Raw genomic sequence first — 115,343 nt, forward strand, 5'->3', positions numbered from 1 at the left:
GGCCGGGTGCTTCGGGAGGGTTGCCGGGGTGCCTTGGGTGGGTGTCTGGGTGCGTCGGGGGTGGACGGGTGCTTCGGGGAGGTGGCCGGGGTGCCTGGGGTGGGTGTGTGGGTGTTCCGGGGTGGTGGCGGGGTGTCTTGGGTGGGTGTGTGGGTGTTTCGGGGTGGTGGCCGGGTGCTTCGGGAGGGTTGCCGGGGTGCCTTGGGTGGGTGTCTGGGTGCGTCGGGGGTGGACGGGTGCTTCGGGGAGGTGGCCGGGGTGCCTTGGGTAGGCGTCCGGGTGCCCGGGGAGGGCGGGGGTACCCCGGGAAGGCGGCCGGGTACCCCGGGAAGGCGGCCCGGATACCCCGGGAAGGCCCCCGGACACCCGGGAAGGCCCCCGGCCCCCCGGGAGCAGGCTCACGGACGGTTCAGAAGACGAGCGCCGCCGCGCATACCGCCAGTGCCACCGTGAGCAGGGCACCCGCTGTCGCGTGCCAGGGAGTGAGTGCCGGGGGGCTGCTGGTGGCTGCCAGGGTGCGGATGCGGCGGTGGGCGATGAACAGGAAGGCCAGCCAGAGGGCGCAGCACACGGCGCCGACGACGACGCCGGTCGCCGAGGCCCCGCCGTGCAGCGCGGTCTTCATGGCGAGCAGGGCGGCGGCGGTGCTCGACAGTGTCGTACGCCGCCAGGCGAGCCGGGTCCGCTCGGGCTGGAGCCCGGGGTCCCGGTCCGCGGCGGTCCGAGCGGCCGGCCCGCTCACCCTTCCCACCCGAAAAGGACCACGACGACCATGGCGACGGCCACGATGGTGACCGCGAGACTCAGCAGCGCCGGGAACCGCGACACCGGCAGGTCCTCGCCGCGACGCATGGCCCGCTCGCAGCGCAGCCAGTGGTTGACCGCGCGCAGCGAGCACAGCACGCCCGCCGCGAGCAGCGCGAGCGCCAGCCCGACCCGCCAGCCCCAGCGCAGGTCCGGCAGGAACTGGTCCACCGCGAAGCCGCCGCCGATCAGCGCCAGCGCGGTGCGCAGCCAGGCCAGAAAGGTGCGCTCGTTCGCCAGCGAGAAGCGGTAGTCGGGCGTGCCGCCCTCCTGCCGGATCTGCTGGGGCGCGAACCACAGCCGGACGTTCCGTGCGAATTCGATCACGCGCAGGACCCTATCCGGCCGTCTTGCGCCGGGGTAGGCAGGGCGTCCGTCACCCCATCGACCGGTAAGCCTTGAGCCGCTCGTACGCCGCCAGCCCGTCCGGCACCCACTCCCACTCCCGCAGGCGGCGCTCCACCTCGTCCTCCGGCAGGAAGTCGTGCCAGGCCACTTCCTCGACCTGGGGGCTGACCGGGAGGTCGAAGCGGACCTCGTACACCGACGACCACCAGGTCTTGCCGGCGCCGTCGTCGTAGAGGAACTTGAAGAGGTACTCGGGACGCGGCAGTCCGCTCACGCCCAGTTCCTCCTCGGCCTCGCGCAGGGCGGCGTCGTCGTAGGACTCGCCCGCGCCGACCACTCCGCCGACGAACATGTCGTAGAGGGAGGGGAAGACCAGCTTGGTGGGTGTACGTCGGTGGACGAAGACGCGGCCTTCGGTGTCCCTGGCCTGGATGAACACACAGCGGTGGCGCAGGCCCTTCGCGTAGGCCTCGCCGCGCGGGGACTGGCCGATGACCCGGTCGTTCTCGTCGACGATGTCGAGGATCTCGTCAGCAGCACTCATGTACCCAATAAAGCAGAGAGCCCTTTCAACCAAAGCAGAGAGCCCTTTGAACCCGGGAGGGAGCCGCTTGCGAGCGGACCGGTCAGCGCGCTTGCAGGTCCCGCGCCCGCTCGGGCTGTGCCGCGCCGGACGGCATCGCCGGGTGCAGCCCCAGCAGCACGATGCCCGTCACGATCCCGGCGAGCCCGACCGCCTCCCAGGCCAGCGCCCCCGTGTCGGTGCGCAGTTGGTCGCCGAGGAAGCCGACGCCGCAGATGATCCCGGCGATCGGCTGGGCCGCCGTCAGGGCGGGCAGCGACATCCGCAGCGGCGCCGTCTCGAACGCGCTCTGCACCAGGACCAGGCCGGTGACGCCGAGTGCCAGCACGGCGTACGGCTGCCAGCCGGTCAGCAGTTCCACCAGGCCGCCCTCGGAGAACCGCTGCCCGCTCACCCGGGTCAGCGCGTCCTGCACGCCGTAGAGCAGACCGGCGGCCAGCGCGAGCAGGACCGGGCCGGAACTCAGCCGGGAGCGTTTCGCGTGCGTCGTGAGCAGCAGGGCGAGACCGATCATCGCGCCGATGATCAGCCAGTGGCGCAAGGGGTCGGTGATCGCGGAGCCGCCGCGCGGCTCACCCGCCACGATGAACGCGGTCACGCCGCCCGCGAGCAGCGCGAGGCCCGCCCAGCCCTGGCGGCCCAGCGGCTGCTTGCTCTGCTTGCGGGAGAGGGCGAGCGCGAAGAGCAGGTTCGTGGCGAGCAGGGGCTCCACCAGGGAGATCTCGCCCTGGCCCAGCGCGATCGCGCCGAGGACCATGCCGGCCACCATCAGCCCGATGCCGCCGAGCCAGCGCGGGACCTTCATCAGGTCCAGGAGCAGCCGGGGCGAGAGGAAGTCGCTCAGTGGGGCCTGGCGGGCCGCGTTCTGCTGGAGCACGAAGCCGAAACCCAGACAGCAGGCCGCGCCCAAGGCGAGAACAAGAACCAGCACCGACACGCCGCGTACCTCGATCTTCCCGTCGACTCGGTCACGCTGCCTCGGTGGTCAAGGGCGGGTGGCGCGTCCGTGTCCCCACACTGCGGGGTCGGAGCGGGCAGCGCCATGGCCTACGCCACAGCCATGACGTGCCGAAGCAATTGACGCGTGTAATGCCCGAGCGGCCCTTGACGGAAAGCGTTGGCGGCGGATTGGCTGTGCGTGATCAGCTGATGGCAATCCGAAACGTCCAGACCAGAAAACTTCACAAGACCTACTAGACCCAACCAGACCCACAAGAATCACAAGACCCACAAGAATCACAAGACCCACAAGAGGTCCACCGCGGTGTCCCCACCCCCGCCCCGCTTCGGTCGCAGTCGTCGGCACGTCGCCGCCCAAGCCCTCGACGCCGCCCTCGGCGCCGCGCTCGACTCCGCCCTGGATGACTGCGAACTCGTCGGCGTGCGGGCCGCGTTGGCGCAAGGACGGTGGCAGGCCGCCCGTTCGCTGCTCGCGCACACACGTGACGACTGGGACCGCCGAGGCCACCAGGTCACGGTCCTGGCCCGGGAGCCGTACTGCGCCGCCTGGGCCCGGGACTGGCTGCTCGCCGAGCCCGACTCCGCCGATGCCGCCGTCCTGCTCGCCTTATCCCTGGTCCAGCGTGCCCTGCGGGGCAAGGAGCAGCCAGCCCTGGCCCGCGAGGTCTGCCGATCCGCCGCCGCGTCGGTGCCCGCCGACCCCACCCCCTGGCTCGGCCTGCTCATGCTGGAGCAGGCCGGCGGCGCCGGAGACGAAGCCGTCCGCCTCTTCGACGAGGTCCGCGCGCGGTACGCCGACCACCACCACGCCCACCATCTGATGGTCGCCCGCCTCGCCGAGCGCCACGCCGAGGCCGGCCCGGACCCGCTCCACGAGGTCTACGACTTCGCCCAGTGGGCGGCCGAGCAGGCCCCCGCCGACTCCCCGCTCGCGATCCTCCCGGTCGTCGCGCACGCCGAGCGCTACCGCGTACTGGCCGCCGCCGGCCACGAGCCCCCCGACCCGGCGGCCTCCGGCCACTGGACGGGCGGCCGGGCCCGCCAGGTGATGAAGGCCGCCTTCGACTGGTGGCTGGAGTGGGAGCACGAGGGCCACCCGCGCCGTCTGGTCGACCTGAACTTCCTCGCCCACGCCAAGGTCTGCGAGGGCCGGGGCGCCGAGGCCGCCGCTCTCTTCCACCGCATCGGCGACCACGCGACCGAGGCGCCCTGGTCGTACCCGGACCGCGACCCTTACTCCGCCTTCCGCGCCGCCCGCGACAGCGCGCTCGGTACGGCCTGACACCTGGAGTGACCGTAAGAAGTGATTACGGAACTCTGACGAGCACTCGCGATCCCTGGCCCATCACGGGTCCCGAGTGCTCGAATGGACCCGTGAACCCAGAACAGCCCGAGCCACAGGACGAGGACCGGCCCCAATCACAGGGCGAGGGCCGGTCCGAATCACAGGGCAAGGACCGGTCCGATGAGCGGGGCAAGGACCGACCCGAGGAGCGAGGCGCGCCGGTCGGCCGCCGTGTCCTCCTCGGCACCCTGGGCCTGGGCGCGCTCGGCGTGTTCGCCGCGCCCGCCCTGCAACGGGGCCTGGAGGGCTTCCTCGGCAGCGCCGCCGACAAGGACCCGACCGGACTCACGGGCCTGCTCCCGAACGGCGGCGGCTTTCGCTACTACTCCGTCGCGTCCTCCGTGCCCCACAAGAACGCCACGAACTACCGCCTCACCGTCGACGGCCTGGTCGACCGCCCCGGCAGCTACACGCTGGACGACCTGCGTGCCCTGCCGCAGACCCGCATGGTCAAGGACGTCCAGTGCGTCACCGGCTGGCGGGTCCCCGACACCCCCTTCGAGGGGGTACGCCTGTCCCGGCTCCTGGACGCGGCGGGAGTGCGCCCCTCGGCCGGGGCGGTGCGCTTCACCTGCTTCGACGGCACGTACACCGAGAGCCTCACCCTCGACCAGGCCCGCCGCTCCGACGTCCTGGTCGCCCTGCGCATGCAGGACAAGGACCTCGGCCACTCCCACGGCGGCCCGGTCCGCCTCTACGTCGCGCCGATGTACTTCTACAAGTCCGCCAAGTGGCTCTCCGGCATCACCGTCACCGAGGACGTGAAGCCGGGCTACTGGGAGGAGCGGGGCTACGACGTGGACGCCTGGGTGGGCCGATCGAACGGGCGGGACGATGAGCCTACGAGTTGAGGTACCCGCGCCGGAATCGTCGCGCATCCGGCGCTTCGGCCGGACCCAGCGCTGGGTGCACCGGACCACGGCCGCGCTGATGGGCGTGTGCGTGGTCACGGCGGCCTGTCTGTACATCCCCCAGTTCGCCGAACTCGTCGGCCGCCGCGAGCTCGTGGTCCGGGTCCACGAGTGGACCGGGCTCGCCCTGCCCGTGCCGGTCCTGGCGGGCCTCGTCTCCCGCGCCTTCCGCTCCGACCTGCGCGTCCTGAACCGCTTCGGCCCGCACGACCGGCGCTGGCTGCGTGCCGCCCTGCGCCGCGACAAACGGCCCTCCGCCCGCCCGGCCGGCAAGTTCAACGCCGGACAGAAGGTCTACGCGGCCTGGATCGCGGGCGCGACGCTGGTGATGCTGGGCACGGGCCTGCTGATGTGGTTCACCCACCTCGCCCCGCTGATGTGGCGCACCAGCGCGACCTTCGTCCACGACTGGCTCGCGCTGACCATCGGCATCGTCCTGGCCGGCCACATCGGCATGGCCCTGGCCGACCCGGAGGCCCGCCGGGGCCTGCGCACCGGTTCGGTGAGCCGGGAGTGGGCCGACCGCGAACATCCGCTGTGGCGGCCGTAGCGCACGAGCTTCGCTGCGGAGGCCGTAGGCCCACGAGCATCCGCTGCGCGGCCGTAGGCTCACGAGCCTCCGCCGCGGCGGCCACAGCCCCACGAGCATCCGCCGCAGCGGCCACAGCCCCACGAACCTCCGCTGCGGCGGCCACAGCCCCTGCCGTCGTCACCCGCCGCCGAAGTCCAGCAGCACCTTGCACGACCGGCTCCGGTCCGCCGCCAGCGCGAACGCCGACTCCGCCTCCGCCACCGGGACCACCGCGCTGACCAGCCCGTCGAACACCGGCTCGGCCGCGAGCAGTTCCAGCGCCGCGTCGAACTCCCCGTCGAAACGGAACGCTCCGCGCAGCTCGATCTCCCGGCTCACCACGAGGTTCCCCGCGAACGGGCTCTGCCCGGGCGGCAGCATCCCGAGCTGTACGACGACCCCGCCCCGCCGCACCAGACGGAGACAGGTGTCGAGACCGGCGGCGACCCCCGAGGCCTCGACGGCCGCGTCGACCTCGGACGGCCACCCGGGATCGGCCGGATCATCCGCCCGTACCACGGTGTCGGCGCCCGCCGCGGAGGCGTACCGCAGCGCCACCGGGAGCAGGTCCGTCACCGTCACGTGCGCCGCGCCCGCCGCCTTCGCCGCCGCGACCACCAGACACCCGATCGGGCCCGCGCCGGTGACCAGCACGTGCTTGCCCCGCAGGTCCCCGGCCCGCCGCACCGCGTGCAGCGCCACCGACAGCGGTTCGGCGAGGGCCGCCCGGCGCGGCTGAAGACCGGCCGGAAGCGGCCGCAACTGCTCGGCCGGGACGACCACTTGGGCCGCGAAGCCGCCCTGGACGTGCGGGAAGCGCGCCGCGCTGCCGAGGTAACGCGTGTCCCGGCAGACGTTCCGCCGCCCGTCCACGCACTCCGGGCACACCCCGCAGGGAGTCGCCGGGTGGACCGCGACGGCCGTACCGGGAACGGGACCTGACGCTTCGTCACCGTACGAGACGACCGTCCCCACCACCTCGTGGCCCAGCAGCATCGGCTCCCGGAGCCGGAAGTCGCCGACCCCGCCGTGCCGCCAGTAGTGCAGGTCGGAGCCGCACACGCCCCCGTACCGCACGGCGACGACCGCCTGCCCGGCGCCGGGAGACGGCACCGGCAACTCCTCGACGCGCAGGTCGCCCTCGCCGTGGATCACACATCCGAGCATCCCTGAGACCCCTTTCACAGCACGCTTCACAGCACGCTCGTCATACCGCCGTCGACATACAGCACCTGCCCGCCGACGAAGTCCGCGGCGGGCGAGGCGAGGAACAGCACCCCGCCCACCAGGTCCTCCGTACGGCCCCAGCGCCCGGCCGGGGTGCGCCTGCGCACCCACGCGCTGAACTCCTCGTCGTCGACGAGAGGTTGGGTCAGCTCGGTCTCGATGTAGCCGGGGCCGAGGCCGTTGACCTGCACGCCGTGCGGACCCCAGTCCGCGCACATGCCCTTGGTGAGCATCTTCAGCGCGCCCTTGGTGGCCGCGTAGGGCGCGATGCCCGGGCGGGCCACCTCGCTCTGGAGCGAACAGATGTTGATGATCTTTCCGTGGCCGCGTTCCGTCATCCGGCGGGCGGCTTCCCGGCCGACCAGGAAGGCGCTCGTCAGGTTGGTGTCCAGGATCCGGTGCCAGTCCGAGTCCGTGAACTGAAGGAGTGGGGCGCGCAGTTGCATGCCCGCGTTGTTGACCAGGATGTCGAGCGGGCCGACCCGTTCCTCGACGTCCGCTATGCCGGCGGCGACCGAGGGGCCGTCGGTGACGTCGAACACGGCCGTGCGGACGTCACCAGGCAGCTCGCCCGACAACTCGGCGGCGGCCTTGGTGAGCCGGTCGGCGTCCCGTCCGTTGAGGACCACCGTGCAGCCGGCCTCCGCCAGGCCACGGGCGAGCGCGAGCCCGATGCCCCGGCTGGAGCCGGTGACCAGGGCCGTCCGGCCGCTGATGTCGAACAGAGGATGACTCATCCTCGTACTCCTCGTCGCCGTACTTCTAAATGATCAGGGAAAGAAGCAGGACCAGGCCGCCCGCGACCACCGAGATGATCGTCTCCATGACGGACCAGGTCTTGATGGTCTGGCCGACGTTCAGGCCGAAGTACTCCTTCACCAGCCAGAACCCGGCGTCGTTGACATGGCTGAAGAAGAGCGAGCCCGCGCCGATGGCCAGGACCAGCAGGGCGGTGTGGGTGGTCGACATGTCGGCCGCGAGAGGCGCGACCAGGCCGGCCGCCGAGACCGTCGCCACCGTCGCCGAGCCGGTTGCGAGGCGGATGCCCACCGCGATCAGCCAGGCCAGCAGCAGTGCCGGGATCGACCAGTCCTTGGAGATGTCCAGGATCATCTGGCCCACGCCGGTGTCGATCAGCGTCTGCTTGAAGCCGCCGCCCGCGCCGACGATCAGCAGGATGCCGGCGATGGGCGCGAGGCCCTTCTCGACGAGCGGCGTAAGCCGCTCCTTGCCGAACCCGGCGGGCCGCAGCAGCGTGAAGATGCCGACGAGCACGGCGGCGAGCAGGGCGATCAGCGGGGAGCCGATGACGTCGAAGACGCGCTGGGTGAGGTTGGCGGGGTCGTCCACGACGATGTCGACCAGCGCCTTGGAGAGCATCAGGACGACCGGGAGGAGGATGGTGGCCAGCGTGGGGCCGAAGCCGGGACGCTTCTCCAGCTCCTCGGTGGCGCGCTGGGGAATCATGCGGTCCGGTGCCGGGACATCCACCCAGCGGGCCGCGTACCGGGAGAACAGCGGCCCGGCGATGATCACCGTCGGTATGGCGACGAGCACGCCGAGCGCCAGCGTGACACCCAGGTTGGCCTTGACCGCGTCGATCGCGACCAACGGCCCGGGGTGCGGCGGGACCAGACCGTGCATCACGGACAGACCGGCGAGCGCCGGTATGCCGATCCGCATGAGCGAGTAGTTGCCGCGCTTGGCGACCATCAGCACGACCGGGATCAGCAGCACCACGCCGACCTCGAAGAACAGCGGCAGACCGATCACCGAGGCGATCAGCACCATCGCCCACGGCATCGTACGGCCGCTCGCCTTCGCCAGGATCGTGTCGACGATCTGGTCGGCGCCGCCGGAGTCGGCGAGCATCTTGCCGAGGATCGCGCCCAGGGCGATCAGCACGCCGACGCCCGCGACCGTGGTGCCGAGCCCGGTGGTGAAGCTGGTGATGACCTTGTCGAGCGGCGCCCCGGCGAACGCCCCGAGCGCCAGCGACCCGATGGTCAGCGACAGGAAGGCGTGGAGCTTGAACTTGGTGATGAGCAGGACTATGACGGCGATGCCCGCCAGCACGGCGATGCCCAGCTGAGCGTGGCCGGCCGAGGTGATGGGCTCGACGGCGTCCGCTGCCAGCACCTCGACGTTGAGTCTGGTCACGGGGGTTCCCTTGCAGGTACGGGGATGGGGGGAGGGGTGGGGGGTGTGGGGGTGTGGGGGTGGGGACGGAGAGCGGGTTACGCGGGCGGCTCAGGAAGTGCCGCCAGGGCCGTCATGGCCCGTTCGGTGATGTCCTCGGGGCTGCCGGAGACGTCCACGGCGACCCCCGCCTCGTCCGGCGCGAGCGGCTGGAGCGTGGCGAACTGGGAGTCGAGCAACGCCGTCGGCATGAAGTGCCCCTGCCGGTGCGACATCCGGTCCTCGATCAGCGCGCGGTCGCCCGCGAGATGCACGAACACCAGATCCGGTGCGGCGGCCCGCAGCCGGTCACGGTACGACCGTTTCAGCGCGGAGCAGCTGACCACCCCGCCGAGCCCGGCACGCGCGTGTGCCCATTCGCCGATGGAGTCCAGCCAGGGCAGGCGGTCCTCGTCGGTGAGCGGAACACCGGCCGACATCTTCTCGATGTTGGCCGGTGGGTGGAAGTCGTCGCCCTCGGCATACGGAACGCCTAGCCGGGCCGCGAGCAGGGGACCGATGGTGGTCTTGCCGGTGCCCGCGACGCCCATGACCACGACGACATGGGGGGTACTCATCGCTGCCTCACTGTCTGAATGTCTGCGTCGACACGTGATGTCGACGCAACTGAAACCGATTAGGTACGACGAATTCAAGAGTCTGTGACAAATAAGTCTGACCTTTTCTTCCGGTGACGTGCCACGTACGCTGAGTGCATGAGCACTTCGGGCCGGGGGCTGCACGGCCGGGTACTGGAAACCCTCGGCCCGGCGATCACCGCGGGTGAGTACCCGCCCGGCAGCGTCCTGCGCACCGACGAACTGGCGCAGCGATTCGACGTCTCGCGCTCGGTGATGCGCGAGGCGGTCCGGGTCCTGGAGTCCATGCACCTGGTCGAGTCCCGCCGCCGTGTGGGCGTGACGGTGCGTCCCACGGCCGAGTGGAACGTCTACGATCCCCAGGTCATCCGCTGGCGGCTGGCCGGCGCCGACCGCCCGCGGCAGCTGCGCTCGCTCACGGTGCTGCGTTCCGCGGTCGAACCGATCGCCGCGGGCCTGGCCGCCAAGCACGCCACGGCCGCCCAGTGCGCCGAACTCACCGAGTGCGCCCTCGGCATGGTGGCCAACTCACGCGGCCACAGGCTGGAGAAGTACCTCGTCCACGACATCGCCTTCCACCGCGTGATCCTCTGCGCCTCCGGCAACGAGATGTTCGCCCGCCTCGGGGACGTCGTCGCCGAGGTCCTCGCGGGCCGCACCCATCACGAGGTCATGTTCGAGGACCCCGACCCGGCCGCCGTCACCCTGCACGTCCAGGTAGCGGAGGCGGTGCGGGCGGGCGACGGGGCCCGCGCGGAGGAACTGACCCGGGAGATCACGGTGGGAGCGCTCCAGGAACTGGACGTCCTGGCACCGTGAGCCGTCACTCCAGCATGTCCCCGTCGACGTACACCCAAGCCCCGTCCACCCGCTCGAACCGGCTCCGCTCGTGCAGCGACCCGCCCCGGAAGGACGCCCGGAAGGTCACCGTCCCCCTCGTGTGGAAGGCGGAGCCGTCCGTCGTGCCGAGGATCTCCAGCCCGGTCCACCGCATCCCCGGATCGAACTCGACCCGGGCCGGCCGCGTCCGCGGATGCCAGGTCCGCAGCAGATACGCCTCGTCCCGCCGCACGAAAGCGCAGTAGCGGGACCGCATCAGCGCCTCGGCGGTGGGCGCGGCGGCGCCCGCGTGATACCGGCCGCAGCACTGGTCGTACGTCCGAGGCAGCCCGCACGGGCATGAACGGTTGGTCATGGCGGCCATTCTGCTAGGACCCGTAGACGTTCTAGACGGCCGCCCGCGCCTCGGGCGTGGGCAGCGGCGGCAGCGCCGCCCCGTACACCCACGCCTCGAACAGCTCGGTCAACGGCTCGGCGGCGAAGCGCGCCACATGCGCGGTGAACGTCGTCGTGCTCACCGCCCCGCCCCGGTGCAGCCCCGCCCATCCGCGCAGCATCCGGAAGAACGCCTCGTCGCCCATCGCGCACCGCAGCGCGTGCAGGGTCAGTCCACCGCGCTCGTAGAGCCGGTCGTCGAACATCGACTTGCGTCCGGGATCCGCCAGCCGCAGATCCTGCGGCAGGGAGGACAGCAACCGGTGTGCCGCCGCCGCGTGCTGCTGGGCCGGCCGGCCGCCCGACCGCTCCGACCACAGCCACTCGGCGTACTTGGCGAACCCCTCGTTCAGCCAGATGTGCCGCCAGTCGGCGATGGACACGCTGTTGCCGAACCACTGGTGCGCCAGCTCGTGCGCCACCAGCCGCTCCGAACCCCGCGCCCCGTCCACGTGGTTGGCGCCGAACAGCGACAACCCCTGGGCCTCGACGGGGACGTCGAGCTCCTCCTCCGTCACCACCACCGCGTACTCGCCGAAGGGGTACGGCCCGAAGAGCTGCTGGAAGACATGCATCATCTGGGGCTGCCGTGCGAAGTCCCGCGAGAACTCCGCCAGCATGTGCGCCGGAATGTGCCCGTGCTGCGGTACGCCGCCCAGGCCCGGGTCGCCCAGCAGCACCGTCTGGTACTTGCCGATGGACAGGCCGACCAGATAGCTGGACGTCGGCGCCGACTGCTCGTACACCCACGTCGTCGTCGAAGCCTTCGTCGTACGGGTCAGCAGCCGCCCGCCCGCCACCACCGCGTACGCGGACGGCGTGGTGATCGAGATCTGGTACGAGGCCTTGTCGGCGGGCCGGTCGTTGCACGGGTACCAGGACGGCGCCCCGATCGGCTGGCTCGCCACCAGCGCCCCGTCCGCCAGCTCCTCCCAGCCGAGCCCGCCCCAGGGGCTGGAGACCGGCTTGGGGTTGCCCGACCAGTGCGCCTCCACGGTGAAGGTGGCCCCGGCCCGGATCGGCTTCGCGGGGCGGATGCGGAGTTTGCCGCCCCGGTGCGTGTAGTGCGCCTGCCGGCCGTCGACGCGGACCCGGCCGACCTTGAAGTCGGCCAGGTTGAGCTGGAATTCGGCGAGCGGCGACCGCCCCGCGATGGCGTTGATGCGGGCCGTGCCCGACAGCCGGTTGGGACCCGGGCGGTAGTCCAGCGCGAGTTCATAGCGGTGCACCCGGTAGCGGGGATCGCCGTTGGCCGGAAAGTACGGGTCCGGACCCACTGCTTGCTGAACGGTCACTGCTGCGTCTGCTCCCTGAGCTGTGCTCGAACGTCGTGCCGGTGCACTGTCCTGAGGACCCGGTCCGAACGAGCCGCGCAGCGTCTTCAGGAACGCCATGACTCGATCGGGTTGCCCAGCCAGCGGGTGTCGTCGGGAACGGACTCCGCGGCCATGACCAGCGACGCCGGACCCAGTGTCGTACGGGCCCCGACCGTGCTGCCGGGCAGGACGATGCCGCCAGGACCCAGCGTCGCGCCCTCACGGAGGACCACAGTATCCGTCCGCAAGATCCGGTCGTGGAAGAGGTGCGTCTGCAGGACGCAGCCCCGGTTCACGGTCGCCGCGTCCCCCAGCGTCACCAGGTCCGTCTCCGGCAGCCAGTAGCTGTCGACCCACACGCCCTTGCCGATGTGCGCGCCGAGCCCGCGCAGCCACGCCGTCATTACCGGCGTGCCCGACACCGGACCGGCCAGCCACGGCACCGCCACCACCTCGACGAACGTGTCCGCGAGCTCGTTGCGCCACACGAAACCGCTCCACAGCGGATGCTCCCCGCTGCGGTGCCGCCCCACGAGCGCCCATTTGGCCACGATGGACAGCAGGCCCGCAGCGGCCCCGGCTCCGAGCAGCACAAGGCCCGACAGCAGCGGCGCCCAGGCGCCCAGCGCACACAGCGCGGCCACCGTCGCCAGGGCGATCCCCGCCGAGCAGAACACGGGCACGATCCGGCACAGCTCCACCAGTCCGCGCGCCCACAGCAGCCGCGCGGGCGGGTCGTACGTCCGGCTCTGGTCACCGCCGGCCGCCGCACGCGGCAGCTTCATCGGCGGCAGCCCCAGATACGAGCTGCCCTTCTTCGCCTTCTTCGGTGTCGCCGACAGCACCCCGACCAGCCCGCCGTCCGGCACGGACCGCCCCGGCGCGGTCATCCCCGAGTTGCCGAGGAAGGCCCGCCGTCCGATCTCCGCGCGCCCGATCCGCATCCAGCCGCCGCCGAGTTCGTACGGCGCGGTCAGCGTGTCGTCGGCCAGGAAGGCGCCCTCGCCGACCGTGGTCAGGCTGGGCAGCGCGAGGACGGTCGACACCTCGGCGCCCTTGCCGATCCGCATCCCCAGCAGCCGCAGCCACACCGGCGTGGCCAGCCCGGCGTACAGCGGGAAGAGGGTCTCGCGCGAGCGGTCCATCAGCTGCGTGACCGTCCAGGCCTGCCAGCCGATCCGGCTGTGCGTGGGGTGCGTGCCCTCGCGCAGGCCCAGGCTGAGCAGCCGTACGGCGATCAGGAGCAGCAGGGCGTACGCCAGCCCGAAGGCGAGCGTGGCCGGAACCAGTGCGAGTGCGGCACCTTCGAGGGCCTCGCCGAGCCCGGCGCCCGGCGCCACGAACACCCGCGCCACCAGCAGGGCAGCCGCCGCGGACAGCACCGGAAGGGCGCTCAGCGCGAAGCCGGCCGCGCCGTACATCCCACGCCAGTACGTGCCCCGCACCGGCCGCTGCTTGGGCCAGTTGCGCTTGGCTTTGCCGAGCTTGACCGCGGGCGCGCCCGCCCACCGCTGCCCGGTGGGAATCTGCCCGGTGACCGCCGAACCCGGCGCCACCTCGGCCCGCTTGCCCACGCGGGCGCCCGGGAAGAGCATGCTGCGCGTGCCGACGACGGCGTGCCCGCCCACCCTGACCGGGCCGATCTCCAGCCGGTCGCCGTCCAGCCAGTAGCCGGACAGGTCCACCTCGGACTCGACGGCCGCGCCCCGGCCCAGTTTGAGCATGCCGGTGACCGGCGGCAGCGAGTGCAGGTCCACGTCCGGGCCGATCTTGGCGCCCAGCGCCCGCGCGTACCGCTCCAGCCACGATCCGGTCAGCGAGGTCGCGCCGGTGAACTCGGCCAGCCGCTCCGCGGTCCACAACCGCAGATGCACGCTGCCGCCGCGGGCGTACCGCCCCGGCTGCACACCGCGCAGGAGCAGCCGCGCCCCGCCCGCCGCGACGGCGAGCCGTCCGGGCGGGCTGAAGAAGAGCAGCGCCCCGGCCGCGACGAGCCACCAAGGGGCGGTCGGCAGCCAGGAGTACGCGGGCAGCAGGTTCCCGACGGCGGCCAGCGCCACCGTCCAGCGCAGCCCCAGCAGGGTGAACAGCGGGACCATCAGGAGAAGTTGGATCACCTGGGCGCGCACCGGAACCGGAGCGACGACCCGCTCGGCACTGTCGCCCTGCGCCGACTCCTCCAGATGCCGGGCCAGCTTCCGCAGCACGGGCTGCTGGTAGATGTCGAGGACGGCGGCGCTCGGGTAGCGGGTGCGCAGCCGGGTGGTCAGCTGGGCGGCGGCGAGGCTGCCGCCGCCGATGGCGAAGAAGTCGTCCCGCGCGCTCGCCACGGGAATGCCGAGGACCTCGCTCCACTGCTCGGCCAGCCACGCCTCGGTGCCGTAGAGCTGCTCGACCGGACCGGTGCTCTCCAGCTCCTTCAGGGGCCAGGGCAGGGCATTGCGGTCGACCTTGCCGCTCGTGCGGGTCGGCAGGTCGTCGACCGGCGCGAGCAGCGGGACGAGCGCGGCGGGCAGCTCGGCCCGCAGCTTCTCGACGGCACTCGCGTGGTCCCAGCCGTCCTGGGTGACGACATAGCCGACGAGGAGCTGGTTGCCGCTGCGGGCGGTCCGCACGGCGGCGGCGGCCCCCGCGACCCCGGGCAGCGCCTGAAGCGCGGCATCCACCTCACCGAGTTCGATGCGCCGCCCGCCGAGCTTGATCTGCTCGTCGGCCCGCCCGAGGAACACCAGCCCCGCGGGCTCCGCCTTCACGAGGTCACCGCTGCGGTACGCCCGCTCCCAGCCCAGCGACTTGAGCGGCGCGTACTTCTCCGCGTCCTTCTCGGGATCGAGGTACCGGGCGAGCCCGACCCCACCGATCACCAACTGCCCGGTGCCGCCCATGGGGACGGGCTCCCCGGCCTCGTCGACGACGGCCAGCTCCCAGCCGTCCAGCGGCAGCCCGATCCGGATCGGCTCCTCGCCGCTCATCAGCGAGGCGCAGGCCACGACGGTCGCCTCGGTGGGCCCGTACGTGTTCCAGACCTCGCGCCCCTCCGTCACCAGCCGCTGCACCAGCTCGGGCGGGCAGGCCTCACCGCCGAAGATCAGCAACCGTACGTCGTTCAGGTGCTCGGGCTCCCACAGCGAGGCCAGCGTCGGCACGGTCGACACGACGGTGATCTCCTGCTCGACCAGCCAGGGCCCGAGGTCGGCACCGCTCCTGACCTGCGAGCGCGGCACGGGCACCAGACAGGCCCCGTACCGCCACGCCAGCCACATCTCCTCGCAGGACGCGTCGAAGGCGACGGACAGCCCCGCCATGACCCGGTCGCCGGGCCCGATCGGATCCTCGGTCAGGAACAGCGCGGCCTCGGCGTCCACGAACGCGGCGGCGCTGCGATGGCTGACGGCGACGCCCTTGGGCTTCCCGGTGGAACCGGAGGTGAAGATGATCCACGCGTCGTGCTCGACACCGGGGCGGGCCGCGGGAACGTCACTGCGGTCGCTGCGGGAGTGGATGGTCAGCTCGTGCCCGCCCCCGACGACGGCCCGCACGTCCGCCTCGCCGAACACCAACTCGGCCCGCTCGTCGGGGTCCTCGGCGTCCACCGGGACGTATGCAGCGCCGGCGGCCAGCACGGCCAGGACGGCGACGTACAGATCATTGGTGCCGGACGGAACCCGCACCCCGACCCGGTCACCGAGCCCCACCCCGGCGACCGCGAGCCGCTGCCGCAACCGCTCCACCGCCACGGCCAGCTGCCGGTAGGTCAGGCGTGTCGAACCGTCGTCCAGGGCGAGTTCGTCCGGATATGACCGTACGGAGGCGTCGAAGACATCGACGAGGGTGCGCGCGGAGGCCGCCGGCCCTCCGGAGAAACGCGCCATATCACCGAAGCGTTCGCGGAGTTCGTCGTCGAGCAGGCCGAGAGCACTGCTCTCGTGTATGGCTGCCATCGGGTCCTCGCGCTTTCGTTCCCGGAAACCTCCGGGTCGCTGGCGGGCCCGCAGGTATGCCTGGGGTTGTCCGGCTCCAGCTCCGATCCGTAACAAGCCGGAAATTTTAGTACGACGCTAGGCCCCGCCCCTTCCGCCGGCCACTCGGGGAGGCCGTTCGGGGATGCGCGCGACCGGTGCCCACCGGCTGTGACCTGGTGATCTTCGGGGCGGGGAGAGATGGCCCACACACGAGCCACGCGTCCTTATCCCGCGGCCGGGGCACCTGCCTGCTTGCGTGGGAGCAGCAGTGCGGTGAACGCGGACAGCAGGAGCAGCCCGGCGGCGACGATGAAGCCGAACTGGAAGCCGTCGTTGAGTGCGGTGACCGTGGCCGTTCCGGTCTTCGACTGGTGGTTGGTGTAGCCGGCGGCGAGGGCGGCGACGACGGACAGTCCGAGTGCGCCGCCGGTGACGCGTGACACGTTGATCAGGCCCGAGGCCACGCCCTGTTGATCGTCGGGCACGCCCGTGCCGGCGGCCAGCGACAGCGGGAGGAACGTCAGCGCCATTCCCACGCCGATGACGACTGACGGGCCGAGGATATTGACCAGATAGCTGCCATGCGGCCCGGAGAGCGCGAGCAGGGCCATGCCGATCGCGGCGATGATCGCCCCGCCGATGACGGTGAGGCGCATGCCGTACGCATCGACGAGTTTCGGCGTCTGCTGGGCGGTGGCCAGGATGACCAAGGTTTGCGGGATGTAACCCAGCCCGGTCTCCAGCGGGCCGTAGTGCAGCACCTCTTGTTGGTACAGCGTCGCGATGTAGAGCATCGCGAACATGCCGCTGCCCACCAACGCCTGCGTGACGTTCGCTCCGGCGACGTTGGGAATCCTGATCAGTGAGAAGGGCAGCAGCGGGTCCTTGGCGACACGTCCTTCGTGCAGGACGAAGTAGGCGATCAGTGCGAGGCCGATGATGAACGGCGCGATGATCTGCGCGGAGTCCCAGCCCTCCTGGCTGCTCTGCACAATGGCGACGGTGAGAAGCGCCACCCCCAGGGTGGACGCGACGGAGCCGACGAGGTCGAATCGCTGGGTGCTTCGACCAGCTCGCCGGTCGCGGTCGAGCCAGCGGAGCACGCCGAGGATCACCACCACGCTCACCGGCACATTGATGAGGAAGATCCAGCGCCAGCCGGGGCCGACGGTCAGCAGTCCGCCGACGATCAAACCGAAGGCGCCGCTGAGCCCGGCGGCGATTCCCCAGGCGGCGATCGCCTTGGCCCGCGGGCCTTCCGGGAAGGTCCGCGCCAGCAACGCCAGCGTCATCGGGCTGATCAGCGCGGCTCCGACGCCCTGCGCGGCGCGCATCGCCACGAGCGTGGCGGGGTCGGGCGCCAGGCCGGCGACCAGTGATGCCACGGCGAAGACCACCAGGCCCGCCAGCAGCACACGCCGATGGCCGAGGATGTCGCCGACGCGGCCGCACAGCAGCAGGAAGCCGCCGAATGTCACGAGGTAGCCGTTCACCACCCAGCTCAGACCCGCTTCGGAGAAGCCGAGGTGGTCTTTGATGCGGGGCAGGGCGACGTTCATGACCGAGATGTCGATCGTGTCCAGGACGAGAGCCGCGCAGATGACAACGACGATGAGCGTATGGCGGCGCGTCCATACGAACTCCGCCTCCACTGGTTGGGAGTCGGTCACTCAGCACCTCGCGTTACTTGTTGAACGGTCGGTAAGTAGATCTCAATCTAGGGAGCTTACCGATCGGTCGTCAAGCAGCAGGCACTTTGCTGAGGAGGGCAGGACAGGAGCGTAGGGCGCGGCGCGGACCGGACAGCGGCGTTACGGCTTCAGGCAGCGCAGCGCGGCGGCGAGGAACTCCTTCCGTGCCGCCGGCGAGAGCTTCCCGTTCCCAGCCTGAACCGCCCAGAACGTGGCCTGCTTGGCCACCGTGAACGCCGCCCAGGCGCGTGCCCGGCTCGCCTCGCCGGCACGTGGGCCGGCCAGCGACCGGATGAACGTCTGGAGGTTGCCCTCGACGTCGTACAGGCCCAGGAGAGTGGGGGTGATGGACGGGTCGTTGCTCAGCAGAGCGTTCACCGCGTGGGTCTCCGTCGTCAGGTCGATCAGCGCGCCCAGCAGCTCCTCCGGAGGCACCGTCTCCTTCTGGCAGCGCTCCGCGAGTGCGGTGTACATCGAAAGGGGCTCGGTGATGAGCGCCCCGAGAATCTGCTCCTTGGAGCTGAAGTGGTAGTACAGGGCAGCCTTGCTGGTCCCGAGCTCGCGTGCGATGTCCGCGATGGACGTCCCCGCGTAGCCGCGCTTCGCGAAAAGCTCCTGCGCGATCTCCAGGATCCTCGCCCGGGTACGGACGCCATCGCGTTCAGCTACAGCCACGAGATCAACCTCCTAGTGCACGGGACCAGGTTACTTGACGGCCGATCGGTAACCTTCCCCCGCCGAGATGGGTGCTGGGTGCCGGGGAAGACCGCCGGCGCGAGGTTGTTCAGGCGGTCGAGGCGAGCGGCGCTGAGTTCGATGCCGTCGGCGGCGGTGTTCTCTTCGACGCACGAGATCCGCCGGGTTCCGGGGATGACGGCGATGTCGTCGCCGCGGGTCGGCGGCCACGCCAGCGGTCTGTGCCGGGGTGGCGCCGATCTCGGCGCCGATGGCCCGCACCTCGTCGACGATGCCCAGGTTGCGCTGGAAGTGCTCGCCGGTGAAGCGCGGGTTGCTCTTGCGCCAGTCGTCGTCGGCGAAGTCGTCGACGGTGCGGATCTGCCCGGTCAGCAGGCCGTGCCCGAGCGGCGAGTAGGCACGAATCCGATGCCCAACTCGCGCAGCAGCGGGAGGATCTCGACCTCGACGTCGCGGTTTCACAGCGAGTACTCGGTCTGCCGCGCGGCCACTGGGTGCACGGCGTGTGCCCGGCGGATCCTTGCGGGGCCGGCCGCAGAGAGTCCGATGTGGCGCACCTTGCCTTCGGCGACCAGCTCGGCCGGCGCGCCGATGGTCTCCTCGATGGGGGTGCGGGGGTCGACGCGGTGCTGGTGGTAGAGGTCCCGCCCGCCACGCCGCCGGCCTGTCCGGCAGCGAGTGCGGCGGCGGTGCGGCCCGTTCTCGACTCGATGGCGGGCACACCCGCGTTCGTCCTCAACGGACACGGGGACATCCTGGCCGCCAACCACCTCGGGCGCCCTGTTCTCCCCGGTCTACGCCGACCCGGTACGCCCGCCCGCCCAACAACGCCCGGTTTACTTTTCTCGACACGCGCGCGACCGAGTTCTTCTGCGACTGGGACCAGGTCGCGGGCGACGCGTCGCCATGCTGCGCGCCGAGGCCGGCCGCGACCTCTACGACCGGCGACTGACGGACCTGATCGTGGAACTGCCCACCCGCAGCGAGGAGTTCCGTCGCCGTTGGGCTGCCCACAACGTCCGGATGCACACCACCGGAGTGAAGCTCCTGCAACACCCGGTCGTCGGCGACGAGCGATGGTGCAATGGAAGTGCGTGGTGTGCCGATAATCGGGCGCGCCGGCTCGGTGAGTCGTTCATCGATTCCGGGTGAGAAAGGATCGCCGTGCCAGGTCTTCTTCGCGGAGTCGCCCGCACGGCGGTCGTCGCGGGAACGGCGACTTCGGTCTCCAACCGCGTGTCGCGCCGTCAGCAGGGACGCTGGGCCGCCCAGCAGGGCTACCAGGCCTACCAGGAACCCCAGCCGCAGCCGGTCTCCTCCGCGCAGCAGACCGCTGCGCCGGCCGACGCCATGGGTAGCACGCTCGACCAACTCAAGCAGCTCGCCGAACTCAAGGCTCAAGGCGTGCTCACCGAGGCCGAGTTCGAGGAGCAGAAGCGCAGGCTTCTCGCCTGACCCAACCACCGTGGGTCCTGTCGATGGCCGCCCGTCAGCCGCTGACGGGCGGCCATGTCGCCTTGGGGCCGGGGAAGCCCAGTGGGCGGCGCGGGTATGACTGCCCGACGCGACGACGGGCCGAGCAATAGCCCCGCCGGGTGACATGCCAGGCCGAAATGCGGTCGCGTGGCGCGCCGGTCTGTTTCGTCCGTTGGGCGAAGTGCTTTCGTCGGGCCGGGGTTGCGACGGCCGTCTTCCGTCCCGCTGGGTCGGCGACGCTCGGCCTTCCTCATATGCGTCGACCGCTCCCGAAGGCACGTCGTCGGTATGTGGGACAGCGGGCGCGCTGTCGAAACACAGAAGGAGAGATCGTCGTGGCAGGAAATGCCGACGAGAACCGCGGGACGATTTCCGCGCAGCTTCTCAGGGGTCAGAAGGCGTTGGTGACCGGTGCGAACTCGGGCATCGGCCTTGCGACCGCCGTCGCCCTGGGCCGGGCCGGAGCAGACGTCGTGGTGAACTACGTCGTCGGCGCGGACGAGGCCGAGAAGGTCGTGACGGAGATCGAGGGCTTCGGGGTCCGCGCCTACGCCCACGAGGCCGACGTGTCCGACGAGGACCAGGTGACCGCCATGGTCGCGCGGATGGTCAAGGAGTTCGGCACCATCGACATCATGGTGGCCAACGCGGGCCTCCAGCGGGACGCACCGGTGACGGAGATGACGCTCGCCCAGTGGCAGAAGGTCATCGACGTCAACATGACCGGCCAGTTCCTCTGCGCGCGGGAGGCCGCCAAGGAGTTCATGCGGCGCGGCGTCGTGGAGGAGGTGTCCCGGTCGGCCGGGAAGATCATCTGCATGAGCTCCGTCCACCAGATCGTCCCGTGGTCCGGGCATGTGAACTACGCCTCCTCCAAGGGCGGTGTGGGCATGCTGATGCAGACCCTCGCCCAGGAGCTGGCCCCCAAGCGGATCAGGGTCAACGCGGTGGCGCCCGGCGCTATCCGCACGCCGATCAACCGCGACGCCTGGTCCACCCCCGCCGCCGAGGCCGAGCTCCTGCGCCTGATTCCGTACCGTCGTGTGGGCGACCCGGACGACATCGCCAACGCCGTCGTCGCCATTGCCTCCGACCTGCTCGACTACGTCGTCGGCACCACCCTCTACGTCGACGGCGGAATGACTCTCTTCCCCGGCTTCGCCACCGGAGGCTGACCCCGGATGCAGGATCACGTCACGCCCCGCCGGGTGGTCATTCTCGGCGGGGGGTTCGCGGGGCTGTTCGCCGCCCGCGCCCTGCGGCGATCACCGGTCGCGGTGACAGTGGTCGACCGCCGCGCCCACCACCTCTTCCAACCGCTGCTCTACCAGTGCGCCTCCGGAATCCTGTCCGAGGGGCAGATCGCGCAACCGCTGCGCGGGATCCTGCGGCGCCACCACAACGTGAGCTGCGTCCTCGCCGAAGCCACCGACGTTGATGTCGAGGCCCGGATCGTCCATGCCCGGCGCCCCGAAGGCGGAGCTGTCGAACTGCCCTACGACGACCTGATCGTCGCGGTCGGCATGCGCCAGTCCTACTTCGGGCACGATGAGTTCGCCGCGCACGCTCCCGGAATGAAGACCCTGGAGGACGCGCTGGACATCCGACGACGGATCTACCGGGCGTTCGAGATGGCCGAAACGGCCGCAGACGACCGGGAACGGCGGCAGTGGCTCACCTTCGCGCTCGTCGGCGCCGGACCGACCGGTGTCGAACTCGCCGGACAGATCCGGGAGATCGCCGGCCACACGCTCGACCGGGAGTTCCAGACGATCGACTCCGCCCGGGCCCGGGTGCTGCTCTTCGAGGGATCAGACGCGGTGCTCGGGGCGTTCGGCGCCCCACTGGCCCATCGCGCGGCCCGAACCCTGCGGGGTCTCGGGGTGGAGCTTCATTTGGGGACGACGGTCACCGCTGTCGACGCGCACGGCCTGATCGTGAAAGCCAGCGACGGCGCGATGACCCGGTTCGAGGCACGCACCGTGCTGTGGACTGCGGGCGTCGAGGCGCCGCCGATCGCCGCCGCGCTGGCCCGGGCGACCGGCGCCGAACAGGACCGGGCCGGACGCATTGCCGTCGAACCCGACCTCACCCTCCCCGGCCATCCGGAGATCCGCGTCACGGGCGACGTGATGAGCCTGAACCGGCTGCCCGGCCTGGCCGAGGTGGCCATGCAGTCGGGCGCGTACGCGGGCCGGTCCGTGCGCCACGTCGTGGAAGGCAGGACGAAGCAGCCGAAGCCCTTCAAGTACTGGGACCTCGGCAGCGCCGCCTACATCGCCCGCGGCCGGGCCGTCGTCAAGGCCGGCCCGCTGCATCTGTCGGGCTTCACCGGCTGGCTCGCCTGGCTCTTCATCCACCTGGCCTTCCTCACCGGATTCCGCAACAGGCTGGGAGCGGTGCTCAGTTGGTCCGTCGCGTTCGCCACGAGCTCGCGCCGCGAGCGTGCCTTCACCATGCCCGACGCCGATGTCGACGCGTCGGTCGACCGCGCACCCGGGCCGAAGGCGCCTGCGCCGCCTCTCTGAGGACGGTCCCCGGCCGCCGCCCTCCGCATCTTGTCCCTCCCTCCTCAGCCCGGGCCCCCTGCGGGGCAGACCACAAAGGCGCACATGCTCAGCACCGCCGCCCTTCTGGCGAACGACACCCCGGCCCAGCTCCTACCGGCTCGCGAGCTGATGGCTTTCACCCTGGCCTCGCACATCCTGCTGGTCCCGTTCGGCGTGGCACTGCCGTTCATCACGTTGCTCATGCACCACAGGGCGCTGCGCCGGGGCGACCCCGTCGCCCTCAAGCTCGCCCGGCGCTGGTCGGCTGTGACGGCCGTCCAGTTCGCCATCGGCATCGTCACCGGCACCGTGCTGTCCTTCGAGTTCGGCCTGCTGTGGCCCGGCATGATGGGCCGCTGGGGTGACGTCTTCGGCCTCGGGTTCGGCATCGAGGCGTGGGCGTTCTTCCTGGAGGCCGTCCTGATCGCGATCTACCTCTACGGCTGGCGCAGGCTCAAGCCCTGGACCCACTTCTGGCTCGCCGTACCGCTGCCGCCGGCCGCCTTGATGGGGACGTTCGGCATCATCGCTGCCAACTCCTGGATGAACACCCCGCAGGGGTTCCGCCTGGACGCCCAGGGCAATCCCGTCGACGTCCATGTGCGACAGGCGATCTTCACACCGATGTTCGGCCCGGAGTACTGGCACTTCGTGGTCGCGATGCTCCTGACCGCCGGCTACGTGGTGGCCGGTGTGTACGCGGTCGGCTGGCTGCGCGGGCGCCGCGACCGGTACCACCGGCTCGGCTTCACCGTGCCCTTCACGGTTGCCGCGATCCTGACTCCGGTCCAGTTCATGCTCGGTGACTCCGCCGCGCGCGCCGTCTTCCACAAGCAGCCGATCAAGTTCGCGGCCACGGAGATCGTCTGGAAGACCGACACCCACGTACCGGAGTACATGTTCGGGCGTCTGCATCCCGACGGGACGATCTCCGGCGGGCTCAAGATCCCCCAACTGGACTCGATTCTCGCCGGATTCAGCCCGGACACCAAGGTGACGGGCCTGTCGTCGGTCGCCGCGAGCGACCGGCCGACGGCGACTCAGGCCACCATCGCCCACTGGGCCTTCGACATCATGGTCACCGTCGGCAGCGTGCTGATCCTGCTGGCGCTCTGGTACGCCTGGTCCTGGTGGCGGCATCGGGACAATCCGGGCGGCCGCTGGTTCTACCGCTGCGCCGCGCTCGCGGGAGTCGCCTGCCTGGTCACTGTGGAGTGCGGCTGGATCACCACGGAGGTCGGCCGTCAGCCCTGGATCGTCTACCACCACATGAGGGTCTCGGAGGCGGTGACCAGCACGAGCGCCGGATCGCTGTGGGCGATGCTCGGCATCGTCATGGCCGTGTACGTGGCCGTGTTCGGGGCGTTCCTCGCCGTGGTGCTGAAGATGCGCACCCGCTGGCGCATCGCCGACGAGGGCTGGGCCGCGGCGCGCCGCGATCCGCCTCCGGAGGCGGACACCCCCTACGGGCCCAGAAGCGAGCCCGAGCCCGCCGCCGTCGGGGTCGCGCCCGACAGCGGGTCCGAACACACTCCTGGTGGTGCGTCGTGATGGCCGATTTCATCGCCTGGGTGATGGTGCTGGCGATCGCCGCCTACGCCTGCGCCGGGGGCACCGACTACGGCGCGGGCTTCTGGGACCTCATGGCCGGTGGCGCGGAGCGCGGCAAGCGGCCCCGCTGGCTGATCGACCACGCCATGGCACCGGTCTGGGAGGCCAACAACGTCTGGCTGATCTTCGTCCTGATCATCATGTGGACCGGCTTCCCGACGATGTTCCAGGCTGTCTTCTCCGCGCTGTGGCTGCCGCTCGCCCTCGCCGCCGTCGGCCTGGTGCTCCGCGGCGCCGGGTTCGCCCTGCGCAAGCCGACCCGCCGCATGGCCCAACAACGGATCTACGGCGCGATGTTCGCCGTCTCGTCGTTGCTCACGCCGTTCTTCCTCGGGGCGGTGCTCGGCGGTATCGCCTCCGGCCGGGTCACGGTGGGCACGACCGCCTCGGTGGACGCCTGGGCCAATGGAACGTCCGTCCTCGCAGGACTGCTGGCCATCGCCGCCACGGCGTTCCTCGGGGCGGTCTTCCTCTGCTCCGACGCCCGACGGTTCGGCGCCGACGACCTCGTCGACTACTTCCGCCCGCGGGCGCTGATCGCCTTCGCCGTCGTCGTCGTTCTCGCGCTCATCGCCCTGCCCGTCACTCACGACGACGCCCGTTACGTCTGGGAGGGCCTCACCGAGGGCTTGGGCCTGCTCATGATCATCCTGGCCGCGGTCTGCGGTCTGGCCACGGTGCTGCTTGTGCTGCGCCGGTCCCACGGCTGGTCCCGCCACACCTCGGTGGCGAGCGTCGCCCTGACCGTCTGCGCCTGGGGTTTCGCGCAGCGGCCCTACCTGCTGCCCACCTCGCTGACGGTGGCCGAAGCGGCCGGTGCCGCTCACACCCTGCGCTGGCTGGTGATCGTCACAGCCATCGCGATCGTGCTGGTCGGCCCGGCGCTGGTGCTGCTCTACCGGCTGGACACTCTCGGTGAGCTGGAGGAGCTCACCGACGCCGACACGATGTCCGCCAGCACGCCGGGGGACAACCTGTAGCGCGCCGCGTGCGAAATGCCGTCAGCCCGCCGGGCGGCGACGTGGTCGCCGACCCGCAGGGCGTTGGCGATGGCGGTCAGCGACGGGTTCACCGCCCCGATGCTCGGGAAGAAGCTGGTGTCCACGACGTAGAGGTTGTCGAGGTCGTGGGCGATGGGCATGCCCTTGTGCAGGTAGATGCTGTGCGGCAGCAGGTGGTGCTCGTGCATGCCCAGGTGCCTGAGCATCCCCCGCAGTCGTTGTCGTACTCGAGCGCCGGGTCGACGCAGAGCACCTGCGCGTCGGACTTCGCGCCCACCAGGCAGGGGAAGCCGTCGACCCGGTCGCAGCGGATACAGACGCTGTCATGGGCGGCCCCGCCGTTCTCGTCCTGGGTGAGGTTGACGCCGATGGGCAGGTGGAAGGGGTGCAGGCCGGCCTTCCCCAGATCGTCGCTGAGCTGCTGGATCCGCGGCTCGTGCGCGACCGGCGGGTAGGCGTACTGCGCGCTGGTCGGCCCCGCGGTGGGGTCCTCGCCGTGCCGGCCGCGCACCAGGTAGAGGTGCTCGGCCTGGGTGTAGTACGGCTCCAGGTCCTCGTAGCGGATCGGCCAGGCCGGAGAGATGCCGTCGTGGTGGCGCAGTTCGCCCAAGTCCTCCGGCCGTAGCCGGAAGAGCGCGGCGCCGTAGAACTTGGTATTGCCCCCCGACGTAGTAGTTCACCTCCGGGGGGAACTCCTTGCCGTGCTTGTCGTACCAGAACTCGGGGCACGGTACTTGCCCTTGACGAAGACGGCGGTGGAGTCCCAGTTGTCCCGCTCCCGGGGCAGGTAGCCACCGCGTTCAAGCCAACGGGTGGGTCGGGTGGCGGCGACCGGGCGGGAGCCGGACAGCTGTGTGGTCACCGGTTCTCCCGCACGGCCCGCACGGCCCGCACAGCCGGCACCGCCTCGTCCACGATCGTCTGTGGGCCGGCCGTCGCATCGACCGTCAGGCCGGGCTCGCCAGGTGCAGAAACCACACGCCTGCCCCTGCGCCGCGCAACAGGTCGCGGTACTCGTACGTGAGGGCCGAGCACGCCATCATGCCGCCCTGACCGGAGTCGGACCGCTCCCGGATCCAGTCGGCGAGGGACAGCAGCCACGGCCGTCGGTCCTCGTCGTCGAGCGGACGGCCGGCGGCCAATTGGCGCGGTTCGCGGCCGGGTGGACATCGTCCGCCTCCAGGAAGGACACCATGAGCCGCTGAGCGAGCGGCAGTCCCACGGTGAGCCGGTGGCGTCCGGCAGCCTCAGCGGGGCGATCACGCAGAGGAAAGACCAGCGTCCCTCCGCCTCGCAGAGGAGGTCGCCCTCGCTCACGCGGACATGCTGGGCGGTCTCGGCCGCGGTGAGGTCGTCGGCGGTCACGGGATCGCCCGGTTCGAGCCAGGGCACGCCGCGCAGCCGCGGGATGTCCAGCAGTACGCCGCGTCCGACGATCCCGTCGCGAGCCGCCTCGACGGAGAGCGCCGTGGCCCCGTCCGCCGTGACGCTGCGCGCGGACACGCCGCCGTGCAGTGTGCCGTCGTAGATCACGTGGCACAGCGCGTCGATGTGGCTGTCGGCGTCGCCGTGCACGTTCATCGCGAAGCTGTCTCTCGCGAAGTGGAGCCCGCTGGAGACGTCTTCGTCCGGCTGCCCGCTCATCCGGTGCCTCGCGGGCTCCGGGTTGTCCGGACCGGACCACGTCTCCACCGGCGCGGCGAGCGTGACCGTCCGGCCGGTCCGCGCCTCCCGGGTGGTGGCCGCCACCCGGGCTGGAGTGATCGCCTCCAGGGCGCCGCGCTCCCCCGAGGCCCAGGCGGCGCGGGAGAGCGGGCGTCGGTAGAGCACGCCGAACTCGTCCCCGGCCGGCCACGGCGATCCTCCCGGAGGGGCGTGCGTGACCAATGGGTCAGCGCCCTTGCTCCGCGTCGAGTGCCTTGTCGAGGGTGACGGCCGCCATGATCAGGGACAGATGGGTGAACGCCTGGGGGAAGTTGCCCAGTTGCTCCCCGCTCGGACCGACCTCCTCGGCGAAGAGCCCGACGTGGTTGGCGTAGGTCTGCATCTTCTCGAAGGTGTAGCGGGCCTGGGGGAGTCTCCCCGCGTGGGCCAGTGCGTCGACGTAGAGGAAGGTGCACAGACTGAAGGTGCCCTCCGAGCCGCGCAGTCCGTCGGGCGAGGCCGCCGGGTCATAGCGGTAGACGAGGCTGTCGGAGACGAGTGTGCGGTCCATCGCGTCGAGTGTGGAGAGCCAGGTCGGGTCCTTCGGGCCGATGAAGCCGACCCTCGGCATGAGCAGCAGGGAGGCGTCCAGGACGTCGCCGCCGTAGTGCTGGACGAAGGCCTCCTCCTTGTCGCTCCAGCCGCGCTCCATGACCTGTTCGAGGACGGCGTCCCTGGCCGCGCGCCAACCTTCCAGGTCGGCCGGCCGGCGAAATTCCTCGGCCATCCGCAGCCCGTGGTCGAAGGCTACCCAGGACATCACCCGGCTGTAGGTGAAGTCCTGGCGGCCGCCGCGGGTCTCCCAGATGCCCTCGTCCGGCCGGTCCCAGGCCTTCGCGAACCAGTCCAGCGTCCTGGTCAGCGTCTTCCACCCCTGGTAGGTGGCCTGCTGCGCGATCTCGCGGCCCTGGGACAGCGCGTAGACGGCCTCGCCGTAGATGTCCAGCTGGAGCTGATTCGCGGCGCCGTTGCCGATGCGGACGGGGAAGGAGCCGCGGTAACCCTCGAAGTGGTCGAGTGTCTCCTCCGGAAGGTCGGGGTCGCCGTCGACCCGGTACATCGTCTGGAGCGGCTCCTCCTCCTTGCCCTCGCGCTCCTGAAGCCTGGCAACCAGCCAGTGGACGAAGGCGGTGGCCTCCTCGACGAAGCCGAGATCGAGCATGGCGCGCACGGACAGCGCGCTGTCGCGTACCCAGGTGAAGCGGTAGTCCCAGTTGCGCTCTCCGCCGACCTGCTCCGGCAGGCCCATGGTGGCCGCCGCGACCAGCGCGCCGGTGGGGGCGTAGGTGAGGAGCTTGAGGGTGATCGCCGAGCGGTGCACCAGTTCGGGCCAGCGGCCCCGATAGCGGGACTGACGCAGCCAGTTCTGCCAGAAGTCGGCGACCTCCCGGAACTGTGCGGTGACCCCGTCGACCGTGAGGGGTGCGGGTGCCTCGCCGCCGGACGCGCAGACGGTGAACACGACGCCACCCGACTCGCCGGCATTCAGGGTCACCCTGCCGCGTACGTCCGCTCCGTCCTGCTCCAGCGGGAAGCTCGTCTGCAAGTACGCGTCGATCCCCGGGGCCCGGAACAGGCCGCCGTTCTCGCCGAGTTCCAGCTGGTGCTCGGCCCGGCCGTAGTCGAAGCGCGGCCGGCACTCGAGCGTGAAGTCGACAGACCCCCGCACGGCACGCACCACCCGTACGAGGGTGTGCCGGTCGGTAGCGGTCCCGGTCTGGTCCGGGGGCATGAAGTCGACCACCTCGCCCACGCCGTCCGGCGACAGGAACCGGGTCACCAGGATGGCCGTGTCGGGGTAGTAGAGCTGCTTGCAGGTCCCGTCCGGGTGCTCGGGGGCCAGTCGCAGATACCCTCCGCCGTCGTGGTCGAGCAGGGCGGCGAAGATGCTGGGCGAGTCGAATCTGGGAGCGGCGAACCAGTCGACGATGCCCTGCGACGAGACGAGCGCGGCGGTCTGCAGGTCGCCCACCAGGCCGTGGTCTGCGATGGGAGGGTAGCGCTCCATGGCTGCTCCGCGTCTCGGACGAAGTCCCCCCTCCTACGATCCGACAACCCTGTCGTCCTGGCGCGTCGAGGCGACGGTCGCAGGTCCGCCGCGGCCGGTGAGGCGGCCGAAGGGGCCGGGCGGCAGGAGTCGAGCCCCCGTGATCTCACCTCCCGGACGGTCCGACTGCTGACCGTGCGGGCCCGCTGCCTGCGGCCCTCGAAAGGGCGAACATGCCGTGCGATCCGTCCGCGGAAACGTGTCGCGCTTGACCGGGTCTGAGCGGGGACCGCACCCTCCCGACGAGAGAGCCGCCACCGCAGACCACCACCACGCCCGCGTACGAGGGCACGCGGCGGACCGAGGAGGCCACGCGTGCAGGAGAGCCGCACCGGACGGCAACTGCCACTCCGTCACGGAGCCCACCGCGCCGTCATCGTCGAGCCGGGCGCGGCGCGGCGCTCAGGTCGTACGGGGCCGGCGAACGCACCGTGGTCCACGGCTTCGCCGAACAGGACCGGATCGGCGGCGCTCTGGGACAGGGCGGGCTGGAGGTCGCCGTCACCGCCCGGAATCTCGACGCGAGCTCCGCACCGTACGGCTTCGGCCGGCATCCCCATATCGCCGCGGGTACCGCGCTCGTCGACGAGGCGGTACTGACCGTCCCCGCGCGGGACGTCTGACTGGGTGAGGGCGCCGGGCTACCTACAGCTCTGGACCCGCGGCACCCTCCCACCGGGGCAGCGCCGTCGCGCGGTCGCCATCGAGCCGATGACCTGCCCGCCGGACGTCTCCCGCAGCGGCACCTCGCTGGTCGGCCTCGGACCCGGCGCGCAGCACACCGTCCGGTGGGGCATCACGCCGTGGGGAGAGTGAGGGCACCGTCACGGTCCCCGACCTGACGCCCATCCGGCCGAGACCCGTCCGGCCACCACCCACCGAAAGGGCCCCCGTGACGACCAACCAGGTGCTCATCGGCGTGGGTCTGACCCTGGTCCTCGCCGTCGGATCGCAGATCCTGGCGAGCCGCCTGCGTATCCCCGCCCTCATCGTCCTGCTGCCGGTCGGCTTCGCCGCCGGCGCGCTGATCGACGACGTCGACCCCGAGCGGCTGCTGGGGTCGGCGTTCTCACCGCTGGTGTCGCTGGCCGTCGCCGTGATCCTCTACGACGCGGGCCTCGGGCTGGACCTGGCGAGGCTGAAGGGGCACACCCGCCGTGTCGTCGTCCGGCTGATCTGGATCGGTGTCCTGATCACCTGGGCGCTCGGCACGCTCCTGGCCGCGCCGCTGCTGGGCATGTCCCAGCGGGCTGCCGTCATGCTCGGCGCGATCCTCGTGGTCTCGGGGCCGACGGTCGTCGGACCGCTGCTCAGCTTCGTACGGCCGAAGGACCGGCTCCAACGCATCCTGATCTGGGAAGGCTCCCTCATCGACCCGGTCGGCGGCATCCTGGGAGCACTGGTCTTCCACGCGGTCGTGGCGAGCACGGATCACCACTTCGGCAGCGTGGCGGCGGGCTTCCTGGCCGGCGTGGGCGTCGGAGCGGCCGGGGGAGTGGTCGGGGCGGCTCTGCTGTGGTTGCTGTTCCGGGTGCTGCGGCTCGGCGAGGTGCTCGGCACCACGGCGCAGCTCGCCGCGGTGATCGGTGTGGCGGCGTTCTGCGATGTCCTGCGCGACGACACGGGCCTCATCGCCGCAGTGGTGATGGGCCTGGCCGTCGCCAACCTCCCCGGCATCGACGCACCGGCGCGCCGGGCGTTCTTCGAGACCCTGGTCAGCCTGATCATCGGCCTGCTCTTCATCTCGATCTCGGCCACCGTGACCCCGCAGTCGCTGCGCCATGTGATCCTGCCCGCGCTCGGGCTCGCCGCCGTATCGGTGCTGGCCGTCAGGCCGCTGGTGGCGCTCGTGTCCGCGTTCGGCACCGACCTGACACGCGGCGAGCGGGGCTTCATCGGCTGGATGGCGCCGCGCGGCATCGTCGCGGCCGCCACCGCGTCGACGTTCTCGGCCGCCCTGGTGGCCCAAGGGATCGACGGCGCCTCGAAGATCCTTCCGGCTACGTTCGTGGTCATCGTCGCCACCGTGACGCTCTACGGCCTGACCGCCTCGCCCGTGGCCCGGCACCTGGGTGTCGTACGCCCGGCCCGTTCTCGTCCGCTGCTGGTCGGCGGCGACCCCTGGGTCGTCGACCTGGGTGTGGCCCTGCGATCCACGGGGCTGGAGGTGCTGATGTGGGCAGGGGAGGAGGAGCAGCGCGAACGCATCAGGCAGGCCGGGATCGGGCTTGCGCCCGGTGAGCTGCTGGCGGCCGCCACCGGTGGGGCCGCCGAGCTGGAGGGCGTCACAGCGGTGTACTTCCTCACGGCCGAGGACGACTTCAACGCACTGGCGGCGATGATGCTGCGCGGCAGCGTGGAGGAGGCGGTCCATCGCCTCAACGCACCGCCCGACAGCCATGGAGCGGTGGGACCGTTCATCGGCGGGGAAGTCCTGTTCGGCACGGATCTGACCTGGGCGGCCCTGTCCCGCAGATACGAGGACGGAGCGGCCGTCCTGGCGCAGCCCGCCGCCGATGCCCTGCCGCCCGGCTGCGACGTGCTGTTCCTCGTACGGCGGGACGGCCGCCTCGATCCGGTCACGGAAGGCAGCAGACCACTGCCCCGGCCGGGGGACACGGTCGTCCTGCTGACCCCTGGCCACACCCACGGGCGGCGTTGACATGCCCGCATGTAAATGGCGTGCCAGGCTCGGAATCGCGCCGTGCGCATCACGTCCCCATCGCGAGGAGGCAATGCGCATGCCGGTCGCCAGGACTGGATCCGGGACCGGGGCACCCCCCGGACCCGTTGACGCTTCTTCGAAGCCGCGCGTACCTGGTGCTCCTGGTGATGGCCGCGCTGATCGGCGTGCCGGTGTCCGCCGCGGCGTTCGGCTTCCTCGCGCTGGTCGACGAAGTCCAGCCGTTGATCTACACGGATCTGCCCGAGTCGCTGGGTGCCGGGACACGGCGGTCATGAACCCACAGCCGGGTTCAAGGCCGGCGGAGCCCCCACACCCATCGAGCTGCCCGGCATCATTTTCGCCGCCCTGGCGACGCTCTGCTTCGCCGCTGTCCTCGGGCCCGAGGCCCCTCTCCTGGCACTCGGCGGCGGGCTCGCCGCCGGCGCCGTACGCCTCGTCAAAGGGGACCCGCCCAAGCAGATGAGCGCGGTGTTGGGCGCGGCGGGAAGTTTCGCCGCCGTCAGCTCGCTGCTGGGATCACCCCTGCTCGGAGCGTTCCTCCTGATGGAAGCCTCGGGACTGGGCGGGCCGATGATGGCCCTGGTGCTGCTGCCCGGCCTGCTGGCCGCGGGCATCGGCGCTCTCATCTTCGTCGGGCTGGGATCATGGACCGGTCTTGGCACGTACTCGCTGGCACTGACCGACGTACCCCAGGCCACCGCCCCGACAGCGGCGGAATTCGGCTGGGCTCTGGTCATCGGACTGTCAGCCGCTCTCCTGGGCGTGGGAATCCGATGGCTCGCCGTCCGGCTCAAGACGCACGTCGAGAGGCGACGGGTGCCGGCCACGGTGGTCATGGGCCTCGTCGTGGCGGGGCTGGCGATCGGCTACGCGGAGGGCACCGGCAAAGCGGCGACCGATGTGCTGTATTCGGGGCAGACGGCGCTGGATCCACTCCTCGCGCACAGCGCCGCGTATTCGGTGGGAGCGCTGTCGCTGCTGGTGTTGTGCAAGGGCCTGGCCTACTGCGCATCGCTCAGCAGTTTCAGGGGAGGCCCGATCTTTCCCGCGATGTTCGTGGGAGCGGCGGGCGGCATGCTGATGGGTATCGGAGCGATGAGCGCCGCGATGCTGAGAGGACAGAGAGGACAGAGAGGACAGAGAGGACAGAGAGGACAGAGAGGACAGAGAGGCTCACACCTCCTCCTGCCCCGGAGCCGGGGTCCGCGTAGGCCGAGCTCGCCGTCGCCGGTCAGGTGCACCTCGGTGTGTTCACCCACCTGCTTCGCCCAGGTCGCGGGTCGCCCGCCGCGGCGATTGCTTTGAGCTCATGAGCGACAACGGCGACGCCCGGCTCTCGAAGCAGGAGCGCAGTGAGCTGGACGAACTGCGACACCGGTTGAGTGCCCTGGAGGCTGCCGGGCCGCGGCGGGCGGCGGGCCATCACCCCTTCCGTTCGCTCGGCTCGGTCCTGCTGATCCTTCTCGCCGCGCTGTTGTCGCTGCTGTCCGTCGTCGCGGTGTGGGCGAACAGCATCGTGCAGGACACCGACCGTTACGTCGCCACCGTCGGACCGCTGGCCAGTGATCCCGATGTGCAGAAGGCGGTCACCAACCGGGTCACCGCCGCGGTACTGGCACAGATCGACGTGGACGCGCTCGTCAAGGAACTGACGGACGCGGCCGCACAGAAAGGTGTCCCGCCGCGCGCGGCCAAGCTGCTGGGCGACCTGGACCAGCCGATCGCCAACGGTCTGAAACAGCTGGTCAGCAGCACAGTGGAGCGGGTGGTCACCAGCAGTGCCTTCGAGAAGGTGTGGGTGAGCGCCAACCGCAGGGTGCACACCGCGCTCGACGAGGCCCTGACGGGTCAATCCGACGATGTGGTCTCGCTGAAGGACAACCAGGTCGCCATCGACGTGGCTCCGATCGTCGCCGAGGTCAAGGACCGGCTGGTCAGCGCCGGCTTCGCTCCCGCCGCGAGAATCCCGGACGTCCATACGAACTTTGTCGTGTTCGCGTCGAAGGAGGTCGACGAGGTCAAGACCTATCTGCGAGTGCTGGAGATCCTCGGCGGCTGGTTGCCCGTTATCGCCCTGCTGATCGCCGCCGCAGGGGTGTACGTGGCGGTCAACCGCCGTCACGCGCTGATCGGGGCCGCGCTGGCGGTGTTCGTGGCCATGCTGGTCCTCGGTATCTCCCTCACCGTCGTGCGCGACGTCTACCTCGATCATCTGCCTCCCGGGACGTCCCAGGCAGCTGCCGGAGCCGTCTACGACGCGCTGGTCAGGTTTCTGCGCGCCGGAGTGCGGGCGCTCGCCGCGGTCGCCCTCTTCACCGCCGTCGGCGCGTTCCTCGCCGGCCCGTCCCGTATCGCCGTCCTCACTCGTACGGGCTGCCGCAGGAGCATTGCCGCACTCCGCGACGTGGCGGTGTCGGCGGGGCTTCGCCTCGGTGCGGTCGGGCGGTTCGTGCACCGCTTCAAGCGCTGGATCGGGGTCGCCATCCTGGTCGTCGCCGCGGTCGTCCTGTTCACCTGGACCTACCCGACCACGATGGTCGTGGTGTGGACTGCGGTGCTCACGCTGGTCGGCTTCGCGATCCGCGAATTCCTGGACGGCACCACGCCGCCCGCAGACTCCCGCGCCACTCACTGAAGGCGCTGTTCAGGCTACCGACAGCGGGCCGGTAGCCGACGGCTGCCCGATGCTGCGGCCGGCGCCCGCCGACCTCGGCCCCGCCGCATACCCATGCGACGTCTGCGGACCCTCGGTATGGTTGAAAAGACAGCGAAACATGCCAAAACGCTTCGCCGACGGCAACGCGGTCGACGATGGAACGGATGGCAATCATGACCGCATCACCTGTCACCTCTCCGGATGCCCGTCCCGTTGAGCCCGGTGCCCCGGGACCGGACGCCAAGTTGCCCGGCGCGGCCGCTGAGCACGCTGTCGCACACAACGCCGTGACCCTCGACGTGTTCGGCGCGCGTCTGGAACTGCTCCCTCCCGAGCAGCTCGCCTTTATCGCCGGCCTTGGCGCACTGGCCGCCTTCGAGATTCTCGAATGGCCGGTGGCGCTGGTCCTGGCGGTCGGACACCAGCTCGCCCACAGCCATCACGGCCGGGTGCTGCGCGAGTTCGGCGAGGCCCTGGAAGAGGCCTGAGGCCACCCCTCGTGTCGTGCTACCCCTCGGCGGCACGCGAAGTGCGGGTCGGCTTGCCCAGTGCCCAGAACAGCACCCCGAGGAGCATGAACCCGACGAGCGGGACGGCCTCCGTCAGCAGGTACTTCCAGCGCTCGCCGTAACTCCAGCCGTCCGGCGCGTAGTCGGAGCCGAACCAGTGGTCGCCGAGTCCGGGGGCGACCAGCTGCACGCTCGCGAAGAGGACGAGCAGGGTGAGCACCACACTGATGGTGCGGGGGAAAGGCGCCTTGTAGGGGCGGGGGACGTCGGGGGCCTTGCGACGCAGCACCGCGAGTGCCGGGAAGATGCCCAGGTAGCTGACGAGGGTGGTGGATACGGCCAGGCCGAGGACGGCGCCGAAGAGCTTGGCGGCGCTGCCGTTGGTCAGTTCGTGGGCCAGGACCAGGACGACGGTGGAGACCACCCCGCTGAGGATGTTGACCCGTACCGGGGTGCCGAACCGGTTGGAGATGACGCCGAGGAAGCGGGGCGCGGCGCCGTCGTAGCCGGAGACGGCGAGCGCGCGGTCGGAGCCCATGACCCACGTGACGCCCGAGGACAGCACCGTGAGGATGAACATGATGGCCGCGAGGTCCCCGAGCAGGCTGCCGGCGCCGCTGAGCGTGGCGGTGCCGTCGGCGGCGACGTGGCCGCCGTACACGGTGAAGACCTGCCGGATCGCGTCGATGAATCCGCCGAGGCCGGTGATGGCCTTGACCGGCAGGACGAGCAGGATGCCGAGGATCGGCAGCGCGTACAGCACAACGGCGAGGAAGGCGCTGCGGAAGATGGCGAAGGGCACGTCCTTCTGGGCGTCCTTCATCTCGTCGCCCGCGGTATTCGGCAGCTCGAAACCGACGTAATTGAACATCAGGACGGGCACCAGCCCGACGAATCCCACGTAGGTAGGGGAGAAGTCGCCGATCCCGAATCCGTGCAGGCCGTGCTGGATGCCGTAGACCACGACCGTGGCGGTGAACAGGCCGAGGAGGACGAAACGGCTCCAGGCGCCGATGGTGGGAATCCACTTGCCGACGTCGAAGGAGAGGATCGCGGCGAGCACGCCCACCCAGATGAACACAAGGGTGAAGGCGTAGAAGGCCAGGGTGCTCAGGTCCTTCCCGTCGTTGAAGAAGGTGGTGTAGGCCGTGACGGCGGAAACGGCGAGCGTGCCGCCGAGCCAGACCGGATTGGTGATCCAGTACAGGAAGTTGTTGACGGCACCGGCGAGTCGCCCGAAGGCCCGGCTGGTCCAGATGTAGGGGCCGCCCTCGTCGGGGAACGCGGCCCCGAGTTCGGCGGTCAGCAGTGCGGAAGGCACGAAGAACACGACGGCCAGCACGATGAGCCAGGTGAACGCCTCGGCACCGGACGAGGCCACGGTGCCGATGGTGTCCACCCCGACGATGGTGCAGAGGAGGAAGAAAAGGATGTCGAAGCGACCGAAGTGCTTGCGCAGCTTCTGCCGCTCCGCCTGGGCTGCGGCCGGCGTGCCGCCCGGCTCGGAAGTCAGTTGGCCAGCGGTCACCGGGAGCTCCTGCGTGCTCGTGGTACGGGCGGGATCCGGCCATGATCTGCCGCCGCCACGAAAGCCCACAAGCGTTCATGTGCAGTCTTGACCATCACTTCTCCGGCCGACTGCCCCAGCCGGGTCGCCGTGGTGATGGGGAGCTGCAGCAAAACAGGAGGCGCCGACCGAATCCCGGCCGACGCCTCCCGCGAGGTGTATTGATCGTGTCCGAGGGGGGACTTGAACCCCCACGCCCGATAAAGGGCACTAGCACCTCAAGCTAGCGCGTCTGCCATTCCGCCACCCGGACAAGGTGTCTGTCGAGCGGAGTTTCCCCCGCGGCGACAGAAGAAACATTACCAGGCTCCCAGGGGTGGCCGATCACCCCCGTCCGGGCGTGAACGGCGTGTGACGGGCCGGGGCCGGTCTTGGGGAGCGACCGGGGGGAGAGGGAGGATGAGGGGGACCACCAGCAGCGACAGCGCGGGAGGAAGCACGTGAGCGAGACGGACACGGCCAGGGGCGTCACCGGCGAGGACGAGGTCGTGGACCTCTGCCGCGAGCTGATCCAGATCGACACCAGCAACTACGGCGATCACTCGGGACCGGGCGAGCGCAAGGCGGCCGAGTACGTCGCCGAGAAGCTCGCCGAGGTGGGTCTCGAACCGCGGATCTTCGAGTCGCACCCGGGACGCGCCTCCACGGTGGCCCGGATCGAGGGCGAGGACCGGTCCCGGCCCGCGCTGCTCATCCACGGCCACACCGATGTCGTACCGGCCAACGCGGCCGACTGGACCCACCCCCCCTTCTCCGGCGAGATCGCGGACGGCTGCGTGTGGGGCCGTGGCGCGGTCGACATGAAGGACATGGACGCGATGACCCTGGCGGTCGTACGCGATCGGCTGCGCAGCGGGCGCAGGCCCCCGCGCGACATCGTGCTCGCGTTCCTCGCGGACGAGGAGGCGGGCGGCACGTACGGCGCCAAGCATCTCGTCAAGAAGCATCCCGACCTCTTCGAGGGCGTCACCGAGGCGATCAGCGAGGTGGGCGGGTTCTCGTTCACCGTGAGCGAGGAGCGGCGGCTCTATCTGATCCAGACGGCCGAGAAGGGCATGCACTGGATGAAGCTGACCGTGGCCGGCACCGCCGGGCACGGGTCGATGATCCACCGGGACAACGCCATCACCGAGCTGTCGGAGGCCGTCGCGCGGCTCGGCCGGCACACGTTCCCGGTGCGGGTCACCAAGACGACCCGGGCCTTCCTCGACGAACTCGGCGACGCGCTCGGCACCGAGCTCGACCCGGAGGACATGGAGTCCACCCTCGTCAGGCTCGGCGGCATCGCCAAGTTCATCGGTGCGACCCTGAGCAACACGGCCAATCCCACGCAGCTCGGCGCCGGTTACAAGGTCAACGTCATTCCGGGCGAGGCCACCGCACACGTCGACGGACGTTTCCTGCCGGGGCACGAGGAGGAGTTCCTCGCCGACCTCGACCGGATCCTCGGGCCGACGGTGCGGCGCGAGGACGTGCACGCGGACAAGGCGGTGGAGACCACCTTCGACGGAGCGCTCGTGGCGGCGATGCAGTCCGCGCTGCTGGCCGAGGACCCGACCGCGAAGGCGATTCCCTACATGCTCTCCGGCGGGACGGACGCCAAGTCCTTCGACGACCTGGGCATCCGGGGCTTCGGCTTCGCGCCGCTCCAGCTGCCGCCGGAGCTGGACTTCGCGGGCATGTTCCACGGAGTCGACGAGCGGGTGCCGGTGGCGGGACTGAAGTTCGGCGTGCGCGTGCTCGATCGGTTCATCGACGCGTCCTGAAGGCGTCCCGTCCTGGATTCGCCCACTGAAACGAAACTTCAACAATCGACCGCCCGTGCGGAATTGACTGAGAAGAGTGAATCCGACCATAAGCTCGTAGCTCCATTACTCCCTCCTCGTTACTGGTGATGCGATCCGCTACTTGGGATCGCATTGCCAACAAGGAGAGAATAATGATCAAGAAGATCGTCGCTGCTGCCGCTGCCACTGGTGGTCTGGTTCTCGCGGGCGCGGGCATGGCCGTCGCCGACTCTGGTGCCCAGGGTGCGGCCGTGCACTCCCCGGGTGTCCTTTCCGGCAACGTCGTCCAGGTTCCCGTTCACGTCCCCGTGAACGTCTGCGGCAACACGGTCTCCGTGATCGGGCTGCTGAACCCCGCCTTCGGCAACGTCTGCATCAACAAGTGACGTTGTGCCTCGCCCCGTGAGGGGCTGAGCCGGTCGGCCCCGGAGCGCACGCCATGTGCTCCGGGGCCGACCGGCCTTTTCGGGACGTCGAGATTTCGGGACGTCGAGTTTTCGGTACAAGGTCGAAGGCAGGGATTCAGCAATGCGACAGGTCACCCGCAAGGGCCTGATGACCGTGGCCGCCGCGACCGGCGTGATCGCCGCCACCGGCGGCGGGGCGCACGCCGACTCGGGCGCGAGCGGATCGAGCACGAACTCGCCCGGCGTGCTGTCGGGCAACTCGGTGCAGGCGCCGGTGAACGCACCGGTGAACGTCTGCGGCAACACGGTCAACGTCGTCGGGCTCCTCAACCCGGCGATGGGCAACAAGTGCGTCAACACCGGCGTACGCAGCGGTGGCGGCGGTTCCTCCGGCGGTTACGGGGGGCACGACGGCCACGGTGGTCACGGCGGCTCCGCCGGCTCCGGGGGCTCGCAGGCGGGCGGGCACACCGGCGGTTCGCCGGGCGTCGGCTCGGGCAACCACGTCGAGGCGCCGATCGACGCGCCGGTGAACGTCTGCGGCAACAGCGTCGACATCATCGGCATCGGCAACACCACCACGGCCGACGACTGCGCGAACGACGGCGGTTACGGCGGCGGACACCCCGGTACGCCGCCGGGTGGCGACAACGGGACGACGCCTCCCGGGACGACGCCTCCCGGGACGCCGGAGCAGCCCGGCAACCCGGAGAACCCGGGCAATCCGGTGGAACCCAGTCGCCCCGGTTCCCCGACCGCGCCGCCCACCTCGGACGACCGGACGCCGGGCGACTCCTCGCACGCCAACCAGCCGGGGGCGCAGTCCGTCGTCCAGCCCGAGGGTGCCGCACAGCTCGCGCACACCGGCAGTGACCTGGCGATGGGCCTCGTCCTCCCCGTAGGCGCGGGGGCGCTGCTGGCGGGCGCGGTCCTCTACCGCAAGGCGCGCGTCTCGGCGTAAAGCGGCACACAGTGCCGGAAAGCACCACGAACTTCCCCGGGGTGCGCACAACGGAGCGGGCCCTGCCTCGATGGGGGCCCGCTCCGTTCTCGTCGCCTCAGCTCACCACGTGGCGCGTACCTGGCGGATGATCCTCCGACGCAGCCGCACCCTGCGGCTGCCGTCGCGCAGCAGGCTCAGGCGGTCCAACTCCCAGTGTCCGTACTCGGCATGGTCCGTCAGCAGACGCGTGGCGTCCTTGCGGGAGACCCCGCGCGGCACGTACACGTCGACAAATTCGTATTCCGGCATCGCATCTATTGTGCGTGCAGAGCCCCTGTACGGATAGCGTCTGCACTATGTCTGATGCTGTGCAGCCCACCGCTGCCGAGGTACGCGCCGCCGCCGAGGCGGTCAAGACCGCGCTCGACCGCCACTTGGCCGCGGTCGAACGCCGGTCGGGCGAGGACGACCCGGCCGTCTACGAGGCGTTCAACGAGCTGGCCGCGGCCGCCGAGGTGTACGACGAACTGCTCTACGACCGTTATGACGAGGTCACACCCTTCGAGATCCCCGGAGCGGAAGATTCACTGCCGCCGTACACGGGTCCCGAGGAGCCGAACGCGCTGAGCGTGCTGATCCGCCGCGACTACTCCGTGGCGGAGCCCCAGCGGCTGCTGGCGCACGCCCAGCGGATCGAGGCGGCGGACGACGACATCGGCGACGACACGGCGGCATCCGGCACGGTCCACGGGGCGCTGGGCATCCTGTTCGGCGAGTTCGAAGCGGACGAGATCGCCTCGCGGCACAAGGAGTTCGGTCTCGAGGAGGGCGACTCCACGCTCTGGGTGACGGCCGCGGACGAACCGGCCGACCCCGGGGAGTGGCTGGAGGCGCCGTTCGAGCAGATCGACGCGCAGCGGGTGGTCTGCCGCTTCGACGTCAGCGCGGTCTTCGACGACGAGATCGACGACGTGGACGACGAGACCGAGGACGTCGAGGACGAGCCCGAGCCTGAGGACGAGACCGACGAACTCGAACTCGACGCGGATCTGGACGAGGACGAGGATCTGGAGCCACTGGACGCGGATCGCTGAGCGCACGCGCCGGCGGTAACCACGACGGCGGCGGTCACGGAGGTTCTGCCCTTCGTGACTGCCGCCGTCGCGCGTCAGCCCGCTGTCGGGACCTGCGGGGCGAGCACCACGGGCAGCCGGGTCGTACGAGGCTTCGCCGGGACCTCGGCCACGGCCCGGGGAAGTGCCTGGTCCACGCCGTGGACCACGGACAGATGCCGGTCCGCCCGCCCGAACGCCGTGTAGACCCACGGACGGCTGAGAACCTGCGCGGCATCGCCGGGCAGCACCACGACCACCGCCGGCCACCGCCCGCCCACCGCCTGGTGCGCGGTCAGCGCCCACCCGTGCCGCACGGACTGCTCCACCTGCTCCTTCGGTACGACGACGGCCTCGCCGGCGCACGTCAGGTGCAGTCCGTCGGCGTCGGCCTTGACCACATGGCCCGGCAGCGTACGACCGGGCACGGGGGAGTAGGCGATCCGGTCCCCGGGGTCGAAGCCGCCGAAGCGGCCGGGGCCCGGGTTGAGCCGCTCCTTGAGGGCCGCGTTCAGTACGCGGGTGCCGGCCGCGCCGCCGTGTCCCGGCGTGATGACCTGGGTCTCCTCGGGAGGGATCCCGATCGCCCGCGGTACCGAGTCCGCGACGAGCTGCACGGTCCGGTGCACGGCCTCGCCCGCGTCCCGGACAGGCACGATCACGACCTCCTTGCCGGGGGCCTCGACCTGGCTCAGCTCGCCGATGCCGATACCGGAGACCAGCTCGCCCAGCGGCCCGGGATCCGGCCGCCGCGAGGCGACCTGGGGGCAGACCCGCGCGGCCAGCAGATCGGCGAAGACCCGCCCGGGTCCCACGGACCACAGCACCGCCGGGTCCCCGGCCAGCACCAGCCGGGCGCCGTCCGGCAGCGACTCCGTGAGCAGAGCCGCCGTCTCCACGTCCAGCTGGGGCGCGTCGAGCACGACGAGCAGGTCGAGGTCCAGCGCGCCGTCGGCATCCCGGCCGGGCCCCTCGGCACCGGACAGCAGCCCGGCGACGGTGGCGACACCGGGGGAGTCGTCGTCCTGGCCGTCGGACCCCGAATCGTGCCCCCGCGCCCCGCCCGTCAGCGCCGCGAAGCGATCACGCCCGACCGGGCTGTGGGCGGCGGCCCAGGCGCGCAGCCCCAGACCCCCGGCCGCGCCCACCAGCGCGGCAGGCTCGGCCAGCGAGGCCTCCCCACCGGTGTGGAGTACGAGACCGTGGCGAGCGACCGCCCGGACCAGTTCGGCGGCGGACCCGCCGAGGCCGTCCGCGACCCGCTCCCACTCCGCACCCGAACCGTCCTCCTTCGGAACGGAGTTGATCAGCCGGCCCAGTCCGTCGGCGAGGCTCTCCTCCGCGAGGGCGTACTGCTCCAGCCCGACGAGTACGCGGACCGGGCGCTCCTGGTCCTCCTCGTCCTCCCCGTCCTCCTGGTTCGTCTCCGCTTGCGGGGCGGTCGGGTCGAGGGGGTCGTGGAAGACCAGGGCGTCGCCCTCCGCGATCGAGTCCTGCACGGCCGCCTCGGGATCCGGCACGCCCCGCTTGGCGAGTGCGGCGGTGAGTGCCGGCATCTCCAGGGCGGTGTGCCCGGCGAGGGCGGCCTGCTCCAGCAGCCAGACGGTGACGGCCCGGCCCCGCCGCTCGTCGTCCGGCCCGCACTCCGCGCCGAGCAACGCCCGGGCGAACCCGTCGGCCTGCTCGGGCCGCACGCCGCTCACCCGCAGCAACTGCCAGGGATCCGCCCGCAACCGCTCCTCGGCACCTTCTCCCAGAGCCGAGGCGACCTGCGGCGCGAGCGCCTCAGGGGCGCCCCCCTCGGTCAGTACGCTCCGCACGGCCTCCATCGCCCCCGGCGAGGAGACCACGGGCGCGACACCCGCACCCGCCGCGACCGGCCGCGGCCTGGGCTCCGGTGCGGGCCGAGGCGCTGCGGCCGCGGGCTCGCTGAAGACGGCGGCCACCGGCTTCTCACCGCTCTCCACGGCCCGTACGGCCGCGAGCAGATCGGCGGCCTGCCCGCTGAGCTTGGCCCCGGCCGGGATGGGAGCCCTCTTCTCGGCCTTGCGCTGCGCGATCCGCTCCCGCTCCAGCCGCTGTGCGGCGAGCTCGGCCGCGGCCTCGGACAACTGCCCCGCGCCCTCGACGGCCGTGCCCGCGCCCTCGACGGCCGTGCCCTCGGCGGAGTCACCCCCCTCCGCGGTGTCACCCTCCTCGGCCGCGCCCGGCGTCCCCGGCTCGACGTCCTCCGCGTCCTCCGCGTTCCCCGCGTCCTCAGCGGGCTCCGGCTCCGTGCTCACAGCGTGCTCCAGTCGTGATCGGGATAGCGGTGCACGGGCGCCGACACATCGTCGAGCGCCCGGCAGATCTCGTCAGGAAGACTAAGGGCCTCCACTGACAATGCCGCCGTGAGCTGCTGTGCGTTGCGCGCGCCGACGACGGGGGCGGCCACGCCCGGCCGGTCGCGGACCCAGGCGAGGGCCACCTGGAGCGGCGTCACCGCGAGCCCGTCGGCCGCCGTCGCCACGGCGTCCACGATGCGGCCGGCCGTGTCGTCGAGGTACGGCGCGACGAACGGCGCCAGATGCTCCGAGGCACCCCGCGAGTCGGCGGGCGTCGAGTGCCGGTACTTGCCCGTGAGCACCCCGCGACCGAGCGGCGACGAGGGCAGCAAGCCGATTCCCGCGTCGATGGCGGCCGGCAGCACCTCGCGCTCGACACCGCGCTGGAGCAGCGAGTACTCCAGCTGCGTGCTCGCCAGCCGGGTGCGCGTGCCCGGCGCCGCGAGCTGATAGGTCGCGGCCTTGGCGAGCTGCCACCCGCAGAAGTTGGAGACGCCGGCATACCGGGCCCGCCCGCTGCTGACCGCAAGGTCCAGCGCCTGGAGGGTCTCCTCCAAGGGGGTGTCCGGGTCGAAGGCGTGGATGTGCCACAGGTCGACGTAGTCCGTGCCGAGCCGGGCCAGCGAGGCGTCCAGCGCGGAGAGCAGATGCCCGCGGGAGCCGTCGAACCGGCGATCGGGATCCGGCACGCTGCCGGCCTTCGTCGAGATGACCAGGTCGCGACGCGGCACGAGGCCTTCTATGAGGCGGCCGAGAAGATACTCGGCCTCTCCGTCGCCGTACACGTCCGCCGTGTCGACGAGGCTCCCGCCCGCTTCCCAGAACGTCTTCAAGAGGTCCGCGGCGTCGTGCTCGTCGGTGTCCCGGCCCCAGGTGAGGGTGCCGAGCCCGATCCGGGACACACGCAGGCCGGTGCGGCCGAGATGCCTCTGCTCCATGAACGCCGAGATTACTGGCCAGAACCTGCCGTGTGGGTGCCTGTGGATAACCAGTTTCCGACAGCGGAAGGGGCGGGGACCGCCAACCCTGGCCATGGTCGATCCCGCACCCCCGCGTTAAGGTCTCCGACAAGAGACGTTACTGATCGGTAAGGGGATTCGGCATGCAGCTCGGGATCAACCTCGGCTACTGGGGTCTCGGCATGGACGCGGGCAATCTCGCCGTGGCCAAGGAGGCCGACCGCCTCGGCTACGCGGTCTGCTGGGCCGCCGAGGCCTACGGCTCCGACGCGGCCACCGTGCTCACCTGGGTCGCCGCCCAGACCGAGCGCATCGACGTGGGCTCGGCCATCTTCCAGATCCCGGCCCGCCAGCCGGCGATGACCGCGATGACCGCCGCCACCCTCGACTCGCTCTCCGGCGGCCGCTTCCGCCTCGGCCTCGGCGTCTCCGGCCCGCAGGTCTCCGAGGGCTGGTACGGCGTCAAGTTCGACAAGCCGCTCTCCCGCACCCGCGAGTACGTCGAGATCGTCCGCAAGGCGATGAGCCGCGAGCGCCTGTCCTACGAGGGCGAGCACTGGACGCTCCCCCTCCCCGACGGCCCGGGCAAGCCCATCAAGCTCACCGTGCACCCGCAGCGCGAGCACATCCCGCTCTACATCGCCGCCATCGGCCCGAAGAACCTCGAACAGACCGGCGAGATCGCCGACGGAGCCCTGCTCATCTTTCCCTCCGCCGAGCACCTCGAGGACACCGCGATCAAGTACCTGCGGGCCGGCCGTGAGAAGGCCGGCCAGACCCTCGACGGCTTCGACGTCTGCCCGACCCTGCCCCTCGCCGTCGGTGAGGACAAGGACGTGGCCACCCTCGCCGACACCTTCCGCCCGTACACAGCGCTGTACGTCGGCGGCATGGGCAGCCGCAAGCAGAACTTCTACAACCAGCTCGCCCAGCGGATGGGCTACGAGCGGGAGGCAGCCGAGATCCAGGACAAGTACCTGTCCGGCGACAAGGAGGCCGCCGCGGCCGCCGTACCGCACGACCTGATCGACAAGACGGCTCTCCTGGGCTCCGTCGACCGGATCGCGGACCGCATGAAGGCGTACGCCGCGGCCGGAGTCACCACCCTCACCCTCAGCCCCGCGGGCTTCTCGCCCGAGGAGAGGATCGCCGCGCTCCGGGCCGGCACCGAGGCGCTGGAGCGCGCCGGGCTCGCGTGACAGCGGGTTGAACCCGGGTGGAACCACCGGAGATTTCCTACGGCCGTGGTGGGGGCTCGGGGGTCTTCCCCGCCACGGCCGTCACGCGGAACAACGCGCCGGGGCCCGCGCGGTTACGCCCCGCTCGCGACCCAGAGGGTCCTCCTTTTGGAGGAGTTGTCCGACACAGCTGTTGCAGCACCTCTCTCTCCGCATTTGACTCGTTCTTTGCGGATCCTGCGGAGTCCGGAGTCCTGCAGAGAGGTGCCCACGATGCTTTCGGCCAAGAGCCTGTTCGAAGAGATCCTCGACAACGACGAGTCCTTCCGCCTGTTCTGCTCCATCGCGGCCAGTGGGGAGTCTCAGGGCGGCTGGGAGAACGCCCGCATCGCCGCGCTCGTCCCGGAGAGCGAGCGTGCGCTCGCCCCCAAGATCACCCGGCACGGCGCGGACGAGGACAAGCACGGGCGGATCTTCAAAGCCCTGCTGAAGAAGCGCGACCTCGAACCCGTCCCCGTCCCGCCCGAGACGGACTACACGATGGTCCTGGAGAAGCACGGTATCGGCCTGGCCCACGAGCGGCTCAAGGGCGACCAGCCGCTCTCGGTGGAGGACGTCATCACCTACCTGGCACACAGCCGGGTCACCGAGCAGCGTGCCGCCGACCAGATGGTCATGCTGCGGAAGTACTTCGTGGACCACCCCGTGGTCGGCAAGGCCGTCCGGTTGATCTCCAACGACGAGGACAACCACCTCGCGTACACCCACGAGGAACTGCTGCGCTTCGCGGCCGCCGGGCACGGCCGGCTCATCCAGCGCACGCTGCGCGAGTGCGCGCTCGCCGAGATCGGCATCTACCGGGACGTCAGCCTCGCCGTCATGGCCCACATGGGCCGCATCCTCGGCTGGCCGAGGGCGAAGTCGACGGTGCTCGCGGCGGGCATCCGCGCGATGTACGGGTACGAACGCCTCGTGGGCTGGCGCCGGATGGTGTCCCTGAAGATGCCGGAACGCCGGGACGCGCTGGGCGGCCCGGCGGCCTCGGCCCCCGAGTTCGCCTGAGTCTTCCGCATGTCGTCGTTCGTCCGTACGACGATCCTCCCGGGAGTTGGCGCAGTCGACGATCACGGAGCGGATTCGGCCCCGGGGCCCGGGCGTTTCGGCGTACGCCTACGCTGGGCCGCATGCCCACGTTGATCCTTGTCCGGCACGGACGATCCACCGCCAATACCGAGGGACTGCTCGCCGGGTGGACCCCCGGCGTCGCCCTGGACGAGCGCGGCGCCGCGCAGGCCGCCGCTCTGCCCGGGCGGCTCGCCGAGCTGCCGGTCTCCGAAGTCGTCACCAGCCCGCTACAGCGCTGTGAGGAGACGGTCCGGCCGCTGCTCGACGCCCGGCCCGGTCTCACGGCCCACACCGACGAGCGGATCGGGGAGTGCCACTACGGCGACTGGTCCGGCCGCAAGCTCGCCGAGCTCACGGACGAGCCGCTGATGGAGATCGTGCAGGCGCACCCCTCGGCGGCCGCGTTCCCCGGCGGTGAGTCGATGCGCGCGATGCAGACCCGCGCCGCCGAGGCGGTGCGTGAGTGGAACGCGCGCGTGGAGCGCGATCACGGAGCCGACGCCGTCTACCTCATGTGCTCGCACGGCGACGTCATCAAGTCGCTCGTGGCGGACGCACTGGGACTTCATCTCGACCTCTTCCAGAGGATTTCCGTCGAACCGTGTTCCATCACCGTGATCCGCTACACACGTCTGAGGCCGTTTCTCGTCCGCCTCGGCGACACCGGCGATTTCGCGTCGCTGGCACCGCGCGCGGACCCTCCGGCCGACGAGGCCGCGGTCGGGGGCGGTGCGGGCGCGCCGTGATCGTCGGGCGCAGTAGGGTGAAGCGGTTCACGCACGCGCGCTCACGTATGGATGTTCGACCCCGATCACGTACTCACGCTCACGCACTCACGATTTCAATGGAGACAGGACGTGTCCCGTCAGGTGTTCCTCTACGACCCCCCGGACCGGTTCGTGGCCGGTACGGTCGGACTGCCCGGACGCCGTACGTTCTTCCTCCAGGCCACAGCCGGCTCCCGGGTGACCAGCGTGGCCCTGGAGAAGACGCAGGTCGCGGCGCTCGCCGAGCGCATGGAAGAGCTTCTGGACGAGGTGGTGCGCCGTAGTGGCGGCAGCGCCGCCGTCCCGGCTGTGACGCCCACCGAAGTCGCCGACACCCGCCCCCTGGACGCCCCCGTCGAGGAGGAGTTCCGGGTCGGCACGATGGCCCTCGCCTGGGACGGCGAGGAGCAGCGCATGATCGTCGAGGCGCAGGCTCTCGTGGAGCTCGACGCCGACACCGACGAGGATCTCGCCGAAGCCGAGGAGCGGCTGCTTCAGGACGAGGAGAACGGTCCCCCGATGCTGCGGGTCCGGCTCACCGGCGCGCAGGCGAGAGCCTTCGCCAAGCGTGCCCTGGATGTCGTCAACGCGGGGCGGCCGCCGTGTCCGCTGTGCAGTCTCCCGCTCGACCCGGAAGGACACGTATGTCCGCGCCAGAACGGATACCGCCGCGGAGCATGACGGCCTTGGCGATGTCGGCCGAACTGCTCGCCGAGGGTGAGCTGACCGTGCGCGGCCGCATCCGGGAGGCGTCCAACGCGGCGCTGTACTGCACGGTCTCCCACAACGGCCGGGAGGCCACCTGCATCTACAAGCCGGTGGCCGGGGAGCGGCCCCTGTGGGACTTCCCCGACGGGAACCTCGCCCGGCGCGAGGTCGCCGCGTACGAGGTCTCCGAGGCGACCGGCTGGGGGCTCGTACCGCCCACCGTGCTGCGCGACGGGCCGTACGGCGAGGGCATGTGCCAGCTGTGGATCGAGGTGACGCCCGGGGCCGAACTGCTCGCCCTCGTCGACGCGGAGGAGCCCGAGCCCGGCTGGAAGGCGATCGTCTTCGCCGAGGTCGGTGACGGACAGTCGGCGCTGCTCGTGCACGCCGACGACGAGCGGCTGCGCCGGCTCTCCGTGCTCGACGCCGTGATCAACAACGCGGACCGCAAGGGCGGACACCTGCTGCCCGACGCCGAAGGCCATCTGTACGGCATCGACCACGGGGTCACCTTCAACGTCGAGAACAAGCTGCGGACACTGCTGTGGGGCTGGGCGGGGGAGCCGCTGACGGGGGAGGCGGTCGACGTACTCAAAGGCCTCAAGGAGACGCTCGCGCCGTCCGGGGCGCTGGCCGTGCGGCTGGCCGACCTGGTCACCGCCGCCGAACTCGACGCCACGCGCGCGCGTGTCGACGATCTGCTGGCCTCCGGGAAGCACCCGGAGCCGAGCGGGGAGTGGCCGGCCATTCCCTGGCCGCCCGTCTAGCCGTACGGCCGACGTCGACAGCACGCCGAATCGGCGGCACGTCTCATCGGCAGCACGTCCGGGCGCATCGCGCAAGAACGCCGTACCGGCCAATTACCCCCGGTCCGGTTCGTATGCGGAACATCCGTCCGGTTAGGCTCATGACATGCATGCCTGGCCCGCTTCCGAGGTCCCCGCCCTGCCCGGTCAGGGCCGCGACCTGAGGATCCACGACACCGCGAGCGGTGACCTGGTCACCCTCGATCCCGGTCCCGTCGCCCGTATCTACGTCTGCGGCATCACGCCGTACGACGCGACCCACATCGGTCACGCGGCGACCTACAACGCGTTCGACCTCGTCCAGCGCGTGTGGCTCGACACCAAGCGCCAGGTTCACTACGTCCAGAACGTCACCGACGTCGACGACCCGCTCCTGGAGCGGGCCCAGCGCGACGACATCGACTGGGTCGCCCTCGCCGAGCAGGAGACGGCCCTCTTCCGCGAGGACATGACCGCCCTGCGGATGCTGCCGCCTGAGCACTACATCGGCGCCGTCGAGGCGATACCCGGCATCGTGCCGCTCGTCGAACGGCTGCGGGACGCGGGCGCCGCCTACGAACTCGAGGGAGACATCTACTTCTCCGTCGAGTCCGACCCGAACTTCGGCAAGGTGTCCCACCTGGACGCCGCCGCGATGCGGCTGCTGTCCGCCGAGCGCGGTGGTGACCCGGACCGTCCGGGCAAGAAGAACCCGCTCGACCCGATGCTGTGGATGGCCGCCCGCGAGGGCGAGCCCAGCTGGGACGGCGCCTCGCTCGGGCGCGGCCGGCCCGGCTGGCACATCGAGTGCGTCGCCATCGCCCTCGACCACCTCGGGATGGGCTTCGACGTGCAGGGCGGCGGCTCCGACCTCGCCTTCCCGCACCACGAGATGGGCGCCTCGCACGCCCAGGCACTGACCGGCGAGTTCCCCATGGCCAAGGCGTATGTGCACGCCGGCATGGTCGCCCTGCACGGCGAGAAGATGTCCAAGTCCAAGGGGAATCTGGTCTTCGTCTCGCAGCTGCGGCGCGACGGCGTCGACCCGGCCGCCATCCGGCTCGCACTGCTCGCCCACCACTACCGGTCCGACTGGGAGTGGACCGACCAGGTCCTCCAGGACGCCCTCGCCCGGCTCGACCGCTGGCGTGCCGCCGTCTCCCGGCCCGACGGCCCGCCCGCCGAGACGCTGGTCGCTCAGATCCGCGAGGCCCTCGCCGCCGACCTGGACGCCCCGGCCGCGCTGGCCGCCGTGGACCGCTGGGCGGCGCTCCAGCAGGAGCGGGGCGGCACGGACGAAGGCGCCCCCGGTGTCGTGTCGCGGGCGGTGGACGCTCTGCTGGGTGTGGCGTTGTAGCCCACGGGAGTTCGTGAGAGGGGCGCTTCCTCCCCGCCGGGGAAGCGTCCCTCCCGTGCGCGTCCACTACGCCGTGCGAGGGCGGTGCGCACGTGGCGCACCGCCCTCACCGGTTCAGTCCTCCGGTGACGAGTCCTCGTCGTCCGCCCCGGGCTTCGGCGGCTTCGGCGGTCGCGTACGGCCGCTGGGGTTGTCCTTGAGGAACGGGGGCGACGGCGGGCCTTCGCTGCCGTCCGCCGTGGCGTGCCCGCCGGGCTGACCGGGCTGACCGCCGCCGTCCCGGCGCCGCAGATACCGCTCGAACTCGCGGGCGATCGCATCGCCCGACGCCTCCGGCAGCTCCGCGGTGTCCCGGGCCTCCTCCAGCGTCTGGACGTACTCCGCGACCTCGCTGTCCTCGGCGGCCAGTTGGTCCACGCCCACCTGCCAGGCGCGCGCGTCCTCGGGCAGTTCGCCCAGCGGGATCCGCACGTCGATCAGGTCCTCCAGGCGGTTGAGCAGCGCCAGCGTCGCCTTGGGGTTCGGCGGCTGCGACACGTAGTGCGGCACCGCCGCCCACAGGGAGACGGCCGGGACGCCCGCGTGCGTGCACGCCTCCTGGAGGATGCCGACGATGCCCGTGGGGCCCTCGTACTTGGTCTCCTCCAGACCCATGCGCTGCGCCAGGTCCGCGTCGGACGTGACCCCGCTGACCGGGACCGGCCGGGTGTGTGGGGTGTCACCGAGCAGCGCGCCCAGGACCACCACCAGTTCCACGCCCAGTTCATGGGCAAAGCCGAGGATCTCGTTGCAGAACGAGCGCCATCGCATCGACGGTTCGATACCTCGGACGAGTACGAGATCACGCGGTTTCTCGCCGCCGACCCGGACGACCGAGAGACGGGTCGTGGGCCAGGTGATCTTGCGTACGCCGCCGTCCAGCCACACCGTGGGGCGGTTCACCTGGAAGTCGTAGTAGTCCTCGGCGTCCAGCGCCGCGAACACCTCGCCCTTCCACTCCCGGTCCAGATGCGCGACCGCGGTGGAGGCGGCGTCGCCGGCATCGTTCCAGCCCTCGAACGCGGCCACCATGACTGGGTCGATCAGCTCGGGAACTCCCTCCAGCTCGATCACCCAGCGCCTCCTTCCGACGTGCCCTCGCTTGACCACCCAACCTTACGGCGTGCGGCGGGGGCGCCCGCAGCCCCCTTGCACGGGGGAGTGAACGGATCACTGCCCCGTTCGCCTGCCCGGAACACCCGGGAGCCATCCGAGCTGCCGGGCACCGCCTGTGGCCGCCGTCGGGCACGGAGGGCGGGCCGATGCCATCCGTCGGAGAAACACGAAACGTCCGATGTCCGGCTTGCCCGGTCATTTCACCCACTCGTGGGGCGTCACACCGAACCGGCGTCCACCGGCCGCGCTCGTGCGCAACTCTCCGTCGGGTGAGCGGAGTCGTCCCCAGGCCGAGCGGGCCGAGCGGGCCGAGGTGGCCGGGAGACAAAGCCCCGCCGCCTGGCGGAGCCGTATCCGTTGCCGGTGGCCGGTCGGCCGGGACGGGGAGCTCACCGTCGTCTTCACCGAGCGGATCCCCGCCCGGCGGCTGTGAGTGCTCGGCGACCCGGGCTCGGGCAAGACGGTCCTGGTCTCGGGCGGTGCGGACAAGGAGTACGTCGCCTCGCCCGAGCCGCTCGTGGCGGCCTGGGCGGGTGTGCGGCTCGGGGCGGTGTTCACCGTGTCCTGCCGCTGGTGCACGGGCTGCGGGCCGTCCCCGTGGACCTCGGCGCCACGGTCGACGGCCGGGCCCGGCCGGCCAACGACCGGCGCACGCTCGGCACCCGCGTCCTGACAGCGGCGGCGGTGGTCGGCGCCGTGGTGATCGGCGGCCAGGGCTGGTGCGCCGCGCGGAGGGCGTCGGCGGGCCCCTGTGGGTGTTCGCCGTCGGGCTGATTACAGCACTGCTGAGGGGACCGGCCGTCGGGATCCGGCAGGCGGCCCGGGGCCAGTACGCGGTCGCCCGCTGCTACCTCGCCCTGCGGCCGGGAGCCCCGTACGGCCTCATGGCCTTCCTCGCCGATGCCCATGACCGGGGGACGCCGCGCCGGGTGGGCGCGGTCCAGCACCGACTGGCCGACGCGGAGCGGTAGTTCACAAGGTCGACCGCAGCCACTGCTCCACGCTCGCGATGTGCACCGTGGCCCAGGACCGGGCCGCCTCCCCGTCCCGGTCCCGCAACGCGCCCAGGATCGCCCGGTGTTCGTGCAGGGTGCGGCTGACCGCGTCCTCCTGGGTCAGTCCGCGCCAGATCCGGGCCCGGGTGGTGGGCCCGGAGAGGCCGTCGAGCAGGGAACACAGCACCGAGTTGCCGGAGCTCTGCACGATGCCCCGGTGGAAGTCCAGGTCGCAGGCGACGAGTTCCTCCACGGACGGGGCATCCCCGAGCTTGTCCAGCTGAGCGGTCAGCGCGTCGAGTTGTTGCTCGCTGATCCGCAAGGCCGCCATCGCGGTGGCGGCCGGCTCCAGGATGCGGCGTACGGCCAGGAACTCCAGGACCGTGTCGTCGCGGTGGAAGTCGACGACGAAGCTCAGCGCCTCCAGCAGCAGCTGCGGGTCGAGGCTGGTGACGTAGGTGCCGTCGCCCTGCCGCACGTCCAGGATCCGGATCAGGGACAGGGCGCGCACGGCCTCCCGCAGGGAGTTGCGGGAGAGCCCGAGGTCCGAGGCGAGTTCGCTCTCCTTGGGCAGCCGGTCGCCGGGGCGCAGCGCGCCGGAGACGATCATGCCCTTGATCTTCTCGATCGCCTCGTCGGTGACTGCCATGGCCGGCCTCCCTGTGGTTCGGGCACGTCGTTCAGACATCCGATGTCTCCCGCCATTATGGGGCCCACCGGTCCGGACGGAGTGCCGAAGTCCTGGCCGGCGAACAGAGAAGGGGCGGCTCCGTCGGCGTGGAGCCGCCCCTTACCCGTCGTCCCGCTCACCTCTTGCCGGGTTACTTCTTGTCGAGCAGGTCCTGCACCTTCGCGCGGACGTCGTCCGTCGCCAGGCCGCGGATCGTCAGTGTCGTACGGCGGCGCAGTACGTCGTCCTGGGTCTCGGCCCACTCGCTGTCGCGGGCGTAGACGACCTGCGCCCAGATCTCCGGGGCGTCCGGGTGGACGCGCTCGGCCAGCTCCGGGTCGTCGTTGGCCAGGCGGGCGATGTCGAAGGCCAGCGAACCGTAGTGCGTGGCCAGGTGCCTGGCCGTGTCGGCGGCCATGCGCGGGCCGGTTGCCGGGTGGTCGGCCAGGAGGCGGTGGGCCACGGCCCGGGGATTGGCGACTCCCGGCAGCGGCAGCTTCTTCGGGAGCGCGGAGATGGGCTCGAAGTCGCTGCCCAGCGGGTGGCCCGGCAGCGCCTCCAGCTTCTGCATGACCGTACGGCCGATGTGCCGGAAGGTCGTCCACTTGCCGCCCGCGACGGACAGCATCCCGCCCTTGCCCTCGGTCACCACGGTCTCGCGCTTGGCCTTCGCCGTGTCGCCGGGACCGCCCGGCAGCACGCGCAGACCGGCGAAGGCGTACGTGATCAGGTCCCGGTCGAGCTGCTGGTCGCGGATGGAGAACGCGGCCTCGTCGAGTATCTGGGCCCTGTCCTTCTCGGTGACCGCGACGTCCGCCGGGTCGCCCTCGTACACCTCGTCGGTCGTGCCGAGCAGCAGCATGTCCTCCCAGGGGAGGGCGAAGGTGATGCGGTACTTGTCGATCGGGGTCGCCAGCGCGGCCTTCCACGGCGAGGTGCGCTTCAGGACCAGGTGCGCGCCCTTGGAGAGGCGGATGGACGGCGCCGCGTGCGGGTCCTCCATCCTGCGCAGGTGGTCGACCCACGGGCCGGTCGCGTTCAGCACCAGACGGGCGCTCACGCCGAACTCGTCACCGGAGAGGCGGTCACGCAGGTCCGCTCCGGTCACCCGGCCCTTGGTGAGGCGCAGGCCGGACACCTCCGCGTGGTTCAGCACGACCGCGCCCGCCTCGACGGCCGCGCGGACCGTCATCAGCGCCATGCGCGCGTCGTTCATCTGGTCGTCGCCGTACACGGCCACGGCCTTGAGGTTCTCGGTGCGCAGCTCCGGCACGTCCCGCTGCGCCTTGCCCGGCGAGAGCAGATGGCCGACGCCGTCGCCGAACGCCGACAGCGCGGAGTAGGCGAAGACGCCCGCACCGAGCTTCGCCGCGCCGTGCGGCCCGCCCTTGTACACGGGGAGGTAGAACGTGAGCGGATTCGCCAGGTGGGGGGCCACCTGACGGGAGACCGCGCGGCGCTCGAAGTGGTTCTCCGCCACCAGCTTCACCGCGCCGGTCTGCAGATAGCGCAGACCGCCGTGGAGCAGCTTGGAGGAGGCGGAGGAGGTGGCGCCGGCGAAGTCGCCGGCGTCGACCAGGGCCACCCGCAGGCCGGACTGCGCGGCATGCCAGGCGGTGGAGATGCCCAGGATGCCGCCGCCGATCACGAGAAGGTCGTACGACGCCTTGGCGAGCTGCTCCCGGGTCTCGGCTCGGCTCGGGTTCGAGCCGGAGGCCGGGCGCGTACCGAGGGCGGGCACGGACTGCAGGGTGGATTGACTGGTCATGTGGGGTTCTTACTCCTCGTCAGAGCTTCCGAGAGCTCTCTTGGTAGCCGCTCTCGTCAGCTCTCGTCTTCGAGCCAGCCCATGGTCCGCTCGACGGCCTTGAGCCAGCTCTTGTACTCACGGTCGCGCTTCTCCGCGGCCATGTTGGGGGTCCACTCGGCGGCCCGGCGCCAGTTGGCGCGCAGGTCGTCGGTGCTGGTCCAGAAGCCGACGGCGAGGCCGGCGGCATAGGCGGCGCCGAGGCAGGTGGTCTCGGCGACCATCGGGCGCACCACGGGGGCGTCCACGAAGTCCGAGAGGGTCTGCATCAGCAGGTTGTTGGAGGTCATGCCGCCGTCGACCTTGAGGGCCGCGAGCTCGACGCCGGAGTCCTTCGTCATGGCGTCGGTGATCTCACGGGTCTGCCAGGCCGTGGCCTCCAGGACGGCACGCGCGAGGTGTGCCTTCGTGACGTACCGGGTCAGGCCGGCGATCACACCGCGGGCGTCGGAGCGCCAGTACGGGGCGAACAGGCCGGAGAAGGCCGGCACGAAGTACGCGCCGCCGTTGTCCTCGACCGTCAGCGCCAGCGTCTCGATCTCGGCGGCGGTGGAGATGAGGCCCATCTGGTCGCGCATCCACTGCACCAGCGAACCGGTGACGGCGATCGAGCCCTCCAGGGCGTAGACCGCCTTCTCGTCGCCGATCCGGTAGCCGACCGTGGTCAGCAGGCCGTTGTACGAGTTGACCGGCTTCTCACCGGTGTTCATCAGCAGGAACGTGCCGGTGCCGTACGTCGACTTGGCCTCGCCCTCGGCGAAACAGGTCTGGCCGAACAGGGCCGCCTGCTGGTCGCCGAGCGCGGACGCGACGGGGATGCCGCCGAGGATGTCGCCGAGCTTGCCGCCCGTGACCTCGCCGTAGACCTCGGCGGAGGAGCGGATCTCGGGCAGCATCGCCAGGGGTACGCCGATGGACTCGGCGATCTTCGCGTCCCACTCCATGGTGTGGAGGTTCATCAGGAGGGTGCGGGAGGCGTTGGTGACGTCGGTGACGTGCCGGCCGCCGTCGACGCCGCCGGTCAGGTTCCAGATGACCCAGCTGTCCATGGTGCCGAAGAGGATGTCGCCGGCCTCGGCGCGCTCGCGCAGCCCCTCGACGTTGTCGAGCAGCCAGCGGGCCTTCGGCCCGGCGAAGTACGAGGCCAGCGGCAGGCCCGTCTCGCGGCGGAAGCGGTCCTGCCCGACGTTGCGGCCGAGTTCCTTGCACAGGGCGTCGGTGCGGGTGTCCTGCCAGACGATGGCGTTGTGGACGGGCTCACCGGTGTTCTTGTCCCAGAGCAGCGTGGTCTCGCGCTGGTTGGTGATGCCGATGGCCTTGATGTCGTCGCGGGTGATGCCGGCCTTCTCGATGGCGGAGGCGACGACCTCCTGGACGTTGGTCCAGATCTCGGTCGCGTTGTGCTCGACCCAGCCCGGCTTCGGGAAGATCTGCTCGTGCTCCTTCTGGTCGACGGAGACGATACGGCCGTCGCGGTCGAAGACGATGCAGCGGCTGGAGGTCGTGCCCTGGTCGATCGCGGCGATGAACGGGCCTGCGGTGTGGGCGTCGGTCACTGTGTGCTCCTGGAAGTCCGTGGTCAAGGGGCTGGCTTACGGCGTATCGCTGACGGCGTCTCGCTTACGGCTCTGAGCGGACGTACCGCTTTAAGCAAACGCGACGTTGTAGATGCCCGCGGCGATTGCGCCGCCGATGAGCGGACCGGCCACCGGTATCCAGGCGTAGCTCCAGTCGGAGCCGCCCTTGTTGGGCAGGGGCAGGAGTGCGTGCACGATGCGCGGACCGAGGTCACGGGCCGGGTTGATCGCGTAACCGGTCGGGCCGCCGAGGGACAGGCCGATCGAGACGACCACGAGCGCGGTGATCAGGACGCCCAGGGTGCCGAGGCCGTCGCCGTCCCCGTTCAGGCCCTGCGTGAGGATGGCCAGCACCAGCACGAAGGTGCCGATGATCTCCGTGGCGAGGTTCTGCCAGACGACCCGGACCTCGGGACCGGTGGAGAAGATGCCCAGCACCGGGCCGGCGCCCTTCTCCTGGGCCTCGACGGCCTTGACCTTGGTGGACTGCGCGCCCGGACCGCCGACGATCTCCTTGTCGGTGAGGTGCGCGTGGAACTGGCCGTAGTAGGCGACCCAGACCAGGGTCGCGCCGATCATGGCGCCGAGCAGCTGTCCGGCCCAGTAGACCGGGACGTCGCCCCAGTCGCCGTCCTTGATGGCGATGGCGAGCGTCACGGCCGGGTTGAGCTGGGCGCCGGAGAGCGGGGCCGTGGTGTACGCGCCCGTCAGAACGGCGAAACCCCACCCGAAGCTGATGGCGAGCCAGCCGGCGTTACGAGCCTTCGAAGCCTTGAGAGTGACGGCGGCGCAGACGCCGCCGCCGAGCAGAATGAGTATGGCGGTACCGATGGTCTCGCCGATGAAGATGTCGGAGCTGGACACCCGCGACTCCTTTGTCCTTCGTCCAGGGGAAGAGCTGTGCCGGCCCTTGGCGTTGTCATACTGTAACGCTTATTGCCGGTCGGTGTTCGACAATGTCGACCGATGGACGGGAGTCTTGCTCTGGCGTTACAGGCGCGTCAAGTGTTCTGTTGTCGAAAACACGATCGTTATTGATCGCCCTGTGCTATCGATCTTGCGCCGCCGGGGAGGTTCGGGCATCTCGGCGCACGACGGGGACCGGAACGCCTGCGGCGCCCCGGTCGTCTTGTCGTCCCGTGTCGCTCAGAACCGCCCGGCGCCCAGGTCCCGCGACACCGCGCGGGCGCAGTCCCGTACCGCCGCGATCAGCTCCGGACGCAGCTCTCCGTCCGGGCACAGCCGCTCCACGGCGCCGGTGATGCCGACCGCGCCCACCGGCATCCGGCGCCGGTCGTGAATGGGCGCGGCGACGGAGGCGACGCCCTCCCAGGTCTCCTCGACGTCCGCCGCGTAGCCACGCGCGCGCGTGAGGTCGAGGATCTGCTCGAACGCGTCGAGCTCGCAGACGGTCCGGTCGGTGAAGGCCTTGCGGTCGGCCTCCAGCGCCTCGCTGTGCGCGACCGGGTCGTAAGCCGCCAGGACCTTGCCCAGGGCGGTGCAGTGCAGGGGCTGCATGGCCCCGATCTCCAGCACCTGCCGGCTGTCGTCGGGCCGGAAGACGTGGTGCACGATCAGCACGCCCCGCTGGTGCAGGACCCCCAGGTGGACGCTCTCGCCGCTGGAGCGGGCCAGGTCGTCGGTCCACACCAGGGCCCGGGCCCGCAGCTCGTGCACGTCCAGGTAGGTGGTGCCCAGGCGCAGCAGCTCGGCGCCCAGCTGGTAGCGCCCGGAGGCGTCGTCCTGCTCGACGAAGCCCTCGTGCTGGAGGGTGCGCAGGATGCCGTGCGCGGTGCCCTTGGCGAGGCCCAGTGACGAGGCGATGTCCGAGAGGCCGAGGCGCCGCTCGCCGCCCGCGAGGAGCCGCAGCATCGCGGCCGCCCGTTCGAGCGACTGGATGTTCCGTGCCATCGCCGTCCTGCCTCCGTCCTCTTCGACCGTCGCCCCGCGACGTCGCTGCCGCCGTTCGGCAATGTCGAACACTACCGGTCCATGCCGACCTCTCGCCAACAGTCGGGCCGTATCTGTCCGGGATCCGTCGGCATGGTGTTCGGCATGGTGTTGGGTCACTCGTATCCCGTCGGTGACCGGGCCGCCATCCTCGTCCGTCCCGTGGACGCTCTGACCCATCCTGGGCCGGACCCGGCTACGCTTGCGGCGTGCGCCCGTCGCGAAACCTTTCACGGGTGGCGCAAAGCCGACAGCCGTCGCATCTGAGGGAGCCCTTTCATGGCCTCGTTGCCACCGACCCCTTCCACCGACAGCCGGACCCGTGTGTCCGCTCTCCGCGAGGCGCTCGCCACCCGTGTGGTGGTCGCCGACGGAGCGATGGGCACCATGCTGCAAGCCCAGGATCCGACCCTTGAGGACTTCGAGAACCTCGAGGGCTGCAACGAGATCCTGAACATCACGCGCCCCGACATCGTCCGCTCCGTCCACGACGAGTACTTCGCCGCGGGCGTCGACTGCGTGGAGACCAACACCTTCGGGGCCAACCACTCGGCCGCGACGGAGTACGAGATCGCCGACCGCGTCCACGAGCTGTCCGAGGCGGGCGCCCGTATCGCCCGCGAGGCGGCCGACGAGCACGCCGCCCGCGACGGCCGCACGCGCTGGGTGCTGGGCTCGATCGGCCCGGGCACCAAGCTGCCCACCCTCGGCCACATCGCGTACACCACGATCCGTGACGGCTACCAGGCCAACGCCGAGGGCCTGCTGGCCGGCGGGGCCGATGCCCTGATCGTCGAGACCACGCAGGACCTGCTCCAGACCAAGGCCTCCGTCCTGGGCGCCCGGCGCGCGCTGGACGCGACCGGCGCCGACGTGCCGCTGGTGGTCTCCATGGCGTTCGAGACGACCGGCACCATGCTGCTCGGCTCCGAGATCGGCGCCGCGCTGACGGCGCTGGAGCCCCTCGGCATCGACATGATCGGCCTGAACTGCTCCACCGGCCCGGCCGAGATGAGCGAGCACCTGCGCTATCTCACCCGCCACTCCCGCATCCCGCTGCTGTGCATGCCGAACGCGGGCCTGCCGATCCTCACGAAGGACGGCGCGCACTTCCCGCTCGACCCCGAGGGCCTGGCCGACGCCCAGGAGAACTTCGTCCGCGACTACGGCCTGAGCCTGATCGGCGGCTGCTGCGGCACCACCCCCGAGCACCTGCGCCAGGTCGTCGAGCGCGTCCGCGATCTCACGCCCACCGCACGTGACCCGCGGCCCGAGCCGGGAGCGGCCTCCCTCTACCAGACGGTGCCGTTCCGTCAGGACACCGCGTACATGGCGATCGGCGAGCGGACGAACGCCAACGGCTCGAAGAAGTTCCGCGAGGCCATGCTGGACGCCCGCTGGGACGACTGTGTGGAGATGGCCCGCGAGCAGATCCGCGAGGGCGCGCACATGCTCGACCTGTGCGTGGACTACGTCGGCCGCGACGGCGTGGCCGACATGGAGGAACTGGCCGGACGCTTCGCCACCGCCTCCACGCTGCCGATCGTGCTGGACTCCACCGAGGTCGACGTCATCAAGGCCGGCCTGGAGAAGCTCGGCGGCCGCGCGGTCATCAACTCGGTCAACTACGAGGACGGCGACGGCCCCGAATCCCGCTTCGCGAAGGTCACCAAGCTCGCCCAGGAGCACGGCGCCGCGCTGATCGCGCTGACCATCGACGAGGAGGGCCAGGCCCGCACGCCCGAGCACAAGGTCGCGATCGCCGAGCGGCTGATCGACGACCTGACCGGCAACTGGGGCATCCACGAGTCGGACATCCTCATCGACACCCTGACCTTCACCATCTGCACCGGTCAGGAGGAGTCCCGCAAGGACGGCATCGCCACCATCGAGGCGATCCGCGAGCTCAAGCGCCGCCACCCGGACGTACAGACCACGCTGGGCCTGTCGAACATCTCCTTCGGCCTCAACCCGGCCGCCCGCATGCTGCTCAACTCGGTCTTCCTCGACGAGTGCGTCAAGGCCGGCCTCGACTCGGCGATCGTGCACGCGAGCAAGATCCTCCCGATCGCCCGCTTCACCGAGGAAGAGGTGCAGACCGCCCTCGACCTGATCTACGACCGCCGCGCCGAGGGTTACGACCCGCTGCAGAAGCTGATGGCCCTGTTCGAGGGCGCCACCACCAAGTCGCTGAAGGCGGGCAGGGCCGAGGAACTGGCCGCCCTGCCGCTGGACGAGCGCCTCAAGCGGCGCATCATCGACGGCGAGAAGAACGGCCTGGAGGCCGACCTCGCCGAGGCCCTCCAGGAGCGCCCCGCCCTGGACATCGTCAACGAGACCCTCCTGGACGGCATGAAGGTCGTCGGCGAGCTGTTCGGCTCCGGCCAGATGCAGCTGCCGTTCGTGCTCCAGTCCGCCGAGGTGATGAAGACCGCGGTGGCCTACCTGGAGCCGCACATGGAGAAGTCGGACGACGAGGGCAAGGGCACGATCGTGCTGGCCACCGTGCGCGGCGACGTGCACGACATCGGCAAGAACCTCGTCGACATCATCCTGTCCAACAACGGCTACAACGTCGTCAACCTCGGCATCAAGCAGCCGGTCTCCGCGATCCTGGAAGCCGCCGCGGAGCACCGGGCCGACGTGATCGGCATGTCCGGGCTCCTGGTCAAGTCCACGGTGATCATGAAGGAGAACCTGGAGGAGCTCAACCAGCGCGGCATGGCGGCCGACTTCCCGGTCATCCTCGGCGGCGCCGCACTGACCAGGGCGTACGTCGAGCAGGACCTGCACGAGATCTACCAGGGCGAAGTCCGCTACGCCCGGGACGCGTTCGAGGGCCTGCGGCTGATGGACGCGCTGATCGGCGTCAAGCGGGGCGTACCGGGGGCCAAGCTGCCCGAGCTCAAGCAGCGCCGGGTCAAGGCCACCGCGCAGACGGCCGTCGAGGAGCGGCCGGAGGAGGGCCACGTCCGCTCCGACGTCGCCGTCGACAACCCGGTACCCACCCCGCCGTTCTGGGGCACCCGGGTCATCAAGGGCGTCCAGCTCAAGGAGTACGCCTCCTGGCTGGACGAGGGTGCGCTGTTCAAGGGCCAGTGGGGCCTGAAGGAGACGCGTACCGGCGACGGGCCGACGTACGAGGAACTCGTCGAGAGTGAGGGCCGCCCGCGGCTGCGCGGCCTGCTGGACAGGCTCCAGACCGAGAACCTCCTCGAAGCGGCCGTCGTCTACGGCTACTTCCCGTGCGTGTCCAAGGACGACGACCTGATCCTCCTGGACGAGCAGGGCAACGAACGCACCCGCTTCACCTTCCCGCGCCAGCGCCGCGGCCGTCGGCTGTGCCTGGCCGACTTCTTCCGCCCGGAGGAGTCCGGCGAGACCGATGTCGTCGGCCTTCAGGTCGTCACCGTCGGCTCCCGGATCGGGGAGGAGACCGCGAAGCTCTTCGAGGCGAACTCCTACCGCGACTACCTCGAACTGCACGGCCTGTCCGTGCAGTTGGCGGAGGCGCTCGCCGAGTACTGGCACGCGCGCGTGCGTTCCGAGCTGGGCTTCGCCGGCGAGGACCCGAGCGACGTCGAGGACATGTTCGCCCTGAAGTACCGGGGCGCCCGCTTCTCCCTCGGCTACGGCGCCTGCCCGAACCTGGAGGACCGTGCCAAGATCGCCGACCTGCTCCAGCCGGAGCGCATCGGCGTCCAGCTGTCCGAGGAGTTCCAGCTGCACCCGGAGCAGTCCACCGACGCCATCGTGATCCACCACCCGGAGGCGAAGTACTTCAACGCACGCTGAGGCGTGTCTCACAGAGCGCGCTGATCGGATAAGTCGTACACTGGTCGGTCCACCGCAGGCCGGTTCCCCATGTGGGAACCGGCCTGGTCGTCCCTCAAGGAGGTACGTGGATGACCAGCACGGTTCCCGCATCGCTAACCCGTACGGCCGAAGGCTCAGCCCTACAGGCCGTGCTCCTCGACATGGACGGAACCCTGGTGGACACCGAGGGCTTCTGGTGGGACGTCGAGGTCGAGGTCTTCGCCGGTCTCGGTCACGCGCTCGACGACTCCTGGCGCCATGTCGTGGTCGGCGGCCCCATGACCCGCAGCGCGGGGTTCCTGATCGAGGCCACCGGCGCGGACATCACCCTCGCCGAGCTCACGGTTCTCCTCAACCAGGGCTTCGAGGACCGCATCGACCGGGCGCTGCCGCTGATGCCGGGAGCCACCCGGCTGCTGGCCGAACTGGCCGCACACGAGATCCCCACGGCCCTGGTCTCCGCCTCGCACCGGCGCATCATCGACCGGGTGCTGACCACGCTCGGCCGCGAGCACTTCGGGCTGACCGTCGCCGGAGACGAGGTGCGGCGCACCAAGCCGCACCCCGACCCCTACCTGTTCGCCGCCGCCGGGCTCGGCGTCGATCCGGCCAGATGCGCGGTCGTCGAGGACACCGCGACCGGCGTCGCCGCGGCGGAGGCGGCGGGCTGTCATGTGGTGGCGGTGCCCTCGGTGGCCACCATCGCCCCGGCTGCCCGGCGCACGGTCGTCGCCTCGCTCGAAGAGGTGGACCTGGCATTTCTGCGCGGTCTGATGACGTTCTGACACCGGCTCGATGACGGAAATGCGCTAGGCGTTCACCCAGCGTGCGGCGCCGATAGAAGCGAAATTCCCAGGCCGTGTCCGAAGGAAATTCGAACCCGTGCAGATGGCCGAATTCCGGTGTTGTTCTACACCGTTGGGTATGTGAAGTTCCTCACTGTCCTCGGGATCGACAGTGGGACCGCGATGTGCCGTGCACCCCGGTAAGGGAAGCCTGAGCAGGCCCTTGTGTCCTGTTTGATGAGACCCTGCACCTAATCCTTCCGCCGACGGGTTTCCGGTCCGTCCACAGCTGGTTTCGCTGTGTGATGGGCGTTCAACTCCGGTCGCCGCAAACCGTCGTGCAGGTGCGGACTAATCTCCTAGCGACAACATCGCCCCTACCCCGTGATCCGCCGCGACACCCCTGCATGCCGGATACACGGACTCGACGCTCTGGAGAACTTCGAGCATGAACCGCAAGACTTTGGTGCTGTCGGCCGTGATCGGCCTGCTCGCGCCGGTGCTCGCTGCCTGTGGTGGGTCCGACAGCGGGAGTGGCAGCGGCGACGCGATCGTTGTCGGCACCACCGACCGGTTCACGGCGACGAAGGACGCGCCCGCCCCCCTCGACCCCGCGTACGCCTACGACGTCGGCACCTGGAACATCCTGCGCCAGACCGTGCAGACCCTGATGATCATGCCGAAGGGCGACGGCGACCCCGTCCCCGAGGCCGCGCAGAGCTGCGGCTTCACGGACAGCGGCAACGAGCGTTACGCCTGCAAGCTGCGCAAGGGCCTGAAGTTCGCCAACGGCGACGCCATCACCGCGTCCGATGTGAAGTTCTCCATCGACCGCGCCCTCGCCATCAAGGCCGACAGCGGCGTCTTCGCGCTGCTGTCCACCATCGACACCGTCGAGACGCAGGGCGACGACGAGGTGATCTTCCACCTCAAGACCGCCGACGCCACCTTCCCGTACAAGCTGTCGACCCCGGTCGCCGGCATCGTCAACCCCGACGACTACCAGAAGGACAAGCTGCGCGACGGCTTCTCGGTGGACGGCTCCGGGCCGTACACCCTGCACTCCGACGTCAAGAACGACGAGCTCACCGACGCTGTGTTCACCAAGAACCCCAACTACAAGGGGACGCTCGAGGTGAACAACGGCAAGGCCGAGATCCGCTCCTTCGAGGACGCCGACGCCATGGGCGCCGCGCTCGAGAAGGGCGACATCGACGTGATGACCCGCACCATGTCGCCGGAGCAGATCAACAAGCTCACCAACGCCACCGGCGGCGACGTCGACATCGTCGAGATGGCCGGCCTGGAGATCCGCTACCTGGGCTTCAACACCGCCGCCCCGACGGTGAAGACCAAGGCCGTCCGCGAGGCGATGGCCCAGATCATCAACCGCAGTGAACTCGTCTCCAAGGTCTACGGCTCCCAGGCCGAGCCGCTGTACTCGATGGTCCCGGCCAGCATCACCGGCCACTCCAACTCGTTCTTCAACAAGTACGGCGACCCGAACATCGCCAAGGCCAAGGCCCTGATGACGCAGGCCGACATCACCACGCCGGTGAAGCTGACCCTGCACTACACGACCGACCACTACGGTCCGGCCACCAAGCAGGAGTTCGAGATCCTGCAGAAGCAGCTCAACGACAGCGGCCTGTTCGACGTCAGCATCAAGGGCACGCCCTGGGCGACCTACCGCCAGGCCGAGCAGCAGGGCAAGTACGACGTCTACGGCATGGGCTGGTTCCCGGACTTCCCGGACGCCGACAACTACCTCGCGCCGTTCCTCGACAAGGACAACACCATCGGCACGCCGTATGCGAACAGCCAGATCCGCAACTCGCTGATCCCGGAGTCGCGCCGCGAGGCCGACCGTCTTTCCGCCGTCACCAGCCTGACGGACATTCAGAACATCGTCGCCAACGACGTTCCCCTCCTCCCGCTGTGGCAGGGCAAGCAGTACGTCGCCGCGCGCGACGACATCACGGGCACCGCGTACGCGCTCAACTCCTCCTCGACGCTTCAGCTGTGGGAGCTCGGCCGCGGTGTGAGCGGCTGACACCCCCCTGCCCGGGGCCCGGGAGGGTGGCTCCGGGGTACCGAAGAACGACGACAAGGCTCTGCACGTGAACTTACGCAACCAGTGGTCGGTCCTGCCCCTCGTGGCGGGGCTGGCCTCCGGTCTGTTGACCGGCTGCGGCACGGATTCCGACGGCTCCGGGAGCGGGAGCTCCGCCGTGGTGATGGGGATGTCGGACGACGTCCTGGCCACCGACCCGGCCTCCGGCTACGACCCCGGCTCCTGGCTGTTGTTCAACAACGTCTTCCAGTCGCTGCTCGCCTTCCCCAAGGGAAGCACCGAACCACAGCCGGACGCCGCCGAGAAGTGCTCCTTCACGGACGCGGAGACCAAGGTCTACGAGTGCGTCCTGAAGGACGGCCTCAAGTTCAGCAACGGTGACGAGCTCACCTCTCAGGACGTCAAGTTCTCCTTCGACCGCATGCTGAAGATCAACGACGACGCCGGCCCGGCGATCATGTTCCCCATGCTCGACCAGGTGGAGACGCCGGACGAGAAGACCGTGGTCTTCCGCCTCAACACACCCGACGCCACCTTCCCGAGCAAGATCGCCTCCGGCGCCGGCTCCATCGTCGACCACACGCAGTACGACGCCGACGGACTGCGCGAGGACGGCGAGGCGGTCGGCTCCGGCCCCTACAAGCTGGACTCGTTCGGCGACGACAAGGCCGTCTTCGCGGTCAACGACAACTACGAGGGCACCGCCGAGGTCCAGAACTCCGGCGTGACGCTCAAGTTCTTCCACGGCGACCAGTCCGCCCTGAAGACGGACCTGCTCGCCAACAAGATCGACATCGCCTACCGGGGGCTCGGCGCGAGCGACATCGCGGACATCGAGACGGCCGCCGACGACTCGGGCGTCGAAGTCGTCGAGGGCAGCAGCGCCGAGGTCCAGCACCTGGTCTTCAACATGGACGACCCGGTGGCCGGACAACTCGGCGTACGCCAGGCCATGGCCTACCTGATCGACCGTGACGCCCTGATCAGGGACGTCTACCAGGACACGGCCACCCCGTTGTACTCGATCGTCCCGGCCGGAATCGCGGGCCACAACACGTCCTTCTTCGACACCTACGGCGCCCGCCCCTCCCCGGCCAAGGCCGCCGCCGCGCTGCGGGCCGACGGCATCACCGGCAAGGTGAAGCTGACCCTCTGGTCGACGCCGTCCCGCTACGGCCCGGCCACCGACGACGAGCTCGAGGCGATCGCCGGCCAGCTGGGCGCCAGCGGCCTGTTCGACGCCGACGTGAAGTCCGTGGCCTTCGACCAGTACGAGAAGGACATCGCCGACGGCAAGTACGGCGTGTACGTGAAGGGCTGGGTGCCCGACTATCCGGACGCCGACAACTTCACGGCCCCCTTCTTCGGCAAGGGCAACGTGCTGAGCAACAACTACGCCAACACCGCGATCACCGGCACGCTCATCCCGCGGACCGCCGCCGAGAGCGACCGCGCCGCGACGGACGCGGACTACGCCAAGCTCCAGGACATCGTCGCCGAGGACCTCCCCGTCCTCCCGGTCTGGCAGGCCAAGCAGTACGCGGTCACCCGCGAGAACGTCTACGGCCTGGAGTACTGCCTCGACGCTTCGACGGTGTTCCGGTTCTGGGAACTGAGCAAGGGCTGAGGGACGCGACGCCGTACGAAGGCTGAGGGCGCCCGCTGCGAACAGGGGGCGCCCTCAGGGTCGTACGAGCGAAGCAGACCGATCAGACTGCTTACTGCGCGCCGGGGCGCACCAGCCCGCTCTCGTACGCGTACACCGCGGCCTGTACCCGGTCGCGCAGGCCCAGCTTGGTCAGCACATGACCGACATGCGTCTTGACGGTGGTCTCGCTGACGAAGAGGTCGGCGGCGATCTCCGCGTTGGACAGCCCGCGCGCCACCAGCTTCAGCACCTCCACCTCGCGCTCGGTGAGCGTGTGCAGCGTGTCCGGCACCGGCTCGTCGCCGGACGGCAGATGCGTGGCGTACTTGTCGAGCAGCCGGCGCGTGATGCTCGGCGCGAGCATCGCCTCGCCCGCGGCCACCACCCGGATCGCCTGGACCAACTCGTTGGCCGGGGCGTCCTTCAGCAGGAATCCGCTGGCTCCCGCCCTGAGCGCCTCCACCACGTACTCGTCGAGGTCGAAGGTGGTCAGCACCAGCACCTTCGCCGGGCCGTCCCGCCCCGGACCGGTGATCTGCCGGGTCGCCTCCACACCGTCCATCCGCGGCATACGGATGTCCATCAGAACCACATCGGGCTGGAGTGCCCGCACCTGGTCGAGAGCCTGGAGGCCGTCTCCGGCCTCACCGACGACCGCGAGATCCTGCTCGGCCTCCAGAATCATCCGGAAGCCGGTGCGCAGCAGCGGCTGGTCGTCGACCAGTAGGACGCGGATGGCCACGTAAGTCTCCTTCGCTAGTCCGGCCCCATTCTGCCCTGCGCCACGCCACCGGACTCCGGCGCCCTCACCGGCGAGGGCTGTACTTCCCCGACGTCGACCGGCAATGGATAGGGCGGGGGAGTACCGCCGAACTCCGGGCAGTGTGCCTGGTGGTCGCACCAGCCGCAGAGCTTGGTGGGCCGGGGCCGCCACTCGCCCGTCCGAGTGGCCTGCCGGATCGCCTCCCACAGCGCGTGCAGCTTGCGCTCGACACGCTCCAGGTCGGCGACGACGGGGTCGTACGTCAGCACGTCGCCGCTGCCGAGATAGACGAGCTGGAGCCGCCGCGGGACGACCTTCTTCAGCCGCCACACCACCAGGGCGTAGAACTTCATCTGGAACAGCGCGCTCTCGGCATACTCGGGCCGGGGCGCCTTGCCCGTCTTGTAGTCGACGATCCGCACCTCGCCGGTGGGCGCCACGTCGACCCGGTCGATGATTCCGCGCAGCTTCAGCCCGGAGTCCAGCTCCGCCTCGATGAACAGCTCGCGCTCGGCCGGTTCGAGCCGGGTCGGGTCCTCCAGCGTGAACCAGCGCTCCACCAGCCGCTCCGCCTCACCGAGCCAGCGCGTCAGCCGCTCGCCCTGAGGATCGTCGGCGAACAGCTCCACGACCTCCGGCCGGCTCTCCCGCAGCCGGTCCCACTGGCCGGGGACGAGCGACTTGGCACGGGGCGCGGTCCGCTCGGCGGCCGGGGCGTCGAAGAGCCGCTCCAGGACCGCGTGCACCAGGGTGCCCCGGGTCGCGGCCTCGCTCGGCTTCTCGGGCAGTCGGTCGATCACCCGGAACCGGTAGAGCAACGGGCACTGCATGAAGTCGCCGGCCCGCGAGGGGGACAGGGAGGCCGGCGGTATGGCGATGGTCCCGGCGGTGGTCGCCGTCTCCACTGCCGCTGGTGCCGCTGCTGCCGTCGGCTCGGCAACGACCGGCGGGTCCGCCGCTGCGGGTCCGCCGGTCGGGGCCTGTGCCATGCCCTCGGTGCTCGTCTCCATGACCACAGACCATACGGGCCGCCACTGACAGTGACCCCGCCGCGGTCGTGGGCGGTGCGGCGACGGAGGAAACACAGGGGGTGCCGAGGCGGAACGCGTCGCGAGGGCCGCATACCATCGACTTGAGACCTTTCCGCCCGGCAGGCGCGGGAGACGCTTCGAACGAGGGGACACCGTGGACGAGAGCGGCGGGAGCGGGCAGCCGCGGTCCGGCAACGACGAGTCGACCGAGCGCCACGCCACACCTGCGACCCCGGCCACCGGCCCCACACGCTCCGGCCCGCCCTCGCGCACGGACAACGATGCCGACACCGCGGCGGCCACACCGCCCGACGAACCCACCATGGTCGTACGCCGGTTGGACGCTTCCCCCGACGACGACCCGGGCCAGCACGACGCCCAGGGCCACGAGTCCAAGGGCCGTCCCGAGGCACACAGTCCCGAACCCCAGGCCCCCGGAGAGCACGGGCCGGACCCCCAGAGCCCGGCCTCCGAGGACCCCGCGTCGGGCCACCCTGCCGAGGACGACGCATCGGCCCACGACACCTCGCGTCAGCGCGCACAGGGTCGCGACGCTGAGCGGCAGGGTGCGCAGGTCCGCGACGCCGAGCGTCAGCGCGCACAGGTCCGCGACGCCGAGCGGCACGACACGGAGCCCCGATCGCCCCGGCCCGCCGCAGCACCCGCGCCCACGCAGACCCCCGCCGGTTCCACCGACCGACCCGCTCCCGAGACCGGCACCGCGGCCGACGGCGCTCGCCCGGGCGACAGCCACGCGGACACGCCCGACCGCGACCGCCGGCCGGCCCACACCCCCGGCGCCGAGGCCCGCCCGTCCGCCCGCCACACCGACACCCCCGGCGGCGGCCGGACCCCCGCCCACGCCGATGGCGGCAAAGAGCGCCGGCCCCGGCGCGACCGGGGACCCGGGGGCGGGCTGCTGATGGGGCGGCCGTTCGGGGTGCCCGTGTATGTCGCGCCCAGCTGGTTCCTCGTCGCCGCGCTGATCACCTGGGTGTTCGGCGGCCAGCTCGACCGCGTGCTGCCCGAACTCGGCGCGGCTCGCTACCTCGTCTCCCTCTTCTTCGCGGTCGCCTTCTACGCCTCCGTCCTCGTCCACGAACTGGCCCACACGGTCGCCGCACTGCGCTTCAAGCTGCCCGTCCGCCGCATCCAGCTCCAGTTCTTCGGCGGGGTCTCCGAGATCGAGAAGGAGGCCGAGACACCCGGACGCGAGTTCTGGCTGGCCTTCGTCGGCCCGCTCCTCTCCCTCGTTCTCTCCGGCCTCTTCTACCTCGCCATGCAGCCCGTCGAGCCCGGCACGGTCCCCGGTGTGCTGCTGGCCGGCCTGATGATCTCCAACCTCATCGTCGCCGCCTTCAACCTCCTGCCCGGCCTGCCCCTCGACGGCGGCCGTATGCTCCGCGCGGTCGTCTGGAAGATCACCGGCCGCCCGATGAGCGGCACCGTCGCCGCCGCCTGGGTCGGCCGTGCCCTCGCCGTCTGCGTCCTGATCGGCCTGCCCCTGCTCACCCAGACCGGGGCGCTCGGCTCCAACGCCGCGGACAACGTCGGCATGGACACCGTCATGGACGCCCTGCTCGCCGCGATCCTCGCCGCGATCATCTGGACCGGCGCCGGCAACAGCCTGCGCATGGCCCGCCTGCGCCAGCACCTCCCCGAGCTGCGCGCCCGCAACCTCACCCGCCGCGCGGTCCCGGTCGAGACGGACACCCCGCTCTCCGAGGCCCTGCGCCGCGCCAACGCCGCCGGCGCCCGCGCCCTGGTCGTCGTCGACGCCGACGGCCACCCCGTCTCCCTGGTCCGCGAGGCCGCCATCGTCGGCGTACCGGAGCACCGCCGCCCCTGGGTCGCCGTCAGCGGCCTCGCCCAGGACCTCACCGACGGCATGCGCGTCTCCGCGGAGCTGGCCGGCGAGGACCTCCTGGACGCCCTGCGGGCCACCCCCGCCACCGAGTACCTCGTCGTCGAGGAGACCGGCGAGATCTACGGCGTCCTGTCCGCGGCCGACGTGGAACGCGCCTTCGTGAAGGCGATGGCCAGGCCGTCGGCCCAGTCGAGCTAGGTCCTTACGAGGGCCTGTACCCGGCACGCCGAGAGCACGCACCTACAGCGACACAAGCCGCTACCGCGGCGGGCGCGAGGCCCGCCCTTCGGGCGGACGACGGGAATTTGACGACAGGACCTAGTGGTCGGCGGCCCCCGCAATCGCCGGTAGGCTGTTCACATGTCCGAACCGACCGGTGCCGCCCGCCGTCGCGGGCCCTTCAAGGTCGGGGACCAGGTTCAGCTGACCGACCCCAAGGGCCGCCACTACACGTTCACGCTCGAAGCCGGGAAGAACTTCCACACCCACAAGGGTTCCTTCCCGCACGACGAACTGATCGGTGCTCCCGAGGGCAGCGTTGTCCGCACCACCGGGAACGTCGCCTACCTCGCGCTGCGCCCCCTGCTCCCCGACTACGTCCTGTCCATGCCCCGCGGGGCAGCCGTCGTCTACCCCAAGGACGCGGGGCAGATCCTCGCCTTCGCCGACATCTTCCCCGGCGCACGCGTCGTGGAGGCCGGCGTAGGCTCCGGCTCGCTCAGCAGCTTCCTGCTGCGCGCCATCGGCGACCAGGGCATGCTGCACAGCTACGAGCGCCGCGAGGACTTCGCCGAGATCGCCCAGCAGAACGTGGAGCGCTACTTCGGCTCCCCGCACCCGGCCTGGCAGCTCACCGTCGGCGACCTCCAGGACAACCTCTCCGACACGGACGTCGACCGCGTCATCCTCGACATGCTCGCCCCCTGGGAGTGCCTGGAGGCCGTCTCCAAGGCGCTCGTGCCCGGCGGCATCCTGTGCTGCTACGTCGCGACCACCACCCAGCTCGCCCGGACCGTCGAGTCCATCCGCGAGATCGGCTCCTTCAACGAGCCGACCGCCTGGGAGTCGATGATCCGCAACTGGCATGTCGAGGGCCTGGCCGTCCGCCCGGACCACCGGATGATCGGCCACACCGGCTTCCTGCTCACCGCCCGCCGCCTCGCCGACGGAGTCGAGCCGCCCATGCGCCGCCGCCGCCCCGCCAAGGGCGCCTACGGCGAGGACTACACCGGCCCCAACGCCGACGGAGGCACCGGCCGCTAGAGCCGCCCCGGGCGGCCTCGTGCCGCGACAACGTGCAAGGACCGTGGCCGAGTTCCCGCAGACGAGCGGGAACTCGGCCACGGCGCGTTCCTGTTGACACGGCACCAGAATCCGTAACGCTCACGGCTTGCTCACGGCTTCGGAACACCGACCCCGCCGTTCCCCCGCACTGTGACGTGTGGCACCATGCTGGCCACCCCACCGGCACAGCCCTCCCAGGAGACGCTCCTAGTGCAGCAGTCCGCCGTCCCGGAACTGGCCCACAACCACCCCCGTCCGATCCACTGGGTCGCCACCGCAACCGCAGTCGCCGGTGTCGTGGCCCTGTCCTCGGTCCTCCAGCCCAATCCGGCGACGGCGGCCCAGGCGTCCGGCCCGCAGAGCAGAACGGCCCCGGCGGCGTCCTCACCCCCCGACCCGGCCGGCGTCGACTTCCCGATCGAGTGCGGTCCGGTGAAGGAGCTCGTGGTGAAGAAGGCCTCCGGAGACCTCGACGGCGACGGCAAACCGGAGACGGTGGTCGTGGTGCACTGCGACGCGCCGATGGGCACCCCGCCCGACGGTGTGTACGTCCTCACCCGGGCCGCGGACGGCGGTGCACCCCGCGTGGTCGCCACCCTGGTCACCCCCAAGGACCGCCTCACCGTGACGCACTTCGCCGTCCGGGACGGGGCCGTCTCCGCGACGCTGCTCGGCTACTCCACCGCCGACGTGCCCAGTTGCTGCCCGGACGTGAAGACCGGCGCGAAGTGGCGATGGAAGAACGGCGTGTTCGTCCGCTCGACACCCGCCGGAACCCAAACCGCCTGAGGCGGGTCACCGGCGGGCCCTCGACCAGTGTGAGAAATCAGACAGGGGTGACGTGGAGTACCAATTCGGTCACTCCGCGTCCGGCCCGTAGACCTCGGTCCTGTCCGAAACTCGACGTACGTGGATGCACGCGCCCGGACACTCCTTCGCGGAGTCCACGACATCCGTGAGGAGCGGCAGCGGAACGGGTGTGGTGGCGCCCTTGTCCTGGAGCAACTCCTCGTCCCCGCCCTTGACATAGGCCAGACCGTCGATGTCCAGCTCGAAGACCTCGGGCGCGTACTGGGCGCAGATTCCGTCACCGGTACAGAGGTCCTGGTCGATCCAGACCTCCAATGCCTCGCCGCCGGTCTCGGCCTGCTGCTGCACGCTCATCTCCTGCCGTTTCTCCGTCGAGCCGACCGGGAATCCGGCCAGCTCTGACGGGTGTTGAACACTTCGACCCTACCTTCGGCCGCTTTCCAATCATGTTCGGTGGGTATTCCCCTGGCGTGAGGGAGAGCGCAAGGGTGAAGATCGGACACACCTCTACCGTCTTTGTGATCTAGGGGTTTCAATCGACACCCACCCAGGTAGGGTCTGGAAGCGTCCAGCTCCCCTTGGAGGAGGTGAGGACCGTGGCAGCCCACGACGACGACATGAACCGCGGCATCCGCCCGGGACGAGGGTCCGAGGACCCCGTCGGGCAGATTGCCTACCTTGAGCAGGAGATCGCCGTCCTGCGACGCAAGCTCGCCGACTCTCCGCGACACACGAGGATTCTCGAAGAGCGGATCGTCGAGCTGCAGACAAACCTGGCCGGCGTGTCCGCCCAGAACGAGCGACTCGCCAACACGCTCCGTGAGGCCCGAGACCAGATCGTGGCCCTCAAGGAGGAGGTCGACCGGCTCGCACAGCCGCCGGCCGGCTTCGGTGTCTTCCTCACGGCGAACGAGGACGGCACAGCCGACATCTTCACCGGTGGCCGCAAGCTCCGGGTGAACGTCAGCCCGAGCGTGGAACTCGACGAGCTCCGGCGCGGCCAGGAAGTGATGCTCAACGAAGCGCTCAACGTGGTCGAGGCCATGGAGTACGAGAGCGTCGGCGACATCGTCACCCTCAAGGAGATCCTCGAGGACGGCGAGCGCGCCCTCGTGGTGGGGCACACCGATGAGGAACGGGTGGTACGGCTCGCCGAGCCGTTGCTGGACGTAGTCATCCGTCCCGGCGACGCCCTACTGCTCGAATCCCGCTCCGGCTACGTCTACGAGGTCGTTCCCAAGAGCGAGGTCGAGGAACTCGTCCTCGAAGAAGTCCCGGACATCGGCTACGAGCAGATCGGCGGTCTGGGCGGCCAGATCGAGATGATCCGCGACGCGGTCGAGCTTCCGTACCTCTACCCCGACCTCTTCAAGGAGCACGAGCTGCGGCCGCCGAAGGGCGTGCTGCTGTACGGGCCCCCCGGATGCGGCAAGACGCTGATCGCCAAGGCCGTCGCCAACTCGCTGGCCAAAAAGGTCGCCGAGGTGACGGGTCAGGCCACCGGCAAGAGCTTCTTCCTCAACATCAAGGGCCCCGAGCTCCTGAACAAGTACGTCGGCGAGACCGAGCGGCAGATCCGCCTGGTCTTCCAGCGTGCACGTGAGAAGGCCAGCGAGGGCACCCCCGTCATCGTCTTCTTCGACGAGATGGAGTCCCTCTTCCGCACCCGAGGCTCGGGCGTCAGCTCGGACGTCGAGAACACGATCGTCCCGCAGCTGCTCGCCGAGATCGACGGTGTGGAGGGCCTGCAGAACGTGGTCGTGATCGGCGCCTCCAACCGCGAGGACATGATCGACCCCGCCATCCTGCGGCCCGGCCGGCTCGATGTGAAGATCAAGATCGAGCGTCCGGACGCCGAAGCGGCCAAAGACATCTTCCAGAAGTACCTCACCGAGCGCCTCCCGCTGCACTCCGAGGACCTCGGAGAGCACGGCGGCGACCGGTCCTCCACGGTCCAGAGCATGATCCAGACGGCCGTGGAACAGATGTACGCCGAATCGGAGGAGAACCGCTTCCTGGAGGTCACCTACGCCAATGGCGACAAGGAAGTCCTGTACTTCAAGGACTTCAATTCCGGTGCCATGATCGAGAACATCGTGGGCCGTGCCAAGAAGATGGCGATCAAGGACTTCCTCGAGCACAAGCAGAAGGGCCTCAGGGTCTCCCACCTCCTCCAGGCTTGCGTGGACGAGTTCAAGGAGAACGAGGACCTGCCGAACACCACCAACCCGGACGACTGGGCTCGCATCTCCGGTAAGAAGGGCGAACGGATCGTCTACATCCGTACCCTTATCACCGGAAAGCAGGGTGCGGACACCGGACGCTCCATCGACACGGTGGCGAACACCGGTCAGTACCTGTAAAAGACAGGGCGGCTGCGGGTGCCCTCACCGGGTACCCGCAGCCGACTGTTTTTCAGGGCCACGGCTGGAGCAAGGCAATGACGCAAATGATCTCCCCACCAGCGCAAAGGCGTTCTAGGCTCTTCCATACCGCCGAGTCGCGCAGTGCGGGGACGGGCACCGCACACGCACCGGAGCGCCAGCGGTACTTGAGCGGCGCCCCCGACCGAGGGCGCCGCCGGGCAAGGAGGGCCGCATGACCGTACGGCGAGTAATGGGCATCGAGACGGAGTACGGGATCTCCGTCCCCGGTCACCCCAACGCCAATGCCATGCTCACCTCGTCCCAGATCGTCAACGCCTACGCGGCGGCGATGCACCGGGCCAGGCGAGCCCGCTGGGACTTCGAGGAGGAGAATCCGCTGCGGGACGCGCGAGGCTTCGACCTCGCCCGCGAGGCCGCCGACGCCAGCCAGCTCACCGACGAGGACATCGGCCTGGCCAACGTCATCCTGACCAACGGCGCGCGGCTCTACGTCGACCACGCGCACCCGGAGTACAGCTCCCCGGAGGTCACCAATCCGTGGGACGCCGTCCTGTGGGACAAGGCCGGCGAGCGCATCATGGCGGAGGCGGCGGAGCGGGCGGCCCAGCTTCCCGGCGCCCAGCCGATCCACCTCTACAAGAACAACACCGACAACAAGGGTGCCTCCTACGGCACGCACGAGAACTACCTGATGAAGCGGGAAACCCCGTTCTCGGACATCGTGCGCCACCTCACGCCGTTCTTCGTCTCACGCCAGGTCGTCACCGGAGCGGGCCGCGTCGGTGTCGGTCAGGACGGGCACGAGCACGGCTTCCAGCTCAGCCAGCGCGCCGACTACTTCGAGGTCGAGGTCGGCCTCGAAACCACCCTCAAGCGCCCGATCATCAACACCCGCGACGAGCCGCACTCCGACGCCGAGAAGTACCGCCGCCTCCATGTGATCATCGGCGACGCGAACCTCTCGGAGATCTCCACGTACCTGAAGCTGGGCACGACCGCCCTGGTCCTGTCCATGATCGAGGACGGCTTCATCGCGGTCGACCTGGCGGTGGACCAGCCCGTCCGTACCCTGCACCAGGTCTCCCACGACCCGACGCTCAAGCGCCTGGTCACGCTCCGCAGCGGCCGGACACTCACCGCGGTCCAGTTGCAGATGGAGTACTTCGAGCTGTCCCGCAAGTACGTGGAGGAGCGGTACGGCGCGGACGCCGACGAGCAGACCAAGGACGTCCTGACCCGGTGGGAGGACACGCTCAACCGCCTGGAGAACGACCCGATGAGCCTGGCCGGCGAGCTGGACTGGGTCGCCAAGCGGGAGCTCATGGAGGGCTACCGGCGCCGTGACAACCTCGACTGGGACGCCGCCCGGCTGCACCTGGTCGACCTCCAGTACGCCGACGTACGCCCCGACAAGGGCCTCTACAACCGGCTGGCGGCCCGCGGCCGCATCAAGCGGCTCCTGGACGACGACGAGGTCGAGCGGGCCCGTACGAAGCCGCCTGAGGACACGCGCGCATACTTCCGCGGACGCTGCCTGGAGCAGTACGCCGACGACGTGGCGGCGGCCTCCTGGGACTCGGTGATCTTCGATCTGCCGGGCCGGGACTCGCTCCAGCGGGTCCCAACCCTGGAACCGCTTCGCGGAACGCGTAATCACGTCAAGGAGCTCCTGGACCGCTGTCGTACGGCGGAGGACCTGGTCAGGGTGCTGTCGGGCGGCTGACGGGGTACTCGGGGCCGACTCGGTCCCACAGGGTGGAATTCTCGGCGTCCGGGAATCATCGAGGTGGTCCCCGGACGTTGAGAGAACTGCGGGGCCGATGTCGGACCCTGCTTGTAGGGTCTGATCAAGAACGTCGAACCGAGCGGGGTGAGGGTTATGGCGACCAAGGACACCGGCGGCGGACAGCAGAAGGCGACGCGCAACACCGAGGAGGTCGAGGAGGCGCCCGAGGCGCAGGCATCCGAGGACCTCAAGGAGCGCCAGGAGAAGCTGAGCGACGACGTGGACTCCGTCCTGGACGAGATCGACGACGTCCTTGAGGAGAATGCCGAGGACTTCGTGCGCTCCTTCGTTCAAAAGGGCGGCCAGTAGGCCGGTCTCTCCTTCGAATCATTGGTTCGGGGGCGGGTGCGTCAGAAGTAGACGGTGCAGTGCTGCTCGCGGTACGAGAAGGTTCGGGCCGCGGGCAGCACGCGTCGTGCCGAAGCGGCCCGCGGGCCGTGCGTGATCTGTCCCCAAGCCGTCCGTCCGTTCATGTGGATCACCGCCGCAGGACGGGTAAGGTCCGAGGCGTACCGTGCTTCAACTGCAATTCGGCCATGGGCAAGTTGGGAGTTGACCCCCGACACTGCACGTCGGGTTGCCGCCTACCGGAAGGAACCTTGTGGAACCCAACACTCGTAGCACCGGGCGTCTACCAGCTGCCTTCCTGACGCCTGGGTCGTCGTCCTTCATGGACTTCCTGTCCGAGCACCAGCCGGAGATCCTGCCCGGCAATCGGCAACTGCCCCCCACACAGGGTGTGATCGAGGCGCCGCACGGCACCACGATCGTGGCCGTGACCTTTCCGGGCGGCGTCGTGCTGGCTGGTGACCGCCGCGCGACGATGGGCAATGTGATCGCGCAGCGCGACATCGAGAAGGTTTTCCCGGCCGACGAGTACTCGGCCGTCGGCATCGCCGGCACCGCCGGTCTCGCGGTCGAGATGGTCAAGCTCTTCCAGCTGGAACTGGAGCACTTCGAGAAGGTCGAGGGGGCCCAGCTCTCCCTGGAGGGCAAGGCGAACCGGCTGTCGACCATGATCCGTTCCAACCTGGCCATGGCCATGCAGGGCCTGGCCGTGGTCCCGCTCTTCGCGGGGTACGACGTGGACCGCGGCAGGGGGCGCATCTTCTCCTACGACGTCACAGGCGGCCGCTCCGAGGAGCACAACTTCGCCGCCACCGGCTCCGGCTCGGTCTTCGCCCGGGGCGCCATGAAGAAGTTCTTCCATGACGGCCTGACCGAGGCCGAGGCCACGATGCTCGTGGTGCAGGCCCTCTACGACGCGGCAGACGACGACTCGGCGACCGGCGGTCCCGATGTCGCCCGCCGGATCTACCCGATCGTCACCGTGATCACCGAGGACGGCTTCCGCAGGCTCGCCGAGGACGAGTCCTCCGAGATCGCCCGCTCGATCCTGGAGCGGCGCCTGGAGCAGCCCGACGGCCCGCGGGCCGCGCTGCTCTAGCGGGCGGCTGGTTCTTGCTCATGGTGATTCAGGTCAAGGTGATCCAGGTCAAGGTGATCCAGGGAATTCGACGGAACCCAGAAGAGAGGGACGGATAACCGGTGTCGACGCCGTTCTATGTCTCACCCCAGCAGGCCATGGCCGACCGGGCGGAGTACGCCCGCAAGGGCATCGCCCGTGGCCGCAGCCTGGTCGTGCTGCAGTACGCCGACGGCATCGTCTTCGTCGGCGAGAACCCGTCCCGCGCGCTGCACAAGTTCAGCGAGATCTACGACCGGATCGGCTTCGCGGCCGCCGGCAAGTACAACGAGTACGAGAACCTGCGCATCGGCGGTGTGCGGTACGCCGATCTTCGTGGGTACACCTACGACCGTGACGACGTGACCGCCCGCGGTCTCGCCAACGTCTACGCCCAGACGCTGGGCACGATCTTCTCCAGCAACGCCGAGAAGCCGTACGAGGTGGAGCTGGTCGTCGCCGAGGTCGGGGACACACCCGAGGGCGACCAGATCTACCGGCTGCCGCACGACGGATCGATCGTGGACGAGCACGGCTCGGTCGCGGTCGGTGGCAACGCCGAGACGATCAGCAGCTTCCTGGACCAGCGCCACCAGGACGGCATGTCGCTCTCCGAGGCGCTCGCCCTGGCCGTCCAGTCCCTGTCCCGCGAAACCAACGGCAGTGAGCGGGAGATCCCCGCCGAGCGCCTGGAGGTCGCGGTGCTGGACCGTACGCGTCCGCAGGCGCGCAAGTTCAAGCGCATCGTCGGCCGTCAGCTCGCCCGGCTGCTGGAGGCCGGCGGAGCGACGACCGAGGCGGAGAGCGCCGAGGAACCCGACGAGAAGTAGCCCACCGATCCCTGATGTGCCCCGGCCGACCCTCGGCCGGGGCACAGGTGGTTCAGGAGGCCCTCGGTGGCGCCGTGGAGCCCCGTACGAGTAGCTCGACGGGAATGTTGCCCGCCTCGGGCTCACGGCCCTCCAGGACCGCCAGCAGGGCCCGCATGCCCCGTTCGCCGAACAGCTCGGCGTCCAGTCGTACGGTCGTCAGCTCCGGGTCGATGGCCGTGGCCAGGGCGAGGTCGTCGAGGCCGGTGACGGAGACGTCGTCGGGGACCCGCAGGCCGAGTCGGCGCAGTGCCTTGTAGGCGCCGGCCGCGAGTTTGTCGTCGTCGCAGACCAGCGCGGTGGGGCGCGGGCCCGGGGCAGAGAGCGCGGCCTCGGCGGCGGTCCGGGCGCCGTCGATGGAGATCGGCGCGTGGACGGTGCGGACCGAGGTGCCGGGGACCGGGCCAGTCCGGGCGGCCAGTTCGCGGGCGCGTACCTCGAAGGTCCAGGACGCCACGTCGGCCGCGAGGTGCAGGAAGCGGCGGTGGCCGAGGCCCAGCAGGTGCTCGGTGACCTGCCGTACGCCGTCCGCGATGTCCAGGTTGACCGTGGCCGCCGCGCCCGGGCTGCCCTCGGGGTCGCTGTCGAGCATCACCAGGGGCAGCTGGTCGCCGCGGATCGCGGTGAGGGCGTCGGCGGCCATGGAGGAGGCGATGACGCCGTCCAGGGCGGCCTGGGCGGAGGCGAAGGGGTCCCGGGCGGGGCCGATGCCCTCGGGGGAGGGGTAGAGGACCACGCCGAAGCCGTGCTCGGCGGCGACGCGGGCCGCGCCGGTGTAGACCCCCGCGAAGAACTCGGTCGTCAGCGCCGGGACCACGAGGAGGACGGTGCGGGTGCGGCCCAGGCGCAGGTTGCGGGCGGCCAGGTTGGGCCGGTAGCCCAGCTCGCGCGCGGCCTCCCGCACGCGCTCGGCCGTCGGCTCCGACACCCGCCCGCGCCACTTGTCGCCGAGGACCAGGGAGACCGCGGCCTGGGAGACGCCGGCGGCCTGGGCGACGTCACGGCTGGTGGGGCGGGTGCTGCCTCGTGCCACCGGCTGCCTGCTCTTTCGTCTGGGCGTGTGAACAGCGCACATGGTACGTAGGGCGACGGGTGTTATACGTACCACCAACCTCATGCGCTTGCCCGGTCCCGTCCACACCGACGGGTGCGAGTCATGCCGTGGAAACAGCCGCCGCTCGGGTTTGCGCACTCCGGTCCGCGTCCAGCCGTGACTGCCCGGCCAGGAGGATGAGAATGCTGACCGTGAGACCCAGCACGCCGCACGCCGCCGCCCAACCCGGACCGCCGTGCTCCAGGACCAGCCCGACGACGGCGGAGCCGAGCGCCATACCCGTGGTCATCAGCGTGACGAGCCAGGCGAACGCCTCGGTGACCGTGCCCGCTGGGGCGAGCTCGCCGACCAGGAGGAAGGTGACGGTCAGCACCGGTGCGAGGAACAGCCCGGTCAGCACCATCAGGCCGGACATCAAGGGCGGCGCGGGCGACAGGCACAGGAGCGCATAGCCCGGTGCCAGGCAGATGGTCAGCAGCAGAGTCCGTCGCGCAGGCCGGACCGACCAGTGGCGTACAGCGCCGTAGGCAAGTCCCCCGATCAGGGCACCGAGGGCATTGAGAGCCAGAAGTGTCGGGGCGCCCCCGGGCAACCGGTGTTCCTCCGCATAGGCCACGACGACGACATTGAGCGTGCCGAGCGCGACCCCTACACCGGTGAGGCTGACCAGCAGGATGACGAGACCTTGGCTGCGCAGCGGGCCGAGCCAGTCGGTCTCGCGAGCAGGCGCCCGCCAGGCCCGGGCGGGCGCCGCGGTGGCGACCACGAGCACACCCGCGAGCCCCAGCATCGCGGCGGCCCACAGGGCTTCCACAGGTGAGGCGACGGAGACACAGCCGGCAACGATCAGCGGCCCGCCCACGAAGATCAGCTCCTGGGAGGCGGAATCCAGGGCGTAGGCCGACTCCAGCTTCTTTGCGGCAACGACCGTCGGCCACAGTGACCTCAGACAGGGCTCCAACGGCGGCGTCGCCGCTCCCGCCAGGACCGCCCCGGCAACGACAAAAACCTGTCGGCCGGGGGCCGCCGCGATCACAAGGAACCCGCAGCCCGCGAGCACGGCTGCCGGAAGCAGTACCAGGGTCTGGCCGACACGGTCCACCAGACGGCCGAGCAGCGGCCCCCCTACGGCCGTGGCGATGGCGAACGCGCCGACGGCGAACCCGACGAACCAGTACGGTGCGTCCGCCTCGCGCAGTGCCAGAGGGATCGCGACGGCGGCCATCGCACTCGGCAGCCGCCCGACAAGGGTGCCCACCAGCAACCGGGTTACATGGGGACTCCGCAGCACGCTCAGATAACTCATGGGGCGCCTTCCTGGCCAACGGAAACGGGGAGGCTACGTTATACGTAACACTTAGCCGGTGAGCCGATTCGAGTCAACCGCGCCATCGGGCACGCGGGCGGGGCGACAGGAGGTACTGGTAGGGCTTCTGACGGTCCTCGCGCCCGGCTTGTGACGACGTTCACAGTCGGCGTGTCCGTCGGAGCGGAGCCCGCGGGGCCGGTCGTCGAGGCCGGGGATGCCCTGCGGGGCTTCCGTCCGTACCGGGCGCCGCTGGGGCCGTCTCGCGGCTCGTTCCGCCGGCCACGGCGCGGGTCCGCGCAGCTGCCGCCGGGGGAGCGGTGGTTGCGTCTTCAGCGGAAAATGATCCAAACCGTGCTGTCGAACCTCGTTTCAGCTCGGGGGATCGGGCGTAATGTTCACTCATGGACCGCCGCATTTTCGGGCTGGAGAACGAGTACGGCGTCACGTGTACGTTCAGGGGACAGCGCCGCCTGTCTCCCGACGAGGTGGCTCGGTACCTCTTCCGCCGTGTCGTGTCATGGGGCCGCAGCAGCAATGTCTTTCTGCGGAACGGTGCCCGCCTCTATCTCGACGTGGGATCACATCCGGAATACGCGACACCCGAATGTGACAACGTGACCGAGCTGGTCACCCACGACAAAGCAGGCGAGCGCATTCTGGAAGGACTCCTGGTAGACGCCGAACGACGCCTGCACGAGGAAGGAATCGCGGGCGACGTCTACCTTTTCAAGAACAACACCGACTCGGCGGGCAACTCCTACGGTTGCCACGAGAACTATCTGGTGGCCCGGCACGGGGAGTTCTCCCGGCTCGCGGACATCCTTATTCCGTTCCTCGTCACGAGGCAGTTGTTGTGCGGCGCCGGCAAGGTGCTGCAGACCCCGCGGGGCGCGGTGTACTGCGTCAGCCAGCGGGCCGAACACATCTGGGAGGGCGTCTCCTCGGCGACCACTCGCTCCCGGCCGATCATCAACACGCGCGACGAGCCGCATGCGGACGCCGAGCGCTACCGCCGCCTGCACGTCATCGTGGGCGACTCCAACATGTCCGAGACGACCATGCTGCTCAAGGTCGGCGCCACCGACCTGGTGCTGCGCATGATCGAGGCGGGCACGGTGATGCGCGACCTGACCCTGGAGAACCCGATCCGGGCGATCCGCGAGGTCAGCCACGACATCACGGGCCGGCGCAAGGTGCGTCTGGCCAGCGGCCGCGAGGCCTCCGCCCTCGAGGTGCAGCGCGAGTACTACGAGAAGGCCGTGGACTTCGTCGAGCGCCGCGGCATCCGCACCGGCACCGTCGACCAGGTCCTGGAACTGTGGGGCCGCACGCTGGACGCGATCGAGGCCGAGGACCTCGACCGGATCGGCACCGAGATCGACTGGGTCATGAAGTACAAGCTCATCGAGCGGTACCGGGCCAAGCACAACATGACCATGTCGCATCCCCGGGTCGCGCAGATAGACCTCGCCTACCACGACATCCACCGCCGTCGTGGCCTGTACTACCTGCTGGAGAAGAAGGGCCAAGCCAAGCGGATCTGCAACGACTTGAAGATCTTCGAAGGCAAGTCGGTTCCGCCGCAGACCACTCGGGCCCGCCTGCGCGGCGACTTCATCCGGCGGGCCCAGGAACAGCGCCGTGACTTCACGGTCGACTGGGTCCACCTCAAGCTCAACGACCAGGCGCAGCGCACGGTGTTGTGCAAGGACCCGTTCCGTTCGGTGGACGACAGGGTGGAGAAGCTCATCGCCGGAATGTGAGCAGTGTGTTTCGGCTGAAACACCGGAACGCAACACGGGCGCCGTACGTTTCACGTACGGCGCCCTTCTCACGCCGTAGAGTTGCGCGCACGCCATCACAAGATCGACCGATTACGAGGCCCCCACCGTGCGCCGACGCTCACTTCTCATCGCCGTACCCGCAGGACTGGTCACACTCGCCGGATGCGGTGACGACGAGGCGGACTCCAGCAAAGCCAGCGACAGCGCATCGCCCTCACCTTCGGCCCCCGCATCGTCCGCACCCCGGCCGAAGATCGTCGACGGCCCGCTGCCGGCGATCACGGCGGGCGCGAAGTTCGACACGAAGCCGACGATCGCCAAGGGCAGCGGCGACCCGTCGAAGCAGCTCGCGGTGAAGACGCTCGTCGCGGGCAGCGGCAAGACCGTCGCGGAGAACGACTACATCCAGGCGAACTACCTCGGTCAGATCTGGGACACGGCGAAGGTCTTCGACAACTCCTACGACCGCAAGAAGCCGCTGATCATCCAGCTCGCCGCGGGCAGCATCATCGACGGCTGGCGGTACGCCCTGACGGGCAAGAAGGCCGGCAGCCGGGTCGAGTTCTCCGTCCCGCCCACCTGGGGATACGGCACGCAGGGGCAGCCGCAGGCGGGCATCAAGGGCACCGACACGCTGGTCTTCGTCGTCGATGTGCAGGACACGTTCAACGGGAAGAGCTCCGCCAAGGGCACGAACGTCGCCCAGGACAACGCCGACCTGCCGAAGGTGGGCACCAACACCGACGGCAAGGCGCCCTCCGTCGACGTCCCCAAGGCGGCCGCGCCGACGAAGCTGGTGGCGAACTACGTCATCGAGGGCGACGGCGCCGAGGTCGCCGCCGCGGACACCGTGCTCGTCCAGTACAAGGGCGTGCTGTGGGACACCGGCAAGGAGTTCGACTCGACGTACAGCGGCGGTTCGCTGACGTCGTTCTCGCTCCAGCAGGTCGTCAAGGGCTGGGCGCAGGGCCTGACCGGCAAGAAGGTCGGCAGCCGCGTCCTCATCGCCATCCCGCCGAAGCTGGGCTACGGCGACAGCCCGCCGGCCGGCAGCGGTATCAAGAAGGACTCCACGCTGGTCTTCTCGGTCGACATCCTGGCGAAGATGTGACCCCTTCGAGGTGCAAGACTGTCCGTGTTGCCTTTCCGCGAACAAGCAGGAGCTAGAGACGTGAGCATCGACAAGCCCGAGATCGACTTCCCGGGCGGCGAGCCCCCGGCGGACCTGGAGATCAAGGACATCTGGGAGGGCGACGGCGCCGTGGCGCAGGCGGGCCAGACCGTCACCGTCCACTACGTGGGCGTCGCTTTCAGCACCGGCGAGGAGTTCGACGCGAGCTGGAACCGCGGTCAGCCGTTCCGCTTCCCGCTGGGCGGGGGCCGAGTCATCAAGGGCTGGGACCAGGGCGTGCAGGGCATGAAGGTCGGCGGCCGTCGCCAGCTGACCATCCCGGCCCACCTCGCCTACGGCAACCAGAGCCCGACTCCGGCGATCAAGCCCGGCGAGACCCTGATCTTCGTGGTCGACCTCCTCGGGGTCTGATCGTCGTACAGGAGTCGTAATCGTCGTACGGGAGTCGTAAGGGATCACGGACCGTCCGATCGCCGTACGACCTTCGGGCGGGATCCGACCGGACCCGATCACCTGGGGCCCATGCCTGTCGGGCATGGGCCCTCGGCTTTTGCCGCGCCACTTCGGGGCGGTACGGTCATCGTCCGTAAGCACCATAGGGAGGCGAAGGGCGTCGATGGCCATTGCCAAGGCCGAGCGACTGATGAACCTGGCGCTGTGTCTGCTCGGGACGCGGCGGCCGCTCAGCAAGCGTGAGCTGCGTGAGTCCATCGAGGCCTACCTGGAAGCGGGATCGGACGACTCCTTCAACCGCATGTTTGAGCGGGACAAGGACGATCTGCGCGAGCTCGGACTGGTGATCGAAACCGTTGAGAACCTGGACGGCGAGGTCGGCTACCTCGCCCGCCGCGACAGCAACCGCCTCCCGCCCGTCACCCTGGACGCCGAGGAGGCCGCCGCCCTGGGGCTGGCCGCCAAGGTCTGGCAACAGGCCCGGCTCGCCGGCGCGGCCAGCGGCGCCCTCCAGAAGCTGCGCGCGGCGGGGCTGCCCGAGGACGTCGACCCGTACGGGGCCCATGGCGCGCTGGAGCCGCGTATCCCGGTGCACGAGGTCGCGTTCGAGCCGCTGATGCTGGCCTGCCGCGACCGCCGCCCGGTCGTCTTCGACTACCGCAAGGCCACCGCCGCCCGCCCCGAGCCCCGGAATGTCGAGCCGTGGGCGCTGGAGTGCTGGCGCGGCCACTGGTACCTCGCCGGCTGGGACCGCGACCGGGGCGCCGAGCGGGTGTTCCGGCTGTCCCGGATCACCGGGAAGGTACGCACGCGTGGCAGCCGTTACACCGCGCCGGTGCCGGATGTCGTCACCGTGCGCGAGACCGTCGCGAGCTGGGCGGGGGAGAACGCCGACCGCTCCGCGCTGATCCGGCTGCGTACCGGCGCCGGGTACCCCCTGCGGGCGAAGGCCGGCTCGGTACGGGAGCTGGGCGACGGCTGGGACGAGTTGGAAATTCCGTACGGGCACGGACTGGACGCCTGGCTGGTCGAGTTCGGTCCGGACGTGGTGGTCCTCGAGCCCGCCGAACTGCGGGCCGACGTGGTGGACCGGCTGCGTGCCGTGGCCAAGGGCTGAGGGGGCGTAGGAAAGTGGTGGGAAAACCGGCCAGGCCCACGAACGCCATCGACCAGACCCGGCGGATGCTCTCCCTGGTGACGTATCTGAAGGAGCGCCCCGGCGCCCGGGTCGAGGACGTCGCCCGTGCCTTCGGGATCACCGAGGACGAGCTGGTCTCCGACCTCGACGTGCTGCCCATGTGCGGCACCAGCTTCCGCGGCGGCGATCTGCTCGACATCGACACCGACGGCGAGCGCATCTGGTGGCACAACCCCGATGACGTCGCCGAGCCCCTCGGGCTCGCCGCCGACGAGGCCACCGCGCTGCTGGTCGCCGCCCGCGCGGTGTCCACCCTGCCCGGGCTGCGCGAGAGCGACCGGCAGGCGCTGCTGCGGGCCACGGCCAAGGTGGAGGCCGCGGCCGGTGAGCAGGCGGGCGCCAGCTCCCGGCTCTCCGTGACCTTCGAGTCGGAGGGCGGTGTCTTCGCGGACGTCGATCGGGCGATCTCCGAACGGCGCCGCCTGTGGATCCGCTACTACTCGCCGGCCCGTGACGAGGTCACCGAACGCGAGATCGACCCCATCCGGCTCGTCAGCGTCGGCCACACCTATGTCGAGGCCTGGTGCCGCCGGTCCGAGGCGCGCCGCACCTTCCGGCTCGACCGGGTCGCCGAGATCAGGATCCTGGACGAGCCGTCCGCGCCGCCCGAGATCGAGCTGCGGGACCTGTCCGAAGGGCTGGTGCAGCCCGCCGCCGAGGACCCGGAGGTCGTGGTCGAGGTCGGCCCGGGCGGGCGCTGGGTCGCCGAGTACTACCCGCACGACAGTGCGGATGAGCTTCCGGACGGCGGGCTGCGCATCACTCTGCGCACCCCGGATCCCACGTCGCTGCGGCGGCTGGCGCTGCGCCTGGGACGCGACGGCCGGATCGTCTCGCCGCAGGACCTCGCCGACAGCGCCCGGCGGGCGGCCCGCGAGGCACTGGCGGCGTACGACGGGGTCGAGGCACAGGGCGCCCATGGCGCCCGCGTGGTTCACGACGGGCAGTACGACAGGCAGGAGCAGGGGCTTTGAGCGAGTCGTCGACCTCTGGTGTGCGGGACATGACGGTGGCCGCCGCGTTCGCCGGGATGCGGAGCGTGGCTCCGGTGCTGTTCCGGGCGGGCTGCCCGGACTGCCGGGGCCGTTTCGAACTCGCCGCGAGCGCGCTGCGCCTCGCCATCGGCGCTACTAACCGCACCACCTTCTACTCCTTCACCTGCCCCGACTGCGGCGCCGTGGTCCGCAAGCCCGCCGGGGAGCGGATCGTCGAACTGCTCACCGGGGGCGGGGTCAGGACGCTGCGGCTGCACTCGACCCTCTGAGCTCGGGCGACTTCGCGGAGGTCTAGGCTCGGCGTCATGTTCTGGCCGATGTTCGCGGTAGCCGTGGGTTTTGTGGGTCTCGCCCTTCTCGGGGTGCTCGCCATACGGGTCTTCCTGGAGGCACAGCGTCTGGGCAGGCAGGTCACGGACTCCGCCCGGCGCATCAGCCGTGCCGCGGAGGATCTGGAGCGCGCGTCCATGAGCGCGGCCCGCTCTGTGGACTCCCTGTGAGTCACGGGCGTGATGCGCTTTGGGCCACTTCGCCCTGTCAACTTGCTGGTTCCGCCAGGTACGCTGCTGGTCGCGGATCGGAGAACGAGGCCCGTTCGCGGACCGGGAGTACGCACAGGGATTGCCACACGTTTACCCCTGAGCGTTACGATCGCTGCCAGCACGGTCGATCGGACACATGTCCGACCGGTCGGACAGCACCCCACCCCAGCCGCCTCGGTGAGAAGGTAAAGACTTATGTTCGGAAGGCTCGGCGCCCCCGAGATCATTCTCATCCTCGTCGTCATCATCCTGCTGTTCGGCGCGAAGAAGCTTCCCGACATGGCGCGCTCGCTCGGCAAGTCCGCTCGCATCCTCAAGAGCGAGGCCAAGGCGATGAAGGACGAGGGCGGCAGCACCGCCACCCCGGCCGGTCCGCCGAACAACGACGAGCAGTCCCCGTCCCAGCGCACCATCCAGGCCGCTCCCGGCGACGTGACGAGCTCGCGCCCGGTCACCGAGCCGACGGACACGACCAAGCGCTGACGCAGGGCCGGTGACCTCCGGCCCGCCGCACGAGATGGGAACGTGGGTTGCTGAAGTCTGCCCGCAACAAGGAGAAGGATCCCGAGGGGCGGATGCCCCTCGCGGAGCACCTTCGTGAGCTCCGCAACCGGCTCGCGAAGGCGCTGCTGGCCATCGTCGCCGTCACAGTCGTCGCCGCCTTCTTCTACAACGACATCATCAACTTGATCACGAGGCCGATCCTCGACTCGGTCGGCTGCGACGCGAGCTTCGAACAACTGGCGAAGGCGTCCTCCGAGCAGCAGTGCGCGCAGATCACGATCAACGGTCTGCTCACCGCGTTCACGCTGGCGTTGAAGGTGTCCCTGATGGCCGGCGTCGTGGTCGCCTCGCCGGTCTGGCTCTACCAGCTGTGGGCGTTCGTCGCCCCGGGTCTGCACAAGCACGAGAAGAAGTACGCGTACGCGTTCGTCGGCACGGGTGCCCCGCTCTTCATGGCCGGTGCGTACTTCGCCTACGCGGTGCTGCCCACCACGGCGAAGGTGCTGCTCGGCTTCACGCCCTCCGACGTCACCAACCTGCTGCCCCTGGACGATCTGCTCGACCTCGTCACCCGCATGGTGCTCGTCTTCGGGCTCTCCTTCGAGCTGCCCCTGCTGCTGGTCTTCCTCAACCTCACCGGGGCGATCACCGGCAAGCGGATGCTCGGCTGGTGGCGGGGCATGATCATGGGCATTACCGTCTTCGCGGCCATCGCGACGCCGAGCACCGACCCGCTGACCATGCTGGCGCTCGCCGGGCCGATCTGGGTGCTGTACTTCGGCGCCGTAGCCTTCTCGCTGCTCAACGACCGGCGCAAGCGCCGCCGCGAGGCGATGGGCCCCGCCGACGACGAGGCCTCCGACCTGGACCTCACCCCCGAGGACATCGGCGATGTCGAGACCGTCTCCGCGAGCCGGGCGCTGCCCGAGCAGGCGACCACGGAGCGGGTCAACGGGTATGACGACGTGACGTGACCTGAGGCACCCCGCGCCGCATCCGGGGTGCTGTGCGGGGCGTAGCGTCGTGATCTGGGGGGATCCCGGGTTCGCCGGCAGCGGATCCGGATAATGATCGTCCTGTTGTCAGTGGGGCCCGGTACGCTCGAAAGTACGATGACAGAGGATCTCTCACCGGCCGAGCGGTACGCGGCAGCACGTAGGCACGCTGCCGAGCAGGCCACCGCGCTCGCTCCCTTCCGCGAGATGTACGACTTCGGCCTCGACCCCTTCCAGATCGAGGCCTGTGAAGCGCTCGAATCGGGGAAGGGCGTGCTGGTGGCCGCGCCCACCGGCTCAGGCAAGACGATCGTCGGCGAGTTCGCCGTCCACCTCGCCCTCCAGCAGGGCAAGAAGTGCTTCTACACGACACCCATCAAGGCGCTGTCGAACCAGAAGTACGCCGACCTGTGCCGCCGTTACGGCGCGGACCGGGTCGGCCTGCTCACCGGCGACAACAGCGTCAACTCCGATGCCCCGGTGGTCGTGATGACCACCGAGGTGCTGCGCAACATGCTGTACGCGGGTTCGCAGACCCTCCTCGGCCTCGGTTATGTGGTCATGGACGAGGTGCACTACCTCTCCGACCGCTTCCGGGGAGCGGTGTGGGAAGAGGTGATCATCCACCTCCCCGAGTCGGTCACCCTCGTCTCCCTCTCGGCCACCGTGTCGAACGCCGAGGAGTTCGGCGACTGGCTCGACACCGTCCGCGGCCACACCGAGGTGATCGTCTCCGAACACCGGCCCGTACCGCTGTTCCAGCACGTGCTCGCCGGGCGGCGGATGTACGACCTCTTCGAGGAGGGCGAGGGCTACAAGAAGGCCGTCAATCCCGACCTCGCGCGCCTCGCGCGCATGGAGGCCACCCGCCCCTCGTTCCAGGACCGCAGGCGGGGCCGCGCCATGCGCGAGGCCGACCGCGAGCGGGAGCGCAGACAGCGGTCGCGGGTGTGGACCCCGGGGCGTCCCGAGGTCATAGAACGGCTCGACGCCGAGGGGCTGTTGCCCGCCATCACGTTCATCTTCAGCCGCGCGGCCTGCGAGGCAGCCGTACAGCAGTGTCTGTACGCGGGGCTGCGGCTGAACGACGACGAGTCGCGGGAGCGGGTGCGTGCTCTGGTCGAGGAGCGCACCGCCTCCATTCCGACCGAGGATCTGCATGTCCTGGGCTATTACGAGTGGCTGGAGGGACTGGAGCGCGGGATCGCCGCCCATCACGCGGGCATGCTGCCGACGTTCAAGGAAGTCGTCGAGGAGCTGTTCGTACGCGGCCTGGTGAAGGCGGTGTTCGCGACCGAGACGCTCGCGCTGGGCATCAACATGCCCGCGCGTTCGGTGGTGTTGGAGAAGCTCGTCAAGTGGAACGGCGAGCAGCATGCCGACATCACCCCGGGCGAGTACACGCAGTTGACGGGGCGTGCGGGCCGGCGCGGTATCGACGTCGAGGGCCACGCGGTCGTGCTGTGGCAGCGCGGGATGAGCCCCGAGCACCTGGCGGGACTGGCCGGGACGCGGACGTATCCGCTGCGGTCCAGCTTCAAGCCGTCGTACAACATGGCGGTCAATCTGGTGGAGCAGTTCGGGCGGCGCCGTTCGCGCGAGTTGCTGGAGACGTCATTCGCGCAGTTCCAGGCCGACAAGTCGGTGGTGGGGATTTCGCGGCAGGTGCAGCGCAATGAGGAGGGGCTCGAGGGTTACAAGGCCTCCATGACCTGCCACCTCGGTGACTTCGAGGAGTACGCGCGACTGCGTCGCGAGCTCAAGGACCGAGAGAACGAGATCGCCAAGCAGGGGGCGGCGCAGCGGCGGGCGGAAGCGGCTGTCGCGCTGGAGAAGCTCAAGCCGGGGGATGTGATTCATGTTCCCACCGGCAAGTACGCGGGTCTGGCGTTGGTGCTCGACCCGGGGCTGCCCGCCGGGCGGTCCAACGGTCATCGTGGCTTCGAGCACCACGACGGGCCGCGGCCGTTGGTGCTCACGGCGGAACGGCAGGTCAAGCGGCTGGCGTCGATGGACTTCCCGGTGCCTGTCGAGGCGTTGGACCGGATGCGGATTCCGAAGTCCTTCAATCAGCGTTCGCCGCAGTCCCGTCGGGATCTTGCCTCCGCGCTGCGGACCAAGGCCGGGCACATTCCGCCGGAGCGGGCGCGCAAGAAGCGGTCGGAGGCCGCTGACGACCGGGAGATCGCGCGGTTGCGCACCGCGATCCGGGCGCATCCCTGCCATGGGTGCAACGACCGGGAGGATCACGCCCGTTGGGCTGAGCGGTATCACCGGCTGGTGCGTGATACCTCGCAGCTGGAGCGGCGTATCGAGGGGCGTACGAACACTATTGCTCGTACGTTTGATCGGATTGTGGCGCTGCTGACCGAGATGGACTATCTGCGCGGTGACGAGGTCACCGAGCATGGGAAGCGGTTGGCGCGGTTGTACGGCGAGCTTGATCTGCTGGCGAGTGAGTGTCTGCGGGAAGGGGTGTGGGAGGGGCTCGGTCCGGCTGAACTGGCCGCGTGTGTTTCGGCGTTGGTGTACGAGGCGCGGCTGAGCGATGACGCGATGGTGCCGAAGTTGCCGTCGGGGAAGGCGAAGGCGGCGCTGGGGGAGATGGTGCGGATCTGGGGGCGGTTGGACGCTCTGGAGGAGGACTTCCGGATCTCGCAGACGGAGGGGGTGGGGCAGCGTGAGCCCGATCTGGGGTTTGCGTGGGCCGCGTACATGTGGGCGTCCGGCAAGGGGCTCGACGAGGTGTTGCGCGAGGTGGAGATGCCTGCTGGGGACTTTGTGCGGTGGTGCAAGCAGGTGATTGATGTGCTGGGGCAGATTTCGGCGGCGGCGCCTGTGTCTGGTGGGGTGAGTTCTACGGTCGCGAAGAATGCGCGGAAGGCCGTTGATGGGTTGTTGCGGGGGGTTGTGGCTTACTCGTCGGTGGGGTGAGCTACGCGCAGCGCAGGCCTGCGGAGGTGTGTGGGGGTGCGCGTTGCGCCCTCGGTTGTGGTGGGGGCGGGGCCGCGCCGGGGGGGTGTCCGTCCTCGGAACGTCGCGGAATCGGTCGGCTATCAACGTGCCCGGGTTGACGCGACAACCGCTGCGGGCGGACACCCCCCGGCACGGCCCCTTCCCGCCGTGGGCGGGTGCGCGGGCCCGGTGGGGTTCAGCGGTTCAGATACGCTCGCCAGCCGCCGTACGACGTGATGTCCTCGGCGTTCGTGAGGGCGTCTGGCTCGCAGAGGAAGCCGGGGGTGTGGGTGCCGTCCGTCAGTTTCACGCTGCCCAGGGTCATGGGGCGGGGGAGTGTGGCCAGGAGGCGGCCCAGGCCTTCGGGTGGGAGGCGCCAGACTTCGGCCTCGATCTCGGCGCCTCCTTCGTCTGTGTGCACCAGGCCGGGCTTGGGCGGCGTTGTCGGCAGGGCGTGGAGGCGATAGGCCGGGGCCGTGGTGGTCGTGCGTTCCAGGCGGGCGCCCAGGGCTAGGAGTTGGGGGTTGAGGGGCTGGCCGGTGAGGTGGGCGCCCACTACCGTCAGGTGGGTTTCCGGTTGGAGCAGGGCGGCTATGCGGGTCAGGCGTTCGTCGGTGAACGCCGGGCCGATCAGCATGACGCCGAAGGGGAGGCCGTTCACCTGGCCGGCCGGGACGGCGACCGCCGCCTGGTCGAAGAGGTTCGTGGAGTTGGTGAAGCGGCCCAGGCGGGCGTTGGCGCCCAGGGGGTCGGCGGCCACCTCGGCGAGGGTGGGGTGGCCGGGGGTGGTGGGAAGCAACAGGGCGTCCGCGTCGGCCAGTTCGGTCAGGGCGCGGGTGCGGAGGGTTGCCAGGCGGTCCGTGTCGGCGAACAGCTGGTGGGCCGGGATGTCTCGGGCGCCGGTGATGATGCCGGCGACTGTGGGGTCGAGGGAGTCGTCGGCTTGGGCTATTGCCTTGTCGACAAAGGTGCCCACTGCTGTGTAGCGCTCGGCTACGAAGGCGCCCTGGTAGAGCATCGCGGCGGCCTCGGTGAACGGCGTGAGGTCGAGGGGGCGGATGTCGGCGCCGGAGGCGGTGAGTTGCGTGACGGCCGCCTCGTAGGCTTCCGTCCAGCCCTCGTCCAGTTCGCCGAGTTGGTCTCGTGCCGGTACCGCGATGCGCCATGGGCCCGGGGCGCGCTGGGGGAGCGGGGGGAGGTCGCGGTCGGGCGGGGATGCCATGTACGCCAGTGCCTGCTCGGCCTCCGGGAGGGTGCGGGCGAAGACCGTCACGCAGTCCAGGGAGGCGCAGGCCGGGACCACGCCTGTGGTGGGGACCAGGCCGCGGGTCGGCTTCAGGCCGACGATGCCGTTGAAGGCGGCCGGGACCCGGCCCGAGCCCGCGGTGTCCGTGCCGAGTGCGAAGTCGACGATGCCCAGGGCCACCGCCACGGCCGAGCCGGAACTGGAGCCGCCGCTGATCCTGGCCGGGTCGTACGCGTTGCGGACGGCGCCGTGCGGCGAGCGGGTGCCCACCAGGCCCGTCGCGAACTGGTCCAGGTTCGTGGTGCCCAGCACGATCGCGCCCGCGGCACGGAGGCGGGCGACGACCGGTGCGTCGGCCTCGGGGTCGTAGGCGTACGACGGGCAGCCCGCGGTGGTGGGCAGGCCGGCCACGTCGATGTTGCCCTTGGCGGCGAACAGGCGGCCGGCGAGGGGGAGGTGCTCGCCCGCCGAGATGCGGGCGTCGATCGTGCGGGCTTCGGACTCCACCTCCGGCTGCGGGCGCAGGTCGATCCAGATCTCGGCGCGGTCGACTGCTTCGAGGCGGGCGTAGGCCGCTTGGACGCGGGTGAGCGTGGTGGACATCGTTCCTCTGCTTTCAGATCGCGGCCGGGGCGAGGACGAGCAGTGCTGTGCCGGCCTCTACTTGGTCGCCCGGCCTGGCCAGGATCTCCGCCACCACGCCGTCCATCGGCGCGTGCACCCTGGACTCCATCTTCATCGCCTCCAGGGCGAGCAGCGGCTGTCCGGCCGTCACCTCGTCGCCCGGCTCGACGTTCAGCTGCCATACGGACGCGGCGAATTCGGCTTCGACCAGGCGACCGCCCGCGGGGACCGTCACCTCCGCCTGCGGCGCGGCGGGCGTGGCCGCCGCTTCCGCTCGCGTGAACTCGCCCGCCGCCTCCCATGCGTCCCGCTCGGCGGAGAAGGCCGCCTGCTGCCGGGATTTGAACTGTGCGATGGGTTCGGCGTGTTCGGCTAGGAAGGTCTGGTAGTCGGCCAGTGAGAAGGTGCCCTCCTCGATGCGGGGTACGAAGCGGCCGGAGGTGATGTCGGCGCGCAGATCGAGGAGTTCGTCCGGCTCCACCGGGTACCACTTGATCCGGTCGAAGAAGCGCAGCAGCCAGGGCGAGCCCGGCTCGAACGCGCCGCGCTGCTGCCAGCCCGACCACACCTGGGTCGTCCGGCCGACGAACTGGTAGCCGCCTGGGCCCTCCATGCCGTATATGCACAGGTACGCTCCGCCGATGCCCACCGAGTTCTCGGCCGTCCAGGTGCGGGCCGGGTTGTACTTGGTCGTCACCAGGCGGTGGCGGGGGTCGAGGGGGGTGGCGACCGGGGCGCCCAGGTACACGTCGCCCAGGCCGAGGACGAGGTACTCCGCGTCGAAGACCGTGTCATAGACGTCGTTCACTGAGTCCAGGCCGTTGACGCGGCGGATGAACTCGATGTTCCACGGGCACCAGGGCGCGTCGTCGCGGACGCCCGCCATGTAGCGGGCGATCGCCTCGCGGGTCGCCGGGTCGTCCCAGGAGAGGGGGAGGTGGACCGTGCGGGAGGGGACCGTCAGTCTGTCGCTCGGGGGGAGGGCCGCGGTGATCTCCCGTACGGCGGCGAGGAGTTCGGGCTGTGGTAGGCGGTGCGGGTCCGTGCGGATCTGGAGGGAGCGGATGCCCGGTGTGAGGTCGGTGATGCCGTCCGGGACCTGTTCGGCCACCGCTTCCATCAGTGCGTGGACGCGCATCCGGAGCGCCAGGTCGAGTTGCATCGGGCCGAACTCGACCAGCAGGTTGTCGTCGCCGCTGCGGCGGTAGGTCACGTCGGCGTCCTGGGCCAGGATGCCGCCGTCCACGATGGCGGGGCGGGGCTCGCCCGACACGTCCACCGGTGCGAAGCGGACCGTGTCGCCCGGGCGTAGCTGGCCCAGCTTCCAGCGGTCGGTGCTGATCACCGTCGCCGGGCAGACGAACCCGCCGAGCGACGGGCCGTCCGGGCCCAGCAGCACCGGCATGTCGCCCGTGTAGTCGACGGCGCCCACGGAGTACGGGGTGTCGTGGATGTTCGACGGGTGCAGGCCCGCCTCGCCGCCGTCGGTGCGGGCCCAGCGCGGCTTCGGGCCGACCAGGCGGACACCGGTGCGCGCGGAGTTGAAGTGGACCTTCCAGTCGGCGGCGTAGAAGTCGCGGATGTCGTCCTCGGTGAAGAACTCCGGTGCCGCGTGCGGGCCTTCGACGGCCTTGACCTGCCATACGGCACCGAAGTCCGGGCGGTCGGCCGACGGTACGGCCAGACCCTCGATGACTTTTCCGCCGTGCAGGACGTCGCCCGTGCGCAGTGCCCGGCCGCCGTGTCCGCCGAACCGGCCCAGCGTGAAGGTGCTCGCGCTGCCCAGGAAGGCGGGCACGTCCAGGCCGCCGGAGACCAGGACGTAGGTGCGCAGGCCGTGCTCGGCGGGGGCGCCGATCTCCAGTACGGCTCCGGCGGGCAGCGTCACCGGCTCCCACTGCGCGACCGGCGTGCCGTCGACGGTGACCGGGGCGGGTGCACCCGTCACGCAGACGGTCGTGGGGTGCGTGAACCTCAGCGACGGGCCCTTGAGGGTGCATTCGAGGCCCGGCGCACCCTCGTCGTTGCCGAGGGCACGGTTGCCGAGGCGGAAGGACAGGTCGTCCATCGGACCGCACGGCGGCACGCCGACCTGCCAGTAGCCGGTGCGGCCCGGCCAGTCCTGCACGGTGGTGAGCGTCCCGCCGGAGACGACCTCGATACGGGGTGTCGGGTCGCTCACGTGGGTGAGGGTCGCCGTCGAGTGGGTGGCGGTGATGAAGTCCCGGTCCGCGAGCGCGGCCCGTACCAGGCCCAGGTTCGTCTCGATGCCGTCGACGCGGGTGCGGGCCAGCGCCTCGTCCAGCCGCTGGAGGGCGTGCGCCCGGTCGGGGCCGTAGGCGATGACCTTCGCGAGCATCGGGTCGTACGACGTCGTCACCTCGGTGCCCGTCTCGACCCAGCTGTCGACGCGCACGCCCGGCGGGAACTCGACCCGTGTCAACAGGCCCGCGCTGGGCCGGTGGTCGCGGGAGGGGTCCTCGGCGTACAGGCGGGCCTCGACGGCGTGGCCGCGTGGTGCGCCCGGGGCGTGGACCACGTCCTTCTCGCCCTGGGCCAGGCGGAGCATCCAGGCGACCAGGTCGACGCCGTAGATCTCCTCGGTGACCGGGTGCTCCACCTGGAGGCGGGTGTTGACCTCCAGGAAGTACGCCTCCTCGCGCGCGGCGTCGTAGACGAACTCGACGGTTCCGGCGGAGCGGTAGCCGACCGAGGCGCACAAGTCGCGGGCGGCGTCGGTGAGTTGTGTGCGCACGTGGGCGGGGAGGCCCGGGGCGGGGGCCTCCTCCAGCACCTTCTGGTTGCGGCGCTGGAGAGAGCAGTCACGGTCGCCGAAGGTGACCACCCGGCCCTCGCCGTCGCCGAAGACCTGCACCTCGACATGGCGGGCGTGCTCGACCAGGCGTTCCAGGAAGACGCCGGCCAAGGAGAAGGAGGCGGCGGCCACGCGCTGCACCCGGTCCCAGGCCTCGGTCAGTTCATCGGCGGAGCGACATGCCGACATACCGATGCCGCCGCCTCCGCCGGTCGCCTTGAGCATGACCGGATAGCCGATCGCGGCAGCCTGCTGGAGTGCCTCGTCGGGAGAGGCGAGCAGTCCCGTTCCCGGTGCCAGGGGTACTCCGGCGGCCTCGGCTGCCGCCCGCGCCGTGTGCTTCGCGCCGAACAGTTCCAGCTGCCCGGGCGTCGGGCCCACGAACACGATCCCGGCGTCCTGGCAGCGGCGCGCGAAGGCCGCGTCCTCGGACAGGAAGCCGTAGCCGGGGTGGATCGCGCCCGCGCCCGTGTCCTTGGCCGCCTTCAGCACCAGGTCGGCGTCGAGGTACGACTCCTTCGCGGGCGCCGGGCCGAGCCGCACCGCCTCGTCGGCGAGCCGGACGTGCGGGGCGGAGCGGTCAGGGTCGGAGTACACCGCGACCGTGCGCAGGCCCAGTTCGCGGGCCGTACGGATGATGCGGACCGCGATCTCGCCGCGGTTGGCGACCAGCAGCGTGTCGAAGGTCATGCGCCCGCCCCGGTGATCGTCATCTCCACCGCGGTCGGTTCGAAGCCGTTGCACGGGTTGTTGATCTGGGGGCAGTTGGAGACCAGGACGAGGACGTCGCACTCGGCGCGCAGGGTCAGCTCCAGGCCCGGAGCGGAGAGGCCGTCGACGATGCCGAGGGTGCCGTCCTTCTCGACCGGCACGTTCATGTACCAGTTGATGTTGGAGACGAGGTCCCGCTTGCCGAGGCCGTGCCTGGCGCCCTCGGCGAGGAAGTTGTCCACGCACGCGTGCTGCGACCAGGTGTGGTGGCCGTACCGCAGGGTGTTCGACTCCTTGGAGCAGGCGCCGCCGACCGTGTCGTGGCGGCCCACATCGTCGCCGGTCACCGTCATCAGCGGGGTGTGCTCGTTGGACATGAGCACGCTGCCCGTGGTGAGGAAGATGTTGCCCTGCGCGTGGATGGTGTCCGGTGCGCTGTAGCGGACCGATGTGTCGTGGGCGTCGTAGACGAGGAAGTCGACGGCCTGGTTGCCGTGCAGGTCGGTGATGGTGAGGGTCTCGCCGGTGCGGATCACGGACGACCAGGCCGCCCGGGCCGGAACAACGGTCTTCATGCGATCCCCCTCGCGGCGAGGAACTCGGCGGTGTTCAGGAAGGCGCGGTGGCCCTCGGGCGTGGCCTCCCACAGCGGGGTGCCGGGGCGGGTGGCCTCCGCGCGCCAGGCGAGCACCTCCAGCGGGGTGCTGACGTACTCGGTGCGGGGGTCGGCCGGGTGCGGCACGTTGGCGATGAGCACCGTGACGTCCTGCTCCGTGCGCAGCGTCACGCTGCCGCCGGGGCCGGCCGAGCCGGTGAAGTCGAGGACGCCGTCCTCGCGCACCTCCACGCCCTGGAAGAAGGCGAGCGAGGGCGGCAGATCGCGCGGTTCCAGGCCGTTCTTGGCGGCCGCCAGCTTGAACAGCTCGCGCCCGGCGGGGGAGGGGCCCTGCGGGGTGCCGTCGCCGTACCGCTCGGTGTTGCGGACGAGGGTGGAGGTGCCGCACAGGGCGTCGTGCCGGCCGGAGGTGTCGGCGATCACGGTGGCCAGGACCCGGCCCTGGTCGGACAGGAGCAGTTGGCCCTCACCGAGGTAGGCGTTCCACTGCACCTTCACCGTGTCGGCGACGTTCAGCCGCTCCCAGGGCCGGTCGGCCGCGTACAGGAGCAGGTGGGCGCAGGCGTCGCCGCGCAGGTCGGTCAGGCGCAGTTCGCTGCCGCGGGCCAGCACCCGGTGCGTGTAATTGCCTCCCGCCACCGTCTCCGCCCACACCAGGTGGCCCGCCTCGCAGGGCGGGTTCGGCCAGGTGCCGGCCGGTACGACGGGCATGGCCTCGGTGCGCGTGCCCTCCTGGGCGCGTGCGTGGTCGCGGGCTCCGTACGTGGTCGCTGTCGCCATCGCGGGTCCTCCGGCTCCGGTGTGTCGTCATGCTGCTGGCGTCTTATTTCTGTCGCTTGACAGAAATTAAGGGTGGGCCGGGTCGCGGTGATTGCCGCACTGTTGCCGCTCGGTTACCGGGCCCTCACGAAGATCGCCGCGAACGGGCGTGTGCGAGGATCGAACGCATGGGGACAGCAGGTGCGGACCGGAGCCGACGGGTGGGCAGGCCACGGGCGGCGCAGCGGCCGGACAGCGGCCTTGAGCCGCGTGAGGAACTCCTCGTGGCCGCCGCCGAGTTGTTCACCACCCTCGGCTATGCGGCCACCAGCACGCGTGCCGTCGCCGAGCGCGCGGGCATGCGCCAGGCGTCCATGTACCACTACGTCTCCGGCAAGGAGGAGCTGCTGGCCCAGCTCCTGGAGTCGACCGTCACGCCCTCGCTGGCGTACGCCCGTGAGCTCCTCGCCGACGACGCGACGTCGGCCGAGGGCCGGCTGTGGGAGCTGTGCCGGGCGGACGTCGAGGTGCTGTGCGGCGGGCCGCACAACCTCGGCGGTCTCTACCTGCTGCCCGAGGTGCGGGCCGAGCGGTTCGCCGGCTTCCATGCCGTGCGTGCCGAACTCAAGGACGCCTACCGGCAGTTGATCGCCGCGACGGCGGCCGGCGGGGCGCTCGGCAAGAGCGAGCTGGACCTGCGTACGGACCTGCTGTTCGGGTTGATCGAGGGTGTCATCCTCGTCCACCGCTCCGATCCCGAGCGGCCCGTCTCGGCGTTCGCGGAGGCCACGGCCGACGCCGCCCTGCGCATCGCCGGGGTCTGAAAGCCCGGTCTTCACCCGTTACGGTGAGTGATTTTCGCATACCCGTACGCCGTTACGCCCCGTGTTCGAATGAACCCTCAGCGTGCAAATGGAGTCGAGCGTACTCCCGTCGCGAGGGCCATTTCAGGTGCTTGCTGAATATGACACGGCGATGATCCGGTCGGACTAAGCTCGCCCGCAGCGCGCCGAGTTGAGATGTATTCGTGCGCTTGTTCCCAAAAAATACCGAAGATACAGCCTGTTCCATGACATTTCCCCCTGCAAGCTCCCCCGACACCCAGCCGATTCGTTTCAGAGGGCCTACATGGTGAGTCTTCAATCCCCCCCAGGGCGCCGTGAACTGCCGTACGCGCGCGTACTGTTGCTGCCCGCCATAGTGATGGCGATGGCGACCGGGGCCGCCGTCGCCTTGGTGGCGCAGCCGGCCAGGGTGGCCGTCGGCTCGTGCGGTGCCGTCGCCACACTGCTGGTGATCGCGGTGGCCGCCGAAGCGGTGCGGCGCGCTCGCGCCCTGCGCGACCTGCGGGCCTCGCACGCCCGTCACACCGCGTATCTGGAAGGGCGTATCGCCGCCCACGACCACGAGATGATCCGCCTCGCCAAGGAGATCGCGCCCACCGCGCTGCACTGGCTGCGCCGCGGAAATTCCCCCGAAGAGGTGGTTCGCCAACTCGGCAACATGGACCCCGCGTGGGCCGAACTCCCCAAGGCGCAGACCGACTTGCTCAAGACGGTGCTCAAAATCGTCGACACCGAAGAGCTCATGCGCGACGCAGCGCAGCGCTCCTTCGTCAGCATCGCCCGTCGTGTCCAGGCCATCGTCCACCAGCAGGCCAACGAACTGCGGGAGATGGAGGAGGACCACGGCCGCAACCCCGAGGTCTTCGACGACCTCCTGCGCATCGACCACGGCACCGCGCTGATCGGCCGCCTCGCCGACTCCATCTCCGTCCTCGGCGGCGGCCGCCCCGGCCGTCAGTGGCCCGAGCCCGTCGCGCTGTACAGCGTGCTGCGCGGCGCCATGTCGCGGATCCTGGAGTACCGGCGCATCGACCTGACGTCGATCGCCAAGGTCAACGTCAAGGGCACGGCAGTCGAGCCCGTCATCCACGCCGCCGCCGAACTCCTCGACAACGCCACCCGCTACTCCCCGCCCCAGAGCAAGGTGCACGTCACCGCCACCGAGGTGCAGACCGGCGTCTGCATCGAGATCGAGGACTCCGGCGTCAGCCTCAGCGAGGAGGCCCGCGCCCGGGCCGAGCGCATGCTGGAGCGCGCCAAGGCCGGCGTCGACCTCCAGGATCTCGGCGAGACGCCGAGCCTCGGCCTCTCCGTCGTGGGCCGCCTCTGCCAGACGTACGACATGCAGGTGTCCCTGCGTGCCTCCGCGTACGGCGGTGTCCGCGCCATCCTCGTCGTGCCCACCGCCATGCTCACCGAGGAGCCCGGCGTCGGACTCGCCCACGGCATCGGCGCCACCGCCGTGCCCAAGGCCGAACTCGGCGCCGTTCCCGGGCCCAAGCGCACGATCAAGAAGCGCCGTCCCACCAGCCCCAAGTTCGTGACGCCGATCTCCATGGAGGACGACGTCCCCGAGGTCACCGAGTGGACCGCGAACGGGCTGCCGCAGCGCCGCAGCCGGGTCAAGGCCTCGTTCACCCAGCGCTATGCCGAGCAGGCCGCGATCGAGCAGGCCGAGCGGGAAGGCCGCCCGACCATCTGGTCGACGGCCCGGCGCGAGCCCGAGCCGGAGCCCCAGAAGCCGGACGAGACCCCGCCGGGCCAGTGGGTCCAGGCGTTCATGGACGGACTCAAGCGCCCGACCTCTTCCGCAGGCACCCAGCCGACCGACGAACCGGCCCGTGCAGAGGCCGAAGACGAGGGGAACCTCAAGTGATCCAGCAGCGAGGCAACTTCGACTGGTTGCTCCAGGACCTCGCCAAGGGCGTGCCGGGCATCCAGATGATCGTGGTGCTCTCCGCCGACGGCCTGCGCATCGCCCGCCATGGCGGCGACCCGGACACCGCCGACCGCGTCGCCGCGGCCTGCGCGGGCCTGCAGAGCCTGGCGAGCGCCGTCGCTTCGGAGATCCCGGGCAGTGACGGCATGATGAAGATGGTCCTCATCGAGATCAACGGGGGCTACTTCTACCTGATGGCCGCCGGCCCCAACGCCTATCTGGCGGTGCTGGCCGACGTGATCACCGAACCGGGCCACATGAGCGCCGCGATGGGCGACCTGGTCATCCGCATCGGCGCACATCTGACCACCCCGCCGAGGCGTAACGGGCAGACCGTATGACTCCTCCACAACGCCGGCGGCGCTATCCCAGGGAACAGGCGGACCCGACACCTCCGCGCCCGGACCCGACACCACCGCAGGAGGACCAGCCACCTCCGGAGGGCCAGAAGAAGAACCCCGAGCGGCTGTACGTCATCACCGGCCCCGACGGCGCCGAGCGCTCGGAGCTCGACCTGGTCACGTTAATCGTGGCGGACGCCGACCCCCCGCCCTCCGCCACCCCCGAGCAGGCGGCGCTGCTCAGGCTCTGCGCGGCCCCGCTGTCGGTGGCCGAACTGTCCGCCTATCTCAGCCTGCCGTTCAGCGTGGTGACCGTCCTGCTCACCGAGCTGCTGGCGGCCGAACTGGTGACGGCGCGCGCCCCGATCATCCGCCAGGCGCGGGCCGACCGTTCCCTCCTCGAAGCGGTGATGCATGGACTTCAAAGGCTCTGACACGATTCCCGGTCCGCGCGCGGAGGACCACCTTCCGCCTACCGCGCTGGCCGCGGTGAAGATCGTCATCGTGGGCGGCTTCGGCGTCGGCAAGACGACCATGGTCGGTTCGGTCAGCGAGATCAAACCGCTGACCACCGAGGAGACCATGACCCAGGCCGGCATCGGGGTCGACGACAACTACGGCTCCGAGACCAAGACGGCCACCACCGTGGCCATGGACTTCGGCCGCATCAGCATCACCGACCAGCTGGTGCTCTACCTCTTCGGTACCCCGGGCCAGGAACGGTTCTGGTTCCTGTGGAACGGCCTGTTCGAGGGCGCGCTCGGCGCGGTCGTGCTGGTCGACACCCGCCGCCTCGAAACCAGCTTCGATGTCATGGGCCGGCTCGAGGAGCGCGGGGTGCCGTTCGTCGTCGCCGTCAACACCTTCCCGGACGGCCCCCGTTACGCCATCGACGAGCTGCGCACGGCGCTCGACCTGAGCCAGGACATCCCGATCGTCGAGTGCGACGCGCGCCGCCGCGCGTCCAGCCGGGACGTCCTGATGACCCTGCTGCAGTTCCTGCATTCGCTGACGACGAAGGCCCCTGCGTGAGCCAGGTACGTCCCGTGAACCGCGAACGCGTTGCCTGAGTGGCACGGACGTACGGCCCCCGAGTCGCGTACGTCCGTGCCGGCGCGCCGCAGGTGTCCCGGTCCCTTCCTTTACGTCAGATCACTTCCGTCACTTCTTCTATGTCAGATCACTTCCCTTACGTCAGATCCACCTCAGCTTCGGAGCGATCATCGTGACGCCTGAATCCCCTTTCCCGGCCGGTACGGACGCCCCCACGACCGCCCCGCCCCCCGGCTGCCCCGCACACGGCATCGGCCCCGGCGGACTGCGTCGGCTGTACGGCCCCGACGCGGAGGACCTCGGAACCGTGTACGAGGAGCTCCGCGCCGAGCACGGAACCGTGGCTCCCGCGCTGCTGCACGAGGACGTGCCGATCTGGGTGGTGCTCGGCCACACCGAGAACATGCACATGGTGCGCACCCCCTCGCACTACAGCCGTGACACCCGGTTGTGGTCCCCCATGCAGGACGGCACGGTCAAGCCGGATCACCCGCTCATGCCGCACCTCGCCTGGCAGCCTCTGTGCTCCCACGCCGAGGGCGAGGAGCACCTGCGGCTGCGCGGCGCGGTCAACGGTGCCCTCTCGACCATCGACAACCGGAGCCTGCGCCGCCACATCAACCGCGCGACCCAGCACCTCGTCAACCAGTTCTGCGAGCAGGGCAGGGCCGACCTGGTCAGCCAGTTCGCCGAGCACCTGCCGATGATGGTGATGTGCCAGATCCTCGGCATGCCCGAGGAGTACAACGACCGGATCGTGCAGGCCGCCCGCGACCTGCCCAAGGGCACCGAAACGGCCATCGAGAGCAACGCGTACATCATGGACGTCCTGATGCGGCTCACCGCCCGCCGCCGGGCCGAGCCCGAGGAGGACCTCACCAGCCACCTCATCAACCACCCGGCGCGGCTCACCGACCAGGAGGTCAGCCAGCACCTGCGGCTCGTCCTGATCATCGCGTACGAGAGCACCGCCAACCTCCTGGCCAACGTACTGCGGGTGGTGCTCACCGACCCGCGGTTCCGCGCCCAGCTCAACGGCGGCCAGATGACGGTGCCCCAGGCGGTCGAGCAGTCCATGTGGGACGAGCCGCCGTTCAGCGCCGTCCTGGGGTACTTCGCCAAGCAGGAGACCGAGCTGGGAGGCCAGCGCATCCGCAAGGGCGACGGCCTCCTCCTGGGCATCGCGCCGGGCAACGTCGACCCGCGCGTCCGTCCCGACCCCACGGCCGACATGCAGGGCAACCGCTCCCACCTCGCCTTCAGCGGCGGTCCTCATGAGTGCCCGGGCCAGGACATCGGCCGCGCCATCGCCGACGTCGGCGTCGACGCGGTGCTGACCCGCCTGCCCGACGCCGAACTCGCCTGCGCGGAGCACGAGCTGAGCTGGCGGGAGTCCATCTCCAACCGGCACCTGGTGGAACTGCCGGTGACGTTCGAGCCCAAGCCCCAGCAGGACGTCCTGGCGCGCCCCGTGCACCAGGTACCGGCGCAGCGTCACAGCGACTGGCAGATCAGCACGCCACAGCAGCAGACGACGGCTCCGGAGCCCGCCGCGCCGACGCCGGCACCGGCGCCGACGCCCGAACCGGCCGCCCGGCCGGGGGTGTTCCGACGCCTGCTGCGCTGGTGGCGCGGCGACTGAGCCGAGGGTTCCCGGGCTAGGGCTTGTGCGCCCACTCGTCGTACGACGACCAGGCCCGCAGCGTGCGCGGGCTGACGAACCGGTGCTCGCGCGCCGTGATCGGATCAGTGAACTCCAGTGTCCGTGCCAGGAGTTGGAGCGGACGCCGGAAGTCACCGGCCGCCACGGGTTCGGTCACCACCGGGTAGAGGGGGTCGCCGAGTACCGGTACCCCCAAAGCGCTCATGTGCACCCTCAGCTGGTGCGTCTGCCCGGTACGCGGTGTCAACCGGTACCGGGCACGGGCGTCCTGGTGCTCCAGCAACTCGACCCGGCTGACGGCGTTGGGCTCGCCCTCGACCTCGCGGGCCGCCAGGACGCCGCGCTCCTTGACGATCCGGCTGCGCACGGTGCGCGGCAGGGCCAGTTGGGGCTCGTACGAGGCCACCGCCTCGTACTCCTTCGCCACCCGTCTGTCCCGGAACAGCGACTGGTATGCGCCGCGCTCCTCGGGCCGCACGGTGAACAGCACCAGCCCGGCCGTCAGCCGGTCCAGCCGGTGCGCGGCGCCCAGCGTCGGGAGGTCCAGCTGCCGCCGCAGCCGGGCCAGGGCCGTCTCGGCGACATGGCTGCCGCGCGGTGTGGTGGCCAGAAAATGCGGCTTGTCGGCCACTACCACGTGTTCGTCCCGGTAGAGGACGTCGATCGCGAACGGGACCCGCTCCTCGTCGGGCAGCTCGCGGTGGAACCATACGAACATCCCCGGCATGTACGCCATGTCGCGCGGTACGGGACACCCGGCGGCGTCCACGATCCGGCCCGCGTCCAGCATGCCGTCGATCACCCCGGCCCCGGCGGCGAGCCGCGTCACGAGATGGTCCCGCACGGTCGCCCACGCGTCCCCGGGCGGCAACCGCACCCGCACCGGATCGACCCCGTCGCGCTGCGGCAGGGGAGGAGGCGGGGGCGGGGTACGGCGTCTCATCACGACAAGACTATGCCGGGGTGCCGGCCGGTGTGCGCGCCGCCGATCCGGGGCCGTACGTGCTGGTCAGGTGCTCATCGCGGGTTCGCCCTCCGGCGTCTTGAGCGATCCCGGCTCAGGGGATCACTTCTGCTCCGTTCCGGCCGGAAAACAGCGCGGTTCCGCTCCGTACGGCCGATGCGCACGCCAGGGCGAGCTGCTGCAGCCCTGTCACGTCGACGTGTGCGTCCCAGCGGCCGTGCAGCCAGCCGCGCACGATGGTCGAGCTTTGGGCGTAGAGCCTGTCGAGTTCCGGCCCGACGTCGACCGGAGCGGCCTGCTCCGTGCAGGTGCACTCGGCCCGGGAGAAGTAGTCGGCCAGCCGGGGCGCGTACACCCAGTCCACGCTCGGACGAAGCCTCTTGCGTACGACCGTCTCGGTGCCGTCGTGCACACGTTCCCGGCCTCCTCGCGCATACAGGCAAGTGCCCACCACGAAACCTGCGACAACACGTTGCCACTGCTCTCCCGCAACCGCGCAGGTATGGCTCAGGCAGACTTCCAGGATGTCCCAGAGCTGTTCCCTGTCGGGCAGCCGTAGGCCCAGATTGTTGCGGTTGCCGTTCTCGGCATCACGCCCCTGGTCAATCAGGTCATGAGCGAGCACGGCAACCATCGTGGCCTCGTCGACGATGTCCCGAAAACGTTCCGAGAGGTCATCCTGGACGGTGTAGATATGCACCCCTATGTCGGCGCCCCTGATCCGGATGTACTCCTCGGTGCTGAAGAGAGCGGGCAGTTGGAGGATTCCGGTCAGGTTGTCGACGAGCTGTACCGCCCCGCACTCCGCTTGCGCGGCGACCACCAGCTCGCCCTCGTCCCCGTGCAGCCGCACGCATTCCCGGGACGCTGCCACCGCGTCCCGGGCGAGCCGCCCGATCTCCCGCACGTGTGGCGTGGTTCCCGCGTAGTACTCGCTGATTCCTGCCAGAACACCCCAGAAGAATGTCGTCCTGGCTTCGAGAGCGGTGCTCGACTCGGGCGCGGTGCACAGAGCGGTGAACAGCCCCGACATCTCCATCGCGAACGAGTAATGAGCCGTACGGTCCACGGCCCGTTGGCACCACTGCTGGGCCCGGCCGACGGAGAACTCCCCCCGTATCCCCATCAGCGGCGGACTCGACGAGCTGCGCGTCAGCCGGTCGCACGCGACGGCCAACAGCCCGCCTGTGTCCCTGCCGAGCAGTGTCTGCCAGTTCACCGGGCCCGGCTCACGGCGCAGTAAGGCGCGCACGGCCTCGAGATCGGGGGACCGAACCGCATCCAGGTGCGAGCTCGGCGACCGCAACACGGATCGACTGGCATTGGCGGTCTCTGCCTCGATCGCATGGCAAAGCATTCGGGACAATGCCATCGCATCAGGGTCAGAAAGGAGAGAGTCGACCGAATTGCGCCACTTGGTGGTTTCGTGGTTCGGTGCGGCCTGCCCAGGAGTTCCGGGGCTTTTGGGGCTCGTCAAACTCGCCAGATCACCCATCTGAAGCTCCCTTTGCTCGGAGCCTGCCTTGGCGAGAGCGCATGCCAGAGATGGGCAGAGGCTTCATCAAGCTCATCGTGCTGATCTCCCGTCGCGTATTCAAGACCTGGCATGAACAGCCTTTTTCAGGTCTTTCGGCTTGGGTAGAACACGGAATCGGAGGCCTCGGGGGAGTGCGCGCCGCCGGCGGGCGCATGCCAGGGCCGGGGTGAGGCACGCCCACTGAGGTGTGCGTGCCCGATCAGGGGGACGGCCCCAGGCAGCTGGCCAGGAGCAGAGCCTTCACGATGCCCTCCGGGTGCGGAGTCGACCAGGTCCATGAACTACGCGCTGTGCTCCATACGCTGCGACCGCAGCGTGGCTGAGTCGTGCACGAACTGGGCCTCGTCAACCGCGCACCGGGCGGAGTCGTCGGCCATGGTCTTCACGGCGACCATCGGGTGGCGCAGAGAATCGGTGGCCACCACCGCCACGACCGCGTCATCGGGGGCGAGGTCGTGGATCGCCTCTACCTTCTAGTGCCGCTGTGGGTTTCGTCAACTGTTCGAGGCGGGCTGGAGCTGGTGCGAGGCACCGTGGCGGACCATCGCGAAGAGCCCTTCGGGCAGAAAGCCCGTCGGGCAGAGGCTTGTCCCACGTTCTGTTGCGCGGAGCGCGTTCCTGAGTCACACCGGCGGGCATCGCGGACATCAGCACACCACCCCCCAGGGGCCCCGGGTGCGACACCGCTCATGTCCACAATTTGCCCTGACGGCCCACCACTTCGCACCATGCGATGATTTCCAGCCGTCGGAAAGGGAGTGCGGCCCGGCGCGCGGAGTGGACGTCATGGCCGCTGGATGCGCGTCCGCACCCTCCACGCTGCCGGTGCGCCGCTGGCACCAGGCCCGATTCCGGCAGCAGTGGCGGCGGTTCGTTACCGAGACAGGATGTTCGACCCGAGCGCCCACGACGCGGCGCACTCCGGGGGACCACGGCGGCGGCCCGCGGGCAGGGTGTCGCCGCACGTGCGACGACCGCCCTGGCCCGCTGCGAAGGCCGGGTTCCTCCCGGAGGGCGTCTCCTCAGGCAGTTGCGGTGGTCGTACGCCTGACGTACAGGCGCCACGCCGCGCCCAGGGCGAGCGTCGCCCCCAGGAACAACACCGTGAACCACTGGAAGTACCAGTGCCCGCCCGTCGGGTCGTACACCGCGGCCCGCGGCCAGGCCAGGTTGACGGTCATGAACAGGCCGTACAGGAGGGCCAGGGCGTTGATCGGGATGCCCCAGCGGCCGAGGGAGAAGAGCTTGGCGCCCGTCTCGTCCGTGCCGTCGGTGGTGAACTCGCCGCGCAGGCGGCGGATCAGCAGCGGGCCGGTGACCATCGCGTAGGCCAGGTACAGCATCACGATGCAGGTCGTGCCGATGGCCAGGAACGCGTCCGGCGAGGCGAAGTTGAGCAGGAGGAGGGCCGCCGCCAGGAGGCCGACCACGAGGGCCGGGGCGCTCGGCATGCCCGTGCGCGGGTTGACGCGCGCGAGGCGGCCGGAGAAGGGGAGCTGGCCGTCGCGGGCCATGGAGAACAGCATCCGGCAGGCCGCCGTCTGGATCGCCAGGGTCGCCACGGCGATCGCCACCACCACGTCGGCCAGCAGGGCCCGGCCCACGCCGTCGCCCAGGCTGCTGGTGAGGACGTAGCTGAGCCCCTCGACGCCCAGGCGCCCGTCGGTGAGGCTGGGCGCGGCGAGCAGTCCGCCGAGGACGATCAGGGTGGCGAGCAGACCGGCCGCGCCGAGCGCGACGAGGATGGTGCGGGGCGCGGTGCGCCGCGGGTGGTGTGTCTCCTCGCTCATCTCGCCCGCGCTGTCGAAGCCGATCATCACGTACGCCGCCGCCATCGAGCCCACCAGCAGCGCGCCGAGCAGACCCGGCTGGGCGGCGCCCTCCGTGTGGAAGGTGATGCCGGGGGTGCGCTCGGAGTGGGTCAGCAGCAGGACGATGATCAGGCCCGCGCCGATGATCTCCGCGGTGACGCCGATGCGGTTGATCACGGACATCACGCGGTTGTCCATGATGTTCACCAGCGTGGTCAGGGCCAGCAGGATCACACCGAGGACGGCCGCGTTGGCCGCGCCGTCGGCGGAGGTGGGCGCGGAGTCGGTGCCGATCAGCTGGAAGCCGGACCAGATCGCGGGCAGCACGATCTGCAGGGCCAGCGCCGCCGCCGCGACCACCACGATCTGCCCGATGACCATGATCCAGCCGGCGAACCAGCCGAAGGTGAGGTTCGAAAGACGCGAGGACCACTGGTAGATCGCGCCCGAGATCGGATAGCGCGCGGCCAGCTCGGCGAAGCAGGCGGCCACCAGCAGTTGCCCGATCAGCACCGCCGGCCAGGTCCAGAAGAAGACGGGGCCGCCGAACGCGTACCCGAAGGCGAAGAACTGGAAGACGGTGGTCAGGACGGAGATGAAGGAGAACCCGGCCGCGAACGACGCGTACCGGCCCAGGCTGCGGTGCAGTTCCTGGCGGTAGCCGAACTCCGTGAGGGAGCGGTCGTCCGGGGAGTGCGGTGGGTCGGGGCGTACGTCGGAGGGGGTGGTTGTCGTCACGGCGGCACCTGCCTTCGGCGCAGGAGAGGGCGAGTGGGAAAAAGAATTCCTGTCGAGCGACAGAAATTAGGGACGGGCTGTTTCTGCCGCGTGACGCAGCCGTGTCCGGGGCGGGCCGAAGTGCTCACGCCCTCACTTCGAGCACTCCAACGCGATACATCGTGTCTCTTGACCGGTCCGCAAGGACACCAGCACGAAGATCAACTACGGCTCGCTCTACACCGTCGTCCAGAACCTGGAGAAGCACGGCTTCGCCGAGGTCACCGACGTGGAGCGGCAGGGCAACCGTCCCGAGCGCACCGTCTACGGGCTCACCGAGGCCGGGCGCGAGGAGATGACCGAGTGGATGTCCGACCTGGTGGCCGTTCCTGGTGGAGACCGAGTACCAACTGCACATCCTTGGAGACCTGACCGGGGCATGAACAGACCCCGGCCAGGCTGTTGCAGCAGCCCCACCGGGGTCTCGAACCTCGAACCGACTCCGCGGCATCAACACCTTCTTGCTGCTGCCGCTGACCTTCCTGTCCAGCGCCTTCATGGCGCCCGCGCAGATGCCTGGATACGGAACATCGCCGACTTCGACCCGCTCGACTGGGCGATGGTGGCGGGCCGTTCGGCGATGTCGGCGGACCCCGACTGGGGTGACGTGCTCGGTCGGGGAGGGGCTCTGCTCGCGCTGGCGGTGGCGGCGGTATGGCTGTCGATCCGTACCTTCCGCTCCTACCAGCGGTCCGTGTAGTTCCCCGTGGGTCAGGAGGGCGCCGAGACGCCCTCCTGCTCCGCCTCGATACGTGCGTTCCACTCCCGCTTGGCGGCCTGCCAGCCGTCCTCGTTGTGGCCGAGCCGCCAGTAACCGGAGATCGAGAGGTCCTCGCGGGGGATCTCGCGCTCGACCCGCAGCAGCCGGCGCAGCTCCTTCACGAAGGCCGCCTCACCGTGCACGAACGCGTGCACGCGGCCCTCGGGGAACTCCAGCGCCCGGACCGCCTCGACCAGGGCCTCGCCGATGGGCCGGCTCCCGCGATGCAGCCAGATGACCTCCACGTCGGAGTCGATCTTCTGCTCCTCCTCGGGGCCCGCGACCTCGACGAAGGCGTACGCCGTGGCGCCCTCGGGCAGCGCCTCCAGGGAACGGGCGATGGCCGGCAGCGCGCTCTCGTCCCCGACGAGCAGATGCCAGTCGGCGTCGGCGTCGGGCGCGTAGGCGCCGCCGGGACCCATGAAGGGCACCGTCTCGCCCGGCCGCACCCGCAGCGCCCAGGGGCCGGCCAGGCCCTCGTCGCCGTGGATCACGAAGTCCAGGGTCAGCTCGCGGTGTTCGGGATCCCAGGCGCGCACGGTGTACGTCCGCGTCACCGGCCACTGCTCGCGCGGGAACTCCTCGCGGATGCGCTGCATGTCGAACGGCTCCGGGTAGGTCGCGCCCCCGGCCGGGAAAAGCAGCTTCACATAGTGGTCGGTGCAGGTGTCCGCCGAGAATTCGGCCAGCCCCTCGCCGCCGAGGACCACACGCTGCATGTGCGGGGTCAGCCGCTCGGTACGGATGACCTGCGCGGTGCGGGCCGTACGCGGCTTGCGGCCCGGTTGTTCTGCCATGGCGGCCTCCCTGGGTCCCTCTGGTTAGGCTTACCTAAGTTAGCATCTCCCCCCGGTGAATGCCCCCTCATGCGAGAGGTCTCGCGATCTCTTGTGCAGAAGTTTGCTCTTCTTGGCTCGGGAATTCCGTCCCGCGGGCGAGATCATTGATTACGCCACGAGGGTGGCGAGCAATCGCCGCAATGATCCACCCAAGCCCCAACGGGCCGCCAGCGCGTCCAGCGTCACGGAATCGCGGGGCACGCGCGGCAGTGTCGTGTCCACGTCCGGCAGCGGGACGTCGTCCGCGACCCGGACGACCTTCGGCGCCACCGCCAGATACGGCCGCGACTCGTCAAGTCGTTTGCGCTGCGACGGCGTGAGCTTCGCCCTCGGGTCCTCGACCGCGGCCATGATCCCGGCCAGGTCGCCGAACTCGGCGAGCAGTTTCGCCGCCGTCTTCTCGCCGATCCCGGGCACGCCGGGCAGGCCGTCGCTCGGGTCGCCGCGCAGCAGCGCCAGATCCGCGTACCCCCGGCCGTCGACCCCGTACTTCTCGCGCAGCCACGCCTCATCGGTCAACTGCAACGTGCCCACCCCCTTGAGCGGGTAGAGCACGCGCACCCCGCGCCCGTCGTCCACCAGTTGGTAGAGATCGCGGTCGCCGGTGACGATGTCGACCGGGCCCTTGGCACGCGCGGTGAACGTGCCGATCACGTCGTCGGCCTCGTATCCGGCCACGCCCACGCGTGCGATGCCGAGCGCGTCCAGGACGGCCTCGATGATCGGCACCTGCGGCGAGAGGGTGTCCGGCACCTCCTCCTCGTCCGGGCCCACTTCGTGTTCCTCGGCGACGCGGTGCGCCTTGTAGGAGGGAATCAGGTCGACCCGCCACTGGGGCCGCCAGTCGGCGTCCATGCAGGCCACCAGGTGATCGGGGTGATGGTCCCGGACGAGGCGGTCGATGAATTCCAGCAGCCCGCGCACGGCGTTCACCGATGTGCCGTCGGGGGCCTTCACGGAGTCCGGGACGCCGAAGTAGGCGCGAAAGTACAGCGAGGCGGTGTCGAGCAGCATCAGTTGTCCGGTCACGTCACGCATCATGCCGTACGTGACGGACAGGAACCGCCGGTGTTGACTCCGCCGCCGCAGGTATCGGCTGAGGTAAACGTCATGTGAAGTGAGGCACGCTCGCGTTTGGCTTGAACTCGCCCGGGCAGGCGCCGCCACGGAGCGATGTCGGTTGCGCATTCAACGGTTTGCGCCCCTTCGTCTCCTTTTGGCAGTCGAGACGAGAGGTACGCGTGTCATCCAGGCTTGAGGCAGAACATCTGCACAAGGTGTTCGGAAGACGACCGGGTGAGGCAGTCGAACGGCTCCGGAAAGGAGCCGACCGCGAGGAACTTCGCGCCGACGGCACCACCGCCGCCGTGATCGACGCCTCCTTCACAGTGGAACCGGGCGAGACCTTCGTCGTCATGGGTCTGTCCGGATCCGGCAAGTCCACGCTCCTGCGCATGCTCAACGGCCTGCTCGAGCCGACCGCGGGCCACGTCCGTTTCGACGGCCAGGACCTGACCGCGCTCAGCGACCGCGAACTGCGCGAGGTCCGTGCCAGGAAGATCAGCATGGTCTTCCAGCACTTCGCGCTCTTCCCGCACCGCAGCGTCCGCGACAACGCCGCCTACGGACTGGAAGTGCAGGGCGTGCCCCGCGCCGAGCGCGAACGCCGCGCCGACGAGGCGCTCGCCCTGTGTGGCCTGGCCGGGTGGGAGAAGTACTGGCCCGACGAGCTGTCCGGCGGCATGAAGCAGCGCGTGGGGCTTGCCCGCGCCCTGGCCACGGACGCCGATCTGCTGCTGATGGACGAGTCCTTCAGCGCGCTCGACCCGCTGATCCGCCGCGACATGCAGGACCAGCTGATCGACCTGCAGAAAGAGCTGAAGAAGACGATCGTCTTCATCACCCACGACCTCAACGAGGCCATGCGCCTGGGCGACCGCATCGCCGTCATGCGCGACGGCCGTATCGTCCAGATCGGCACCGCGGAGGACATCCTCGTCCGCCCGGCGAACGACTACGTCGCCTCCTTCATCCAGGACGTCGACCGCTCCCGCGTCCTGACCGCGTCCGCGGTCATGGACACCCAGCTGCGTGGCGACGAGGCCGACTGCGGCTGCGAGACCGCGAGGCCCGAGACGCCGTTCAACGAACTGTGTGCGATCAGCGCCCGCGTGTCGCACGCGGTGGCCGTTCTCGACGCGAAGCGGGGGCTCGTGGGCGTCGTACCGAGACAGCGCCTCGTCGGGTTCCTGGGGGACGAGCAGGGCGACCCCGTGCCGTGCGACTCCCCGCAGGACAAGGGCGGGGCGAAGGCGGTGGCCCGTGCCTAGGATTCCGCTCGGCGACTGGGTCAACGACGCGGTCAACTGGCTGCTCGGCCACATGTCCTGGCTCTTCAACTTCCTCAAGGACGTCTTCACCGGCACCTACGACGGCATCCTCGCCGTCCTCCAGGCCCCCGAGCCGCTGCTGCTGGCGGGTATCTTCGCCGTGATCGCCTTCTGGCTGCGCGGCACGACGGCCGGTGTGCTCGCCTTCGTGGGATTCGCCTTCATCGACTCCCTCGAACTGTGGGACCACGCGATGATGACCTTGTCGCTCGTTCTCGTGGCGACGCTCATCGCGCTGGTGATCTCCGTTCCGGTGGGCATCTGGGCGGCGCGCTCCGACCGGGTCAGCGGACTCGTCCGCCCGGTGCTGGACTTCATGCAGACGCTGCCCGCGATGATCTACCTCATCCCGGCGATCCTGTTCTTCGGTACCGGTGCCCCCGCCGGCATCGTGGCCACCTTGATCTTCGCGCTGGCCCCCGGCGTCCGCATGACCGAGCTGGGCATCCGCCAGGTCGACGAGGAACTGGTCGAGGCCGCGGACGCGTTCGGCACCACTCCCGGCAAGACGCTGTTGCGCATCCAGCTGCCGCTGGCGCTGCCCACCGTGATGGCGGGTGTCAACCAGGTCATCATGCTGGGCCTGTCCATGGCGGCCATCGCGGGCATGGTCGGCACCGAGGGCCTGGGCGCCGACGTCAACCAGGCGATCGGCCAGGTCAACATCGGTCTCGGCTCCGAGTCCGGCGTCGCCATCGTGATCCTCGCGATCTACCTCGACCGCATGACCAGCGCCTTGGGCACCTACGTCTCCCCGCTGGGCCGCCGCGCCGCCGCCAAGGCGCGTGCCACCGAGGGCCTGAAGATCTGGTCGTACCGGCCCCGCCCGCAGATCGCCGTGATCGGTGTCGTGGTCCTCGCCCTCGTGGCGGGCGGCATGGGCATCTTCGGCGGCAACTCGGGCGGTACCACCACGGCCGCCGTCGCCAGTGGCAAGGACATCGGCCAGGGCAAGAAGATCAGCATCGGCTACATCCCGTGGGACGAGGGCGTCGCCTCCACCTTCCTGTGGAAGGAGATCCTGGAGGAGCGTGGCTACCAGGTCGACGCAAAGCAGTTCGACGCGGGTCCGCTCTACACCTCTCTCGCCCAGGGCGACGTCGACTTCCAGACGGACGCCTGGCTGCCGACCACGCACGAGCAGTACTGGAAGAAGTACGGCAAGCAGCTCGACGACCTCGGTGCCTGGTACGGGCAGACCTCCCTGGAGCTGAGCGTGCCCTCCTACATGAAGGGCATCGACTCCCTGGAGGACCTCAAGGGCAAGGCCTCCGAGTTCGGCGGCAAGATCACCGGCATCGAGTCCAGCGCCGGCGAGATGAGCCTGCTCAAGAGCAAGGTCCTCAAGGAGTACGGGCTCGACAAGGAGTACAAGGTCGTCGCCAGCTCCACGCCCGCGATGCTGGCCGAGCTGAAGCGCGCGTACGCCAAGCAGGAGCCCATCGTCGTCACGCTGTGGTCGCCGCACTGGGCGTACAACGACTACAAGCTGACGAAGCTGAAGGACCCGAAGGGCGCCTGGGGCAAGGGCGACGGGGTGCACACGATCTCCCGCAAGGGCTTCGCGCAGGACGACCCGGTCGTCGGCGAGTGGCTCAAGAACTTCAAGATGACCGAGACGCAGCTCACCAGCCTCGAGGCGGAGATCAACAAGGCGGGCAAGGGCAAGCAGCAGGACGGCGTGCGCGCCTGGCTGAAGCAGAACGCCGGCGTCGTCGACAAGCTGGCTCCGGTCAAGAGCTCCTCGTCCGGCACGCCGGCCGAGGCGAAGCGCCCGGTGAACGTCGCCTGGTTCCCCTGGGACGAGGACATCGCCGTCACGTACCTGTGGAAGAACGTCCTGGCGCGGCGCGGCTACACACTCAACCTCAAGCAGATGGACGTGGGCCCCGTCTACGCGGGTCTGGGCTCCGGCGACCTCGACGTCAACTTCGACGCGTGGCTGCCGTATGCCCAGTCGAACTACTGGAACAAGTACAAGAACGACCTGGCAGACCTCGGCACCTGGTACCAGCCGACCTCGCTGGAGATCGCCGTGCCCTCGTACGTCAAGGGCGTCAAGTCCCTGGAGGACCTCAAGGGCAAGGCCGGCACCTTCGACGGGAAGATCATCGGTATCGAGCCGGGCACCGGCGAGATGAACCTGCTCAAGACGAAGGTGCTGCCGGGCTACGGCCTGGACAAGGAGTACAAGGTCGTCGACGGCTCCACGCCCGCGATGCTGGCCGAGCTGAAGCGCGCGTACGCCCAGAAGGAGCCGATCGCCGTC

The 115,343-nt window shown here is 70.2% G+C and carries 98 protein-coding genes, 1 tRNA gene and 8 pseudogenes (1 of these 107 only partly in view); 63 read left to right on the plus strand and 44 right to left on the minus strand.

All coding sequences use genetic code 11. From position 1 onward, the window contains the following. Positions 1 to 409: 409 nt before the first annotated feature. From AB0I77_RS19755 to AB0I77_RS19770, 4 genes are all read right to left on the minus strand, one after another. Positions 410 to 742 carry a DUF202 domain-containing protein gene (locus AB0I77_RS19755; protein ID WP_363283889.1) on the minus strand — a complete coding sequence of 111 codons (333 nt, stop codon included), beginning with the start codon at positions 740 to 742 and terminating at the stop codon, positions 410 to 412. Then, the gene (locus tag AB0I77_RS19760) at positions 739 to 1,131 is read right to left on the minus strand and encodes a DUF202 domain-containing protein (protein WP_363283890.1); all 393 of its coding nucleotides are present in this window, start codon (positions 1,129 to 1,131) and stop codon (positions 739 to 741) included. The genes AB0I77_RS19755 and AB0I77_RS19760 overlap by 4 nt, the downstream gene beginning before the upstream one ends. A gap of 49 nt (positions 1,132 to 1,180) precedes the next feature. Continuing rightward, positions 1,181 to 1,696: an NUDIX domain-containing protein gene (locus AB0I77_RS19765; protein ID WP_363283891.1), complete on the minus strand. Its 516-nt coding sequence runs from the start codon at positions 1,694 to 1,696 to the stop codon at positions 1,181 to 1,183. An 82-nt stretch (positions 1,697 to 1,778) separates the two neighbouring features. After that, positions 1,779 to 2,672, minus strand: coding sequence for a DMT family transporter (locus AB0I77_RS19770; RefSeq protein ID WP_363283892.1), 894 nt, complete (start codon positions 2,670 to 2,672; stop codon positions 1,779 to 1,781). A gap of 327 nt (positions 2,673 to 2,999) precedes the next feature. Between AB0I77_RS19770 and AB0I77_RS19775 the strand changes: the two genes are divergently transcribed. From AB0I77_RS19775 to AB0I77_RS19785, 3 genes are all read left to right on the plus strand, one after another. Continuing rightward, complete coding sequence (locus tag AB0I77_RS19775) at positions 3,000 to 3,977, plus strand: hypothetical protein (protein WP_363283893.1); 978 nt, start codon at positions 3,000 to 3,002, stop codon at positions 3,975 to 3,977. Between the two features lie 92 nt (positions 3,978 to 4,069). Beyond that, positions 4,070 to 4,891, plus strand: coding sequence for a molybdopterin-dependent oxidoreductase (locus tag AB0I77_RS19780; protein ID WP_363283895.1), 822 nt, complete (start codon positions 4,070 to 4,072; stop codon positions 4,889 to 4,891). Further along, complete coding sequence (locus tag AB0I77_RS19785; RefSeq protein ID WP_363283896.1) at positions 4,875 to 5,501, plus strand: cytochrome b/b6 domain-containing protein; 627 nt, start codon at positions 4,875 to 4,877, stop codon at positions 5,499 to 5,501. The genes AB0I77_RS19780 and AB0I77_RS19785 overlap by 17 nt, the downstream gene beginning before the upstream one ends. Before the next feature lie 159 nt (positions 5,502 to 5,660). Here AB0I77_RS19785 and AB0I77_RS19790 read toward each other — a convergent pair whose 3' ends face one another. From AB0I77_RS19790 to AB0I77_RS19805, 4 genes are all read right to left on the minus strand, one after another. Continuing rightward, positions 5,661 to 6,689: an L-idonate 5-dehydrogenase gene (locus tag AB0I77_RS19790; protein ID WP_363283897.1), complete on the minus strand. Its 1,029-nt coding sequence runs from the start codon at positions 6,687 to 6,689 to the stop codon at positions 5,661 to 5,663. Between the two features lie 26 nt (positions 6,690 to 6,715). Beyond that, on the minus strand, positions 6,716 to 7,486 hold the full coding sequence (locus tag AB0I77_RS19795; RefSeq protein ID WP_363283898.1) for an SDR family oxidoreductase: 771 nt from the start codon (positions 7,484 to 7,486) through the stop codon (positions 6,716 to 6,718). Positions 7,487 to 7,511: 25 nt separating this feature from the next. Further along, positions 7,512 to 8,909, minus strand: coding sequence for a gluconate:H+ symporter (locus tag AB0I77_RS19800; protein ID WP_363283899.1), 1,398 nt, complete (start codon positions 8,907 to 8,909; stop codon positions 7,512 to 7,514). A gap of 77 nt (positions 8,910 to 8,986) precedes the next feature. Next, a complete protein-coding gene (locus AB0I77_RS19805; RefSeq protein WP_363283900.1) occupies positions 8,987 to 9,505 on the minus strand; it encodes a gluconokinase in 519 nt (172 codons plus the stop codon). A gap of 138 nt (positions 9,506 to 9,643) precedes the next feature. Here AB0I77_RS19805 and AB0I77_RS19810 point away from each other — a divergent pair, with 138 nt between their 5' ends. Further along, complete coding sequence (locus AB0I77_RS19810; RefSeq protein WP_363283902.1) at positions 9,644 to 10,345, plus strand: FadR/GntR family transcriptional regulator; 702 nt, start codon at positions 9,644 to 9,646, stop codon at positions 10,343 to 10,345. A gap of 4 nt (positions 10,346 to 10,349) precedes the next feature. On the opposite strand, the gene AB0I77_RS19815 is transcribed toward AB0I77_RS19810, so the two are convergent. The 6 genes and pseudogenes from AB0I77_RS19815 to AB0I77_RS19840 form a co-directional block, all read right to left on the minus strand. Then, positions 10,350 to 10,730, minus strand: coding sequence for a YchJ family metal-binding protein (locus AB0I77_RS19815; protein WP_363283903.1), 381 nt, complete (start codon positions 10,728 to 10,730; stop codon positions 10,350 to 10,352). A 22-nt stretch (positions 10,731 to 10,752) separates the two neighbouring features. Next, positions 10,753 to 12,096 carry a M1 family metallopeptidase gene (locus AB0I77_RS19820; protein ID WP_363283904.1) on the minus strand — a complete coding sequence of 448 codons (1,344 nt, stop codon included), beginning with the start codon at positions 12,094 to 12,096 and terminating at the stop codon, positions 10,753 to 10,755. Between the two features lie 86 nt (positions 12,097 to 12,182). After that, positions 12,183 to 16,058: a Pls/PosA family non-ribosomal peptide synthetase gene (locus AB0I77_RS19825; RefSeq protein WP_363283905.1), complete on the minus strand. Its 3,876-nt coding sequence runs from the start codon at positions 16,056 to 16,058 to the stop codon at positions 12,183 to 12,185. 245 nt (positions 16,059 to 16,303) lie between these two features. Next, entirely contained in the window at positions 16,304 to 17,749 is a 1,446-nt protein-coding gene (locus tag AB0I77_RS19830; protein WP_363283906.1) for an MFS transporter, read from the minus strand. A gap of 141 nt (positions 17,750 to 17,890) precedes the next feature. Next, the gene (locus AB0I77_RS19835) at positions 17,891 to 18,445 is read right to left on the minus strand and encodes a helix-turn-helix domain-containing protein (protein WP_363283907.1); all 555 of its coding nucleotides are present in this window, start codon (positions 18,443 to 18,445) and stop codon (positions 17,891 to 17,893) included. Beyond that, positions 18,436 to 19,110 (minus strand): annotated as a pseudogene (locus tag AB0I77_RS19840) (aldo/keto reductase); the annotation flags it as partial. The pseudogene AB0I77_RS19840 and the gene AB0I77_RS19835, both read right to left, overlap by 10 nt. A gap of 66 nt (positions 19,111 to 19,176) precedes the next feature. Between AB0I77_RS19840 and AB0I77_RS19845 the strand changes: the two are divergent. The 6 genes and pseudogenes from AB0I77_RS19845 to AB0I77_RS19870 all read left to right on the plus strand — a co-directional run bounded on the left by AB0I77_RS19845 (position 19,177) and on the right by AB0I77_RS19870 (position 25,082). Next, positions 19,177 to 19,618 (plus strand): annotated as a pseudogene (locus AB0I77_RS19845) (hypothetical protein). 12 nt (positions 19,619 to 19,630) lie between these two features. Then, positions 19,631 to 19,921 (plus strand): SHOCT domain-containing protein, encoded by a 291-nt coding sequence (locus AB0I77_RS19850; protein ID WP_363283908.1) that lies wholly within the window; start codon positions 19,631 to 19,633, stop codon positions 19,919 to 19,921. A gap of 356 nt (positions 19,922 to 20,277) precedes the next feature. Further along, positions 20,278 to 21,117: an SDR family oxidoreductase gene (locus tag AB0I77_RS19855; RefSeq protein ID WP_363283909.1), complete on the plus strand. Its 840-nt coding sequence runs from the start codon at positions 20,278 to 20,280 to the stop codon at positions 21,115 to 21,117. Positions 21,118 to 21,123: 6 nt separating this feature from the next. Beyond that, positions 21,124 to 22,470 (plus strand): NAD(P)/FAD-dependent oxidoreductase, encoded by a 1,347-nt coding sequence (locus AB0I77_RS19860; protein ID WP_363283910.1) that lies wholly within the window; start codon positions 21,124 to 21,126, stop codon positions 22,468 to 22,470. An 84-nt stretch (positions 22,471 to 22,554) separates the two neighbouring features. Beyond that, on the plus strand, positions 22,555 to 24,042 hold the full coding sequence (locus tag AB0I77_RS19865) for a cytochrome ubiquinol oxidase subunit I (RefSeq protein WP_363283911.1): 1,488 nt from the start codon (positions 22,555 to 22,557) through the stop codon (positions 24,040 to 24,042). Continuing rightward, a complete protein-coding gene (locus AB0I77_RS19870; RefSeq protein ID WP_363283912.1) occupies positions 24,042 to 25,082 on the plus strand; it encodes a cytochrome d ubiquinol oxidase subunit II in 1,041 nt (346 codons plus the stop codon). The genes AB0I77_RS19865 and AB0I77_RS19870 overlap by 1 nt, the downstream gene beginning before the upstream one ends. Before the next feature lie 29 nt (positions 25,083 to 25,111). On the opposite strand, the pseudogene AB0I77_RS19875 reads toward AB0I77_RS19870, so the two are convergent. The 3 genes and pseudogenes from AB0I77_RS19875 to AB0I77_RS19885 all read right to left on the minus strand — a co-directional run. Beyond that, positions 25,112 to 25,908, minus strand: a pseudogene (locus AB0I77_RS19875) (GMC oxidoreductase); the annotation flags it as partial. A 416-nt stretch (positions 25,909 to 26,324) separates the two neighbouring features. Further along, a pseudogene (locus tag AB0I77_RS19880) lies at positions 26,325 to 26,933 on the minus strand (cyclase family protein); the annotation flags it as partial. A gap of 61 nt (positions 26,934 to 26,994) precedes the next feature. Then, complete coding sequence (locus AB0I77_RS19885; RefSeq protein ID WP_363283913.1) at positions 26,995 to 28,815, minus strand: glycoside hydrolase family 15 protein; 1,821 nt, start codon at positions 28,813 to 28,815, stop codon at positions 26,995 to 26,997. Positions 28,816 to 29,285: 470 nt separating this feature from the next. Here AB0I77_RS19885 and AB0I77_RS19890 point away from each other — a divergent pair, with 470 nt between their 5' ends. The 6 genes and pseudogenes from AB0I77_RS19890 to AB0I77_RS19915 all read left to right on the plus strand — a co-directional run bounded on the left by AB0I77_RS19890 (position 29,286) and on the right by AB0I77_RS19915 (position 34,684). Next, on the plus strand, positions 29,286 to 29,477 hold the full coding sequence (locus AB0I77_RS19890; RefSeq protein ID WP_363283914.1) for a hypothetical protein: 192 nt from the start codon (positions 29,286 to 29,288) through the stop codon (positions 29,475 to 29,477). Positions 29,478 to 29,481: 4 nt separating this feature from the next. Continuing rightward, complete coding sequence (locus AB0I77_RS19895; RefSeq protein ID WP_363283915.1) at positions 29,482 to 29,670, plus strand: hypothetical protein; 189 nt, start codon at positions 29,482 to 29,484, stop codon at positions 29,668 to 29,670. Between the two features lie 76 nt (positions 29,671 to 29,746). Next, a complete protein-coding gene (locus tag AB0I77_RS19900; RefSeq protein ID WP_363283916.1) occupies positions 29,747 to 31,516 on the plus strand; it encodes a cation:proton antiporter in 1,770 nt (589 codons plus the stop codon). Between the two features lie 170 nt (positions 31,517 to 31,686). Next, positions 31,687 to 32,617 (plus strand): annotated as a pseudogene (locus AB0I77_RS19905) (chloride channel protein); the annotation flags it as partial. Positions 32,618 to 32,849: 232 nt separating this feature from the next. Continuing rightward, complete coding sequence (locus tag AB0I77_RS19910) at positions 32,850 to 34,175, plus strand: hypothetical protein (RefSeq protein WP_363283917.1); 1,326 nt, start codon at positions 32,850 to 32,852, stop codon at positions 34,173 to 34,175. A gap of 194 nt (positions 34,176 to 34,369) precedes the next feature. Further along, entirely contained in the window at positions 34,370 to 34,684 is a 315-nt protein-coding gene (locus AB0I77_RS19915; protein ID WP_363283918.1) for a hypothetical protein, read from the plus strand. Positions 34,685 to 34,703: 19 nt separating this feature from the next. On the opposite strand, the gene AB0I77_RS19920 is transcribed toward AB0I77_RS19915, so the two are convergent. Further along, the gene (locus AB0I77_RS19920; RefSeq protein WP_363283919.1) at positions 34,704 to 36,233 is read right to left on the minus strand and encodes an APC family permease; all 1,530 of its coding nucleotides are present in this window, start codon (positions 36,231 to 36,233) and stop codon (positions 34,704 to 34,706) included. 207 nt (positions 36,234 to 36,440) lie between these two features. After that, positions 36,441 to 36,525, minus strand: a tRNA-Leu gene (locus AB0I77_RS19925). A 187-nt stretch (positions 36,526 to 36,712) separates the two neighbouring features. On the opposite strand from AB0I77_RS19925, the gene AB0I77_RS19930 reads away from it, so the two are divergent. The 3 genes from AB0I77_RS19930 to AB0I77_RS19940 all read left to right on the plus strand — a co-directional run bounded on the left by AB0I77_RS19930 (position 36,713) and on the right by AB0I77_RS19940 (position 39,427). Further along, a complete protein-coding gene (locus AB0I77_RS19930; protein ID WP_363283921.1) occupies positions 36,713 to 38,038 on the plus strand; it encodes a M20/M25/M40 family metallo-hydrolase in 1,326 nt (441 codons plus the stop codon). Positions 38,039 to 38,211: 173 nt separating this feature from the next. Further along, the gene (chpH, locus tag AB0I77_RS19935; protein ID WP_363283922.1) at positions 38,212 to 38,445 is read left to right on the plus strand and encodes a chaplin ChpH; all 234 of its coding nucleotides are present in this window, start codon (positions 38,212 to 38,214) and stop codon (positions 38,443 to 38,445) included. Positions 38,446 to 38,587: 142 nt separating this feature from the next. Beyond that, positions 38,588 to 39,427, plus strand: a complete 840-nt coding sequence (locus AB0I77_RS19940) for a chaplin family protein (RefSeq protein WP_363283923.1) — start codon at positions 38,588 to 38,590, stop codon at positions 39,425 to 39,427. Between the two features lie 102 nt (positions 39,428 to 39,529). On the opposite strand, the gene AB0I77_RS19945 is transcribed toward AB0I77_RS19940, so the two are convergent. Then, on the minus strand, positions 39,530 to 39,718 hold the full coding sequence (locus tag AB0I77_RS19945; RefSeq protein ID WP_005485166.1) for a DUF5703 family protein: 189 nt from the start codon (positions 39,716 to 39,718) through the stop codon (positions 39,530 to 39,532). A 47-nt stretch (positions 39,719 to 39,765) separates the two neighbouring features. Between AB0I77_RS19945 and AB0I77_RS19950 the strand changes: the two genes are divergently transcribed. After that, positions 39,766 to 40,503, plus strand: coding sequence for a hypothetical protein (locus AB0I77_RS19950; protein ID WP_363283924.1), 738 nt, complete (start codon positions 39,766 to 39,768; stop codon positions 40,501 to 40,503). 74 nt (positions 40,504 to 40,577) lie between these two features. On the opposite strand, the gene AB0I77_RS19955 is transcribed toward AB0I77_RS19950, so the two are convergent. Together AB0I77_RS19955 and AB0I77_RS19960 are read right to left on the minus strand one after the other, a co-directional pair. Then, the gene (locus tag AB0I77_RS19955) at positions 40,578 to 42,803 is read right to left on the minus strand and encodes a helix-hairpin-helix domain-containing protein (RefSeq protein ID WP_363283925.1); all 2,226 of its coding nucleotides are present in this window, start codon (positions 42,801 to 42,803) and stop codon (positions 40,578 to 40,580) included. Beyond that, positions 42,800 to 43,783 (minus strand): aldo/keto reductase, encoded by a 984-nt coding sequence (locus AB0I77_RS19960; RefSeq protein ID WP_363283926.1) that lies wholly within the window; start codon positions 43,781 to 43,783, stop codon positions 42,800 to 42,802. The genes AB0I77_RS19955 and AB0I77_RS19960 overlap by 4 nt, the downstream gene beginning before the upstream one ends. 164 nt (positions 43,784 to 43,947) lie before the next feature. On the opposite strand from AB0I77_RS19960, the gene AB0I77_RS19965 reads away from it, so the two are divergent. From AB0I77_RS19965 to mshC, 6 genes are all read left to right on the plus strand, one after another. Continuing rightward, positions 43,948 to 45,003 (plus strand): LLM class F420-dependent oxidoreductase, encoded by a 1,056-nt coding sequence (locus AB0I77_RS19965; RefSeq protein WP_363283927.1) that lies wholly within the window; start codon positions 43,948 to 43,950, stop codon positions 45,001 to 45,003. A gap of 252 nt (positions 45,004 to 45,255) precedes the next feature. Continuing rightward, complete coding sequence (locus AB0I77_RS19970) at positions 45,256 to 46,044, plus strand: ferritin-like domain-containing protein (RefSeq protein WP_363283928.1); 789 nt, start codon at positions 45,256 to 45,258, stop codon at positions 46,042 to 46,044. A gap of 122 nt (positions 46,045 to 46,166) precedes the next feature. After that, on the plus strand, positions 46,167 to 46,853 hold the full coding sequence (locus AB0I77_RS19975; RefSeq protein WP_363283929.1) for a histidine phosphatase family protein: 687 nt from the start codon (positions 46,167 to 46,169) through the stop codon (positions 46,851 to 46,853). A 111-nt stretch (positions 46,854 to 46,964) separates the two neighbouring features. Then, positions 46,965 to 47,555, plus strand: a complete 591-nt coding sequence (locus AB0I77_RS19980; RefSeq protein WP_363283930.1) for a DUF3090 domain-containing protein — start codon at positions 46,965 to 46,967, stop codon at positions 47,553 to 47,555. After that, positions 47,519 to 48,349 (plus strand): SCO1664 family protein, encoded by an 831-nt coding sequence (locus AB0I77_RS19985; protein ID WP_363283931.1) that lies wholly within the window; start codon positions 47,519 to 47,521, stop codon positions 48,347 to 48,349. Before AB0I77_RS19980 ends, AB0I77_RS19985 begins: the two co-directional genes overlap by 37 nt. Before the next feature lie 145 nt (positions 48,350 to 48,494). Beyond that, positions 48,495 to 49,724: a cysteine--1-D-myo-inosityl 2-amino-2-deoxy-alpha-D-glucopyranoside ligase gene (mshC, locus tag AB0I77_RS19990; protein WP_363283932.1), complete on the plus strand. Its 1,230-nt coding sequence runs from the start codon at positions 48,495 to 48,497 to the stop codon at positions 49,722 to 49,724. Between the two features lie 114 nt (positions 49,725 to 49,838). Here the strand turns inward: mshC and AB0I77_RS19995 are convergent, their stop codons facing one another. Beyond that, complete coding sequence (locus AB0I77_RS19995) at positions 49,839 to 50,837, minus strand: PAC2 family protein (RefSeq protein ID WP_363283933.1); 999 nt, start codon at positions 50,835 to 50,837, stop codon at positions 49,839 to 49,841. Positions 50,838 to 51,057: 220 nt separating this feature from the next. Here AB0I77_RS19995 and AB0I77_RS20000 point away from each other — a divergent pair, with 220 nt between their 5' ends. The 3 genes from AB0I77_RS20000 to AB0I77_RS20010 are packed head-to-tail and all read left to right on the plus strand — an operon-like array spanning position 51,058 to position 51,850. Further along, entirely contained in the window at positions 51,058 to 51,312 is a 255-nt protein-coding gene (locus AB0I77_RS20000) for a hypothetical protein (protein WP_363283934.1), read from the plus strand. Then, positions 51,313 to 51,552: a hypothetical protein gene (locus AB0I77_RS20005; RefSeq protein ID WP_363283935.1), complete on the plus strand. Its 240-nt coding sequence runs from the start codon at positions 51,313 to 51,315 to the stop codon at positions 51,550 to 51,552. It begins immediately after the preceding gene. Between the two features lie 46 nt (positions 51,553 to 51,598). Continuing rightward, complete coding sequence (locus AB0I77_RS20010) at positions 51,599 to 51,850, plus strand: hypothetical protein (protein ID WP_363283936.1); 252 nt, start codon at positions 51,599 to 51,601, stop codon at positions 51,848 to 51,850. A gap of 1 nt (position 51,851) precedes the next feature. Here AB0I77_RS20010 and AB0I77_RS20015 read toward each other — a convergent pair whose 3' ends face one another. The 5 genes from AB0I77_RS20015 to AB0I77_RS20035 form a co-directional block, all read right to left on the minus strand. Then, complete coding sequence (locus AB0I77_RS20015; RefSeq protein ID WP_363283937.1) at positions 51,852 to 52,523, minus strand: FadR/GntR family transcriptional regulator; 672 nt, start codon at positions 52,521 to 52,523, stop codon at positions 51,852 to 51,854. Positions 52,524 to 52,695: 172 nt separating this feature from the next. Beyond that, a complete protein-coding gene (locus AB0I77_RS20020; protein ID WP_363283938.1) occupies positions 52,696 to 54,312 on the minus strand; it encodes a glycerol-3-phosphate dehydrogenase/oxidase in 1,617 nt (538 codons plus the stop codon). 56 nt (positions 54,313 to 54,368) lie between these two features. After that, positions 54,369 to 55,907 carry a glycerol kinase GlpK gene (gene glpK / locus AB0I77_RS20025; protein WP_363284070.1) on the minus strand — a complete coding sequence of 513 codons (1,539 nt, stop codon included), beginning with the start codon at positions 55,905 to 55,907 and terminating at the stop codon, positions 54,369 to 54,371. A 90-nt stretch (positions 55,908 to 55,997) separates the two neighbouring features. Further along, positions 55,998 to 56,792 carry an MIP/aquaporin family protein gene (locus AB0I77_RS20030; RefSeq protein WP_363283939.1) on the minus strand — a complete coding sequence of 265 codons (795 nt, stop codon included), beginning with the start codon at positions 56,790 to 56,792 and terminating at the stop codon, positions 55,998 to 56,000. Between the two features lie 282 nt (positions 56,793 to 57,074). Further along, positions 57,075 to 57,839, minus strand: coding sequence for an IclR family transcriptional regulator (locus tag AB0I77_RS20035; RefSeq protein WP_363283940.1), 765 nt, complete (start codon positions 57,837 to 57,839; stop codon positions 57,075 to 57,077). Between the two features lie 318 nt (positions 57,840 to 58,157). On the opposite strand from AB0I77_RS20035, the gene metH reads away from it, so the two are divergent. From metH to AB0I77_RS20055, 4 genes are all read left to right on the plus strand, one after another. Next, on the plus strand, positions 58,158 to 61,673 hold the full coding sequence (gene metH, locus AB0I77_RS20040) for a methionine synthase (protein WP_363283941.1): 3,516 nt from the start codon (positions 58,158 to 58,160) through the stop codon (positions 61,671 to 61,673). A gap of 110 nt (positions 61,674 to 61,783) precedes the next feature. Then, positions 61,784 to 62,479: an HAD family phosphatase gene (locus AB0I77_RS20045; protein ID WP_363283942.1), complete on the plus strand. Its 696-nt coding sequence runs from the start codon at positions 61,784 to 61,786 to the stop codon at positions 62,477 to 62,479. Positions 62,480 to 62,927: 448 nt separating this feature from the next. Then, complete coding sequence (locus tag AB0I77_RS20050) at positions 62,928 to 64,532, plus strand: ABC transporter substrate-binding protein (protein ID WP_363283943.1); 1,605 nt, start codon at positions 62,928 to 62,930, stop codon at positions 64,530 to 64,532. Positions 64,533 to 64,599: 67 nt separating this feature from the next. Further along, a complete protein-coding gene (locus AB0I77_RS20055; RefSeq protein WP_363283944.1) occupies positions 64,600 to 66,180 on the plus strand; it encodes an ABC transporter substrate-binding protein in 1,581 nt (526 codons plus the stop codon). 91 nt (positions 66,181 to 66,271) lie between these two features. Here the strand turns inward: AB0I77_RS20055 and AB0I77_RS20060 are convergent, their stop codons facing one another. Together AB0I77_RS20060 and AB0I77_RS20065 are read right to left on the minus strand one after the other, a co-directional pair. Then, positions 66,272 to 66,943 (minus strand): response regulator transcription factor, encoded by a 672-nt coding sequence (locus tag AB0I77_RS20060; RefSeq protein WP_058926326.1) that lies wholly within the window; start codon positions 66,941 to 66,943, stop codon positions 66,272 to 66,274. Between the two features lie 14 nt (positions 66,944 to 66,957). Further along, positions 66,958 to 67,974, minus strand: a complete 1,017-nt coding sequence (locus tag AB0I77_RS20065; protein WP_363283945.1) for a RecB family exonuclease — start codon at positions 67,972 to 67,974, stop codon at positions 66,958 to 66,960. Positions 67,975 to 68,149: 175 nt separating this feature from the next. Here AB0I77_RS20065 and AB0I77_RS20070 point away from each other — a divergent pair, with 175 nt between their 5' ends. The 3 genes from AB0I77_RS20070 to AB0I77_RS20080 all read left to right on the plus strand — a co-directional run bounded on the left by AB0I77_RS20070 (position 68,150) and on the right by AB0I77_RS20080 (position 71,935). Further along, the gene (locus tag AB0I77_RS20070; RefSeq protein ID WP_363283947.1) at positions 68,150 to 70,060 is read left to right on the plus strand and encodes a site-2 protease family protein; all 1,911 of its coding nucleotides are present in this window, start codon (positions 68,150 to 68,152) and stop codon (positions 70,058 to 70,060) included. Positions 70,061 to 70,222: 162 nt separating this feature from the next. Next, the gene (locus tag AB0I77_RS20075) at positions 70,223 to 71,125 is read left to right on the plus strand and encodes a tRNA (adenine-N1)-methyltransferase (RefSeq protein WP_363283948.1); all 903 of its coding nucleotides are present in this window, start codon (positions 70,223 to 70,225) and stop codon (positions 71,123 to 71,125) included. 231 nt (positions 71,126 to 71,356) lie between these two features. Next, on the plus strand, positions 71,357 to 71,935 hold the full coding sequence (locus AB0I77_RS20080) for a hypothetical protein (protein ID WP_363284071.1): 579 nt from the start codon (positions 71,357 to 71,359) through the stop codon (positions 71,933 to 71,935). Between the two features lie 69 nt (positions 71,936 to 72,004). On the opposite strand, the gene AB0I77_RS20085 is transcribed toward AB0I77_RS20080, so the two are convergent. After that, complete coding sequence (locus tag AB0I77_RS20085) at positions 72,005 to 72,310, minus strand: ferredoxin (RefSeq protein WP_363283949.1); 306 nt, start codon at positions 72,308 to 72,310, stop codon at positions 72,005 to 72,007. 242 nt (positions 72,311 to 72,552) lie between these two features. Between AB0I77_RS20085 and arc the strand changes: the two genes are divergently transcribed. The 3 genes from arc (at position 72,553) to AB0I77_RS20100 (ending at position 76,438) form a co-directional block, all read left to right on the plus strand. Next, entirely contained in the window at positions 72,553 to 74,319 is a 1,767-nt protein-coding gene (gene arc, locus AB0I77_RS20090) for a proteasome ATPase (protein WP_363283950.1), read from the plus strand. A gap of 235 nt (positions 74,320 to 74,554) precedes the next feature. Further along, positions 74,555 to 76,066, plus strand: a complete 1,512-nt coding sequence (dop, locus tag AB0I77_RS20095) for a depupylase/deamidase Dop (RefSeq protein WP_363283951.1) — start codon at positions 74,555 to 74,557, stop codon at positions 76,064 to 76,066. Between the two features lie 156 nt (positions 76,067 to 76,222). Beyond that, positions 76,223 to 76,438: a ubiquitin-like protein Pup gene (locus tag AB0I77_RS20100; protein WP_030038375.1), complete on the plus strand. Its 216-nt coding sequence runs from the start codon at positions 76,223 to 76,225 to the stop codon at positions 76,436 to 76,438. 41 nt (positions 76,439 to 76,479) lie between these two features. Here the strand turns inward: AB0I77_RS20100 and AB0I77_RS20105 are convergent, their stop codons facing one another. Then, complete coding sequence (locus tag AB0I77_RS20105; RefSeq protein ID WP_363283953.1) at positions 76,480 to 76,602, minus strand: hypothetical protein; 123 nt, start codon at positions 76,600 to 76,602, stop codon at positions 76,480 to 76,482. On the opposite strand from AB0I77_RS20105, the gene AB0I77_RS20110 reads away from it, so the two are divergent. The 3 genes from AB0I77_RS20110 (at position 76,603) to prcA (ending at position 78,424) form a co-directional block, all read left to right on the plus strand. Then, positions 76,603 to 76,779, plus strand: coding sequence for an endonuclease domain-containing protein (locus AB0I77_RS20110; protein WP_363283954.1), 177 nt, complete (start codon positions 76,603 to 76,605; stop codon positions 76,777 to 76,779). Beyond that, the gene (prcB, locus tag AB0I77_RS20115; RefSeq protein ID WP_363283955.1) at positions 76,731 to 77,576 is read left to right on the plus strand and encodes a proteasome subunit beta; all 846 of its coding nucleotides are present in this window, start codon (positions 76,731 to 76,733) and stop codon (positions 77,574 to 77,576) included. The genes AB0I77_RS20110 and prcB overlap by 49 nt, the downstream gene beginning before the upstream one ends. A 101-nt stretch (positions 77,577 to 77,677) precedes the next feature. Continuing rightward, positions 77,678 to 78,424 carry a proteasome subunit alpha gene (gene prcA, locus AB0I77_RS20120; RefSeq protein ID WP_363283956.1) on the plus strand — a complete coding sequence of 249 codons (747 nt, stop codon included), beginning with the start codon at positions 77,678 to 77,680 and terminating at the stop codon, positions 78,422 to 78,424. 52 nt (positions 78,425 to 78,476) lie between these two features. On the opposite strand, the gene AB0I77_RS20125 is transcribed toward prcA, so the two are convergent. Next, positions 78,477 to 79,496 carry a LacI family DNA-binding transcriptional regulator gene (locus AB0I77_RS20125; RefSeq protein WP_363283957.1) on the minus strand — a complete coding sequence of 340 codons (1,020 nt, stop codon included), beginning with the start codon at positions 79,494 to 79,496 and terminating at the stop codon, positions 78,477 to 78,479. Between the two features lie 121 nt (positions 79,497 to 79,617). Beyond that, positions 79,618 to 80,823: an MFS transporter gene (locus AB0I77_RS20130; RefSeq protein WP_363283958.1), complete on the minus strand. Its 1,206-nt coding sequence runs from the start codon at positions 80,821 to 80,823 to the stop codon at positions 79,618 to 79,620. A 141-nt stretch (positions 80,824 to 80,964) separates the two neighbouring features. Between AB0I77_RS20130 and AB0I77_RS20135 the strand changes: the two are divergent. From AB0I77_RS20135 to AB0I77_RS20185, 11 genes and pseudogenes are all read left to right on the plus strand, one after another. Then, positions 80,965 to 81,218, plus strand: a pseudogene (locus AB0I77_RS20135) (MFS transporter); the annotation flags it as partial. Between the two features lie 9 nt (positions 81,219 to 81,227). Further along, positions 81,228 to 82,589 carry a Pup--protein ligase gene (gene pafA / locus AB0I77_RS20140; RefSeq protein ID WP_363283959.1) on the plus strand — a complete coding sequence of 454 codons (1,362 nt, stop codon included), beginning with the start codon at positions 81,228 to 81,230 and terminating at the stop codon, positions 82,587 to 82,589. 127 nt (positions 82,590 to 82,716) lie between these two features. Further along, positions 82,717 to 83,721 (plus strand): FKBP-type peptidyl-prolyl cis-trans isomerase, encoded by a 1,005-nt coding sequence (locus tag AB0I77_RS20145; RefSeq protein WP_363283960.1) that lies wholly within the window; start codon positions 82,717 to 82,719, stop codon positions 83,719 to 83,721. Positions 83,722 to 83,781: 60 nt separating this feature from the next. Continuing rightward, entirely contained in the window at positions 83,782 to 84,153 is a 372-nt protein-coding gene (locus tag AB0I77_RS20150) for an FKBP-type peptidyl-prolyl cis-trans isomerase (protein WP_030672441.1), read from the plus strand. 205 nt (positions 84,154 to 84,358) lie between these two features. Further along, positions 84,359 to 85,312 (plus strand): WYL domain-containing protein, encoded by a 954-nt coding sequence (locus AB0I77_RS20155; RefSeq protein ID WP_363283961.1) that lies wholly within the window; start codon positions 84,359 to 84,361, stop codon positions 85,310 to 85,312. Between the two features lie 14 nt (positions 85,313 to 85,326). After that, positions 85,327 to 86,367 carry a WYL domain-containing protein gene (locus tag AB0I77_RS20160; protein WP_363283962.1) on the plus strand — a complete coding sequence of 347 codons (1,041 nt, stop codon included), beginning with the start codon at positions 85,327 to 85,329 and terminating at the stop codon, positions 86,365 to 86,367. Continuing rightward, positions 86,364 to 86,657, plus strand: coding sequence for a hypothetical protein (locus AB0I77_RS20165; RefSeq protein WP_363283963.1), 294 nt, complete (start codon positions 86,364 to 86,366; stop codon positions 86,655 to 86,657). Before AB0I77_RS20160 ends, AB0I77_RS20165 begins: the two co-directional genes overlap by 4 nt. Before the next feature lie 36 nt (positions 86,658 to 86,693). Continuing rightward, complete coding sequence (locus AB0I77_RS20170; protein ID WP_363283964.1) at positions 86,694 to 86,888, plus strand: hypothetical protein; 195 nt, start codon at positions 86,694 to 86,696, stop codon at positions 86,886 to 86,888. Between the two features lie 237 nt (positions 86,889 to 87,125). Further along, entirely contained in the window at positions 87,126 to 87,413 is a 288-nt protein-coding gene (tatA, locus tag AB0I77_RS20175) for a Sec-independent protein translocase subunit TatA (protein ID WP_363283965.1), read from the plus strand. 47 nt (positions 87,414 to 87,460) lie between these two features. Then, positions 87,461 to 88,408 (plus strand): twin-arginine translocase subunit TatC, encoded by a 948-nt coding sequence (gene tatC / locus AB0I77_RS20180; RefSeq protein WP_363283966.1) that lies wholly within the window; start codon positions 87,461 to 87,463, stop codon positions 88,406 to 88,408. Between the two features lie 93 nt (positions 88,409 to 88,501). Then, entirely contained in the window at positions 88,502 to 91,363 is a 2,862-nt protein-coding gene (locus AB0I77_RS20185; RefSeq protein ID WP_363283967.1) for a DEAD/DEAH box helicase, read from the plus strand. A gap of 217 nt (positions 91,364 to 91,580) precedes the next feature. Here AB0I77_RS20185 and atzF read toward each other — a convergent pair whose 3' ends face one another. Genes atzF through AB0I77_RS20205 form a run of 4 tightly spaced genes read right to left on the minus strand, consistent with a single transcriptional unit; the run spans position 91,581 to position 98,176 of the window. Next, positions 91,581 to 93,233, minus strand: coding sequence for an allophanate hydrolase (gene atzF / locus AB0I77_RS20190; RefSeq protein WP_363283968.1), 1,653 nt, complete (start codon positions 93,231 to 93,233; stop codon positions 91,581 to 91,583). Positions 93,234 to 93,246: 13 nt separating this feature from the next. Continuing rightward, entirely contained in the window at positions 93,247 to 96,759 is a 3,513-nt protein-coding gene (locus tag AB0I77_RS20195) for a 5-oxoprolinase/urea amidolyase family protein (protein ID WP_363283969.1), read from the minus strand. Then, a complete protein-coding gene (locus AB0I77_RS20200) occupies positions 96,756 to 97,355 on the minus strand; it encodes an urea amidolyase associated protein UAAP2 (protein WP_363283970.1) in 600 nt (199 codons plus the stop codon). The genes AB0I77_RS20195 and AB0I77_RS20200 overlap by 4 nt, the downstream gene beginning before the upstream one ends. Next, positions 97,352 to 98,176 (minus strand): urea amidolyase associated protein UAAP1, encoded by an 825-nt coding sequence (locus tag AB0I77_RS20205; protein ID WP_363283971.1) that lies wholly within the window; start codon positions 98,174 to 98,176, stop codon positions 97,352 to 97,354. The genes AB0I77_RS20200 and AB0I77_RS20205 overlap by 4 nt, the downstream gene beginning before the upstream one ends. Before the next feature lie 167 nt (positions 98,177 to 98,343). On the opposite strand from AB0I77_RS20205, the gene AB0I77_RS20210 reads away from it, so the two are divergent. The 6 genes from AB0I77_RS20210 (at position 98,344) to AB0I77_RS20235 (ending at position 103,975) form a co-directional block, all read left to right on the plus strand. After that, positions 98,344 to 98,979: a TetR/AcrR family transcriptional regulator gene (locus AB0I77_RS20210; protein WP_363283972.1), complete on the plus strand. Its 636-nt coding sequence runs from the start codon at positions 98,344 to 98,346 to the stop codon at positions 98,977 to 98,979. Positions 98,980 to 99,283: 304 nt separating this feature from the next. Then, positions 99,284 to 100,876 carry an ATP-binding protein gene (locus AB0I77_RS20215; protein WP_363283973.1) on the plus strand — a complete coding sequence of 531 codons (1,593 nt, stop codon included), beginning with the start codon at positions 99,284 to 99,286 and terminating at the stop codon, positions 100,874 to 100,876. Continuing rightward, on the plus strand, positions 100,873 to 101,280 hold the full coding sequence (locus tag AB0I77_RS20220; protein ID WP_363283974.1) for a roadblock/LC7 domain-containing protein: 408 nt from the start codon (positions 100,873 to 100,875) through the stop codon (positions 101,278 to 101,280). Before AB0I77_RS20215 ends, AB0I77_RS20220 begins: the two co-directional genes overlap by 4 nt. Then, complete coding sequence (locus AB0I77_RS20225) at positions 101,277 to 101,714, plus strand: DUF742 domain-containing protein (RefSeq protein ID WP_363283975.1); 438 nt, start codon at positions 101,277 to 101,279, stop codon at positions 101,712 to 101,714. The genes AB0I77_RS20220 and AB0I77_RS20225 overlap by 4 nt, the downstream gene beginning before the upstream one ends. Further along, on the plus strand, positions 101,695 to 102,312 hold the full coding sequence (locus AB0I77_RS20230) for an ATP/GTP-binding protein (RefSeq protein ID WP_363283976.1): 618 nt from the start codon (positions 101,695 to 101,697) through the stop codon (positions 102,310 to 102,312). Before AB0I77_RS20225 ends, AB0I77_RS20230 begins: the two co-directional genes overlap by 20 nt. Before the next feature lie 193 nt (positions 102,313 to 102,505). Beyond that, entirely contained in the window at positions 102,506 to 103,975 is a 1,470-nt protein-coding gene (locus AB0I77_RS20235; protein WP_363283977.1) for a cytochrome P450, read from the plus strand. Between the two features lie 16 nt (positions 103,976 to 103,991). Here AB0I77_RS20235 and AB0I77_RS20240 read toward each other — a convergent pair whose 3' ends face one another. The 4 genes from AB0I77_RS20240 to AB0I77_RS20255 form a co-directional block, all read right to left on the minus strand. Continuing rightward, the gene (locus AB0I77_RS20240) at positions 103,992 to 104,939 is read right to left on the minus strand and encodes an RluA family pseudouridine synthase (RefSeq protein ID WP_363283979.1); all 948 of its coding nucleotides are present in this window, start codon (positions 104,937 to 104,939) and stop codon (positions 103,992 to 103,994) included. Between the two features lie 115 nt (positions 104,940 to 105,054). Beyond that, positions 105,055 to 106,455 (minus strand): hypothetical protein, encoded by a 1,401-nt coding sequence (locus AB0I77_RS20245; protein ID WP_363283980.1) that lies wholly within the window; start codon positions 106,453 to 106,455, stop codon positions 105,055 to 105,057. Positions 106,456 to 106,778: 323 nt separating this feature from the next. Beyond that, positions 106,779 to 106,958, minus strand: coding sequence for a DUF6192 family protein (locus AB0I77_RS20250; protein ID WP_363284072.1), 180 nt, complete (start codon positions 106,956 to 106,958; stop codon positions 106,779 to 106,781). A 561-nt stretch (positions 106,959 to 107,519) separates the two neighbouring features. Then, the gene (locus AB0I77_RS20255; protein WP_363283981.1) at positions 107,520 to 109,046 is read right to left on the minus strand and encodes an amino acid permease; all 1,527 of its coding nucleotides are present in this window, start codon (positions 109,044 to 109,046) and stop codon (positions 107,520 to 107,522) included. Between the two features lie 181 nt (positions 109,047 to 109,227). Between AB0I77_RS20255 and AB0I77_RS20260 the strand changes: the two are divergent. Then, positions 109,228 to 109,416: pseudogene (locus tag AB0I77_RS20260) on the plus strand (PadR family transcriptional regulator); the annotation flags it as partial. A 109-nt stretch (positions 109,417 to 109,525) separates the two neighbouring features. Then, a pseudogene (locus AB0I77_RS20265) lies at positions 109,526 to 109,785 on the plus strand (ABC transporter permease); the annotation flags it as partial. Positions 109,786 to 109,796: 11 nt separating this feature from the next. On the opposite strand, the gene AB0I77_RS20270 reads toward AB0I77_RS20265, so the two are convergent. Together AB0I77_RS20270 and AB0I77_RS20275 are read right to left on the minus strand one after the other, a co-directional pair. Beyond that, positions 109,797 to 110,642 (minus strand): siderophore-interacting protein, encoded by an 846-nt coding sequence (locus tag AB0I77_RS20270; RefSeq protein ID WP_363283983.1) that lies wholly within the window; start codon positions 110,640 to 110,642, stop codon positions 109,797 to 109,799. A gap of 150 nt (positions 110,643 to 110,792) precedes the next feature. Beyond that, positions 110,793 to 111,722: a 5'-3' exonuclease gene (locus tag AB0I77_RS20275; protein ID WP_363284073.1), complete on the minus strand. Its 930-nt coding sequence runs from the start codon at positions 111,720 to 111,722 to the stop codon at positions 110,793 to 110,795. Between the two features lie 203 nt (positions 111,723 to 111,925). Here AB0I77_RS20275 and AB0I77_RS20280 point away from each other — a divergent pair, with 203 nt between their 5' ends. Both AB0I77_RS20280 and AB0I77_RS20285 read left to right on the plus strand, forming a co-directional pair. Further along, positions 111,926 to 113,014 carry a glycine betaine/L-proline ABC transporter ATP-binding protein gene (locus tag AB0I77_RS20280; RefSeq protein ID WP_363283984.1) on the plus strand — a complete coding sequence of 363 codons (1,089 nt, stop codon included), beginning with the start codon at positions 111,926 to 111,928 and terminating at the stop codon, positions 113,012 to 113,014. Continuing rightward, on the plus strand, positions 113,007 to 115,343 hold the 5' portion of the coding sequence (locus AB0I77_RS20285; RefSeq protein ID WP_363283985.1) for an ABC transporter permease/substrate binding protein. Its footprint extends 285 nt past the window's final position; 2,337 of the gene's 2,622 nt are visible here — the first part of the coding sequence; its start codon is at positions 113,007 to 113,009; its stop codon lies off the right edge, out of view. Before AB0I77_RS20280 ends, AB0I77_RS20285 begins: the two co-directional genes overlap by 8 nt.

Origin of the sequence: Streptomyces sp. NPDC050619 (genome assembly GCF_040654815.1) — a bacterium.
In the GTDB taxonomy this organism is placed as follows: Bacteria; Actinomycetota; Actinomycetes; order Streptomycetales; family Streptomycetaceae; genus Streptomyces.

Bases quoted from the DNA above. Each gene is read 5' to 3' on its own strand.
- AB0I77_RS19765 (WP_363283891.1), bottom strand. From the start codon at position 1,696: ATGAGTGCTGCTGACGAGATCCTCGACATCGTCGACGAGAACGACCGG.
- AB0I77_RS19785 (WP_363283896.1), top strand. From the start codon at position 4,875: ATGAGCCTACGAGTTGAGGTACCCGCGCCGGAATCGTCGCGCATCCGG.
- AB0I77_RS19790 (WP_363283897.1), bottom strand. From the start codon at position 6,689: ATGCTCGGATGTGTGATCCACGGCGAGGGCGACCTGCGCGTCGAGGAG.
- AB0I77_RS19795 (WP_363283898.1), bottom strand. From the start codon at position 7,486: ATGAGTCATCCTCTGTTCGACATCAGCGGCCGGACGGCCCTGGTCACC.
- AB0I77_RS19805 (WP_363283900.1), bottom strand. From the start codon at position 9,505: ATGAGTACCCCCCATGTCGTCGTGGTCATGGGCGTCGCGGGCACCGGC.
- AB0I77_RS19810 (WP_363283902.1), top strand. From the start codon at position 9,644: ATGAGCACTTCGGGCCGGGGGCTGCACGGCCGGGTACTGGAAACCCTC.
- AB0I77_RS19815 (WP_363283903.1), bottom strand. From the start codon at position 10,730: ATGGCCGCCATGACCAACCGTTCATGCCCGTGCGGGCTGCCTCGGACG.
- AB0I77_RS19825 (WP_363283905.1), bottom strand. From the start codon at position 16,058: ATGGCAGCCATACACGAGAGCAGTGCTCTCGGCCTGCTCGACGACGAA.
- AB0I77_RS19860 (WP_363283910.1), top strand. From the start codon at position 21,124: ATGCAGGATCACGTCACGCCCCGCCGGGTGGTCATTCTCGGCGGGGGG.
- AB0I77_RS19865 (WP_363283911.1), top strand. From the start codon at position 22,555: ATGCTCAGCACCGCCGCCCTTCTGGCGAACGACACCCCGGCCCAGCTC.
- AB0I77_RS19870 (WP_363283912.1), top strand. From the start codon at position 24,042: ATGGCCGATTTCATCGCCTGGGTGATGGTGCTGGCGATCGCCGCCTAC.
- AB0I77_RS19885 (WP_363283913.1), bottom strand. From the start codon at position 28,815: ATGGAGCGCTACCCTCCCATCGCAGACCACGGCCTGGTGGGCGACCTG.
- AB0I77_RS19910 (WP_363283917.1), top strand. From the start codon at position 32,850: ATGAGCGACAACGGCGACGCCCGGCTCTCGAAGCAGGAGCGCAGTGAG.
- AB0I77_RS19915 (WP_363283918.1), top strand. From the start codon at position 34,370: ATGACCGCATCACCTGTCACCTCTCCGGATGCCCGTCCCGTTGAGCCC.
- chpH (WP_363283922.1), top strand. From the start codon at position 38,212: ATGATCAAGAAGATCGTCGCTGCTGCCGCTGCCACTGGTGGTCTGGTT.
- AB0I77_RS19940 (WP_363283923.1), top strand. From the start codon at position 38,588: ATGCGACAGGTCACCCGCAAGGGCCTGATGACCGTGGCCGCCGCGACC.
- AB0I77_RS19945 (WP_005485166.1), bottom strand. From the start codon at position 39,718: ATGCCGGAATACGAATTTGTCGACGTGTACGTGCCGCGCGGGGTCTCC.
- AB0I77_RS19950 (WP_363283924.1), top strand. From the start codon at position 39,766: ATGTCTGATGCTGTGCAGCCCACCGCTGCCGAGGTACGCGCCGCCGCC.
- AB0I77_RS19960 (WP_363283926.1), bottom strand. From the start codon at position 43,783: ATGGAGCAGAGGCATCTCGGCCGCACCGGCCTGCGTGTGTCCCGGATC.
- AB0I77_RS19965 (WP_363283927.1), top strand. From the start codon at position 43,948: ATGCAGCTCGGGATCAACCTCGGCTACTGGGGTCTCGGCATGGACGCG.
- AB0I77_RS19970 (WP_363283928.1), top strand. From the start codon at position 45,256: ATGCTTTCGGCCAAGAGCCTGTTCGAAGAGATCCTCGACAACGACGAG.
- AB0I77_RS19975 (WP_363283929.1), top strand. From the start codon at position 46,167: ATGCCCACGTTGATCCTTGTCCGGCACGGACGATCCACCGCCAATACC.
- AB0I77_RS19985 (WP_363283931.1), top strand. From the start codon at position 47,519: ATGTCCGCGCCAGAACGGATACCGCCGCGGAGCATGACGGCCTTGGCG.
- mshC (WP_363283932.1), top strand. From the start codon at position 48,495: ATGCATGCCTGGCCCGCTTCCGAGGTCCCCGCCCTGCCCGGTCAGGGC.
- AB0I77_RS20000 (WP_363283934.1), top strand. From the start codon at position 51,058: ATGTCCGGCTTGCCCGGTCATTTCACCCACTCGTGGGGCGTCACACCG.
- AB0I77_RS20015 (WP_363283937.1), bottom strand. From the start codon at position 52,523: ATGGCAGTCACCGACGAGGCGATCGAGAAGATCAAGGGCATGATCGTC.
- AB0I77_RS20020 (WP_363283938.1), bottom strand. From the start codon at position 54,312: ATGACCAGTCAATCCACCCTGCAGTCCGTGCCCGCCCTCGGTACGCGC.
- AB0I77_RS20035 (WP_363283940.1), bottom strand. From the start codon at position 57,839: ATGGCACGGAACATCCAGTCGCTCGAACGGGCGGCCGCGATGCTGCGG.
- metH (WP_363283941.1), top strand. From the start codon at position 58,158: ATGGCCTCGTTGCCACCGACCCCTTCCACCGACAGCCGGACCCGTGTG.
- AB0I77_RS20045 (WP_363283942.1), top strand. From the start codon at position 61,784: ATGACCAGCACGGTTCCCGCATCGCTAACCCGTACGGCCGAAGGCTCA.
- AB0I77_RS20050 (WP_363283943.1), top strand. From the start codon at position 62,928: ATGAACCGCAAGACTTTGGTGCTGTCGGCCGTGATCGGCCTGCTCGCG.
- AB0I77_RS20065 (WP_363283945.1), bottom strand. From the start codon at position 67,974: ATGGAGACGAGCACCGAGGGCATGGCACAGGCCCCGACCGGCGGACCC.
- AB0I77_RS20075 (WP_363283948.1), top strand. From the start codon at position 70,223: ATGTCCGAACCGACCGGTGCCGCCCGCCGTCGCGGGCCCTTCAAGGTC.
- AB0I77_RS20085 (WP_363283949.1), bottom strand. From the start codon at position 72,310: ATGAGCGTGCAGCAGCAGGCCGAGACCGGCGGCGAGGCATTGGAGGTC.
- dop (WP_363283951.1), top strand. From the start codon at position 74,555: ATGACCGTACGGCGAGTAATGGGCATCGAGACGGAGTACGGGATCTCC.
- AB0I77_RS20100 (WP_030038375.1), top strand. From the start codon at position 76,223: ATGGCGACCAAGGACACCGGCGGCGGACAGCAGAAGGCGACGCGCAAC.
- AB0I77_RS20105 (WP_363283953.1), bottom strand. From the start codon at position 76,602: ATGAACGGACGGACGGCTTGGGGACAGATCACGCACGGCCCGCGGGCC.
- AB0I77_RS20130 (WP_363283958.1), bottom strand. From the start codon at position 80,823: ATGAGTTATCTGAGCGTGCTGCGGAGTCCCCATGTAACCCGGTTGCTG.
- pafA (WP_363283959.1), top strand. From the start codon at position 81,228: ATGGACCGCCGCATTTTCGGGCTGGAGAACGAGTACGGCGTCACGTGT.
- AB0I77_RS20155 (WP_363283961.1), top strand. From the start codon at position 84,359: ATGGCCATTGCCAAGGCCGAGCGACTGATGAACCTGGCGCTGTGTCTG.
- AB0I77_RS20170 (WP_363283964.1), top strand. From the start codon at position 86,694: ATGTTCTGGCCGATGTTCGCGGTAGCCGTGGGTTTTGTGGGTCTCGCC.
- tatA (WP_363283965.1), top strand. From the start codon at position 87,126: ATGTTCGGAAGGCTCGGCGCCCCCGAGATCATTCTCATCCTCGTCGTC.
- AB0I77_RS20185 (WP_363283967.1), top strand. From the start codon at position 88,502: ATGATCGTCCTGTTGTCAGTGGGGCCCGGTACGCTCGAAAGTACGATG.
- atzF (WP_363283968.1), bottom strand. From the start codon at position 93,233: ATGTCCACCACGCTCACCCGCGTCCAAGCGGCCTACGCCCGCCTCGAA.
- AB0I77_RS20195 (WP_363283969.1), bottom strand. From the start codon at position 96,759: ATGACCTTCGACACGCTGCTGGTCGCCAACCGCGGCGAGATCGCGGTC.
- AB0I77_RS20200 (WP_363283970.1), bottom strand. From the start codon at position 97,355: ATGAAGACCGTTGTTCCGGCCCGGGCGGCCTGGTCGTCCGTGATCCGC.
- AB0I77_RS20205 (WP_363283971.1), bottom strand. From the start codon at position 98,176: ATGGCGACAGCGACCACGTACGGAGCCCGCGACCACGCACGCGCCCAG.
- AB0I77_RS20210 (WP_363283972.1), top strand. From the start codon at position 98,344: ATGGGGACAGCAGGTGCGGACCGGAGCCGACGGGTGGGCAGGCCACGG.
- AB0I77_RS20215 (WP_363283973.1), top strand. From the start codon at position 99,284: ATGGTGAGTCTTCAATCCCCCCCAGGGCGCCGTGAACTGCCGTACGCG.
- AB0I77_RS20225 (WP_363283975.1), top strand. From the start codon at position 101,277: ATGACTCCTCCACAACGCCGGCGGCGCTATCCCAGGGAACAGGCGGAC.
- AB0I77_RS20230 (WP_363283976.1), top strand. From the start codon at position 101,695: ATGGACTTCAAAGGCTCTGACACGATTCCCGGTCCGCGCGCGGAGGAC.
- AB0I77_RS20240 (WP_363283979.1), bottom strand. From the start codon at position 104,939: ATGAGACGCCGTACCCCGCCCCCGCCTCCTCCCCTGCCGCAGCGCGAC.
- AB0I77_RS20245 (WP_363283980.1), bottom strand. From the start codon at position 106,455: ATGGGTGATCTGGCGAGTTTGACGAGCCCCAAAAGCCCCGGAACTCCT.
- AB0I77_RS20270 (WP_363283983.1), bottom strand. From the start codon at position 110,642: ATGGCAGAACAACCGGGCCGCAAGCCGCGTACGGCCCGCACCGCGCAG.
- AB0I77_RS20275 (WP_363284073.1), bottom strand. From the start codon at position 111,722: ATGCGTGACGTGACCGGACAACTGATGCTGCTCGACACCGCCTCGCTG.